Origin of the sequence: Janthinobacterium sp. SUN137, from assembly GCF_030587265.1 — a bacterium.
Lineage (GTDB): Bacteria > Pseudomonadota > Gammaproteobacteria > Burkholderiales > Burkholderiaceae_D > Janthinobacterium > Janthinobacterium kumbetense.
In genome coordinates this window covers 1-115,343 of the sequence record NZ_JAPWHZ010000003.1, presented here as the reverse complement: position 1 = coordinate 115,343, position 115,343 = coordinate 1, and the positions used below count along the sequence as shown (strand labels likewise).

Sequence of the window (115,343 nt, the reverse complement as noted above, 5' to 3'; positions counted from 1 at the left end):
CATCACCATCCTTGGCGCGACCGGTTCGATCGGCGTGTCCACCCTGGACGTGCTCGCGCGTCACCCGGAGCAATACAGCGTGTATGCGTTGAGCGCGCACAGCCGTGTCGCCGAACTGGCCGCCCAGTGCCTGCAATTCCGTCCCCAGCGCGCCGTCGTCGGCACGGCTGACGCCGCCCTTGAGCTGACGCGTTTGCTGCGCGGGCAGGGCGTCGATACGCAAGTCGAGTATGGCGTGGAGGCCCTGTGCGCCATCGCCAGCGCGCCGCAAGTGACGGGCGTGATGGCGGCCATCGTCGGCGCGGCCGGTCTGGCGCCGACCCTGGCGGCGGCGCGTGCTGGCAAGAAAGTATTGCTGGCCAACAAGGAAGCGCTGGTCATGTCCGGCCAGCTGTTCATCGATGCCGTGCATGACAACGGCGCCGTACTGCTGCCGATCGACAGCGAACATAACGCCATCTTCCAATGCATGCCGCATGCTCATGGCCGCGCGCCGGGCGCCGCGGGCGTAGCGAAAATCGTGCTGACGGCGTCAGGCGGCCCCTTCCTCACGCGCGACGTCGAGACGCTCGACACGGTCACGCCGGACCAGGCTTGCAAGCATCCGACCTGGGCCATGGGGCGCAAGATTTCCGTCGATTCGGCCACCATGATGAACAAGGGTCTGGAAGTGATCGAGGCGCACTGGCTGTTCGGCGCGCCGGCGGAGCAGATCGAGGTGCTGATCCACCCGCAAAGCGTGATCCATTCGATGGTGTCGTACATCGACGGTTCCGTGCTGGCCCAGCTGGGCAATCCGGACATGCGCACGCCGATCGCGCATGCGCTGGCATATCCACAGCGTATCAACTCTGGCGTGGCGCAGCTTGACCTGGCGCAAGTGGCCACCTTGCAGTTCGAACGTCCCGATTTCCGCCGCTTCCCCTGCCTGGCGCTGGCCTTCGACGCCTTGCGCGCGGGCGGCACGGCGCCGGCCTTGCTGAACGCGGCCAATGAAGTGGCCGTGCAAGCCTTCCTCGACGAACAGATCGGCTTCCGCCAGATCGACCGCGTCATCGCGCACGTGATCGAGACAGTGCCGCACGGCGCCGCTTCGAGCATCGAGGCCGTAATGGAGCAGGACCGCCTGGCCAGAGCGGCCGCGCACGCGTACATTGCCCACAGGCTGGCCGCATGACCCTGATTACCACCTTGCTGGCGTTCATCGTCGCGCTGGGCTCGCTGATCACCCTGCACGAGCTGGGCCACTATCTGGTGGCGCGCTGGTGCGGCGTAAAAGTGCTGCGTTTCTCGATCGGCATGGGAAAAGTGGTGTATTCGCGCAAGTTTGGCAAGGATCAGACGGAGTGGGCGATTTCCGCGCTGCCGCTGGGCGGCTATGTCAGCATGCTCGACAGTCGCGCGCAAGACCTCAGCGACTTGCCGGAAAGCGAATTGCGCCGCGAATTCACGCGCCAGAGCGTCTGGCGCCGCATCGCCATCGTGGCCGCCGGCCCGCTGGCCAACTTCCTCGTCGCCATCGTGCTGTACGCGGGCCTGTTCATGCATGGCATCGAAGAGCCGTCGAGCAAGCTCGGCCCCGTGGCCGAGCAGACCGCCGCCTATGCGGCCGGCTTGCGCAGCGGCGATACGGTCGAAGCGGTGAATGGCAAGGCCGTGGCCAGCTGGTCCGAGCTGCGCTGGGAACTGATCCAGGCTACCCTCGACAAGCAGCCGGCGCGCATCGAAGTGCGCCGTCCCGACCGTGGTCAGCAGGAAGCGACCTTGCCGACGGCCAGCCTGACGGAAGCGGACCTGGAAGGCGACGTGCTGGGCAAGCTGGGCCTGACCCTGGCCCGTTCCGCGCCCACCTTGATGGAAATCATGCCCGATGGCGCCGCCGCGCGCGCCGGCCTGCAGAAAAACGACCAGATCCTGGCCATCGACGAACAGCCCGTGCACGACGTGGCGGCCGTCATCGCCACTCTGAGCCAGGCGCCGGGCCGGACCTTGCAATTGCAGCTCCTGCGCCAGGGCCAGGACCTGACCCTGGCCATTACGCCGGACGCCGTGCCGGGCGCCGGGGCAGAGGGAGCTGTAACAGTTGGTAAGATACAGGCAAAGCTGGGACAGGTGCCGGATATGATCACCGTGGCCTCCGGACCGTTCTCTGCCGTGGGCAAGGCGTCCGCCAAGGTCTGGGATACCAGTGTCATGAGCCTGAAAATGCTGGGCAAAATGATCACCGGCCAGGTCTCGCTGAAGAATGTGACGGGGCCCATTACCATCGCCGATTACGCGGGCCAGACGGCGCGCATCGGCCTGGTAAGCTACCTGAGCTTCATTGCCTTCATCAGTATCAGTCTGGGCGTGATGAATTTGCTACCCATTCCTGTTCTGGATGGCGGGCATTTGCTGTATTATTCGCTGGAAGTTTTGACCGGACGCCCCTTGCCGGAGCGCGTAGGCGAGATTGCCCAGCGCCTGGGGATCGGTTTGTTGCTGACCTTGATGGTGCTTGCCGTCTTTAATGACGTGTTGCGATTGCTGAATTAGGGCGGTGGTTGATGCCATTGCGTGAGTCGCACAAGCAATCTTTTGTGTATGTTGTCCATTGATTTACCCATTGAATAACCCCAATGAAATTACATTCTGCTCGTTTTGCCTTGCCTTCCTTTCGTCGCAGCCTGATCGGCGCCGCCGTCATGGCCATCTGTTCCGGCCACGCGCTGGCCGTCCAGCCATTTACTGTCAAGGACATCCGGGTCGAAGGGATCCAGCGTACCGAAGCGGGCACCGTCTTTGCCTACCTGCCGGTGCGGGTCGGCGAAACGTTCTCCGACGAGAAGAGCGTTGCCGCCATCAAGGCCCTGTATGCGACGGGCATGTTCAAGGATGTGCGCCTGGAAGCCGATGGCGACGTGCTGGTGGTGCTGGTCGAGGAACGCCCGGCCATCGCTTCCGTGGCATTTACGGGTACCAAGGAATTTGAAAAGGATGTGCTGGTCAAGGCATTGAAGGAAATCGGTGTGGGCGAAGCCAAGATTTTCGACAAGGCGTCTGTTGACCGCGCGGAACAGGAACTCAAGCGCCAGTACCTGTCGCATGGCCTGTACGGCGTGAAGATCACCACCACCGTCACGCCGATCGAGCGCAACCGCGTCAACGTGGTGTTCGCCGTCGACGAGGGCGACGTGGCCCGCATCAAGCAGATCAACATCGTCGGCAACAAGGCCTTCACCGACAAGGAACTGCGCGAGCAGCTGGCCCTGAACACGGGCGGCTGGTTCAGCTGGTACACCAAGGCCGATCAATATTCGAAGACCAAGCTGACGGGCGACATCGAGTCGCTCAAGTCCTACTACCTGGACCGCGGCTATATCGAGATGCAGGTCGACTCGACGCAAGTGTCGATCACGCCCGATAAAAAAGACATTTACCTGACGATCAATATCACCGAAGGTGAAAAGTACAAGATCGCCGGCACCAAGTTCGAAGGCGAGATGTTTGGCCGCGAAGAAGAGCTGAAAGCCCTGAACCTGATGCGCGAAGGCGAAATCTATTCGGGCGCGCGCCTGACGGCGACGAACAAGCGCATCCAGGATCGCCTGGCCACGTTCGGCTACGCGTTTGCCAACGTCAACGCCAATCCGGAAATCAACCGTGAAAAGCATGAAGTCGGTTTCACCTTCTTCATCGATCCGGGCAAGCGCGTCTACGTGCGCCACATGAATATCGCCGGCAATACCACCACGCGCGATGAAGTCATCCGCCGCGAATTCCGCCAGTTCGAATCGTCCTGGTATGACAGCAACAAGATCAAGCTGTCGCGCGACCGTGTCGACCGTCTGGGCTACTTCAAGGACGTGACCATCGACACGCCGGAAGCGCAGGGCACGACCGACCAGGTCGACGTCAACGTGACGGTGGTGGAAAAACCAACGGGTAACTTCCTGATCGGCGGCGCTTTCTCGCAGTCGGAAAAATTCACCCTGTCGGCGTCGATTTCGCAGGCCAACTTTGCCGGTAGCGGCAACACGGTCGGCATTGAACTCAATACCAGCCATTACAGCCGCACGATTGCGTTTTCGCAAACCAATCCGTACTTCACGGACGACGGCATTTCGCGCAGCTTTGAAGTCTACCTGCGGACGACGGAACCGCCAGCGCTGAACATCGGCAGCTACAAGATCAAGCAAACCGGTGGCCGCGTCAGTTTCGGCGTGCCGTTCTCCGAAGTCGACACCGTCTTCTTCGGTATCGGCGCCGAGCGCTCGCGCATCGAAACCGACGTCACCAGCCCGGTCCGCTTCAAGCAGTACGTGATCGACAATGGCGGCCCGTCGGACGGTATCGGTTCGGCTACCACGAATTCCATCCCGCTGACGGCGGCATGGCAGCGCGACAGCCGCGACAGCGCCCTGACGCCATCGATCGGCCGCTACCAGCGCATCAACCTGGAGGCTGACCTGATCGGCGACCAGAAGTACTTCCGTGCCATCTACGAGCACCAGTATTTCCGTCCGCTGTTCAGCAAGGTCACCCTGGCGCTGAAGGGCGAGATCGATTACGGCCACGGTATCGGCAATCACGTGTACCCCGTCTTCAAGAACTTCTACGGCGGCGGTATCGGTTCCGTGCGCGGCTACCTGAGTTCTTCGCTGGGCGCGGTTGAACCGAGCACCAACGATGCATTGGGCGGCGCTTCGCGCCTGATCGGTAACGCGGAACTGCAGATGCCATTCCCCGGTTCGGGCAATGACCGCAGTCTGCGCTGGTTCGGTTTCCTTGACGGCGGCCAGGTCTATCAGGAAGGCGAAAAAATGCGGATCTCGCAATTGCGCTATTCTGCTGGCTTGGGCATCAGCTGGATTTCACCGGTGGGCCCGCTCAAGCTGAGCTATGCCAAGCCGCTGAACGCCAAGCCGACGGACCGCCTGGAGCGCTTCCAGTTCCAGATGGGCACCGGTTTCTAACCGGCCATCTGAAACGGGGCGACAGCTTTTACTTTTTGACCATGGAGTATCATGAACACCGCATCCGCCACCCTGCCCAAGTCCCTTGCCATGATTGCATTGTGCTGGAGTTCGCTGTTGCCGGTGCAGGCGCAGGCTCAGGAGTCGAAGATCGCCTGGATCAGCAGCGAACGTATTTATAACGAATCGAGGCTGGCCAAGCTGGCCAGCGCCAAGCTGGCCGAAGAGTTCCGCTCGCGTGAAAAAGCCGTGCAGGAACTGGCGGCCCGCTTCAAGGTCGCCAACGAAGCCCTGGAAAAGGACATGCCAACCCTGAGCGAGGCGGAGCGCGCCAAGCGCCAGCGCGAGTTTTTCGAGCTGGACAAGGAGCTGCAGCGCCGCCAGCGCGAGTTCCGCGAAGACCTGAGCCAGCGCACGAACGAAGAGCGCAGCGCCATCGCGGAAAAAGCCAACACCATCATCCAGCAGATGGCGCATATCGAAGGATATGACATCGTGCTGCAGGAAGCCCTGTGGGCCAGCCCGCGCATCGACATCACCGACAAGGTCTTGAAGGCGCTGGACAAGTAATCGAAACGGTTTCAAGCCTGCCAGTGCATGCTCTGCGTGCACTGGCAGGCGTATTTATAAAGGTAATCAGATGGGCACTCGACTAGGAGAATTGGTCGAACGCTTCGGCGGGCAATTGGCGGGCGATCCCAACCTGGAAGTCACAGGTATCGCACCGCTGGCCGACGCCGGCGCTTCGCACATCAGCTTTCTCAGCAATAGCAAATTCCGCGCACAGGCGGCCAGCAGCGGCGCTGCCTCGCTGATCCTCACGCCGGCCGACGACGCGCTGATCGGCGACGAGTATGCCGGCGCGCGCATCGTCACACCGAATCCCTATGTGTATTTCGCGCGTGCGGCGCAGTATTTCGCCGCCTTGCACGAGATCAAGGCCCCGGTCGGCATCCACCCGGGCGCCTTTGTCGACGCCAGCGCGCAGGTTGACGCCAGCGCCTCCGTCGGCGTGCATGCGGTGATCGAAGCGGGCGCCGTGATCGGTGCCGGCTGCGTCATCGGGCCTGGCTGCGTGGTGGGACGCGACGCCGTCATCGGCGCAGGCACGCAGCTGCTGGCCAACGTGACCTTCCATGCGCGCTGCGTGATCGGCCAGCGCGGCATCATCCATTCGGGCGCCGTGATCGGCACCGACGGATTCGGCTTCGCCAACGAAGGCGGCGTGTATATCAAGATTCCGCAGACGGGCAGGGTGGTGATCGGTGACGATGTCGATATCGGCGCCAACACCACCATCGACCGCGGCGCATTGGCCGACACCATCATCGAAGATGGCGTCAAGCTCGATAACCAGATCCAGATCGGCCACAACTGCCATATCGGCGCACACACGGCCATGGCCGGCTGCGTCGGCGTGGCCGGCAGCGCCATCATCGGCAAGTACTGCACCTTTGGCGGCGCCGCCATGGTGCTGGGCCACCTGACCATTGCCGACCGCGTCCACGTGGGCTCGGGCAGCATGGTCTCGCGTTCGATCGCGGAGCCGGGCCAGTACACGGGTTTTTATCCGCTGGCCAAGAACGCCGACTGGGAAAAGAGCGCCGCCATCGTGCGCAACCTGTCAAGCATGCGCGAGAAGATCCGCGCGCTTGAAAAAACAATTAAAACACTGACCACGCAAGACGAAAAATGACTACTGAAAAAAAGACCCTCGACATCCTGGCCATCAAATCGCTGCTGCCGCACCGCTATCCGCTGCTGCTGGTTGACCGCGTGCTGGACTGGGAAGCGAACAAAACCATCACCGCCATCAAGAACGTGACGGTCAACGAAGAGTTCTTCCAGGGCCATTTCCCGCACAAACCGGTCATGCCCGGCGTGCTGATGATCGAAGCGCTGGCGCAAACGGCGGCCTTGCTGTCGTTCCTGTCGATGGGCGTGAAACCGGACGAAAATTCGGTGGTGTACTTCGTCGGCATCGACAATGCGCGCTTCAAGCGTCCTGTCGAACCGGGCGATCAGCTGAAGATGGATGTGGAAATCCTGCGCGTCTCGCGCGGCATCTGGAAATACAAGGCAGTCGGCTCCGTCGACGGCAAAGTGGCGCTGGAAGCGGAACTGATGTGCACCATCCGCAGCGCGCAGGATGCGAGCCAGTCTGCGAGCCAGCCAGCGGGGCAGTAATATGGCGGCCATCCACTCCACGGCAGTGATCGACCCGAAGGCCGAGCTCGACAGCTCGGTCGAGGTGGGTCCGTATACCATCATCGGTCCGCACGTGCGCATCGGCGCCGGCACCAAGGTCGGCCCGCACGTGGTCATCGACGGCCACACGACGATCGGCAGCGACAACCACCTGTTCCAGTTTTCCTCCATCGGCGCGCAGCCGCAGGATAAAAAATGGGCGGGCGAGGCGACGCGCCTGGAAATCGGCGACCGCAACACCATCCGCGAATTCTGCACCTTCAACACGGGTACCGTGCAGGGCGGCGGCGTGACGCGCCTGGGCAACGACAACTGGATTTCGGCATACGTGCACCTGGCGCACGACTGCCTGGTGGGCAACAACACGATTTTTTCGAACAATGCCCAGCTGGCGGGCCACGTGGAGATCGGCGACTGGGTCATCATGAGCGGTTTCGCCAATGTGCACCAGTTCTGCAAGATCGGCGCGCATGCCTTTGTCGGCATGAGCACCAGCCTGACGCAGGACGTGCCGCCTTTTGTGCTGTTGAACGGCAATCCGGCGCAGGCGCATGGCGTCAATATCGAGGGCTTGAAACGCCGCGGCTTTACGCGCGAGCAGATCAACGGCATACGCACCGCGTATAAACTCATCTACCGCTCGGGACTGACCCTGGAGGAATCGAAGGCAGCCCTGTTCGAAGAGGAAGCGGCGTCGTCGCCCGAGGTGGCGGAACACATTCGCGCCATGCGCGAATTCCTTGGCGTGGCCTCGCGTGGCATCGTCCGCTGACCAGGCCAGCGGCCTCGCTGTCGCCATCGTCGCCGGCGAGGTGTCGGGCGACCTGCTGGCCAGCCGGCTGCTGTCCGGCCTCGTGCCGCAGCTGCCCGGCGCGCGCTTCCATGGCATCGGCGGCGAGCACATGGCCAAGCAGGGCTTTGTATCCGACTGGCCGCTCGACAAGCTGACGGTACGGGGCCTGTTTGAGATCATTCCCCGCTACCGCGAAATCAAGGGCATCCAGAACGCGCTGCGCGACCAGTTGCTGGCCGAGCGTCCCGCCGTCTTCATCGGCGCCGATTACCCCGGCTTCAATCTGGGCCTGGAACAGCAGCTCAAGGAAGGCGGCATCCCCACCGTGCACTACATCGGGCCGCAGATCTGGGCCTGGCGCGGCGGGCGCATCAAGAAAATCATCAAGGCCGTCTCGCACATGCTGGTGATCTTCCCGTTCGAGGAAGAGATCTACCGCAAGGCGGGCGTGCCCGTCACCTATGTCGGCCATCCGCTGGCCGAAATGATCCCCTTGCAGCCCGACGAAGCGGCCGCGCGCCGCACCCTGGGCTTGCCGGACGACGCGAACGTCGTGACCCTGATGCCGGGCAGCCGCATGGGCGAGCTCAAATACAATACGGTGGCGTTCGTGGCCGCCTGCAAGCTGCTGCTGGCGCGCGACCGCTCCCTGCGTTTCGTCGCGCCCATGGCCGGTGAAAAACAGCGCCATTACTTTTTGCAGCTGATCCGCGAAGCGGGCCTGCAGGACGTCGAGATACTGCTGACGGATGGCGGCTCGCATACGGCCATCTGCGCCGCCGATGCGGTGCTGGTGGCGTCCGGCACGGCCTCGCTGGAAGTAGCGTTGTACAAGAAACCCATGGTCATCGCCTACAAGATGATGCGGGCGTCGTGGGAAATCATGCGCCACATGGGTTACCAGCCGTGGATTGGTTTGCCGAATATCCTGGCGCGCGACTACCTGGTGCCCGAGCTGCTGCAAAACGCGGCCAGCCCGGAAGCGCTGGCCGAGGCCATGTGGCAGCAGCTGAGCGACGTGCCGGGCCGCCTGCGCCTGGTGCAGCGCTTCACGGACATGCACCACAGCTTGCTGCGCGACAGCGCGCGCGAAAGCGCCAACGCCGTCATGCAAGTCATCGCCGCCAACCGCAAGTAACTCCCGATCACCGCTTCAACTGCAGTACCAACCAAAGATTCAACGTGAAAAATATCTATCCCGGCCTGTTTGACGACTTGCCATTCTCGCTCGATGAAATCATCTGCGGTGTCGACGAGGCAGGGCGCGGTCCGCTGGCCGGCCCCGTGTTCGCCGCCGCCGTGATCCTCGACCCGAACCGGCCCATCGACGGCTTGCGCGATTCGAAAAAGCTCACCGAAGCCAGGCGCGACCTGCTGGCGCCGAAAATCAAGGCCAAGGCCCTGGCCTGGGCCATCGCCGAAGCGTCGGAAGAGGAAATCGACCGCCTGAACATTTTGCAGGCGTCGATGCTGGCCATGCGCCGTGCCGTCGAGGCTTTGACTACCGTGCCGACCCTGGCCCTGATCGACGGCAACCGCTGCCCCGTGATGCCGATACGCGGCATGGCCATCATCGGCGGCGACGACAAGGTCGATTCGATTTCCGCCGCCTCGATCCTGGCCAAGACGGCGCGCGACGCGGCACTGGTGCACCTGCATGCGGCCTATCCCGAATACTGCTTCGATCAGCACAAGGGCTATGGCACGAAATTGCACCTGGAGCGCCTGCACCTGCACGGCGCCTCGCCCGTGCACCGCCGCTCGTTCGCGCCCGTGCGCAACGTGATCGCCTTGTTTGGCGGACAGGAGGTGGTGGCATGAAGACGATCACCTCGCGCGACAATGCGCAATACAAGGATTTGCTGAAACTGGCGGGCAGTTCGCAGGCGCGCCGCAAGTCGGGCCGCACCCTGCTCGACGGCGTGCACCTGTGCCAGTCCTACCTGCAGCTGCGCGGCATGCCGGAGCAGTGCATCGTCAGCGAAAGCGCCTTGCAGAACCCGGAAGTGGCGGACATCGTCGGCCAGCTGGAAAGCCAGCGCGCGCACGTTCTGGGCTTGCCCGACGCGCTGTATCACGCGGTGAGCCAGGTAGAGCACGGCGTGGGCGTGATGTTCCTCATCGAGACGCCGGAACGGGCCGTCACGCAGCCGCTGAGCGTGTCGGCCGTGCTGCTCGATAACCTGCAAGATCCGGGCAACGTGGGTTCCATCCTGCGCAGCGCGGCCGCCGCCGGCATCACGCAGGTGTATTGCAGCGCCGGCACGGCCTTCTGCTGGTCGCCGAAGGTGCTGCGCGCGGCAATGGGCGCGCACTTCGTGCTCGACATCTTTGAAAACGTCGACCTGGCAGCGCTCGTTTCCGGCGCCAAGGTGGCGACGCTCGCCACCAGCGGCTATGCCACGCAGCGCTTGTATGACGTCGACCTGCGCCAGCCCGTCGCCTGGCTGTTCGGCCATGAAGGGCAGGGCGTGGCCGACGATCTGCTGTCGATGGCGACGCACCAGGTGGTCATTCCCCACCTGGGCCAGATCGAATCGCTGAACGTGGCCGCCTGCGCCGCCGTCTGCTTCTTCGAGCAGCTGCGCCAGGGCCAGGCCTGAACAGGGTAGCCATGTCTTTCCCCCTGCTTGCCGACGGCGCCGCACGTGACGAAGCCTGGTGGCGCCAGGTGGCCGCCTTGTATCCCGCGCCGCCGGACGCCATCGTCAATCTCGAACACGGCTATTTCGGCGCCATGGCCGCGCCCGTGCAAGCGGCCTTCGAGCAGGCCGTGCGCTACACCAATGAACAGCTGAGTCCTTTCGTGCGCGGCGAATTCACGCGCACGCATGTGGATATCCTGCGCCGGCGCGTCGCGGAACTGATCCATGCCGAACCGCACGAAATCCTGCTGACCCGCAGCGGCACCGAGTCCATGCAGGTGCTGATCACGCAATACCACGGCCTGGCGCCCGGCGATACGGTGCTGTGGAGTAATCTCGACTATCCGGCCATGCGCACGGCCATGCGCTGGCTGGCGCAGCGCCGTGGCGTCACCAGCACGCAAGTCACATTGCGCTTGCCCATCAGCGATGACGAGATTGTCGCCAGTTACGCGCAAGCCATGCGCCAGGCCGTCAAGCCCAAATTGCTGTTGCTGTCGCAGGTGACGCCGGCCAACGGCCAGCAACTGCCGGTGCGGGACATCATGGCGCTGGCGCGCGAGCACGGTATCGACGTGCTGCTCGACAGCGCTCATGCGCTGGGGCAGGTCGACGTGGACGTGCAGGCCATGGGCGTCGATTTCGCCGGTTTCAATCTGCACAAATGGCTGGGGGCGCCGGCGGGACTGGGTGTCGTGTATATCCGCGCCTCGCAGCTGCACAAGATCGAGCCGCATTTTGGCGACGAGGATTATCCGTTGGATGATATCCGCAGCCGGCTGCACATGGGCATGCCGCCGATCGGCGCCATCCTGGCCGCGCCTGCCGCATTGGAGTTCCATGCGCGCCTGGGCGGTACGCCGGCCAAGATGGAGCACTTGGCCTGGCTGCGCAATTACTGGGTCAGCCGCGCTGCGCACCTGCCCGGCGTACGCATGTTGTCGCCGCTCGATGCGAAACGGGGCACGGCGCTGGTGGCGTTTGCCGTCGACGGCATGAGCTCGCGCCAGTTGCAGCAAGCCTTGCTGCAGCGCTTTGGCATCTTCACGGTGGAGCGCAATATCGGCGACACCGATGTCGTGCGCGCCACGGTGGCCATCACGACGCAGACCAGTGAACTCGATCAGCTGGTCGCCGCGCTGACGGTGCTTTCGAGCGAAACGAACGCCTGACAAAACCGTAGCGAGCGGAAGGGAGAGGTGGCCGAGAAGCGCAACCGTACTTGGTACGGGGGCGCCGAGCCGGTGAGCATCGCAAGCCGCCTATACCGACGCGCAGCAGGTTTGGTCTAGCGTTCTAGTACTCGCGGCGGTTCGGCTTGATCTCTTGCAGGATCGTCGTGGAGATCTCTTCGATCGACTTGGTGGTCGACGACAGCCAGCGGATACCCTCGCGTTTCATCATTTTTTCCGCCTCGTTGACCTCGTAACGGCAGTTTTCGATGGCCGCATACTTGCTTCCAGCGCGTCTTTCGTTGCGTATTTCCGACAAACGTTCGGGCGTAATGCTCAATCCGAAAATTTTATTCTTAAATTCCAGCAAGGCCGATGGCAGCTTGTCGCGCTCGAAATCGTCGGGAATCAGCGGATAATTGGCCGCCTTGATGCCATATTGCATGGCCAGGTACAGGCTGGTCGGGGTCTTGCCAGAGCGCGAAACACCCACCAGAATGACATCGGCCGAGGACAGGTTCTTGTGCGACTGACCATCGTCGTGCGCCAGCGAATAGTTGATCGCCTCGATGCGGTTCTTGTATTCCTCGCTGTCGACGATGTTGTGCGAACGCCCGATGGTATGGGTCGACATCACGCCCAGCTCCTGCTCCAGCGGGGCGACAAAGGTCTGGATCAGGTCCATGTGCATGCCGCTGGACTTGCGGATCACGGCCGACAGGTCGTTCTTCACCAGGGTCGAGAAAATGATCGGGCGCTGGCCATCGGTGGCGAAGGCTTCGTTGATCTTGCGCGCCGCCTCGTAGGCCTTGTCCATGGTATCGATGAAGGGCAGGCGGATCTGGCGGAAGCGCAGATCGAACTGCGTCAGCACCGAGTGGCCGAACGTCTCGGCGGTGATGCCGGTGCCGTCGGAAACGAAGAAGACGGTGCGGGCCGCGGAGGGCAGAGGAGGGCGTGGTTCTTGTGTCATGGGTTTTCGGATCAAGATTGTGCGTCGTCAATTTGCGCCGCACAAGGTAAAATGGCTGCAACGGTATGATTGTGCTGCACGACGCCAAGAATAACAAGAAGACTGTCTGTGCGCCGCGCGTAAAGATTTCTATCATCAGTAAGGGTGTCATTATGACCAACGCAGTATCGCAACAGCAGGAAGACAAGGACGCGGTGTATGTTGCCTCGTTCGAGCATTTGCGCATGACGGATGTCGAATCCGTCGGCGGCAAGAACGCCTCCCTGGGCGAAATGATCAGCCAACTGGCGGAAGCCGGCGTGCGCGTGCCCGGTGGCTTTGCCACCACGGCGCAGGCATTCCGCGATTTCCTGTCATATAGCGCCAACGGCGGCTTGCCGCTGGCCGAACGCATCGCCCAGCGCCTCGAAGGGCTGAACATCGATGACGTGCGCTCGCTGGCGCAAGCCGGTGCCGAGATCCGTCAATGGATCGTGGAAACGCCATTCCAGCCCCGCCTGGCCGCCGAAATCGACCAGTTCTACGCCAAGCTGGTGGCCGATTCCGATACCGAAATGTCGTTTGCCGTGCGTTCCTCGGCCACGGCGGAAGACTTGCCGGACGCGTCTTTTGCTGGTCAGCAAGAAACCTTCCTGAACGTGGTCGGCATCGACAACGTGCTCGAAGCCATGAAGCAGGTGTTCGCGTCGCTGTACAACGACCGCGCCATCTCGTACCGCGTGCACAAGGGCTTTACGCACGCTGAAGTGGCCCTGTCGGCCGGCGTGCAGCGCATGGTGCGCTCCGACCTGGGCGCGGCCGGCGTGATGTTTACCATCGATACCGAATCGGGCTTCAAGGACGTGGTCTTCGTCACTTCCAGCTACGGCCTGGGCGAAACCGTGGTGCAGGGCGCCGTCAATCCCGACGAATTCTATGTGCACAAGCCGATGCTGGAAAAAGGCAAATCGCCCGTGATCCGCCGCAATATCGGCTCGAAACTGCTGAAGATGGAATTCACGAACGAAGCGAAAGCCGGCCGTTCCGTGAAAACCGTCGACGTGCCCGTCGAAATGCGCAACCGCTACTCGCTGAACGACAGCGAAGTGGTGGAACTGGCCAAATACGCCGTCATCATCGAAAACCACTACGGCCGTCCGATGGACATCGAGTGGGGCAAGGATGGCCGCGACGGCAAGCTGTACATCCTTCAAGCGCGTCCTGAAACCGTCAAGTCGCAGCAAAAGGCGACCGACGTGCAAGAGCGCTTCAAGCTGAAAAGCACCGGCACCGTGCTGACTTCCGGCCGCGCCATCGGCCAGAAGATCGGCGCCGGCCCCGTGCGCGTGATCCACGACCCGGCCGACATGGAACGCGTGCAGCCAGGCGACGTGCTCGTTGCCGACATGACGGACCCGAACTGGGAACCGGTCATGAAGCGCGCTTCGGCCATCGTCACCAACCGTGGCGGTCGTACTTGCCACGCGGCAATTATTGCGCGTGAGCTGGGCGTGCCTGCCGTCGTCGGCTGCGGTAACGCCACCGACGTGCTGAAAGACGGCACCTTTGTCACCGTGGTGTGCTCCGAAGGCGACGAAGGCAAGATCTACGATGGCTTGCTGGAAACGGAAGTGTCGGAAGTGTCGCGCGGCGAATTGCCGAAGCTCGACACCAAGATCATGCTCAACGTGGGCAATCCGCAGCTGGCGTTCGACTTCCAGTCCGTGCCGAATGCGGGCGTGGGCCTGGCGCGCCTGGAATTCATCATCAATAACAATATTGGTGTGCATCCGCGCGCGATCCTGGAATACCCGAACATCGACGCCGACCTGAAAAAGGCCGTGGAATCGGTGGCGCGCGGCCACGCTTCGCCAAAAGCGTTCTACATCGACAAGCTGGCCGAAGGCATCGCCACCATCGCCGCCGCGTTCTGGCCGAAAAAAGTCATCGTGCGTCTGTCCGACTTCAAGTCGAACGAGTACAAGAAGCTGATCGGCGGTTCGCGCTACGAGCCGGACGAAGAAAACCCGATGCTGGGCTTCCGCGGCGCGGCGCGCTACCTGTCGGCTGACTTCTCCGAAGCGTTCAACATGGAATGCGAAGCGATGAAGCGCGTGCGCAATGACATGGGCCTGACGAACGTGGAAATCATGGTGCCCTTCGTGCGCACCCTGGGCCAGGCCGAGAAAGTCATCGACTTGCTGGCGAAGAATGGCTTGAAGCGCGGCGAGAACGACTTGCGCGTCATCATGATGTGCGAAGTGCCGTCGAACGCCATCCTGGCCGACCAGTTCCTCGACCATTTCGACGGTTTCTCGATCGGTTCGAACGATCTGACCCAGCTGACCCTGGGCCTGGACCGCGATTCCGGCATGGAATTGCTGGCCGCCGACTTCGACGAGCGCGATCCTGCCGTGAAAGCCCTGCTGGCCCTGGCCATCAAGGCTTGCCTGGCACGCGGCAAGTACATCGGCATTTGCGGCCAGGGTCCTTCCGACCATCCGGACTTCGCCGTCTGGCTGATGGAGCAGGGCATCGAATCGATGTCGCTGAACCCGGACTCGGTGATCGATACCTGGCAAAAGCTCGCTGCGCTGAAAGCGTAAGCGTCTTGTCCGCCCTCTGAAAACCCGCTGCCGCTCACCCGGCAGCGGGTTTTTTTATGCCTGCCATGCGGCGCACGCCTGTATTCGATGGCATTGCGCCAGATCAGCTAAAATGATTCCACCAATACATTGAAACGGGAGTTCTCATGGCAAGCAAGAAACCGAGCAAAGTGGCAAAGATCGACATCGGCATTTCCGAGGCGGACCGCGCGAAGATTGCGGAAGGCCTGTCCGGCCTGCTGGCCGACAGCTACACCTTGTACCTGATGACCCATAATTTTCACTGGAACGTCAAGGGGCCGATGTTCAACACCCTGCACCTGATGTTCATGACGCAATACACGGAACAGTGGGCCGCGCTGGACCTGATCGCCGAGCGCATCCGCGCCCTCGGCTATCCTGCGCCGGGCACCTACAAGGAATTCGTCAAGCTGGCCTCGATCAAGGAAATCGACGGCGTGCCGCCGGCGCTGGACATGGTCAGCCACCTGGTATCGGCACAGGAAGCGACTGCGCGCACGGCGCGCCGCCTGTTCCCGCTGCTGGAAAAAGCCAATGACCAGCCGACGGCCGACCTGATCACGCAGCGCCTCGATTTGCATGAAAAGACGGCGTGGATGCTGCGCAGCCTGCTGGAAGAGTAATTGCCGGGCCTGCGGCGCTAATTCGCCCCTGCCTATTGACGCCATCAGGAATTGCGTTAGACTGTTTGTATATAGGTGTTTGGCAAGAATAATATCAGGCAGTAATACGCATTAAACCCCGTCGCTTATATAGGCTGCGGGGTTTTTTATTTTCGGATTCGCAAAGATGGAGGCATCATGGCTGAATGGGTAGGCTGGTTTGTGGCGGCTGGCGCGGTATTGATCCTGGAGCTGTTTACGGGCACGTTTTATTTGCTGATGATCGCCATCGGTATCAGTGCCGGAGGACTGGTGGCGCTGGCGGGCGGCAATGGCGGCTGGCAAGCCCTGACGGCCGCCATTGTCGGCGTGGCGGCCACCCTGTTATTGCGGCGCAGCCGTTTTGGCAAGGCGGCGCGGCGCGATGCGGCGCAGGATCCGAATGTCAATCTCGATATCGGCCAAAGCGTGGCGGTCGCGCATTGGGTCGATGGTGCGGCGCGCGTCATGTACCGCGGCGCCTTGTGGGATGTGGAACTGATTCCCGGCAGCGATACGCAAGCCGGCCATTACACCATACGCGCCGTGCGTGGCAGCCGTTTGATTGTTGGATAACCTGGAGAGTAGATTATGGAAGTAAGCATCGGAAGCATGTCGTTGATCTTGTTATTGCTGGCATTGGTATTTGTCTTCAAGACGGTCAATGTGGTACCGCAGCAGCATGCCTGGGTGGTGGAGCGCCTGGGCAAGTTCCATGCGGTATTGGGCCCTGGCTTGAATATCGTCGTGCCTTTTGTCGACCGTATCGCCTACAAGCACGTGCTCAAGGAAATTCCGCTCGACGTGCCGCCGCAGGTATGTATTACGCGCGACAATACGCAATTGCAGGTCGATGGCATTCTGTATTTCCAGATTACCGACGCCATGCGTGCTTCGTATGGCTCGTCGAATTATATCGCCGCCATTACGCAACTGGCGCAAACGACCTTGCGTTCGGTGATCGGTAAAATGGAACTCGACAAGACATTTGAAGAACGCGACCATATCAATACGGCCATCGTGAATGCCATCGATGAATCGGCGGCGAATTGGGGCGTCAAGGTATTGCGCTATGAAATCAAGGATTTGACGCCGCCCAAGGAAATCCTGCATGCGATGCAGGCGCAGATTACGGCTGAACGCGAAAAGCGTGCGCTGATTGCCGCCTCGGAAGGGCGCAAGCAGGAGCAGATCAATATCGCCAGCGGCGAGCGCGAAGCGGCGATTGCCCGCTCGGAAGGCGAAAAGCAGGCGTCGATCAACCGCGCCGAAGGCCAGGCCACGGCCATCGTCGCACTGGCGCAAGCCAGTGCCGAAGCGCTGCGCCAGGTGGGCGCCGCCATCCGCGAGCCGGGCGGCGAAGATGCCGTCAACCTGAAAGTGGCCGAGCAGTATGTGGGCGCGTTCGCGCAATTGGCGAAAACAAATAACTCGATTATCGTGCCGGCCAATCTGGGCGATATGAGCGGTTTGATCGCCACGGCGATGCAGGTGGTGAAAACGCAAAAGCCGAAAAGCGGTGTGGCTATTCCTTGATTGCCTGGTGAATAGCAAACTCGTAGCAAGTTAGTCGTCAAAACTGCCCGCCATATCGCGGGCAGTTTTCATTTGCGCTGCTGGAATATATGCTGGCGACAGGGCCCGAGTATCTGCGCTTTAAATGGCAATGTTGAAAATATTTTCTTTATGCTATGCTGTGCGCACTTTCGGGATTATATGCTGTCGTGCGACGCTTATCTTTTCGATTGAAGTAGAATCTGCTGCTCATGCATTGCGATGATTGAGCCGATATCCGCGGCGGATACTTGGGTAGTGTTTGAAAGTCGGTGCATAATTGGCGATAGTATTGCTCCCATGTATATTTTGAATTGCAATTTATGATTACTATAAATTGCAATGAAGCAGAAAGTGCTGCAAAATAAATACTGCCGATGGTGCTGCATTGAATCGCGATCGCACAAGGAAGGGAAGTCGGCGCAGACAGTCGGCCCGGCGCGATGTCCGCTCCCTGGATTGAAGACTTACATCATCTGAAGGTCGGGGAAGTCGGGTTTTTGGTAAAAGAATTGTAAAAAACAATCAAATCTCAAGAAAAATCACCTCAGTCGCGTTACAATTGGATAGAATTTAACTGTTCAGTTATATTTTTCAACTCACACAAGGAAATATCATGGATCTGTCCAGCTTATCCCTGTCCGAACTGCGCACCTTGCAGGACGACATCAAGAAGCAAATGAAGAAACGCGAACAGGACGATCTGTCCAAAGCGCGTGAACAAATCCTGGCAATCGCCCAGAGCGTTGGCGTTTCCGTAAAAGATCTGGTTGGTACCGGTATCCGCGCTAAAACCGGCACGGTCGCAGTACGCTATCGCAATCCGGATGATGCGACGCAGCAATGGACTGGCCGTGGCCGTCAACCGAAATGGGTCAAAGAGTGGACCGATTCGGGCAAGTCGCGCGATCTGCTGAAGGTTTGATCCTGAAGGTTTAACAAACCGTTCATTCGGATGCTTGTCCTGTGGAGTAGTACAGGTGTAGTACAAGGCAGCATGCAAGCATCCGGAACTTTCCTGATTAATCGTCTTTGGCCAGGCAGGCAAAGCTGATTCATTCGTTTATCTCCATGGTATTTTCGATAATACTTGTCTTATTCCCGCAGTATCTCTTCCTTTTCCTGTTTTCATCCCATTGCGCTGTGCATTTCCGTTTGCCGCAGGTACCGGCAAAATAAAACCCGGCATATAGCCGGGCTTGGTGGTATTGGCGCAGATCGCTGCGCGTGGTGCCGGATCAGCGGCGGTGCGACTTCATTGCCGCCTGCACTTCGCGCGCGCCGTCGCGGTCGCGTTCCGCTGCCCGCTTGTCGTGCTGTTTCTTGCCCTTGGCCAGGCCGATTTCGCATTTGACGCGGCCGCCCTTGTAGTGCAGGTTGAGCGGCACCAGCGTATAGCCGGAGCGTTCCACCTTGCCGATCAGTTTATCCATTTCCGCACGGTGCAGCAGCAGCTTGCGCGTGCGTACGGCTTCCGGGTGGATGTGGGTAGAGGCGGTCGGCAGGGCGCTGATATGCGCGCCGAACAGGAAGAGTTCATCGCCGCGGACGACAACGTAGGCTTCCTTGATTTGTACGCGGGCGTCGCGGATGGCTTTGACTTCCCAGCCTTCCAGCACGATGCCGGCTTCGTAGCGATCCTCGATAAAGTAGTCGTGGAAGGCTTTTCTGTTGTCTGCTATGGTCATGAGATGGTAAATGTGCGCGGGTCGGTTAAACTACTGTCTCGCGCAAGCGCGATAAAATCAAATGTATCCAACATCATAGCAAATGGTTCTTCAATGGCAGTAGTACATAAATCAGTTTTTCTCGGCTATAGCGCCGAACAAATGTTCGCGCTGGTGGCGGCGGTGGAGGATTATCCCAAATTCCTGCCCTGGTGCGGTGCGGTCGAGATTCGCGAGCGGGGCGAGAACACGGTCGTCGCCAGCGTGGGCATACATTACCACGGCGTGCGCCAAAGCTTCACCACGTCCAACGAGAACGTGCCGCCGAGCTCCATCAAGATGAAGCTGGTAGACGGTCCTTTCAAGACCCTCGACGGCGTGTGGACCTTCAAGGCCCTGCGTGAAGATGCGTGCAAGATCGAGCTGGACCTGCATTACGAGTTTTCCAGCCGTGTGCTCGAGCAGATCATCGGCCCCGTCTTCGGCATGATCGCCAACAGCATGGTCGATTCCTTCTGCAAGCGCGCGGAGACGGTGTATGGCTGAAGTGAGCATCCAGGTGCAAGTTTGCCATGCTTTGCCGGATAGCAGCTTCCTGCGCACCTTGACGGTGGCTGCAGGCGCCACCATCAGGCAGGCGGTGGAGCAGAGCGGCTTGCTGCAGGAAGTCCCCGGCATCGACCTGGCCGTGAATATGGTCGGCATCTATGGCAAGAAGAAGCCGTTGGACACCGTCTTGCGCGAGCATGACCGGATCGAGGTGTACCGTCCGCTGCAGGCGGACCCGAAAGAAGCGCGCCGCCGGCGTGCCAGCGGCAAGCCCGCCAAGACCTGACGGGTCTGGAAGAGGGCAGGGCTGCGGCTTGCGGCTGGCCCTGGCGGGACATTTTTTTGCTATTTCCAAATATCTTTTCTATGCTGCAAGGACGGAGGGCGCTTTTTTCTGTATAATCTGCTTTTGCGCCAATAGGAAATGCTATGCGTCTACTTCAAAAAGCACTCACATTCGATGACGTGCTGCTCGTCCCAGCCTACTCCAACGTTTTGCCCGCCGATACGTCCCTCAAAACTCGTCTGACCCGCAATATCACCCTGAATATTCCCTTGCTGTCCGCAGCCATGGATACGGTGACGGAAGCCCGCCTCGCGATCGCGATGGCCCAGGAAGGCGGCATCGGCATCATTCACAAGAATTTGAATCCGAAAGACCAGGCGCGTGAAGTGGCCCGCGTGAAGCGTTTTGAAGCCGGCGTGCTGCGCGACCCGATCACGATTCCGCCGGAAATGAAAATCCGCGACGTGATCGCCCTGACGGAACAATACGGCATCAGCGGTTTCCCTGTCGTCAAGGGCAAGGAAGTTGTCGGCATTATCACCAACCGCGATTTGCGCTTTGAGCAGGAACTCGACGCGGAAGCTTCCGCCAAGATGACCCCGCGCGAAAAACTCGTGGTCGTCAAGGAAGACGCCGATACGGCCGAAGCCAAGCGCCTGATGAACAAGCACCGCCTCGAGCGCGTGCTGGTCGTCAACGACGCGTTCGAACTGCGCGGTCTGATCACCGTCAAGGATATCCAGAAGTCGACTTCCCACCCGTTCGCGTCGAAAGACAGCCAGGGCAAGCTGCTGGTCGGCGCTGCCGTCGGCGTAGGTGCCAAGGATGAAGAGCGCATCGACCTGCTGGTCGCTGCCGGCGTCGACGTGCTGGTGGTCGATACGGCCCACGGCCACTCGCAAGGCATCCTCGACCGCGTACGCTGGATCAAGACCAAGTATCCGCAAGTCGAAGTGATTGGCGGCAACATCGCTACGGCCGCCGCCGCCAAGGCGCTGGTCGAATACGGCGCCGATGCGGTCAAGGTCGGCATCGGTCCTGGCTCGATTTGCACCACGCGTATCGTCGCCGGTGTGGGCGTGCCGCAAATCACGGCCATCTCGAACGTGGCCGAAGCGCTGGAAGGCACGGGCGTGCCATGTATCGCCGACGGCGGCATCCGCTTCTCGGGCGACATCTCGAAAGCGCTGGCCGCTGGCGCCTCGACCGTCATGATGGGCTCCATGTTTGCCGGTACGGAAGAGGCACCGGGCGAAGTGATCCTGTACCAGGGCCGCAGCTACAAGTCGTACCGCGGCATGGGTTCGCTGGGCGCGATGTCCGATGGTTCGGCTGATCGTTATTTCCAGGACGCCACGATGAAGGCCGACAAGTTCGTGCCTGAAGGTATCGAAGGCCGCGTGGCCTACAAGGGCAGCGTGCTGGCGATCATCTTCCAGCTGGTGGGCGGCGTGCGTCAATCGATGGGTTACTGCGGATGCGCCACCATCGACGAACTGCGCGAAAAAGCGGAATTCGTGGAAATCACTTCGGCCGGCATGCGCGAGTCGCATGTCCATGATGTGCAGATCACGAAAGAAGCGCCTAACTACCGCTCCGAGTAAGCGTACTGGAGAAACTGTCCATGGCTGCGTTCCAGTGCCTCGCCGTACTATTCGTACTGTCTTCGGCACTGCGCCTTGCCCTGAACAGTTTTCCAGCTACGCTATTGTGGTAGCGAAAGTCCAGACCGGCGCCCAGTGCGCCGGTTTTGCAATTGACCCTGAATAAAGCTCCGACCATGCACTCTAAAATCCTCATTCTCGATTTCGGTTCCCAAGTCACCCAGTTGATCGCCCGCCGCGTGCGCGATTCCGGCGTGTTTTCCGAAGTCTTCCCGTATGACGTCAGCGACGAATTCGTGCGCAACTACGGCGCCGCCGGCGTGATTCTGTCGGGCAGCCACAATTCCACCCTGGACGGCGATTCGCCGCGCGCGCCGCAAGCCGTGTTCGAGCTGGGCGTGCCCGTGCTGGGCATCTGCTACGGTATGCAAACCATGGCGGCCCAGCTGGGCGGCAAGGTGGAAAACGGCCTGGTGCGCGAATTCGGCTACGCCGAAGTACGCGCCCGCAGCCATACCAAGTTGCTCAACGGTATTGCCGACTTCGTCACCGATGAAGGCCACGGCATGCTGAAAGTGTGGATGAGCCACGGCGACAAGGTGCTGGAAATGCCGCCAGGCTTCAAGCTGATGGGCAACACCCCGAGCTGCCCGATCGCCGCCATGGCCGACGAAGAGCGCCAGTTCTACGGCGTGCAATTCCACCCGGAAGTGACGCACACGGTGCAGGGCAAGGCCATGATCGGCCGCTTCGTACATGAAATCTGCGGCTGCAAGTCGGACTGGAACATGCCCGACTACATCAGCGAAGCGGTGGAAAAGATCCGCGCCCAAGTCGGTACGGATGACGTCATCCTGGGCCTGTCCGGCGGCGTCGATTCGTCCGTCGCGGCAGCCCTGATCCACCGCGCCATCGGCGACCAGCTGACCTGCGTCTTCGTCGACCACGGCCTGTTGCGTCTGGACGAAGGCAAGATGGTGATGGACATGTTCGCCAAGAACCTGGGCGTGAAAGTTATCCGCGTCGATGCGGAAGACCAGTTCATGGGCCACCTGGCCGGCGTCACCGACCCCGAGCAAAAGCGCAAGATCATCGGCCGCGAATTCGTCGAAGTCTTCCAGGTCGAGTCGGGCAAGCTGGTCAACGCCAAATGGCTGGCGCAAGGCACGATTTACCCGGACGTGATCGAATCGGCCGGCAAAGGTAAAAAGGGCCAGACCATCAAGAGCCACCACAACGTGGGCGGCTTGCCGGACACCATGAAGCTCAAATTGCTCGAACCTTTGCGCGAACTGTTCAAGGATGAAGTGCGCAAACTGGGCGTCGCGCTCGGCTTGCCGCATGACATGGTCTACCGCCACCCATTCCCGGGCCCGGGCCTGGGCGTGCGCATCCTCGGCGAAGTCAAGAAAGACTATGCCGACCTGCTGCGCCGCGCCGATGCCATCTTCATCGAAGAATTGCGCAACACGCCGTACGAGTTCGTCGCCGGCCAGGCCGTCGACCCGGACGCGCTGCCAGCGAACTGGTACGAAGCGACCAGCCAGGCGTTCGCCGTCTTCCTGCCCGTCAAATCGGTGGGCGTGATGGGCGATGGCCGCACCTACGAATACGTGGTGGCCCTGCGCGCCGTGCAAACGCAGGACTTCATGACGGCCCACTGGGCGCACCTGCCGCACAGCTTGCTGGGCAAGGTCTCCAACCGCATCATCAATGAAGTGCGCGGCATCAACCGCGTCGTCTACGATATTTCGGGCAAGCCGCCGGCGACCATCGAGTGGGAATAATCTCCCGTCCGGCACCGTAAGGTAACGCCGGGTCAATGAAACAGCTAAGCCCCTGATTTTTCAGGGGCTTTTTTTATTTTGTCTGGCAAACGCAAGCAACCCACGGCAGAGCCAAGCACGTTTTTTTGTGGGTACGGTTATGGGTACTCAACTTGCTGCCTGGAATATTTCACATTTGGTTCCCACCGCCCATTTGGCACGGTGAGGGTATCGGTGAGGGTGTTTATTAGGCTAAGTATATGATTTTAAAAGTATTTATGGATCCCTGGCGCGCTCGTCGCGGCGAGGGTATCTGGACCTCGTGAGTAGCAGCAGATGTCACTTTTTTTTCGTGCTAAGTGATTGATTGTTTGAAATACATCCGGTGCCAATACAGACTTTGTATGAATGGGAGGTGTCTATGCTGACCGATACAAAATTGAAAAACCTGAAACCAGCAGAGAAAGCCTACAAGGTGCCAGATCGTGATGGCATGTATGCGACGGTGCTCCCCAGTGGCACGATCTCGTTTCGCTATAACTACCGCGTCAATGGCCGGTACGAAACCTTGGTGCTCGGACGCTACGGGGCGGGTGGCTTGAGTTTGCACGAGGCGAGGGAACGCTTGCAGGAAGCGAAGAAAGCGCAATCGGAAGGCAAGTCCCCGTCGCGCCTCAAAGCCCAATCGCGCCATCAGTTGGCCGCTGGAGAACCATTCAGCGTCTGGGCAGAACGTTGGCTAATAAAGTACAAAATGGCGGAGTCGACGCGGGAAATGCGGCGCTCGGTGTATGAACGCGATCTGAAGCGCCCATTTGGCAGTCTCTTGCTGCATGAAATAACGCACAACGAGTTACGTTCCGTATGCGACGCCATCCTCGCACGTGGCGCCCCTGCGACGGCCGTGCACGCGCGCGATATCGTCAAACTGGTCTTCAAGTATGCGGAACAACGGGGACAACAGATAATCAACCCGGCGGATCTGGTTGCTCCCTCATCCATTGCCGTATTTGAACCACGCGACCGCGCGTTGGGGGCCGAAGAGATCGCGCTGTTCTACGAACATATCGAATACGTGCAGTGCGCGCCGACCTTGCGCCTGGCTTGCAAATTACTGTTGCTCACCATGGTGCGCAAATCCGAATTGACGGACGCAACATGGAGTGAGGTGAACTTTACCGATGCTCTATGGACTATTCCGGCCCGACGTATGAAGCGCCGCAACCCCCACAATGTCTATCTGTCGCGCCAGGCGTTGGATATGTTCGTTGCGTTGCGTACCTGTGCTGGCACATCCGATTATATTTTGCCATCGCGATATGACCCTGATGTGCCGATGAATGGTGCTTCGCTCAATCGCATCCTGGTGTCAGTCTGCGCCACGGCACGAGACTGTGGGAAACAACTGGCCGATTTTTCGCCGCACGATTTGCGGCGAACAGCATCGACCCTGCTGCACGAAGCCGGCTACAACACCGATTGGATCGAAAAATGTCTTGCCCACGAGCAGAGGGGCGTGCGAGCCGTGTACAACAAGGCTGAGTATTCGGTGCAGCGCCGAACCATGCTGCAGGAGTGGGCAGACATGATCGACGCCTGGACAAAGCTGAAAGAGTGAGAGACTACCTGAGCGCTTTGCGTTGCACAGGCTGTGCTTGCGGCACCGCTGGCAGGCGTGCCGCCGCTTGCTGTTCTGCGATCCAGGCGTCCACTTCCTTGAGGTCCCAGGCGACCAAACGCGAGGTGATGCTAAAGCGCCGTGGAAACTGCCCTCGTTTTTCAAGGTTCAGGATGGTCCGCTCGCATAGCGGCACCTTTTGCAAAAGCTGGCGGCGTTTAATGAGGACCCGGCCAGGTATCCTGAGGTCGCTCTCGGTAAGCGTACGTGCTGCGCGGGGTGATCGGCTGGCTTTCTGAGCAGCCTGACGCTGGCGCTTGATGCCGCCGATAATTGCCCGCTGACCAAAGGCTGGATACACCGAGGGGGCAAAGGGCGATTGGTTCGAAGGGGGATTGTATTTCATGATGAACTGTCTCCATGACCGATGACGGATGATCCTGAGCCATGGTGGCTGCGCTGATCGTGGTCATCAAGTTGAAAACAGGCATATTTTGGTAGCATTTCACGGCAATTGATGGATGCTGTAGCGGCGGCCGTCAGTGGCGTGTAGCCGATCGGTCGTGATCATGTGGGAAAGCGTTGGAATGTGAATGGCCTATGAGACTTTTCCGCCGCTCCGGTCCCTTGAGAAGTGTCTGTATCCGCTGAGTACCTGTTACCTCTCTACGACGATGGTGCCGGCAGCGTAGCCCGGAACAGTAGAGATGGGCGGTCCGCTGGACGGTTTTCAGCGTAGGTACGAACATTTCTTCGAACAGCTGGAGCGTGCCGGCGCAGGACGTCCACTGGATACATACCGGCGCCTGTAGGGCAGTGATGTCAATCGCGATGCAATGGCTTAATCCGCAGATTTCCCGCTCTTCCTCAGACAACGCTCCGCACACCAGCAGAGCCTTGTCGTGGGCATGGCACCACTTGATCAGTTGCCGGACATCCTTCGGGGCGAACCTCGATGCCTGCTCGATCACGATCATTGCAATGCCGTTGTGTATCAGGGGTGTGTCCAGGGGAGACATACAGGCGGTCCCTGGGGCCATGCGATAGGCCGGCCCAAACGCGGTTTCCATCGCAGCGATACACCATGCCTGGGTCACAGGCAGTTCACTGCAGAGCATCATTTTTATGCACATGGCTTCCTCCGTACCGGCGCAGTGGTTTTAGTCTCCCTATCCGCGATGCGGGTAGCAAGGCTTATTAAGCCTGTCAGGGGCTCGCGGACGCCTCTTCGCTCATCTCCGTGGCAGCATCGCTCAAAACGCTCTCAGGGGCCGCATTGGGCTCTGGGGCGCCTGATTGTTGAGGTGCTCCGTTGAACGATGTGTGCATGGCGGATCCCTCTCCAGGGGATGGATGGCTGTTCGTTGTGGTGGCTTTGCGTTCGGATACGGGCAGGGCATTGATGCGTTTGAGCAGGCCCAGGGACAGCGCGCGCGTGGTTGCGGTCACTGCACGCACGGTTTTCTTGATCTGCGATTTTTCGGTAATGAGCTGGCTTGTCGAGAGTGCCTCGTCAATGCACAGGGTTTCGAGCATGGGCATGAGCTGGTCGACTTTGCTGATCAATTCCAGTAATCGCCGGCCGAACATGGAAAATACTTTCGCTTCGATGGCAAGAGGTTCGATGTCATAGCTGGCCAAGTCCGTGATGCCATGTTGATGGCACAGTTTCTCGAAGGTGACGATACTCTGGTTGGCCAAGGCAATGCGCGCGTCAAGCATGGTGCGCAATTCCTGTTCTACTTTATCGACATCCTCGGCTGGTAATTTCATCCTGGCAAAGACGGAAATAAAATGGAAACTCGCTTGTGAGACGTAGAAGCATCGCAAGTACAAACGCTTGCCTTCCGGACTGGCGAGCGTGATATTGACCTTGCGGCTGGCAGATTCGACACGCGTCAGATCGGCGGCGGCCTCCTTGGCCAGCAACTTCCTGTTGGCTTCGCCGTGATCACGCGTGACGATCAAATGGGTGGGAGCTGGGTGGTTCATGATGATGTCCTTGAAAATGCCCATGGGGCTACATGACATGGTGGACTCGCCATCATGCTGATTCAAGAGGAATGCACGGAGCTTTGGAAGCGTATTTGCGGGTACTGCGCTCGCTAGTGTGGGCGGCCGATAATCGCATTGAGGCGTACGCAACCGGGGTTCCCACCGCAGGTGACTTTGCTGATGGCATTTTTCGTCGAACCTGTGTTGACAGGCAGGTGAGGGCGGCCTAAAGTCAGTACATCATCGCAGCAGCTAGCCCTGCATCGTCCGGCAAGCCTGTCAATTGCGCCCAGCGCGCCGCAGCACCGATTGGATCGTCTCCTGTTTCCAGGCCCGGCGACCGTGTTTCTGAAGAACGAGAGTGTTTTGACGCGCCGCGTGCACCGCGCCGTTACGTCAAAACACTTTGCATGCGTTTTCAGGACGGTAGCTGGCATCCCCGCCGAAACGGCATCAGCCGTCAGTATCAAGCCAGTCAATTGAAGTTCCGGTGCGTCGTAGCAACCGGATGATCTATTTCCCCCTTTGGGACGATGCATCCCGAGAGGGAGTTGCCTTGTCCCTTTTTTTGTGCGAGGCAATCATGAGCAGATATCAGATCAACTATTGTCGCGTCCCCCAGGATAGGGACGCTTCTTTCCATCCTGGCGTGCCGCGCGCACCTGCGAACAAGGTATCCGCGCGCGAGACGAATGATGACGCGATTGAATTTTCAGAAGAGGAGTTGGTGGCATTGCACTGGTGGCTATTACGCAAAGTAAGTCTGCTCAGCGACCCGCGCACGCCCCTGGACGAGAAGTTTGAACTGGTTCGTTGGGTGTTCACGGATCCGGTTCGGGATACGCAGCCGTTTTCCTTCGTCAATTGTATGAAGGTGGTAAGTGGCAGTCCGTTGTCGCAGCTACCATTCATCGGCGCTATTGATGCGCAGGAGGTGCGCGATTGGATTGGTTCCCAGTTGTGCTGTTGGTTTCTGAGTTCGCTGCAGGACTACCCCGAGTGGGCCCGCCAAGCGGTACTGGCAAAGCCAGACTGGATTTCCGACAATTTATTCAAGAACCCGCAGTGGATGAATGAGCAGATCAAGCTCCATCAATCCGATCTTTTTACATCGCTGGGTGCAGCAAAAGATGAGGATTGCTTGCGTGGACATGTCGGTAAGTCTGGACGCCAGGTAAATACGAAGGGAGGGCGCCATGCTTGATGCCTTCATTGCCGCTGCATTCCCTTCCGTTCGCTTCTGTCGGGTGCGGGACATCGATGAATTGATTTTCAGAATCAAGGAAAGCGAGATTGTTGTGGGGAAGGCAGGTCGGGTTTTTTACCTCGGTCAAGAACTGCGGTTAATACGCTTGTCCTTAGTGCCGGGCGGTTTTCAGGTCGATCCCCAGCGTGGACGTCCGGACAGAAGAGCGATGTCCTTCACTGTAAATGAACTGCTGTCTGGGGAAGTTGGCGTTGCCATGGATCAGGCGTGGCTGTTTGCACGCCGCGTAACGTACCCGTGCGAAGGCAATTTTTCTTGGGGCCTGACATGGGGAGGTCAACATGACCAGAAACGAGGAAGAATTTAACGCGCATTTTCAGCGGGTTAAGCAGCGCGCGTTTGGACGGTGGACGGAAATTCTGCTGGCGCTGGGCGTGGATGCGAAAGTGCTCAATCAACGTAATCAGCCATGTCCCTTGGGTGATTGCGGTGGCACTGACCGGTTTCAATACACGGACAAATTTGGCCACGGCAACTATATTTGCCGTGGCTGCGGCGCCGGTGGCGGATTCAAATTGTTGATGGGCTGCTTAGGGCTGAGTGCTGTTGATGCACTTGGCAAAGTGGACAGCTACCTGGGTATGCGTGCGCCGAGGCCACCGATCTCGCTCGCGCAGGATTCACGTGCCGAACGCGATGGTCTGATTCGGAAGATTCTGGCTGAAACGATGCCAGTGATGCCAGGAGATGAGGTGGACAGGTATCTGCGGAACCGGGGCGTGAACCTGGAACGCTACCCGTCGACGCTGCGCATGCATCCTGCGTTGGGTTACTACGAGCGTCATTTGGTTACGGGTAAACCTGTTGTGGTGCGCCGCTACCCTGCCATGGTGGCCTGTGTGCAGGATAAGAGTGGTCACACGGTGTCGTTGCATCGGACATATTTGAGCAATGGCGAGAAGGCCCGCGAATGCGCAGTCAAGAAGTTACTGTGCGCTGGCATCGATGGCGCTGCCATTCGTCTGGCGCCATCCACAGACGAATTGGCGGTGTGTGAGGGTATCGAGACAGCGCTGGCGGTCATGAAACGTTCGCATCAGCCAGTGTGGGCGGGGGTGAGTGCCGGGAACCTGGAAAAGCTATGGATTCCGGAAACAGTCAAACGCCTGCGCATTTACGCTGACAACGATGCGCACGCATTTTTTGATGGCCAGGCCGCAGCCTATAGCCTCGCGCGTCGCTACCTGAAATCCCATGCACGGCGGGCAGGGCGATCGGCCGAGGTGTTTGTGCCGAAGTCGGCTGGCGCCGATTGGGCAGAGGTGCTATTGAAAATTTCACACCGCACTTGTCGTGCGGCGTGAGGTGCAGAGAGCAAAACAGTGAATCTGGCGCGGTGGCCGGTTGGTCGCCGCATGTTGGCGCAATGCTGCGCCCACGTGGAATCGAGTACATTCCGCGTGCTTGACCCTGCGGGGATGCGCTCCCGCCAGGGAGTTGCATCGCCCGCTTTTTTCATGGAGGTTGTGATGAAAACAGGACGTCATTTGGATCAAATTATCGTCGAACTTGAGCGGCAGGCCGTACTTAAGAAGGACATGATTGTGCCGGCAACGAAGCTGGTGAGTGAGACGACAGCGGCAGGACAGTGCAATCTCGTCATTGATGAACCCTATGGCAAGAAACGATACCTGATGAACGACTTTACCTGCGCGCAGCTGGCAAAAAAACTGGATATACCATTGCCGTATTTTAAGCGTATGCGTTCGTTCGATACCGAACTGCTTGATGAAAACATCAATGCGTGGCTCAGAATCAATGCCACAGATAGCTATATGGTACGGACCTTGGCGGGGCGGGCCAGAGCCTTCTTGTCGTCGCGCTTCCGTCGGCTCGACAATATCGATTTGGCCCACTGCATTTTACCGATCTTGCTTAAACTGCCGGGTGCCCGTTTTGAGTCGGTGGAGCTGACAGAAAACAAGATGTATTTGAAGGTGGTCAGTGCCGAGGTGACCCATGAGATCGCGCCAGGAGACGTGTTGCAGGCCGGCGTCGTGGTCAGCAATTCGGAGATCGGGGTGGGACGGCTGCGTGTGGAGCCGTTGATTTATCGCCTGAAATGTAGCAACGGGCTCATCGCTTGTGAGCGCTCGATGCGGAAAAACCATGCTGGGCGTTTGCTGGAGTGTGGCGATGACGTTATTCTGCAAGATGACACAGTGGAGGCCGAAGATCGCGCGATCTTTCTGAAAGCGCGGGACATGGTGCAGACCGCTGTGTCGGAGACAACCTTTCAACTGATATCGGACAAGATGCGCAAGACCATGGGCATCACATTGACGGGTGATCCGGTGAAGGCTGTGGAGGTGTTGGCGAATCGCTTCGTATTGAACGAGGCGGAGCGAGCAGGGGTATTGCGCCATTTCATTGCGGAACACCAAATGAACGGTTACGGCTTGCTCAATGCGGTGACAGGCTACTCGCAGGAAGTGGATGACTATGATCGTGCCACTGAGTTCGAGGAGATCGGTGGAAAGATGTTGGAGTTGTCGGGTAGGGAATGGCAACAGATCGTCGAAGCTGCATAAGTTGGTCGTGGCATGGTTGAAAAATCCCCGGGGGCATCTTTTCGCCACCGGGGAGTGGTATTAATCGCCTGCGGAGCACCGCATATTGCTGTCACACCCTAGATCGATGTCGTGTTCATCTGTGGAACAGAATTTGATCCCCTATAAGTGTTTTTAAATCAAAGGACTGAAGGGGGGGCGTCTTGGACGGTAGATGATTACTGCGCTGCTTCAAGTAACGCGCTGCGATATGATTTTTTCAATGACATGAATGCTGTTGGACATAGGGTTTCAGCTGCTTTGAAGGTTTTAGCACAGTAGTTTGGCTTGTCGCTCTCTAGCAGCGCTGCGCCGCTATCTAGCACTGTGAGCGTTGGACCGAAATGGATTCCCTTGCTCAGCTCACTCAAAGCACCTAGCTGATCCGAATTGCCCTGCATGATACAAGCCATCACTCCGAATTCCTGTAGTTTTCGAAGCTCTGCTGACATGTCATCGCAGTGCAAGTCCATCGTGCCAAGATCATAAAGAACGGCACTATATGCGACCTGAAGATCCACATTTAGAGCCCTGTTGTTGTATAGAATTGCTACTAGCCCAATGGGAAGAATGACGACTGCGCCTGCTAGTTGGAAGATCGGGTTCGTCAGGGATTCAATGATGCCTGAATACCAAGCAAGAACGGCATATGCGGTTGCCAGAGCAATTGCAAGTGCAGCGATTAACTGTCCATGCCAGAGTGCGGTTCCTGTAGAAATAAGACCAATAATAAGTAAAACCGAAGATACGACGCTGTGCATGTGTTCTCAATTAGATGGATTATTGCAAGATATTGAATGGACGTTAGCTGCCAATCGGGCCGCAGATTGTGATGTCAGAGGGTCGAAAAATTCAGTACATTTTTGACGCGCCCGACGATTTTTAACGTGTTTGCGACTTTGGCCATTTTTACCGTGGTTGGTTTGTAGCGCGTGTTCTCGCAGCGTAGGAGGAGTCCCTCGCCCACCGCGATCTCTACGTGTCTCACAAGCACCTTTTCCTGATACTCAAGTACGTAGATACCATTGATATCTATTTCGTGGACACACGCATCAAAGAAATACAAGGATCCTTCCGGGATTAATGGGGCCATATCGTCGCCACGCATTAGGCCCGCTAAGTCGTTGTCATTGAGCAAGGCTGCCTGTACCAGTAAATGGCCGATCCAGTCAAAGGGCGGGGCCGCTTGGCCATACACTTGTTGGCGCACGCCAGGCGTTAATTGTTGCCGTGGGAAAGGGATGCGATGCGACGTTAATCCCAAGATCCAGTTCGCATCCATGTCGAACTGCAGGCAGACAATGGCGAGCGATTTGAGATCGGGCAGACCTGGTTTTTCTTGATCGATCCAGCGCGCCACTGTTTGCAGCGCCCGGCCGGTAATCTGGCTCAGGAAGTGTTCGCGTTGTCCTGGATGTATCCCCCGTCTGTCGAGTTCTGCAATGAGCCGTTGCCGGACACCAGGGACGATATCAATGTCAAGTTCGCGGACGGCCTCTCTGGTAAGCGGGATGTTATTGCTTATTGTCACGATTTTTGTCTCCAGGCCGGGGTAAAGTGAGAGACCTTTGTTTGTTTGTAGATTATTTGTAGCAGTTGTTACAGGCGTATTTTTATGGGGCAGAGCTTGATTTTAGAGCGAGAATCGGATTTCCTCCAGTGAAAGTTTGCCAAAGTACATATAAATATTTTGATTCGATTAGCAGTTGCTATTGACCTTTGAAATTTTGCGGAGTAGTCTTTTTTTAATGTGCTATTGCCTTCGTGCGTAGTCGGCTTACCCATGACTTCGCTATTCAGTTGGCCGACCTGGCAGATTTGCACAGCGGAAACCGGATTAATGACCACGCCCCGCCATCGCGGGGCAAAGCGGGGTGGACCATGGAAGACGCGATTCGATATACGGAAGTGCAGTACCTCAACTTGAATTACTTACTCACTATCCAGGTGGGTCTGAAGCATGATCCCCTGGCCACTTGCTGTACCTTTCACCTCGACACAGCCTCAGCCGAGACGCTTGCTGCAATGAGCGTGGACTCATTGCAGCTGCTGGCCGCGAGCATGTCGCACGAAAGTCTGTTTAAGCCAATAGGTAATTTTAAAACTCTCCTTGAAACACCGCCCGTATTGGCCATGACGTTGTGCCGGGTCGGCGCTGTGGATCAGGATGCATCCTGTGGACCATCGCGTGCCGGCCAGACAACTGCGGCCCGTGTGCGCGTTGCATAGGTGACGTATGGCGTACGAACATGCTGAGCGACACATTCAGGCCCTACAGCTCGCCAAATCCTGCGTCGAACACGGTGCGCGTATGAAAACTGTCGCTTATTTGACTGGATTGAGTGGGTCTCTGTTGCGGGAATATTTTTATAATGACCGGCCAGCCACCGGTGGTCGATGGCCCAGTTCGCAGGATTGGTACCATATGGCGACACTGGTGCAGCGTGCTGAGGCGTCACTGATTGCTAGTATTTTTCAGTTCTTGCGCACACAGCACGCCTGTTCGGCACGCAAGGCCTTGGTCTGCGCCTACAAGATGTATCGAGAGCGGTGGAGTGGCCGTTCCAGCATCTCGTTTGACCGTGCTTTCGAGCTGATCGCGAGCGTGGAGGGCATTTGGACCCACCATTCATCGCAATTGACTCTGCACACCTGCCCTCGGTGCCGCTGCCGTTATCTGATTGCACTCGGGGATACATCGGCGGACCACTCCGGGTGTGTGTTCTGCAAGCTCATCAAACGCTATGCCACTGATTCCCGTATTCAATCGAGCTTTGCTGGCAAACCTGACCTGCGTCTGGCCGTAAAGCAAAATTAGTCATTGAATGGATTGTTCAGAGTTTTCTTGTCGTTCTTTATTGCCGAGTTAAAAAGGGCTTTGATGGTCAGGTAAAACGGAATCTCCGCCTCGCTGTCGTTCTGTCTAGCCCACGCCTATCACCGCCGCGCCAGCACATGTCCTTGTCCGGCCAAATTGAGCAGCGAACCCCGCGCCTTCAGCGCCGCGTTGCACTCCGTCCAGTTGGTCCTTCGATACTTCGGTTTGCCAGGTGCGCACATGCCGACAGTTTACCCGAGCCGCGATTCAGGCGTCGCTGGCGGAAATTTGTGCAACAGAGCCACGACGAAGTGCCCGCCCTGATCGCTAGGCTGGAACTGTGCCTGGCGCAATCGCGATTGCAAGCCGATGCTGGCCCATTCGCCCAGGGTAAGAATCAGGCCAAACTAGGCCGGACGTAGTGCGACGCCGTCGAAGAGGGCGTCGATCAGCTGGTCGGCGTGCAGTTCCGCCTGTTGCGCCGTCATCGAGTCGATGCCGTAGATGCCTTTGAGCAGGTTCATCGACGATTGCACGGAGGTCAGCATGCCGGTCATCATGATGCTGCCAAACTCGACAGGATAGCGCTTGAGCAGTCCCTGTTCCTGGCACTCGAGGATCAGCGCGTCGAGCCGGGCGTGGAAGGGCTTCATGTACGTGGCGATGATCCAGTCCAGCCTGGGGCCACCCTGGGCCACTTCCTTGAAGACCAGCGCATGCGCGGCCGGGTGCAGCACATTGATCACGGCAAACGTCTTCAGCTGCGCCTTCAAGTGCGTCAGCGGGTCGGCCGACGCCAGCGTCCGGTCCACCGTGCGGGAAAACTCTTCCGCTTCCGCATACGCGCCCGCCACGACGGCACGCCACAACCCCTCCTTGCTGCCGAAGTGGTAATTCAACAGCGGCTGCTTGACGCCGGCCCGCTGCGCGATCGACAGCACCGACGCGCCTTCATAGCCCTTCTGCGAAAACTCGATCTCGGCCGCCTGTATCAGCCTCTGCTTGCCATTCGCTTCTGGCGCCGCCGCCGGCGGCGTGCCGGCATTGAAGAGCGGGGTTCGCCAGGCAGGGGCGGCTGGTGTGGATTGCTTGTCGTCTGCTGTCATATTTTTCATTCAAGGTCGCGCCGCCGGATTGTTCTGCCCGGTTTCCATTTCATTCTGTCGCGCAGCCGCAACGCTGCCCACTTGCGCGCCATTATACGGCGCGCGCGCCGTGCGCCGTCGTCCGATGCGTGCCGCGTAATTGCTGTTGACTTCAAACTTATAACTATATAAGCTTCGCTGATACTTATATAAATTGACGTGGCGGACGCAGCGCCATGACAGGAGACAGACATGCAAGAAACAGACGTACCGGTGCTCATCGTGGGCGCCGGCCCTATCGGCATGCTCATGGCCGCCTTGCTGGCGGACCGGGGCATCGCCTCTCTGATCGTGGAGCAGCGCGACGATCTGCACCTGGCGCCGCAGGCCCATGTCATCAACAGCCGCACGCTGGAAATTCTCGCGGAAATCGGCATCGGCGACGACGAGCTGGCCAGCATCGCCACGCATGCGGATGGCGCCAGCCATGTGACGTGGCGCCGCACCCTGGCCGGCGGCGACCTGGCCAGCATCGATATCGGCGGCCCCGCATATGCGGCGAAGCTGGCGCGCTCCAGCGGCAAGGTCACGCGCAATATCCCGCAGCACCAGCTGGAGCGCCTGCTCTTCCAGCACCTGTCGCGGCGCGTGCCGTGCCGCACGGCGTTCGGCCACACCTGGCTGGGCGCGCAGCACGGCGAGGATCACGCCATCTCGCGCCTGAAGGATGGCGCCACGGGCAAGGAGTACCGCGTGCGCAGCAACTGGATCATCGCCGCCGATGGCGCCGGCAGCCGCGTGCGGCGCGAGTGCGGCATCGCGATGGAGGGGCAGACGGACCTGGCCAACCTGATCACCATCAATTTCGAGGGCGATATCCGCCATCTGGTGCAAGACCGGCCGTCGATCCTGTTCTGGATCATGTCGGCCCGCTGTCCCGGTACGTTCATCGTGCACGACGCGGCCCGCTATTCGGTGTTCATGACGCCGTATTTCCCCGCCTGCGAATCGCCGCGCGACTATCCCGTCGAGCGCTGCGAGCGCATCGTGCGCGCCGCGCTGGGCGACGACGCCATGCCGCTGCGGGTCACCTCCACTTCCAGCTGGACCATGCAGTCGCACACGGCGCAACGCTATGCGCAAGGCCGGGTTTTCCTCGTGGGCGATGCTGCACACCGCTTTCCGCCGACGGGTGGCCTGGGCCTGAACACGGGCGCGGCCGATGCGCATAACCTGGCTTGGAAGCTGGCGCTGGTCATCCAGGGCAAGGCGGGGCAGGCGCTGCTGCAGACCTACGAAGAGGAACGGCGGCCGGTGGCACTGGCCAATGGCCAGGCCAGCACGGTGAATCACTACAAGATGCGCGAAGTGAGCGATGCCCTGGGCTTGAACATGGACCATTTACCGCGTCTGGCCAGGCTGCGCGCCAGCCTGGTGGCGCGCAGCCTGCCGCGCGCCGTGCGCAGCGGCGTCAAGCGGCTGCTGGTAGCTCCCATCGAGGCGCGCACGGACAAGGTGCAACTGGCTGCTGGCGGCCGGCATGCGCGGCAACGGCAGCGGGTGCAGCAGGCGGCGGAAAACCAGTTCGCCCATTTCAATACGATCGGGCTGGATCTGGGCTACCTATATCGCAGCGCTGCCGTGCGCGGGGACGGCAGCCGCGCGCCGCAGGCCGGCGATCCGGTGCTGGAGCACCTGCCGTCGTTCCATCCCGGCGCGCGCTTTCCCCACTTTCATCTGGCGGCGCCCGCCGGCGTGAAACTGTCGTCGCACAGCCTGCTCGGCGGTGAACGCTTCGTATTGGCGGGCATGGGTTGCCACGCAGGCACCGCGCATGACCTGGCGCGCCAGGCCGCCGCCGCGCTGGGCGTGGCGTTGCACGGGGCCGATCTCGACGCGCTCGTGCATCCGGACGACGTTAGCCGCCTGGCCGGCTTCAACCAGCAGCAGCCGGATGGCCTGTTTCTCGTGCGCCCGGACGGCCATGTCGCGTGGCGCCATGCGCACGCGGATCTGCCGCACGCGGATGACTTGATCGGCATCTTTGCCAGCCTGTTCCATCTTGGTCTGCCCGCCCGGGCGGCCGCTCTTCACTGAAGGTATCACCGTGATTTCAACTCAAACAGATAGCCACCGCGCGCGCGGCGGCGAAACGGCGCCCGTCGCCATCGTCGGCGCCGGCACGGCCGGCTCCGTGCTGGCGCTGCTGCTGGCCCAATATGGCATCCGCAGCGTGCTGGTGGAGCGCGGCACGCAAGCCGACCCGCATCCGCGCGGCAACGTCTGGTCGATACGCTCGATGGAAGTACTGCGTTCGATCGCGCCGGAGCTGGCGGACGATTTCCGGGAAGCGAGCGCGCCGCCGCTCAAGCTGCGGTACATCACCTGGTGCACCTCGCTGGCCGGCGTGGACCTGGGCCGCTGCGTGCCGCTCGGCGATCCCGCCCACACGGCGGCCTTGCTGGCATGCAGCCCGTGCCGTCCCTTGCACCTGTCGCAGAATGTGGCCGATCCTATCCTGCGTGCGCAAGTGCTGGCGCAGCCGCTGATCGAATTTCTGCCCGGGCATGCGCTGGTCGCGCTGTCGCAGGAAGCGCAAGCGGCCACGCTGACCCTGGCGCACCGCGCCAGCGGCACGACGAGCCGGCGCGCGGCGCGCTACGTGATCGGCGCCGATGGCGCTGCCAGCGCCACGCGCGAGGCGCTGGGCATCGCCTCGGCGACGACGCCCTTGCAGGCGGTGGCGCAGATACATTTCCGGGCAAATCTGGCGCACCTGACGTCGGCCCGTCCCAGTCCCCTGTACTGGATACTCAACGCCGACGTGGCCGGCGCGCTGTCCGCGCACAAGGCCGACGACAGCGAATGGGTGCTCAGCTGCGCCGTGCTGCCGCCGCACGTGGCGGCCGCCGACATCGGCGATGCGCAGGCGCTGGCCATGGTGCGCGCGGCCATCGGCGACGCCGGGGTGCCGGTGGAACTGATGTCGGTGCGCCCGTGGAACATGGAATTGCGCCGCGCGGCGACGCTGCGGCGCGGTCGCGCGCTGCTGATCGGCGACGCGGCGGCCGGCTTTTCCGCCATCGGCGGCTTCGGCATGAACCACGGCATCCAGGATGCGGCCAGCCTGGCCTGGCGCCTGGCGCTGCTGCTGCGCGCCGGCGATGCGACCGCCTTGCGCGACGTCTTGCTGGACAGTTATGTCAGGGAGCGCCAGCAGAGTATCGACGACCATGCGCGCCGCACGCGCGAGCTGTCCGGCCTGTCGGACCAGGTGATGGGCGCGGCGGGCCTCGATCCCGCGGGACTGGGCAAGCTGGCCGCGCTGTCGGCATCGGCCCCCGTGCGCCTGCTGCCGCGCGCGCTGGCGCGTAAGCTGATCGGCGGCTTGCTGTCGGGCGGCCTGAAACCGCTGGCCAGGCTGGCCGAGGTGTCGGACGACGGCGCCGCATTGCGCGCCCGCGTGCGGCGCGCCATCGACAGGCAGCGCGAAGTGTTCGTCACGCTGGGCATGGACCTGGGTCACGCGCTGTCCTGCGGTTTTGTCTGCCGCGAGCCGCATCCGCATCCCCGTTCGCCGAACGAACATACCGAGTACTGGCCCACCACCAGCCCTGGCGGCCTGATTCCCCACGCGTGGAGCGGGCAGCGCGGCAGCGACGTTTCCACGCGCGACCTGGCGCGCCAGCAGCCGCTGACCCTGCTGGTGCAGGCGTCGCAACAGGCTGCATGGCTGGCCGCACTCGATGCCGTCAATGCGCAATGGGGCATACGCGTCGCCTGTCCCCGCGTCGACGACAGCGACGCGGCCCAGTTCCGCCTCGCCGCGCCAGCCTTTGCGCAGGCGCTGGAAATGGAGCCGGACGGCGCGCTGCTGGTGCGCGGCGACGGCGTGGTGGTGTGGCGCAGCCGCCGCCGCTGCGCCGCGCCCGCGCAAGCGCTGGCGGACGTCTTTGCCACCCTGTTTTCCCACAATAACTACCAATCCTGATGCGCAGGACAGACCCCACCAAGGAGACACCATGAGCCATACCATGCAGCAATTCCCGATTCCCTGTCCCGACCCGCAGGCGCGCCAGCCGGCCAAGCTCGCGCACATCGTGCTGGCCTCGCGCCATTTCGAGGAAACCATCGACTGGTGGGCCGTCGTGCTGGGCGCGCGCATCATGTTCCGCAACGAGCTGCTGTGCTTTCTGTCGTATGACGAGGAACACCACCGCCTGGCCCTGATCAATACGGCCAATTTCAGTGCGAAGCGGCGCGAAAGCACGGGTCTCGACCACGTGGCGTTCACCTACGCCTCGCTCGACGACCTGCTGCACACCTACGAGCGCCTGAAGAAGATCGATATCGCGCCCGTCTGGTGCATCAACCATGGGCCGACGACGTCGATGTATTTCCGCGACCCGGACGGCGTGCAGGTGGAGCTGCAGGTAGATAACTTCTCCAGCCAGGAAGAACTCGACGTGTGGTTTCACTCGGGGGCCTTTGAAAAGAACGCCATCGGCGTGGAATTCGATCCCGATTACCTGCTGGAGCGTTACCGCCAGGGCGAGGCGGAGCAGGTCTTGCTCGGCGCGGGCAACGTCGTCAGCCGCCGTTTCGTCACGCTGCCATGAGGCTGTGCACCTTTTCCGCGCCAGGCGTCGAGCGCCATGCGGGCGTCGCGCTCGACGGGAACCGCCTGCTCGACATCACGGCCCTGCATGCGGCCGATGCGCGCTTTGCCAGCCTGCTGGCCATCATCGAACACGAGGCGGCCACCTTGCCCGCCATTCGGGCCAGCCTGGGCCGTCTGACCGAGGCGGTCGTCAGCGCGCACATCCGCGCCGTGCATGCCGTGACGCTGGAACTGCCCTTGCAGCCGCCGCAAATCCGCTGTTTCAGCGTCTACGCCCAGCATCTGAAGAATGCCTTCGGCCAGATACTCAAGCGCAGGAAGAATCCATTCATATCGCTGCTGTTGCGCGCCCTGTTCAAGATTCCGCCGTCCTTTTACGCCGCGCCCGCGTATTACAAGGGCGTGCGCCTGAACCTGTCCGGGCCGGGCGACACGATTGCGCCGCCATCGTCCGGCCCCATGCTCGACTACGAGGCGGAACTGGGCGTGGTCATCGGCCTTGGCGGCAAGAATATCGCGGCCGGCCAGGCGATGCGGCATGTGTTCGGCTACCTGATCTTCAATGACTTTTCCGAACGTTCGCAACTGATGAAGGAAATGGGTTCACGGCCCAGCGCGGGACCGGCCAAGGGCAAGGACTTCGATGGCAGCAACAGCCTGGGTGCCTGGCTGGTGACGCGCGACGAGATCGCCGACCCGCACGCGCTGCAGGTGACGGTCAGCGTGAATGGCGAATTGCGGGGCAGCGGCACGACGGCCTCGATGAGCCACAGGATAGAACGCATCGTCGAGTACGCGTCGTGGAACGAGACCTTGCAGGCGGGGGAATTGCTGGCCACGGGCTGCGTGCCCAACTGCGCGGGCATCGAGCAGTGGCGCTTCCTGGCGGCCGGCGACCGGGTCGAGGTGGCCATCGACGGGCTGGGATCGCTGACGAACCTCATTGGCAAACAGGAAGGAGGGCGGTAGGCGCAGGCGTTTCAGGAAGAGTGGCATCCAAAACTATAAATAACGGAGACTTGCATGCAAACGAAACATCTGGCCATCGCGATGGCCGGCGCGCTCGCGCACACCCTGGCCCAGGCGGACAATGGCTTTTTCCAGGTCGGCTATGGCGCCGAGGCGCGCGGCGTCGGCGGCGCGGCGGCGGCCGCCGCGCGCGAAGTGCTGGGCGGCGCCAGCAATCCCGCCACCACCATATGGATCGAGGGGAGCGGCGAACGCCTGGAAGCGGGCATGGCCATCATCCAGGGCAGGACGCGCATGTCGCGCAGCACGTCCGCCGCGCCCCTGCTCGACACGCACACGGACAGCGAGCGGGCTTTCGAACCCGTGGGTGAATTCGCCTACGGCACCTTGATCAGTCCCGCGCTGTCGGCCAGCGTGGTGGCGTATGCGAATGGCGCGTCGACCTTCTTGCCGGCGTCGACCACGGCCTGTCCCGGCACGACGGGCAATGCCATGTGCGGTACGGGCAGGACGGGCGTCAGCATCCGCCAGCTGATCGTCGCGCCCACCGTGTCGGCGAAGGTGGCGCCGGGCGTATCGCTGGGCGCCTCGCTGCTGCTGGTGGGGCAGCTGTTCAAGGCGGAAGGCTTGCAGATGCTGGCCGCCTCGTCGCAGTCGCCGGAGCGGGTCAGCAACCAGGGCACGGCGACGGCCCACGGACTGGGGCTGCGCCTGGGCGCCTACTGGCGCGCCGGCGATCGGCTGGGCCTGGGCGCTTCCTGGTCGCCCCGCGTGCGCATGAGCGAGTTCGGGAAGTACCGGGGCTTGCTGGCCGACGCGGGACGCTTCGACGTGCCGGAAAACTATCTGCTCGGCCTGTCGCTGGCGGCCACGCCGCAGCTGTCGCTGTTGGTCGATTACCAGCGCATCAATTACAAGGGCGTGGCGGCGCTGGCGAACCGGCCTTTTGACGGCGGCAATCCGTTCGGCAGCGCGGGCGGTGCCGGCAACGGCTGGGAAAACATGGATGTCTACAAGGGCGGCGTGCGTTACCAGGCCACGCCGCGCCTGCACCTGTCGGCTGGCATGTCGTACAACACGGCCGCATTCGCCAGCGCCAGCACCTCGGCCAACATCAATTCGCCATCCACGTTCCGCCGCCATTACACACTGGGTGCCGGCTATGCGGGCGGCGGCGCGCAGTGGTCCGCGTATTACCTGTATGCGCCGCAGGACGCGCGCAGCGGTCCCTCCGCGCTGGCCACCGCCATGGGCTTCGCCGGCCGGGAAAGCATCGGCACGCGCCAGCAGATCATCGGCCTGCAATACAGCCAAGGCTATTGATTATCCCTCTTGACCTTCCATTGACCACCTTGAAAATCCGGATCCCATGAACGCTCGCATCACACCACAAGCCGAGGCCCAGCCCACGTCCCTCGATGACCGCTTCCTGCTGGAAAAGGGGCAAGTCTATCTGACCGGTAACCAGGCGCTGGTGCGCATCGCGCTGGACCAGCGCCGCCTCGACGCCGCCCGGGGCAAGAACACGGCCGGCTTCATTTCCGGCTACCGCGGCTCGCCGTTGGGCCGCTTCGACATGGAGCTGTGGCGCGTCGCGCCCGTCCTGAAGGCGGCGAATATCCACTTCCAGCCCGGCGTGAATGAAGACCTGGCTGCCACGGCCGTCTGGGGCAGCCAGTTCGTCGGCAGTTTTCCCGGCGCCAGGGTCGACGGCGTGTTCGGCATCTGGTATGGCAAGAGCCCCGGCGTGGACCGCGCCGGCGATCCGCTCAAGCATGGCAACCTGGCCGGCACCTCGCCGCTGGGCGGCGTGCTGGTGCTGGCGGGCGACGACCATAGCGCGAAGTCGTCCACCACGGCGCACCAGTCGGACTTTGCGCTGATCGCGGCCGGCATTCCCGTGCTGTATCCGGCGAACGTGCAGGATATCCTCGATTTCAGCCTGCGCGGCATTGAAATGTCGCGACAGACGGGGTGCTGGGTGGGCATCAAGCTGGTGACCGATGTGGTGGAATCGGCGGCGGAAGTGACGGTGGGCCAGCTGGCGCCGCTGTCCCAGCCCGCGCCGGCCGCGGCCACGCCGGGCACTTCCCTGCACATCCGCCCATTCGAAATGGCGCCTGCGGCGGAAGAGCGGCTGTACGTGCATAAGCTGCCGGCCGTCGTGGCGTTTGCCCGGATGGCGGGCCTGAACCAGCTCGTGTGGCCGGCCCAGCAGGCGCGCGTGGGCATCATCACGGCCGGCAAGTCGTATGCCGACACCATGCAGGCGCTCGCGCGCCTGGGCGTCACCGCGGACGGGCCTTCCGGGCAGCGCCTGCGCCTGCTGAAGATCGGTATGGTGTGGCCGCTGGAAGACCAGATCGTGCGCGACTTTGCGCAAGGGCTGGAAACCATACTGGTGGTCGAGGAAAAGCGCCCGCTGCTCGAAGCCCAGCTCAAATCGATCCTGTTCGACGCGCGCCTGTCGCCGCCGCCCCTGGTGCGGGGGAAATTCGACGGTGCGCCGGAATGGTCGGACTTGCGGGGACGGCCGGAATTGCCCATCTGCTACGAACTCAACACGGGGCAGATCAGCGCCGCCATCGCGAAACTGCTGGGGATGGCCGTGACGGCCGGGAGCGCGCCCGCCTGCCAGGCGCCGGCCGGCGCCGTGCCGCTGCGCAAGCCGAGTTTTTGCGCCGGCTGTCCGCACAATATCTCGACCCGGCTGCCGCAGGAAAGCCGGGCGCTGGCGGGCATCGGCTGCCATACCATCGCCATGCTGAACGACCCCCTGAAAACCAATACGGTATCGCACATGGGCGGCGAGGGCGTGATGTGGATGGGACAGGCGCCGTTCACGGACGAGGAACATGTGTTTGCCAACATGGGTGACGGCACGTATTTCCACTCCGGCTATCTGGCGATTCGCCAGGCCGTGGCGGCCAACTTGCGGATGACCTACAAATTGCTGTTCAACGGCTTCGTTTCGATGACGGGAGGCCAGCCCATCGATGGCGACATCAGCGTCGACAAGGCGGTGGCGCAGCTGCAGGCCGAAGGCGTGCGCAAGATCGTCATCGTCACGGACGACGTGGCCGCGTATGCGCAGCGCCGCCAGGCGCTGAACGTGCCCATATGGGACCGCACTGCGATGGAACGCGTGCAGCAGGAGCTGCGCGCCTATCCCGGCTTGTCCGTGCTGATCTACGACCAGGCCTGCGCGACGGAAAAGCGCCGCCTGCGCAAGCGCGGCCAGCTGCCCGATCCCCAGGTGCTCACCTATATCGACCCGGACGTGTGCGAAGGCTGCGGCGACTGCGGCGAACAGTCGGGCTGCCTGGCGATCGAACCGCTGGATACGCCGCTGGGGCGCAAGCGCAAGATCAATCAATCGTCGTGCAACAAGGATCTGTCGTGCGTGCAGGGTTTTTGCCCCAGCTTCGTCACCCTGCACGGCGCGACCTTGCGCAAGGCGGGTGGCGCGGCGGCGCTGGCGATTCCACCGCTGCCGGGCCCCGTCATCGCCGACCGCTTCGAGCCGGTGTCGCTGCTCGTCGCGGGCATCGGCGGCACGGGCGTCGTGACGATCGGCGCCGTGCTGACGATGGCGGCCCACCTGGATGGTAAGGCGGGCAGTTCGCTGGACTTGACGGGCATTTCGCAGAAATACGGCGCGGTGGCGTCGCACATCCGCCTGGCGCCCACCGCCGGCGAGCTGCATGCGGCGCGCATCGGCGAGCATGAAGCCGATGTGCTGCTGGGCTGCGACCTGATCGTGGCAGCCGGCGTCGAGGCCATGTCGCGCCTGCGTCCGGGCGTGGCCAGGGCCATCGTGAATACGGAAGTGGTGCCGACCAGCGATTTTACGCGCCAGCCCGACTGGTCCGCCGATGCGGACAGCCTGGCGCAAGGCATGCGTAGCGTGCTGGGCGAGCGTGCGCATTTCGTCGATGCCTCGGCGCTGGCACAGGCGCTGCTGGGCGACGCCATCCTGTCGAACATGCTTTTGCTGGGGTGTGCCTGGCAACAGGGCTTGCTGCCCGTGAAGCTGGACGCGATGCGCCGGGCGATAGAATTGAACGGCGTGGCCGTCAAGGTCAACTTGCGCGCGTTCGACGTGGGCCGCTGGCTGATCCACGACCCGGCCGCCGTGCGGCGGCAAGTGCTGCCGGCCCAACAAGTCCATTTCGCGCGGGTCCAGCAACTGAGCTTGCCCGCGCTGATCGAAGACCGTTGCGCCAGGCTGCAGGCGTACCAGGATGCCGGGCTGGCCGCAGCCTATCGCGAGCGGATGCAGGGCTTGCGCGCAGCACTGGGCCAGGAACCGGCGTCGGAACAGATCCTGCGCCAGGCCGCCACGCAGTATTTTCGCGTGCTGGCCGTCAAGGACGAATTCGAGGTGGCGCGATTGTACAGCCGCAAGGAGTTCCGCCAGTCGCTGGCCGGCAGTTTCGAGGGCGACTTCCTGGTCCGCTTCCACCTGGCGGGCGGGCCGTTCGGCAAGACGGATGCGGCCACGGGACAGGCGCGCAAGACAGCCGTGGGCGCCTGGGTGTTGCCCGCCTTCCGTTTGCTGGCCAGCTTGCGTTTCCTGCGCGGCGGGAAGCTCGACCCGTTTGCGCGCGGCGCGGAAGCGGCCTTGAACCGGCGCGTCCGCAGCCTGTATGAAGACGACCTGGCGCGCATCGCGCAAGGGCGGGATAGCGGCGGGCAGATGCTGGAACTGGCTTCCTGGCCCGAGGGCATACGCGGTTACGGTCATGTGCGCGCACGCCTGGCCGACGGTGCGCTGGCCAGGCGCGCCGGCATTGCGGTATGCTCCCCGCTGACAGCTGTTCAGCCTACCTTGTAACGGACTCATGATGCCAATTTCCCTGCCTTCCTTGACTTCCCTCGCCAGCGTCGGCGACTTGCTGGCCCTTGAGGCTGCCCGCGATTTGCCGCTCGATGGCGTCGCCAATACCTATGACTTGCTGCGGCGGGGCGCGGCGCTTGCTCCCGATGCGCCGGCGCTGTCCTTTTTCATGCGCGCGCAGGACTATGCGCAACCGCATGTCTGGAGCCATGCCGAGAACCTGGGGCAGATCACGCGCGCGGCCAATATGTTCCGCAAGCTGGGCCTGGAGCGGGGTGCGCTGGTCGCCTTCATCCTGCCGAATCTGCCGGAAACCCACTGGACGATCTGGGGCGGAGAAACGGCCGGCATCGTGATGGCGATCAATCCCATGCTGGAAGCCGGCACCATCGGGCAACTGCTGCAGGCCGCGCAGCCGCGGCTGGTGGTGACCGTGGCACCGGCCAGCGGCCAGGATCTGTGGGACAAGGTGGCGCAAGCCGTTGCCGGCATCGCCAGCCTGCAAGCCATCGTGGCCGTGTCGACCGAGCATTATGGGACGGCGGCGCAGGACGCGGGCGAGGCCACGCCGCTGCTGGTCGACTTGCCCGTGCACGATTTCCACAGCCTGCTGATGCGCGAAAGCGCGCGGCAGCTCGATTTCGCCGCACCGGCACTGGATGATGTCGCTTCCTGCTTCTGCACGGGCGGCACGACCGGCATGCCGAAGATCGCCGTGCGCACCCATCTGACGGAAGTGGCCAATGCGCTGCAGGTGACGGCCGTGATCGGCGACGCGCTGATGGGCCCGGGCGACACCATGTTTTGCGGCTTGCCCCTGTTTCACGTGAATGCGCAGCTGGTGACGGGCTTGTCGAGCTGGAGCCACGGCGGCCACGTGCTGCTGGCCACGCCGCAAGGCTACCGCGCGCCGCAGCTCATTTCCCTGTTCTGGGAAATCGTCGCGCACCACCGGGTGGTGGCATTTTCGGGCGTGCCGACGATTTATGCGGCGCTGCTGCAGGCGCCCAGCGCGGGACTGGATTTGTCTTGCGTCAAACTCGGCATCTGCGGCGCGGCGCCCATGCCGCAGGAGCTGTTCAAGCGCTTCATGGACACCTTCGGCATCCGCATTGGTGAAGGCTATGGCTTGACGGAAGGCGGTTGCGTATCGACCCTGAACATCCCGGGCGGCGACTACCGCTATGGCTCGATCGGCCTGCGCCTGCCGTGGCAGGGCGTGCGCATCGCCATCCTCGATGCGCATGGCGGCCATGTGCGCGACGCGGCGGCGGACGAAGTAGGCGCCTTGCTGATCCGCGGCCCGAATCTGTTCAAGGGCTACCTCGATCCCGTGCACAACCGGGGCATCTGGGTGACGTGCCCGGACGGGGAGGGCATGCAGCAGGACTGGTTCAACACGGGCGATCTGGGCCGCATGGAGGCGGATGGCCATGTCTGGCTGGCTGGCCGGACCAAGGAATTGATCATCCGCGGCGGCCACAATATCGATCCGAAGTGGATCGAAGAGCCGTTGTGCCGCCATCCGGCGGTGGCGCTGGCCGCCGCCGTGGGACGGCCCGATGCCTATGCGGGCGAGCTGCCCGTCGCGTATGTTCAGCTGCACCCGGGCGCGACGGCTACGCCGGAGCAGCTGCAGCAATTTGCGCTGGAGCATATACCGGAACGGGCTGCATTGCCCAAGACTATCCATATCATGGCGGCATTGCCGACCACGACGGTGGGGAAGATCTTCAAGCCCGACTTGCTGCGGCGCGAAATATTGTCCGTCGTGCAGGCGGAGGCCAGCGCCCTGCAGCTCGAACTGCTGACGCTGGAAGCGCGCGCCGATGAGCGGCATGGCACCGTCATCGAATGGAGCGCGGCGGGCGACACGACGGCGTTCCAGGCCGCGCTGGCGCGCTACACCTTCCAGCACCGGTCACGGGCGCTCTAGAATAGGCGAAAGCGGACGTACACGGCGATCCGGGATAAAACGAAGACGGTGTTTCTACAGGGAAGTCCTTTCGGAATCAGTATTGTAGAGCGATAAGCTCCGGTCCAATATCGCGGCTCACCTTTCGGTACATCTAACATCACCAAAAAGGTGGTTTGCTACGTATTAATGACCAAACCGTGTTGAGCACTGCCTTGTTCGTGCTCCGAGCTTGGCTTATTTGCCTACTGCGCGAGCTCGGGTGTAGGCGCGGCATGCCCTGCTGGCGGCGGCTATAGGAACGTATATCAGCCAGGATCCGGCAGGGGCGTTGCATCGGTGAATTCATCGTCATAATGTCGATGAATGATCGCAGTAAAGGCAGGCTTTCACTTGGACGTACGTTGATCTGCATAGCGATAATGCTCACATAGCCACGTGAGTGTTCCTTATGGCCACAGTGAGTCTCTTCAAATACCTGGGTTGGCTTGGCCACCATCGTCGACGTGATCGCTGCCGTCAAGCCACGCCCATCTGTCCGCAACGTTCACTGCCCCAAACTGCTCATACGCGTGACGGCGGGATGCGTCCCCGTAGTGTCGATGCGATCTTGGACGATAATCGGGATATCCTGGGGCGCATCAAATTGGCTTATGGCGGCGATGCGAATGCCTTTGCCAAGGAAATGCTTCCGGTCATCAGGAAGTACATCGCTTACGTGAACGTATTGTCAGCGACGCAGGACAGTTTTTTTGCTCGCCCTGGAGGGCTAGCACGCCTGGGACTGGAGACGGCGTTCTTTGCATTACAAGCGACCGATTCGCAGATTTTTGCTGGCAGAGCGACGATTTCTACTCGTCGACAGTTGGAGCCACGCTGGCGCTTTGGCACCTTCGTCGCGGGCCTATGTGCATACCTCTACCGCGCCTTGGACACTGTCGTCGTGAGTGATGCGCATGGAACGGTGTGGCAGCCATACCTGACACCCCTCGAAGACTGGATCCACAAACACGAGGTTGGTAGTCTGTTCGTCAGGTGGAGTGAGGCCAGGCAGGAGTGCCGCTCCCTGTCGCTGTTTGCGTTGCCGATGATCCTGCCGATCGGCACGTTGGCCTACCTGACACACGACGGCTCAATGATCGCCGCCCACATGCTCGCAGCGATCAGCGGTGAGGTGAGGTATCACGATCATAATGTCATTGATCATCTCGTGAATCGAGCATCGACTTTGGTGATACACCGCGACTTGCGCGATGCAGATGCGCCGGCAGGTAGAGCGCGGGCGAGAGCCTATCTTGCGAGGTTTCTCCTGAACGCGATGCGCGAGTTGGTGCAGTCTCATCAGGGATGGGTGCCCAATTCGGATCGGTCCCGCATGTGGCTTGGGCGGGATGGTTTGTTTCTGGTGTGGCCGAATGGTATCAGCGACGTACTCACCTTGCTGCAAGATGAGGGATTGTATGGCTTGCCGGCCTCGCCAGCAGATGCCATGGAAATTTTGAGTGATGCCGGGATCATCCTGCCAATGAGTTCGGACGAGAGTGTTTGGTCTATCCGGCCACCAGGTACCCCTGAACCCTTGGAGGCGTTGAAGTTGGTAACGCCAGGTTGTGTCCTTGCTGTCTTACACCCGCCACCAGTGGCGCTGGATAGTGATATTGCTTTCAATGGCACTCGTGCGGCGGGGCAAACCAGGGAGCGCGACTCCAAGCTTCGGCAGGCGGGGACGACACCATCCCAGGCTCAGGAAGGGTGTGCTGGACCAGAGGCGCCGCCGGATGCTAGCGATCGTCAGTTGTCGCTGCCAACCATCCCACCTATCCCTGCAGTGGAGGGGAGTGCCGGTATCGAACCACGTACCGATGGCCGCCAAGGAAAGCTGAAGAAAGTCAACGATACCAAGCCAAGCCAGCCAGCAACGGCAACATACGCGTTACGCGCGCCGATTCGATTGAATCCAGGTGTTGCCAAGATACTGCAAGCGATCGTGCAGACTCTCAATGATACGACCTTGCCTCCGGCATGCTATCCCATGGTGTCAGGCCTGTTTGTGCCCCTGGACGCCTTCGTGGCGCGACAGGCGGATGGGAAGATGGCGCTACGCGCCCTTGCCGATGCCAACATGCTGGTCACAGGGCCAGCAGGAACCGAGCCTGTTGAGTATCACAACCTGCATGGCAAGCAACTGGTAGGAATGGTCATCGCTCTCCAATTCATCGAGGGCTTGGATGGAGCAGGGGAGACTTCAATCAATTCGAACGCAGGTTGATCATGTTGCTGCGACAGTATGAAATGCCATGGCGTAGTCCCGTTGAGGGGGCCGCCGCCCTGGCATGGATTCTCGCCGCCGCCATTTTTTACTCTCTAATACCTGATCATTTACCACCGCGTGCGGGCGTTCCGCTCATTTTTGTTTCACTTCTCATTGCCTTGATTCGCTGCCAGCAAGCCCTGCGTATTGTGCGTATTCGTGCCGCGTTGTCTGGCCGCGCCATGGAAATGGTTCCAATTTCCCGGCTCGCCAGATGGACAGGCGATCCAGAACAGGTCGTATTCGGCCTGGGCTTTATCTGGTTGCCACTGCACTCGCAGCGGCTTTATGAGCTGATCAAGATCGATTATCGCGCGATGACCATTTCTCCCTGGTTCATACGCGCTCTGGGGTACCAGCCCAATCCACAATCCGACGCAGAGATTGGCTTGCCCTGGATTCATGGCGTCGAGTCGGAAGAGCGCTTGTTGATACGTCCGCTGCAGAACTTTGAAGGGGGAACCTTGGTGGTCGGAACCACGCAGTCCGGCAAAGGGGTATGCCTTGGCTGGTTGATTTTTCAAGCCATCCGACGTGGTGATGTCGTCATTATTATTGATCCGAAAAACTCACGTCGCCTCAAGCGATTGGTCATGAAGGCGTGTCAAATGTATCGGGAGCCAGATAGTTTTCTTTGGTTTCATCCTGCTTTTCCGGAAACGGGTGTGCGTCTTGACTTCACGTTCAACTGGCAAAAGCCGACTGAAGTCGCTTCGCGGATTCAGTCAATCATGCCACCGGACACAGCTGGAACGTTCAGCGCATTTGGTTGGGATGCGGTGAATGTGGTCGTGCAAGGGATGGTGCAACTGGAGAAGCGCCCGAACTTGGAAAAACTAAAGCAGTATATTGAGGGAGGCGTCGAACCCATCCTGGAACAGGCGTTCCAGCGTTTTTACGAACAGCTTCTTGGCATGCAGTGGCGTAGCACACCCGAGATGGTGCGCTTGCTTGATAAAGCGCGGAGAGGCCAGATCAAGTCGCCAACGCCAGCCGCGAGCCAGGAGCTGTTGGCGTACGTGACTTACTACGATCATCATGTGCATGAAGCTCGGCGTGATCCGGTGGTCAGTTCACAGGTCCGGGTATTTCAGCATAACCGCGAACACTATCAGAAAATAACCGCCAATCTTTTACCGATCTTGTCCATGCTGACCTCCGGAGATCTGGGCAAAAGCCTGTCGCCGGATCCGTTTGATGCCGATGACCAGCGCCCGATCATGAATCTGGAAAAGATCGAGCGCGCGGGACATGTACTGCTGCTGTGTCTGGACTCATTACCGGATCCTTCCGTTGCCACGGCTATCGGCGCCATGGCGCTGGCCGACCTGGCGGCCCGCTCCGGTATTCGCTACAACCTGGGAGGAGAGCGGCGCATCGCCCTGTTTGTAGATGAGCTATCCAACGTGATTAATCAGCCGTTGATCGAGATATTGAACAAAGGTGCCGAGGGCGGGCTGTACACCACGGCCGCCATGCAGACGATTGCCGATCTGGCCAAACGCCTTGGCAGCCAGGAGGCGGCACGCATGGCATTGGGGAACCTGAATAACCTCATCGCCTTCCGGACCAAGGATCAGCCCACTCAGGAGTTCATCAATGAAACACTGGGGCAGACCACCATCCATAACATGAAAGTAGGGCATAACACGGCCAGAGACGGCCATTTCACGGATTTTACGGCTGTCGATTCGACCCAATTGAGCGAGGAGGTCAACGAATTAGTGCCGCCATCGCTTCTGGGTAAATTACCCAATTTGCAGTTCTTCGCTTCCGTTTCTGGTGGACATGTCTACAAGGGGCGGTTTACGCTGGTCGACCCAGGCGCGGACGATGCCTGTTTTGAAGACAAGGATTCGGGGGAGACATGCTGATTCGGTTGACGGCTATCGTCTCGCTGAGCGTACTGCTAATTCTGGTGCTGTACCTGCCCTCAGCCTTTCCACCGCAGCGATTTGTCGCGCAGATTCGCGCGGAGCATATCGCCAGTGCGGATTGCTGGGGTAATCCATATGCAGGGCGCGTGCTGGGTCGATTGTTTGAGTATCAAGCTGCATTGGCCGCTCAACCGGCATCGATTCACGTCCAGGATGTGCAGGTGAACCCAGTAGCACAACCTATCGCCAATAGCCTTGGGCGGGTACGCTCACAGCTGTTCCAGAGCAGCTATTTTCGCTCACTCGATACGCTGACCATGCTGGCGCTGTACAGACTAGCAGGCATTGTACAGTGGTGGGCGACGTTTGCGGTGCTGATGATGGCCTTCATCGTGGATGCGATGGTGCGCCGGCGAATTAAACGCCTGGGCTTCGCCAGGCCGCACCCGGAGTGGTTTGCGGCAGCGATGGGAGTAGCGATCTTGCTCGTTTGTCTGTTGGCAGTAGCGTGTGTGCTGCCTGTTCAACTGTCTCCGCTTCTGTTGCCTGCGATGTTGGGTGGGGTGGCGTGGCTGGCAGGGCGAATAGTGGTGCACTATGCGTGAGCGGACAGGTAACGGCCTCGCAGCTCTCGCTATTCACCGACCGGGGCGCGAGTTAATCCAAATAGGCCTTAAAAAGCGCGACTTTTTGGACAAACATTGGTGTTGCGATGCGCTAGCATGATGTCGTACGCAGTCATTTTTGATTTCGAGTCGCCATGAATACTGAATTTCGTTCGATGCCGCCCTCATCTTCCGCTCAAACGGCCGCTACGCATCGTTCTGCGGCCTCATCCTCGCGGTGTGACGAAACGATCGGTACGTTGGTATGGATGGAGGAATTTCATCAACTCGACCGGTTGTTCAACCATCAGCACAATTGTTCGCCGAAATTGCGGTATCCCGATCTGATTAGTGCTTGTATTGCAAGAGTATTTGTACAACCGGAACCGGCGAAGCATATTTTTTCGTTTTTGCATACACGGATGGTGTTGCGCGACCAATGCATGCCGCGTCGACAAGAGGAAATCTGGCGCGCACAGTATGTATTGTTGCTGGCGCTGCAGAAGTCAGAAATGAATCGGCATCCCTATCCCCGATTCGACCTGGGACAGTTTACGACCGCGTGCATCGCCCTGGCCTTGCAGGAAGAGGGGGCGCAAGGGAAAATATTTGAACAGGCCCGGCGCAATATCGCCGAGCGGGCAGTATCGCACCTGCCATAAGAGGCAGATCGCAAGGCATATCGCAAACGGATATGCGACCCGAAGTGACCTTGCCAGGCTGATGCCAGGCTTACCCGATGTGCACCCTCGATGGTCTGGCGCCTGCGCGCGCCGGGTAGATCAACGCTTTCGGGTTTATGCCTGCTTCCTGCCATGGAACGACATCTTTCATGCATCATTGCGATCCTCATTGTTTGTCCGGGTCCTGCCTGGGCTTGCTGGGAACAGGCCGCCGTGCGCCACCATGTTCCGGCACCGCTGCTCTATGCGATCGCTCAAGCGGAATCGTCACTGGATCCGAACGCAGTCAATCGCCGCCATCTGCGCCAAACCGGTACCGTGGATATCGGCTATATGGGTGTCAATTCTGATCCACGGGTCTTACGCAATTTGGGGGTGACTGAGCTAGAACTGCATGAACCCTGTAAAAACATTCATGCTGGTTCCCGAATTCTCGTGGAAAAGCTGCAAAGGTTCGGCAATACCTGGGAGGCGATCGGTGCATACAACGCCTCGTGTACCAAACTGAATGCGGCCCAATGCCAGGCTACGCGCACCCGCTATGCGTGGCGCGTATACGGCTTTCTCACCCATACCAAGCCGCCGGCAATGCGCCGCGCTACGCCGCACGGTAAGTACCGGACGCAGAAAAATGTGCGCGCTGAATCGGTCGTCCCAACGCAGCCTGTGCTGGTGGCAGTGGGGCTGACATGAGACGCGCTATTGCTCAGGCCACACTAGCCGCCACAGGAATGGCTGCCGCCAGCTTGCTGATGGCCTCTTGCGAAAATGTGCATACCCAGCCACAACCTGCAGGCCTGTCTTCCCGCGCAGCCGTGCCTGGGTCGCACATGCAGCACATCACTCAGCTTCACTACGGCAGACAGGCACGCTATGGCCTGTGTATCGATCCAGCTTGTCCTACGCGCACGCCCAAGACGCTGGCAAGACGGGATGCGCACATTGAAGAGGTGCCGCAAGCCCCGATCGCGGCAGCCAGCACTCAGCGGACAATGGCTGGGACACCCGTGGGAACCGGTGCAGCGAACGAACATGATTTGCCCGATGTCACCGAACTTGCGGTGTACTTTGCGCCGGGCTCTTCCCGCCTCGATAGAACGGCCCAACACGTTCTGCAGCAATTTCTCACGCTGGTGCAGCCAGCGTCCCATATTCGTATCGCTGGCATAACAGACAACACCGGAACGCCGGCCCTGAACGATGCCATCGCACACCAGCGCGCGGCCAGGGTCGAGCGCTATCTGCGCCGCCATCTGCACGTTCCTGCAGTTCAACTTGAGGTGGGAAGCAGCGGCGCTTGCTGTTACGCCGCCGCCAATGCGACTGAAACGGGGCGCCAGAACAACCGGAGGGTGGAGCTCAGCCTCACCGCCGACGCACCTCGGCAGGTGCAGAGATGAGAACCCCAACTCACCTGATCAACCTGACTTCGGCACGGGGAGCGTGCCGGCCGGGCAAGATCGCGTGGCAATGCCCCGTCCGTGGTCCCCCTACGCCGTCATGCCGCATCACCTCGCCGCCCGCACAGACAGTTTTAGGCAATTTTCTTCACGATTACGATTGGAATGCACATGAACACCCTGCAATACATCACCGTTCTCCCCTTCAAACAACATGGCAAGCGGCCGCTTGGCCTGCGCGTCTCCACTGCGGCCAAGGTCCTGGCACTGCTGACCCTGATCACCCTGGGCCTGCTCGCCGCCATTCCCGCCACCGCCATCGACCTCGTCGCGTTCACCGGCATCACCGGCCCGCTGACGTCCGCACTGACGCAACTGGCCGCACTGGCCCCCGGCGTTAAAGCACTGGTCGGTTTCATCGGCTTCGTGGTGGCCCTGATCTCGCTAACCGCCCTGCGTAATTTCAGCCCAGTGCTGTTCTACATCGGCATGGCGATTTTCGGCGCGGTCGGGCTGATCATCGGCGGCTCCATCATGGGCGCCACGATCTGAACCAAGCCAACCGATACGCTGCACATCGACGAAAGGAGGACGCCATGCAAGCCGATACCTATATTCCGCGACGGCTGGACGACCAATGGAAGATTGGCCTATGGGACTTTGATGTCGCCTTTCCTGTCCTCCTTTCGATCTTTGTCGGCTATCTGGCCAGCAGCAAACTCGGATTTTTCCTCGCGGTCTGCGCCGGCGTCGCCGTGTCGCGCTGGCTCAGTCGCAAAAAAGCGGACAAGCATCCGGCCTTTGTCCTGCACTGGGCGTACTGGTACCTGCCTGTCAGCCCGCTGACGTCCATGCGCTCGACCCCGCCTTCGCATATCCGCAAGATGGTCGGGTAGGACCAAGGAGAGCACCGTGAAACTGGAAACCTATCAGGATGACCTGGCCGCCCTGCGGCGCCGCGTATTTGACCAGCGCCTGGCCATTGGCATCCTGTCTGTTTGCCTGATGCTGGCGTTGACCATCGTTGTCCGCATCGTGGGCACGGAGCGCACTGTCATTGTACCGCCGGCCATCAATAAAACATTCTGGATCGAGGACGGCAAGGCCAGCAACGACTATCTGGTGCAGATGTCCGGCTATATCGCCTACCTGATGCTGGACGTCACGCCGAAGTCGATCGAATGGAAGAAGGACATGCTGCTCAGCTGGTGCCTGCCGGAGAACGCCGGCAGCATCAAGACGCGTCAGGATCTGGAGGCTGCAAGACTGAAGAAGCTCAATGCCAGCACCTACTTCCAGATGCAGCAACTTGTGCCGGACGAAGAAACGCAATCGGTCACGATGACCGGCTACCTCAAAACCCAGGTGAACGGGGCCAATACCTCTGACAACCTCAAGACCTACCGTGCGGACTTCGTCTTCCGTGGCGCACGCGTGCATTTGAAAGATTTTAAGGAGTTGAAAGATGGAAAACCGGATACTGCCAGTGGCGTGGCTGCTGCTGGGGCTCGTTGAGCTCCCCGCTTGGGCCGACCAGACCAGAGAGGTGAGGCACGGCGCCCCCATCGAGGCGGTCATCGCCGCACATGAACCGACGCGCATCCGCATCGAGGGCGGCAAGATCATCGACGTCGTCGGCAACATTTATTCAAGCAGCAACTGTGCGTCCAAACCTGCCGACGCCAGCCTGCCCGTAGCGCCAGGCGCCGGCACGGCCGTCAATCCCGGCGGCCAGCTGTCGCTTGCCTGCGATCTGGCAAAAGGCGAGATCTATATTCAGCCGGTGGGCACTGCTGCCAAGCCGATCAACCTGTTTATTTCTTCCGCTACGGCCACCTACACCTTGCGCCTGAACCGCGCGGAGGTTCCCGCAGACACCATCGTGATCTCGGACAAGTCGGCCAGGCGCCAGGCCAGGGCAGCCAATGCCGTCGGCGCGGCGCCAGCGAGGTCCGCCACATTCATCCGCTCCCTGAAATCGATGCTGATGTTCATGGCTTCCGAGCAGGTGCCCGACGACGTCCGGATGGAAGAGCGCGACGAAGCGCGCCTGCTGTGGGCGGAAGCGGAAATGACGCTCATCCGCCAGTTTGAAGGCCGTGGCCTCATCGGCGAGACCTATGTACTCAGCAATGTCAGCGGCGCGCCGCTGGTGCTCGCAGAACAGGAATTTGACCGCGACGATGGCGATGTCCTGGCCGTCGCCATCGACAACCTTAACTTGCGTCCGAACGAGAGCACGCGGGTTTATGTCATCAGGGCAGGGGAGTGAATCGCCATGCGCATCATGCAAACACTGAAATCCTGCACGGCACGGTTGACGCCCAGGCAGCAGCAGTACCTGGCCGCCGCCGGTATCGTGACAGCCTGCATTGGCGTCTTGTGGGCGGTACTGGCCTATTCCGAGTCCGGCAGCCCCGCCCGGCAGCTTCCCAAGTCGACCGATAAACGTGCCACCGTCAATGTGGATGATGCCAGCATGATGGTGCCGGGCCAGATCTCGCCAGAAGATCAATGGGTCGGCAATGCCGGCAAGAAGCTGGCCCAATATGACAGTGACAAGGAAGCGCAAGACAAAATCAACAGCGATCGCAAGGCTGTCGAAGCAGCCTTGCTCAAGCGTCTGGCGGATCTGGAAGCAAAAACCGCCGCCACGGCAGAACAAGGGCCCCCACCAGCGCCGCCTGCGTCCGTTACGCCGCCAACACCACAGCCACCTGTGGCCGCTCCGTCGCAGTACCCCCCCGGCACGCCACTAGGCGGCAACGCGCCGCCAGGCTCACCCGCCACCGACGCAGCCAGTGGCAACACCGGCGTACTGCGGCCAAACGAGCAACCGGAGACGCCCGCCCCCATGATACGCGTGTCTCTGGGCGCCGCGACAGACTCCAGCGGGAACACCGGGGCCGCCAAGGAGGCCGGGGGCAATGTGGTGAAACCAGTAAACACGCTGGACGACTTCCTCCCAGTCGGCATCCTGCCGGGAGAACTGCTCGGCGGGATTGATGCCCCGACGGGCGGCCAGGCCCAAAGCAATCCGCTGCCGGCACTCATCAAGATTTCAGCCGCCGCCATCTTGCCGAATCAGTTCCGTGCGGACGTCAAGGAATGCTTTGTGGTTGCCTCCGGCTATGGCGACATCAGTTCCGAACGCGCGTACCTGCGCACCGACGTGCTCTCCTGCATCCGCTACGACCGCTCGGTGGTCGAGGTCAAGATCGAGGGCAACATCTTTGGGGAGGATGGCAACCTGGGGCTGCGCGGCACGCTCGTCTCCAAACAGGGGCAGCTGCTGGCCAATGGACTGCGCGCAGGGATCGTCAGCGGCATCGGCCAGGGTTTTGCACAAGGAAACAGCTCATTTACGACTTCGCCGTTTGGCACCCTGTCGACGACGACCGGCGGCACCGGCGACCAGTTCCGCCGTGGCATTGGCAGCGGCATGGGGAGCGCGCTCAACAACCTGGCCAACTATTACATCCGGCTGGCCGAACAGACGTTTCCCGTCATCGAGGTGCATGCGGGCCGCAAAGTGGACGTGGTGCTGACCCGTGGCGTGCGCATTCCCGCGCGGCCCATGTCACGCAGCGACGCGGACCGGCAGGATCAGATCGGACTTGCCGAGCGCACGATGGAGGTTCCCAATGACGAAGCTGACTAGACTGGGCCTCGCCGCACTTGCCTGCGCGGCCACCTTTGTCTCCCACGCCAGTACGGCCGAGGACACACTGCTCGCCGTGCTGAAGCGAACCTATCCCGGCACGGCCTTTGATACGGTCACGGCGACGCCGATCCCCCACGTCTTCGAGGTGTGGATGGGAGAGAACGTCGGCTTTGTCGCCGATACCCGCCCTGACTACATGATTTTTGGACGCCTGGTCGATCTGCGCGCCATGCGCGACCTGACCGCACCGAAACTGCAGCAGCGGAGCAACGCTGCCAGCCCGGCAGCACCGACGGCAGCACCGACGGCAGCGGCGATCGATGTACGCCAATTGCCGTTGGCCGATGCGATCGTCTCCACGCAGGGCAAGGGCGAACGCGTCCTGTATCTCTTCACCGATCCACATTGTCCGTATTGCCGCCAGCTCGAACCGGAACTGGCGAAGATCGACAACCTGCGCATCTACAACTTCATGGTGCCATTCCAGGACCAGGTTTTACCTTTGCGCATCTGGTGTGCTGCCGACCGCCTGGCTGCCTGGCGCAGCGCCGTCAGCGGCACGCTGGACGGGCAGGGCGCACCTGTCCCATGTACCCATCCGCTTGACCGCAACCTGGCCCTGGCCAGCAAGTTGGGCGTGCAGGGCACGCCGACTCTCTTTTTTACTGACGGTGCACGGGAAACCGGCTTTATCAATGCCAGCGCGATCGAGGCCCATCTGGCGCAGGCCGCCTCCAGCCGCCAAGCCAGCAAGAACCCCAAGGAGTAATCATGCAGCTGATTTCATCTAATTCACTCCGCGTCAACAACCTGTCCGCCACAGCGGTTTGCCTGATGCTTCTTGCCGGGTGCGGTGACATGACGGGCCTGGGCGGTAAGTCCGAGTATGCCTGCAAGGCGCCGGAAGGCGTGCAGTGCAACTCCGTATCCGGCAATTACTACAACTCGTTGACATTGGGCGGCGGCGCGGCGTCCAAAGGGGCTCCCACAAAAGGAACGCCGCGTGCAGCCCCCCGCAGCATGTACACGATGCTAAAAGCTGCCTCCAGCGGCAGCTCCATGCAGGGACCGCCTGCGTTCGAGCCCGCCGCACTGCGCTCGCCGCCGCGCGTCATGCGGCTGTGGATCAAACCGTGGGAGGACAGCGACCATGATCTCCACGATCAGTCTTTTGTTTACCTGCAGACAGACCCAGGCCGGTGGCAGATTGCCCATGCCCAGCGGCAGATCCGTGATGCCTATGCGCCCCTGAAACCGCCCGCACCTCAGCAGGCGTCATCTCCGGGGACAGCGTCTCCCTCCGGACAGGCTAACCCCGCTGCCGAAACACCGCCATCCTCGCCGCCAGCGGGAGCCCTTACCGATCCGCCCATCGGGGCCGTCACGACGGCTCCAGAGAGCGCGCCGTCTCAAGCGTCGGCAACAAACCGATAGCGGTGTTGAATGCAGAGAGGACAAATATGCTCAAGTTTTTTACGCCCGGAAATGCAGGCGAAGGGATCAGCGCTGGCATCTGGGATCTGTTTGGATTAAGGCGAGGCGAAGAATTCTCCAAGGATCAGTTTGCCAGTTGGCTACCGTACGGTCCCTATGTCGACAGCGAGCAGCTGTTCATTAATCGCCATCACCGGCTCGGTTTCATGCTCGAACTCATGCCCCAGGCTGGCGCCGATGAGCGCATGGTGGAAGTGCTGCAAAGCCTGTATACCAACTGTCCGGCCAACACGGGTGTGCAATTTCACCTGTTTGGCTCGCCGGACATCCGCGCCCCGCTGATCCAGTATGCCAACATGCGCATGGAAGACGAGGATCAATATGAAAACTCGCAGCAGTGGGGCCGCCCGGCCCGGAACAGCAATCTATATCGCCAGCTGGCGCGCCAGCGCGTGCAACATCTGCTGGCCGGAAGCCAGAAATCCCTGACGAAGGGTTTTCATTTTACGCTACGCGATTTTCGACTGATGATGAGCGTCACGACGGATGGACGCGCGGATGATATCGGCCAGCGCGAAGCGGCCATCAGTTTGCGCGATTCGATGGCAAGCACCCTTGACGCCGCTTCGTTACCCAGCAACGTATGCGAAGCGGCCGACTTAATCAACTGGTGCGCACTGTTTACCAATCCGCACCGGCTCGCAGACGGTTTTACCCCATGGATTCACTACGATGAGGGTAGGGAACTGCGGGATCAGATTGTGGACTTCGATACCGTCCAGGAGCCGACCAATGAAGGCATCCGGTTTTCGAAGCCAGGCAAGCCGCAGCGGGTGGAAGCACGCTTCTTCTCCATTAAATCGTTTCCTGGACGTTTCCCCCTCTGGCAGATGGGTGCCCTCATCGGCCATGCCATGCAGCCGGCACTGCAGTACCGTGCGCCGTTCCTGCTCACCATGGGCGTGCACATCCTCGATACGAACACGACGCGGACATTGATTACGGCGAACCATATCCGCGCGACACAGAACGCCGCCAGCAAGATGGCCGCCATCATGCCAGACGTGCAGAAGAAGCAGGAAGACTGGAATGCAGTCGCCAGCGCCATGGATGTCGGCGGCAACCTCGTCTCGATGTACCACCAGCTGGCCATTTTCTCGCCGCAAGCCGAGGCGACGGCGGCGGCAGAAGCTGCCAAGGCCATCTGGCGTGCCAGCGGCTTTGAACTCAATGCCGATGTGTACATGCACCGCCAGGCGCTGCTGGCGAGCTTGCCCATGACCCTGACGCCCGCATTCCACAACGATATGAAGAAGATGAAGCGGGTGACGCGCAAATCCATGGCGAACGCCATCCATCTCGCGCCCCTGCTGGCGGAATGGCGAGGAACCGACACGCCAACGCTCATCTTCGCCGGCCGCCGCGGCCAGCTCGTGACGCTGGACCTGTATGACAACGACCTGGGCAACTACAATTTTGCCGTCGTCGGCGCCCCAGGATCCGGCAAGTCAGTCACCCTCAACGAGATAGCCTGGTCATACCGATCCGGCGGTGCGCAAGTGCGCCTGCTTGATCTCGGACGCTCATTCGAGAAGCTGTGCAAGAAAGCCAATGGCACGCATGTCGAGTTCAGCCCCCGCTCGAAAATCATTTTGAACCCGTTTACAGCGGTCAATGACATTCACGAAGACATCGATATGCTGTTGCCCGCCCTGGCGAAGATGTGTTCAATGAGTCAGCAATTGCAAGAAGTGCAATATAAGGCCATTTCAACGGTCCTGCTGAAGCTATGGAAGTCGTACGGCAATGATCTGACGATCACCGCTTTGCGCGACGAATTCAAGACCGGCAGTATTGCCGAACTCGAAATCAAAGGCGATGACCGCATCCGCGATCTTGCCATCATGCTCAATCCGTACTCAACAGGCGGGCAATACGAACGATTCTTCGAAGGCAAGAATAACGTCGACTTCTCGAATGACTTCGTCGTGATCGAAAACGAAGAGCTCAAACGCAAGCCCGATCTGCATGCCGTCGTCAATATCCTGCTGATGTACCAGATTACCGGCGAGATGTACCTGAACCGCGATCGCAAGAAGCTCCTGATCATCGATGAACTCAAGCAACAGCTTGGAGAGATCGGTGCAGACGACCCGGTCAAGGCCGCCGTGGTGGAAGAAGCTGCCCGCCGCGCGCGCAAGTATGGTGGTGCACTGGGCACCGCGACGCAGGGCGCCGATGACTATTACGGTTCGGTGCAAATGACAGCCGCTTTCAACTGCTCCGACTGGGTTTTCCTGCTGCGGCAAAAACCGGAGTCGATTGAAATCCTGGAAAGCAACAAGCGCATCGTCATGGATGCGGCCAAAAAGCGGCTACTCAAATCGCTACGCACCGAGGCCGGCGCCTTTGCGGAAATGTATGTCTCGTCGCCGATCGGTGAAGGCGTCGTACGCCTGGTCATTGATCACGCCACACAGCTGCTTTTCTCGAACAAACTGGCCGATAACAAGCCGATTGATGCCTTGCGTGCCCAGGGCTACTCCATCGACGAGGCCATCGCCCGGGTACTGGCCGACAGGGGACTCCAATGAGACTCATGCTGATCAACATCTTCGTATCGGCCTGCTTCGTGGCGATCGGCATTGCGGCATATGACCGTCTGGTGCTGCGGCCGATGCTGGTCATCGGGGTCGTCGACGTGGCGAACGTCTTCAATGCAAAGCAGGAACAGGTCTTTAAAGCCATGACGAACAGCCGTACCGACATAGAGCGACGGCAGGCGATATCTGACGCTGAACGATTCGTCCCCCGTTTTGCTGCTGCGTTGGCGCAATTGCCGCAAGAGTGCGCATGCCTGGTGGTCGACAAAACGGCGGTGATCGGCAGCCGCGCGACGCTGATCGATCTCACTCCATTGCTCAGGAAAAAGGTGAAACTGTGACCCGCGATTTTTTTCAGCATGTCCGCAGACGCTGGTATCTGTACCTGGTGCTGGTCGCGATCTGGACACTCGCCTATGTGCGTCTGTTTATCGATGCCACCCCGCGCCTGCCTATCCTGTTTAACGTGACCCCCAGCTTACCCTACACGGTCGCAGTGGTCGACTACCGGGCGAAGGGCATCCATCGCGGTGATTATGTCGTCTATGCATTCGAAGGGGCGGCGTACCGCATCTTCCCCGGCCTGCACCACCAGCCGTTCTTCAAGATCGTGCGCGGCGTGGCCGGCGACAAAGTGACCGTCCGGGATCGCCACGTGTTCGTCAATGGTGAGGAAGTCGGTTTTGCCAAGACCCATACCAACGTCAAACATCTCCGGCTCGATCCCATCGCCGAGATGGTGATTCCGCCATCGTATTTTTATGTGCAAGGCACCAGCCCGGACAGCTTCGATTCACGCTACAGCATCAATGGCCTGGTACACGCCGACGCGGTCCTGGGCGTCGTCATTCCGATCTTTTAAACCATGGAGTAAATCATGCTTTCAATGAAATCAACCCTCACTTCCCTGACTACCGTAGTGGTGCTGTCCATTCCTGGATGGGCTCCCGCCGCCGAGCCTCCTCACAAAGACTCCATGTCGAGTTACTTATTTGTGCTCGACGCCGTTTCCCCGACGCTGCATTCAGCGGCGCAACATTATCTGCTTGCGTATGCGGATAAATGTCAGCGTCTGCTCAGCCTTCAGGAACTCAAGCAGGCGTTTTTCGGCACACCTCGCGATCCCCTGGTGGCGCAGATGATTGCGGCGGCGAAGGACAGCGATCGCGTCAAGATGCGCGATCTGGGTGCGTCCATTTCTTGCCACTAAAAGGCGGATCGTGCGTACCACGGTGGTCCTGTTGCTGGCCAGTGGCCTCATCGGCGCCTCCGCCAAGGCGGAGGAGCTGGCCGCGATCGGGCCGACGTATTCGATTGCTGAGCAAAACTTGCTCGACATGATTGCCCAGCGCCTGCGTGCGCTGGAAAAGAGCGGCCAGCTTCACAAGTTGCAGGAACAGGCAGTCGCCAAAGGAAGGGCGGCTGTGGCCAACCCGGCGCCGGTGGCAGGTTTGACGCCGGCGAAGGCACCACGAACCGTCTATGTTGATCCCACCTATGTGCTCGACAAGAACATCCTCGACGCACAAGGTCACGTCCTGTTCCCCGCAGGCACCCGTACCAACCCGCTCGCGATCACATCCATGTCGAAAAAGTTGCTGTTTTTTGACGCGCGCGATCCTGCACAGGCAAGGATGGCGCGCAGCCTGCTCCAGCGCGATGGTGCGCGGATCAAGCCGGTACTCGTCGGCGGTTCGTATCTGGAGCTGATGAAACAGTGGAAAACGCGCATTTACTTCGATCAGCAGGGCAGATTAGTAGGGCGCTTTGGCATCCGGCATGTCCCCGCATTGGTGTACCAGGAAGGCATGCGCCTGCGCATCGACGAAATCGTGGTGGCCAGATGAGCCTACTAAAACACACCATCGGTTTGATCCTGCTCCTCATCGGGGCAGGCCATGCCCAGGGGGCACCGGCAGGTACCTGCACTGGCGCCTTTCCGAACCCGATCACGGATATCTGCTGGTCATGCATCCTGCCGATCTCCTTGGGCAGCGTCACCCTGGGCAACCTGGGTGGCCAGGAAGACACCGCCAATCCGTCCAGTCCGATTTGTTCGTGCAAAGTCAATCCGGTGATCGGCCTGTCCATCGGCTTTTGGGAACCCGTGCGTCACGTGGAAGTGGTGCGCAAACCGTTCTGCCTGGTGTCCCTGGGTGGCATCGATCTCAATCCGGGCATCCCTGCGCCGGAAGCCGCCCGGGCCACGGACGCAGGCGGTGCCCAGGACGCCTTTTACCAGGCGCATTTTTATGTCAATCCGGTCATGTACTGGCTCAAGGCGGTCGCCGATTTCCCCTGCCTGGAGGCCGGCTCCTTCGATATCGCGTACATGACCGAGGTCGATCCTCTTTGGGGCGACGACGAGCTGACGCTGATCATCAATCCGGAAACAGTCCTCTTCGCCAACCCGGGGGCGGTCGCCGCCTGTGCTGCGGACTGCGTTGCCGCCACGGCGGGATTTGGCCGCCCGGAACTGTTCTGGTGCGCCGGCTGTCAAGGCGGTCTTTTCCCGCTCGATGGTCACGCGGCCTACCACGTGGGAGGGGTGCGCACCGCCGAACTGATGATGCAGCGCCTCACCGCCAAGATGCACCGCGAGCTGCTGACATGGGGCATGCATGGCCAGAAAGGGCTGTGCGGTCCGTACTTCCTGCCGGAAATGGACAAGACGGCCTACAAATCCCAGCTGACGTATCCGATTCCGGCCACCGACAAGGAACTGGGCAAATGCTGCCAGCCTTTTGGCCGCACCACCATCGCCTGGGGAGCGGGCAAGGAATACCCCGTGAAAGGCGAAGATTTTGCGTTTATGTTATTTCGTAAAAGGAACTGCTGTGTTGGCTACTAATCCAATTCAAGTGCGCCTTGCGGGCGCCAGGCCCGCTGCGCTGCGTGCCTTGGCAGGGCTAGGCGTACTGTTCCTGGCCCAGGCAGTGGCGGCGCAGGCGATACCAACGATCACTGAAGCGGACATCGAACGCGCCAAAAAGCTGCAGCCGGTCATCACCGAGCAGGATATCGCGCGCGCCATTCGCACCCATCCCATGCCGCAAGACCCGCCACCGGGGCCCACTCCCACTACGCCACGGATGCGGATCGACGCCTTGCCCCAGCCTCGCTCAACGCCACCCGTCGATCTGGGCGCCATTGCCAAAGGCTACGAAGCGGCATCTAACCCAATCGCGCTTGCCGCGTTGAATGGCGACCGGCTGCTGGTCTTTGTGACCTTCGCCATGCCGGAAGCGGCGCTGCACAAGCTGGCAATGCAAGCCGCACAGCTGCAGGCGACCCTGTTACTACGGGGCCTGGACGACGGATCACTGGTCAAAACCGTGGTGCATGTCCAAAAAATCATGGGCGAGCGGAAGGTGGCATGGCAAATCGATCCGCAGGCATTTGACCGCTTTGCCGTACGCCAGGCACCGACCTTCGTTTTACTCAGTGCCGGCGCACCCGCCCAGGCCTGCGGGGCAGGGAGTTGTTTCGCACCGGATGCGTATGTCCGCGTCGCCGGCGACGTCTCGCTTGAATACGCGCTTAAAACCATCCAGCAACGCGCACCGCGCTTTGCCGACAGCGCCGGCCGCTTCCTGGACAAGATGGGGAAATAGCCATGCGCCGCCTGATCTCCCTGACGACCGCCTGCTGCTTGAGCAGCATGCAGCCTGCCATTGTCCTGGCGCAAGTCAACGAGGATCTGGCCGGCGCCACGGTGGCTAACCAGGCGGCCCGGGCCAGCGTCACCACCCAGAGCGCCACTGCCCACGTGCCCGGCTATACGCTGACGCCTCCCGAAACCGTCTACCACGGCAAGAGTGACCTTAAAAACGATGCCAATGCGCATCTGGCGGCCTGCGCCCTGACACCCGGCGACCCGGCCTGCGCGGCGCAAGTGGGTGCCCTGAACTCGGCCAACACGCCGCGCCCGCCCGTGCTGGCCACCGATCCGACTATCGCCGCTGCGCAAGCCATCGCCCGCGATCCCTTGAGTGCCGAGACGGCGCTGGCCGCGTACACCACCGGCTGCCCCGCTGGCGCTACTTGTGCGCCAAAAACGTTCTGTCTCGGTACGCAATGCTTCAGTACGAGTTATACGAATGACGTCGATTTTGCGCAGGTCATGACCTACATGGAGGCCGTGCGCGAGGCCGGCGTCTATCTCGATCCGAAGACCATGACCTTGTTCAATGGCGAGGGTAATACCTGCCGCAACCGGCTCCTCAAAAACTGCTGCTATACCGATGGCGCCGGCGCCCACTTTACTAACCAGTCCCTGTTTGGCATCGGCTCGCGCCTGGTATTCGACATCCTGATGAACAGTGGCAACCGCGAGTTCATTACGCAAGGCGCCAAGGCGCTGCTGACGAGTGGCGGTTTTATCGGCAGTTATACGACGTTTGGTGTGACGGTGGCCGTCAATGGCACGGCGCTGCCGGCGGGATCGGTCACGCTGGCCACTACCGAACACCTGGCGATCGCGTTCAATCCCTGGAGCCTGGCGATGACTGCGGTGATGTATATCGCGGTCTCGCTGATGTCCTGCAACGCGGGCGAGGGCAAGCTGGCGATGAAGGAGGGCGCCCAGCTGTGCCACACCATCGGCACCTGGTGCAGCTCCTGCATCCGGGTATTAGGGAAATGCGTGGCGTGCATCGAGCACACGACCTCTAAATGCTGTTTTAACTCGCGCCTGGCCAGGATGATCAACGAACAGGGGAGGGCGCAGCTCGGCATCGGCTGGGGAGCACCAAAAAATCCTGCCTGTTCCGGCTTTAGCGTGGCGCAGTTGCAAAGCATCGACTTCGCAAAACTGGATCTGACCGAGTTCTATGCCTCGATCGTGCCGACGCTGCCCAACGTGGCGACAATCAAGGACGCTGCCGGCCAGCGCGCGCCAAGCTGTTATCTGGGGAGGGGGAAATGCTGAATCGAACCACGACGTACAAAGTTTCTCTTGCCCTTTGCTCCGCCATGCTCGGCGCCGCAGCCAGTGCGGCCCCGGAAGCCACACCACGCGTGGCGGTGAACGATCCGAAAGTACTGATGTTGGCGGCCATCGATGCACCCGACGGCCGTGCAGCCGGCATGTTGACAGGAGAACTGGCGGACGCGATCACCCGGCGCTTTTCTGCCACCTCCGCACTCTTCATGGAGGTCAAGACACTGGCCCGCTACGCCCAGGACGGCTGCCGCCGGCTCAACGTCCGCTTTTGGCAGGAAGGCGTCAGGCTCGCGGCAGGGCAGGCACCAAACAAGCAAACGATCGATATCGGCATCAATTACTGCCGCAATGGCCAGCCGCCCGCCGATCTGCGCCTGGAGAAAACGCCATGAGAAGGTGTCCCTACTGTCTGGCAGTGCTGGTCGCCTGTGGAGCAGTACATGCCCAGGTTCCCGCCAGTGTCCCTGCAATAGGCCGCGCTGCTGGCGCGCAAGCCGATGTGCGGCGCGGCTGGCATTTCTATGACGACCCGGCAGTGCACGAACCGCAGAAGGAAGTAGTAACGCCTGCGCCAGTCGCGCTACCAAAACCCACCACGCCGCAGCCACCGCCTGAAGTCAAGGCGCTGCGCGAGCTGCAGGTCCAGCTGGAACAGCTCAAGGCCGTCGCCGTCATGCATCCAACTATCTCCAATGTGCGCCGCTACATGGAACTCGAATCGAAGGTCCTCAGGAATGCCTCGCTGTTCGCTGACCTGTCGCAGAAAGTGGCGTGGGCAAATCCGGACCTGGACCCCACCACGCAGGGCCGCCCCGTGAATGCCCAGGCGCTGGAGGTATTTGAACAGGTACAAATGCAGGAGAGATCTTCCGCCCTCGCCAACATCGGGAGCGACCACATCCTGATGTTCTTCTTCCGTGGCGATTGCCCGTACTGCCATGCCTATGGGCCGGTATTGCGGGCGTTCTCCACGAAGTACCGTATCCAGGTGCTGCCAGTCAGCCTGGATGGCGGCGCGGTGCCGGGTTTTACCAATGCCCGCACCGACAACGGTACCGCTGCCACGCTCAACGTCAAGCAAGTTCCGGCGCTGTTTTTGGCACAACCCATCACCGGCAAGATCATGCCGGTCGGTTTTGGTGTGCTGTCGGAAGGCCAGCTGGTGGAACGGATCGACGCCCTGCGGCCGCGCGCCGCAGAAGCCGTCGAAGCGCCGCTGACAACCAATTACTCATCTCGTTAAGGAGCTCATCATGCCTATGCGCAAACTCATCATCGCACTATCCCTGTCCACCAGTACCCTTTATAGCCATCTGGCCTTGGCCGGCGACCTGAATGCCGAGGTTAACAAGATGTTTAACGACCTTGGCGCCATCGGCAACTACTCGGCGCCAGGCGCCTTCCGTGGCCAGGTCTACAACACCTATAGCGGTGGCAGCCTGATGCTGCGCGCGCCGAGCAAGACATACCAACTCATTGCCATCGAGTACCCCACGGCCAAAGCCGGCTGCGGTGGCATCGATCTTTTCGGCGGCTCGTTCTCCTACATTTCAGCGGCCGAATTCAAGAACATGCTCAAGAACGTCACTTCCGCGCTGCCAGGTGTAGCGTTTCAGCTCGCGCTTGAATCGGTGTCCCCGATGCTCGGCGGTATCACCAAGTGGACCAAAAACCTCGAGTCCATGATGACGAATGCGCAAATCAATTCCTGCAACACCGCCAAATCCCTGGTCTCGTCGGCCGCCGAAGCCACGGGGTTCAGCTCCAGCAAGGCCTGCGAGGACATCGCCGTCTCGCTGGGCCTCGAATCGGACTATGCCGCCGCAGCCGTCCGCTGCAAATCCGACAAAGGTTCCATTCTCGATACGGCGCGCAAATCTTCCGATCCCCTGGTCAAAAACAAGGCCCCGTTTGTCGGCAACCTCACCTGGGAATCGCTTAAGCTCGCCGGCAACTACCTGGACGACAAGGAGCGGGAAATGATCATGAGCATGGTCGGGACCGTTATTTTCTATTCGGAAGGACGAGACCCGAATCCGATCGCACCGACCTTCACATCGATCTCCCAGCTGCTCTATGGCCAGTCGGATGCGGGGGGCGGCAACGTCCACCAAACGGTCCTGCGCTGCAACAACTACACCAACTGCGACCAGGTCACCATCGACCCCGAGTACGTCCACACCCCGTTTACAGTCAAGGTCGAAAAGCTGATGCGCTCGATCGCCTACAAAATCGAGACGCGCACGCCGATTCCCAACATGTCGCCGGAGGTCGGTTTTGTGAACCAGACCAGTGAGCCTGTCTACCGCATGCTGTCGATCGGCGCATCGTTTCCTTCTGCCACAGCCAATGAGCAGCTGATTGCCACCTATCGGAATGTGATTGCCGCAGATTACGCCTACATGTTTCTGGAGAAGAACCTGCGGTTGGGGATGCAAGCTCTGGAGAAAGATTTTAATTTGAACAAAGATCAAATAGAGCGCTCCAAGGTCATCCGCCGGCGAACCAGTGACATGTTGGCCCAGCTGTCCCGCGAAAAGACCCTCGTGTACCAGAAGGTGAACTCCCTCACGGAGGTGTCCAACGACCTGGAACACCTGGAACGGCATATTCGCGCCAATATTCCGCAGCATGTGCTTGATATGTTAGGTCGCCGGGCAGCCTACATGCGCTGATGACCGGAAAACGAGGAGAAATCATGTGGGAAATTTTTGCTTATCAAAACTCGGATAGTTTGTACGGACTCATGAACGCGGTTGCTGCCATGGTCGGCGCCAATACCTACCGCAATGCGCTTGGCATCACCGTCGTGTGTGGCTTCGTGTCTGCCCTTGTCGGCTATGCTTTCGCTCCGGAAAAGATGGTGGGCTGGAAGTGGCTCGCCTCGGTCGTCCTGGTATTTTCAGTACTCGTAGTGCCGAAGGTGACCGTCGGCATCGTCGACAAGACAGGAGGTTCGGCCGAAGTCTTCGTTAACAACGTACCGTTCGGCCTGGCGGTGCTGGCCTCGCTGACCAGTACGGTCGGCAACAGCCTGACAGAACTCGAAGAGGCGGCCATGCAGGTGATCCCGGGGCCGGCCGGCATGCCGGATAAGCTGAGCTATCAGAACAATGGACTCATGTTTGGCAGCCGGCTGGTGCGCGAAACGTCCAAGGTCGTGTTCCAAAGTCCGTACTTCAGGAACGATTTGATTAATTTTCTGCACCAGTGCACGATGTACGATCTGGCCTCGGGCTACCTGTCACCGGAAGCATTTGCGACCTCTGGTAACGTTTGGTCGCTCATGGGTGATCCCAATCCTGCCAGGTTTACCGGCGTCACGAATGCGGCCGGCACGGCGGAGTTGCTTCCCTGTCCGCAAGCATATACCAAGCTATCGGCAAAGATGCCTGCCGAAGTACAGCGTATCCAGGGCACACTGGCATTCCGAATGAATCCGACGCTACCCGGACCGGTCGCAGCAGCGCTGATCGCAGACCAGGTTCAGCAGGCTTATATCAAAGCAAGGATCGCGGACGCCTCGGCCACAGCAGCCGATATCATCCGCCAAAACGCACTCATCAATGCGGTGAACGACACCAGCCTTCTGGCGAGCCAAAAGGTCAACGATCCGGCCACCATGATGCTGGCTATCGGCCGCGCGCAGGCGGTGGCACAGACCAATGCGGCATGGATCAACGCTGGAAAAGTAGCCGAACAGGCACTGCCTGTAATCCGCAACGTGGTCGAAGTGGTGGCATACGCAATGTTCCCGCTGATGATCCTGCTCCTTATGTTGGCTAACGGCAAAGATACCGTGGCCGGCTTCAAGAACTATGCGTCTGTGCTTATCTGGATCCAGCTTTGGCCGCCGTTGTATGCCATCCTTAACTACGCCGCAACCATGTATGCAATGCGCGACCTCGCCGCAGCCGCTGATGTTGGCAACGGGGTCAACGCCCTGTCGCTGACAACGTCATCAGACATTTTTTCCACAGCGATTTCCGGCGAAGCAGTCGTCGGTTACATGACACTGAGTATTCCTTTCATTGCCTGGGCCGCTCTCAAGCGCATGGAGAACTTTGGCACCGCGCTCATCGATGGCACGCGACTGCTGCAAGGAAATGTGACCACCGCCACCAATTCGGCCGCAACAGGGAATGTATCCATGGGCAATATCGCCATGGATCAGAAAACCTTGACGCCTGTCCGCTCGTCACCGTTCTTCAGGAATCGGCAAAACGATCTTTCAGGAAATAGCTTCACCACCAATGTGTTGTCTGGGCTGACTGCGGTTAAGGCATTGTCTAATGAAGGACCAGTCTCTCGGTCGGTCGAGGGCAAGGTTACGGAAAACCATGTCGCCACGGCGACACGGTTACTGGCAGCAGCAAAATCAGACGCCGTCGTTGCCTCCAGAGAGAGAGCCACAGCTTTATCCACTGCCCTGGTGCAATCGGTCGGAACTACCGCGGCGGACATTAAGTCAAATGGTACAACCCACGCAAACACTGAAAGTTTTGGTACACGCACTAATGAGCTTCGACAAATTGCAAGTTCAATTGCCAAGGCCATAGGTGCCACCGAACAACAGGTCGCAAATGTCGCTTTTGGTGCAGAAGCCGCTTTGAGTGTTGGCACTCCGGCGCTCGGTATTATTCCAGGCACAAAACTTGGCATCTCTGCCGAAGGTAGCAAGAACTATTCCGCCGGAATAGATAAAAAGATTTCAGACATTAACAGCCACTTGAAAACTGATGACGTTTCAAAGTTCAAGGAGTGGGCAGATGCGGTGACAAACAATACCAGCTTACTAACCACCGTTACGACAGATAGGAGGAGCGCAACAGAAAATGCGGCACGCATCACCAAATCGACCGCCAAATCAATCCGGGCGGAGGCGACGCTGCGTGAACAAACGGAATATGCAGCCAGCCTGTCGGCCGCATACTCGCGCGGCGAGTCGTTTCATTTCGATCTATCCAAAGACCCTCAAAATAGTCAATTTTTTGAATCCCTCTTATCGAATAACAAAACAAGTGCTGCAGCCAGAACAATAATTGATTCGTATCTAGGTAGTATCGCAAAAACACCGATATTACCAACTGCGACAAGTAATTTTCCTCACTCCTTCCAATCCATCAAGGAAAATTACGAAGAAATAAAGGGTGATCCGTCACTTCATCCGGACATTGACAAACAACACCAGAATAATATGGCACATGTACGTCAAGAAAATTCAAGAGATTCTGAAAAAGGGACAACAGATCATGGCGCATCGCTAAAGCCAACACACAGGGGGAAGAGGAATGGGACAGTAATAAATAGCGTTGAAACATCGTCTTCTAACCTGCATTCGGAACTAAACAAAAAATGGGAGAAAGCCGATAAGGAAATAGAGCAGGCGCGACAAAGAGAAAAAAATGATACAGGGGTTACAGAAAATCCTTCCGGACATATTTCATCCAAAAAGTCTCTTTTTCTTAAGGCAAATGAACAAGTTAAAGAAGATCCTGATCTTATAGCGGAACGTCTCAAAGAGTTAAGCGATCAAGCAAAAGAAAAAGTAAGGGATATTTTAAAAAAATAATTTCACTTTCCTTCTGCAATATTTTTCGTTACCTCGATGCCACAATTCTCGTCCATATCGATCTTAAAAATTCTTGTTTTAGAATTACTGTCACGAAGGAACAAAAAACCATGCCATCCACTAACTCCAACAGGAAAAACAAATACCCAGTCATTAAAAATTCTTTTCCCAACAAAAACCAACAAAAAAGCTATGATATAAAGTATCCATATAAATATAACGCCCATAGAAGAGCCAATTGCTATGCCTAATAAAGAATCTTCAAATCTTAGAAAAATACATCCGAAAATTGCACCAGCAAAACCACATGCCAAAAATTGCTTCAGTGTTTTCATCGCCAACCTCGAAATAGATGGGGATAGTTAAATAATAATACAAAATATTTTATATTTTTCAAGGTTGTTGCAATAATTTATTTTCATCAACTTAATTGTTGAATATTGTCAAATATTCATGAGTGTTAATATCGACTACTGAGGGTTTCGAAATGAAAAAAGTTATCTTTATTATTTTTCTCGCTTCAGGGCTTCACCAAGAGGTAGCGTACTCGGTATCTTTGGCGAACCGTGAGACAGATGATAGTGTCTGCGATCTTTCACCGCTAACTACATACCGACTAGGGCTGAAACCCTTTGTGCCTGCCGGAACCCGCGACGAGTCGGAAATCTATTTTCGTATAGCAATGAAGTTCATCACGGAAAAATGCACTAATAACCAGACTCTGCTTTTGCATTCGGAGATGGGAACGTCATTCGATGATGGCTATTTCCGTAAGGTAAGTTACCAAGTGTGCAAACCTGTAGAAGTTCAGCGACAACCTGCTGGAACCGAAGACTATCCTCAAGGTTTTATGGTTCGCTGCCCAATCTCAAAGCTCAAAGAAGCCACCGCCGCATTAGCCGAAATGGAAAAAGCAAAACCGACGGAAGCGATGATTGCCGAAGGCGCGCCGATGCGAAGTGCACAGCCAAACCGGAGAGAAGAAGAAAAAAAAACGTGCGGTGACAAGATGACCTGGGAAACTGTCGTACTGGGTTGGGGGGGCAGTTGTCGCTAACTTATAGCGCCTAGCCCCCCAGGGAAACGCCATGGAAAACAAGGACGATAAGAGTCAAGCTGAACTGCAGGCCGCCAATCTCGCACTACTGATGTTGGCTGAGATACGCGAACAACGCGCGGGATTCAGGGAAGAACGCCTGGCGCTTGAACGGGATCGAAAATTTGCTCGCCGCCTCACCGTGGAGCTGAAGTCGTTGCTCGTTCTCATGCCACTTCTGTTCGGCCTGTACTTTTTCATGCAAATGTTGCAGTTTAAAATAGGTCCCTTCGGCCCGGTCATAGGCATAGTGCACATCGAAGGCGAGATCGCTGCAACCTCACTCGCGTCCGCAGACAAGATCGTGCCGGCCCTGAAGCGGGCGTTTGAATCCAGCAACGTTACGCAGATAGTTCTGGCGATAGACAGTCCCGGCGGCGCGCCGGTCGAGGCCGAGCGTATCGGAAACGCGATTCACTCTTTCAGGAAAAAGCACCCGAAACCAGTAGTGGCGGCGATCAGCAATGTCGGCGCATCGGCTGCCTATATGATTGCCTTGCACGCCGACAAGATCATCGCGGGGAAATACAGTCTGGTGGGATCGATCGGTGCCATCATCGCGCCATGGCAGCTGTCGCGTGCGCTGGATCGGATGGAAATCTCGCAGCAGGTATATGCATCCGGTCACCTGAAGGCATTCTTGAATCCGTTCACGCCGCCTAGCCAGGACGCGCAAGCCAAGGCGCAGGATTTGGTGGACAGGGTAGGGCGAACCTTTTTGCGCGAACTTGAGGATCGGCGCGGCCGCGTCCTGCGGCACGACGTCAACTACGGCAGCGGGGAAATCTGGAGCGGGTTAGAAGCAAAGGAAATCGGCCTGATCGATGCCATCGGCACGATGGATGACTTCGTGGATGCTCAAAAGGATGTGACTGCATTCAACTTTGGACCACACCCTGGCGGATTTGGCCAAATGGGTACCCTGATCTCAACCTCGATCACTTCTGCGTTCGACGACATCATCGCGAGGCAGGAGTTTAAGCTTAGATAGGGGAGGGAGAGCGGAGCTGCAATTTCGTACGGTATGCGACCCATGTCAAGCCAAAATACGGCGCAAATTGGCTAGCTTTCTTGTGGCCGATACTGCCTTCACACGAGTAAGCTTGAAGAATCATGGAAAGATATCAAGCCTACAGGTTCGAGTTGAGACCAACCGGCGAACAGGAGCGCGCCATGCGCCGCTTCGCTGGTTCGTGCCGGTTCGTCTTCAACAAAGCCTTGGCTCTGCAAAAAGAAAATCACGCAGCCGGCAACAAGTTCATCGGATATGTGGACATGTCGAAATATCTGACAGCATGGCGCAACTGTTGCGAAACTCCTTGGCTTGCTGCCGCACCTCGTTCAGCACTTCAATATGTGTTGAAGGACTTAGAGAAAGCTTACGCGAATTTCTTTGCTGGCCGTGCAAAATTTCCGAGATTCAAGCGAAAGGGCGATAGAAACGCCTTCCGCGTGGCAGCAAAAGGGGCAATTAGAATCGAACAAACCAACAGCCGCCTGCGTTTCCCCAAATTAGGATGGCTGCGGTACCGCAAGAGCCGGGACATTGTTGGTGAACCTGTGAATGCAACCATAAGCCAGGCTGATGGTAAGTGGTTCATTTCAATACAAACCCGGCGCGAAGTAGATCCGGTGGTTCCTATCGCTACGAGTGCAGTTGGAATAGATGTCGGCATCGCTCGCTTTGCCACCCTAAGCGACGGCAGCTTCATAGCGCCGCTGAACAGCTTCAAGAGACACCAGCAGCGCTTGGCACGGTACCAGCGCCGCATGGGCCGCAAGGTCAAATTCAGCAATAATTGGAGAAAGGCAGTCGCCAAAGTTCAACGGATTCACACCTGTATCGCGAATGCCCGGAAAGACTTTCTGCACAAGGCTACAGCAGCAATTAGCCAACATCACGCGCTTGTCTGCATTGAGGATTTGCAGGTACGGAATATGTCCAAATCGTCAAAGGGATCGGTTGCACAGCCAGGCAAGAGGGTGCGCCAGAAAGCCGCGCTAAACCGCTCCATTCTCGACCAGGGATGGGGCGAGTTTAGACGGCAGCTCAACTACAAGATGGAATGGAGTGGCGGCATGCTGCTTGCCGTGCCACCGCACCACACTAGCCAAACTTGCCCGGCTTGCAGGCACGTATCAAAAGACAATCGGCAGACCCAGGCGAAATTCCTATGCGTCAATTGCGGCTACGCAAATCACGCCGATGTAGTTGGAGCCGCAAATGTTTTAGAGCGGGGGCACCGCTTGCTAGCCTGTGGAGAGACGGCGCAGTCAGGCCGCTCAAAGAAGCAGGAACCCTCCGAAGCGAGTCGCATCTCATCGCGCCGCGCAGTAGAAATCCCTGTCCTTTAGGCAGGGAGGATGTCAATTTGGCCTGTGGAGAGATGGCGCAGTCAGGCCGCTCGAAGAAGCAGGAACCCGCCGAAGCGCTTCGCAACTCATCGCGCGGCGCGTAGAAATCTCCGTCCTTTAGGCGGGGAGGATGTCAACAGGGATAGGAGGGGCAGAACGGCGTGTACGCCACCGCATCAACAACAGGTTGCTCCCGGCCTTACGAAAAGTCGCGCTTTGAGCGACTCGTGTGTCTAGTGAATTCGTGGCGATTCACCGAGCATCCGGTCAACTGGGTCGACGACTTCCTTCCTTGGCATTACGCCACGCAGATCACGTCTGCCTGAAAAACACTCCGCTTCCCAGCGGTGTGACGCTATCATCGGTCCAATTGAATACCCGTTCAAGACGGTAGTGGCCGGACGCTTACGTTTAGAGCGAGTTGTTTAATGTTCCTAATCGCAATAGCGTCTGAACAGAGGATTTTTCCTAAAAGTACAACATGGTATGGTGTATGGTGCTCAATTTTGTTATGCGTTATGGCAACACCTCTTGTATGCTACGTAGATTACATACCGTTAGCACAATATGAACAAAACGAAGCCCGTTCAAAGCACGCTCCAAACCGCCAAGAATCTTGCACGAGGTGCACTATCGATACTTCGCCAAGATGGTTTAGGTACCAAAACTGTGGGCCGCGGAGTGGAAAAAACTCCTGCGTGGGTTTCGCGTCAGGTTGCGACAGGTCGCTTAAACAAGGCAATTGAAACTGCGCGAAAGGGACTTTCTCAAAGCGATCTTCGTCAATTTAATTCATGGCTAGAAGCTAGATTGCCAGTGCTGGATAGTGATGCGAATCGTATCGGAGTTCGTCTCTCTTCGCTTGGAATTCTCCCGAAAGAATTACTTGCTCAAGGCTTGGATACTGAGCTTAGCGCTTCAATTGAACGACTGAAAGGGCGCAAGGATGACATCCTACATTTCGCCCAAAAGGCAAAGATAATTGCAGACGAAATCGGAAAAGGGCATTTTCCAGAGGCACTCGCCGCACTCACTGAAAGTCTTAAGATATACGGTCATTCCTTTTGGTATATCGAGAGTCTTATAGCGGTTACTAAAATGTCAGAAGGAATTGAAAAATCAAAGAAGCTTGCTGAGACTCTTTCGATTGGTGGGTCTGGGCATCAAAAATTTCTTTTCTATTACTTCGGAGTGCGAAATGAGCCGGCGCAAAGTGCGCTTCGGTTTCGGTCAAACGTAAAGAAGGTTATCGATGATAGCATTCTTACATCATCCTTGAAAACATACCTGAAGTACAGATTGTATAGGTCTCTTGAGTCAAGGGCGATTTCGCTTGCGGATGTTTTAGCGTATGAGCAGAATAATTCATTAATTGATCTTTTTTTTACGATCGTTAAAGTTTCAAATTTAATTCTATCGCAAAAGCGAGCTTTTCCTCAAAAAGTAATTTATCAGGCAGAACGGGTTCAAGTGGAGCTTTGTGATGCAATCGCAGCCATATCCATTTGCATCAATAAGAATTCTAGTGGAACTGAACAACACCTGATGCTTGCAGTACAGGTCTTAAATCTTCTTTTTGATAACCAAGAAGCTACAGGGCCAAATTGTGAAGATTTTCAGGCGATAAGTGCGGTTGCATCTCAACTCTCTACGAGAGGTGATCAACTTCAATCGGATGAAGCATCCAAAGCGTTCATTAATATGAGTTGGTTACCTGTAGCCGATGCTATCGGAGAGGTTCAAGAAATTCCTAGCTTGCCAGAATTATTAATTCTGAATGAGGCTGATAGAAATTCGACACCTTTTTTATCGCAACTTCATAATGCTTTGATTTTCTCGAACGAAAACTCTTACTCAGATACGGCAAAAAAATCGATAAGGAAAATTAGGCGTGTTGATGCATTTCAAAAAGAAGGAAAATTAAACGATCTAGTCTCTTATATCTCTAGAGATTTGGCAGATGAAAAAGACGGAAACATTGAAGACGCGTTGATAGTGATTTATGCTGATGCATTGCTAAAAAATGATCAGCTGATGGAGTGTGTTTCCGTATGTGCAAAGGCGGGGAGGATAAATGATCGATTGCTCCCATTGTTGCCATTTGGAGATTTATTTGTAGGAAAAAGATGGAATTCGATACGGATTTTTGGTCCTTCGTTAGACTTGGCGATTGCGCTTTCGCACGCGTCGCGTGTAATTCAAGATGGTAAGCTTAAAACCTTCAAACGATTTTCAACGGAAGAGTTATTGGTTAGTTTTAGTTGCATGACAGTTGATGAACTAATTCCTAAATTGGCTCTAAAATATGAGCACGATGAAGTAGCGTATTTTGGATATCATGTTTGCGATATTCCGACTATTGAACTATTGCCCGGTATGGGTGAGTCTAAAACAGTACGTTATGCTCGCGTTAGGCTATTAAGGCAACTGGCAGAGCTTCATACAAATAGGAAAATGTCTTATTTGACAGAGGCACAAGCGCTGGACGACGCCTTACAGGTGGACGATGGTCTTTCTGTTTTAGATGACAGCAAAGTACACGTTGATGAGGAAGCTGTAATTGATTATATTTGCGCTGAGTATCCGGCTGATTTTCAAAGATATAAGAAGTTAGTCGAATCTGGTATTGGTCGATCTGAATCGTTAACTGATATATTAAAAAATTTGGATTCGCCTTCAGCGAGGTTATTTCAAATCCCCAAGAACGACGCTGATGACTTATTAGTGCAGTTGATTAACAATATTATGCATCGTTTTTTGTACGACCCGGCTAGTGGTTTAGATATAATTATCGGCCGTAGGATAAGACATAACACGATATCTAGTGAGCTTCGGGGTTATCTGGAAAAATGTGATTTGATCGGTACGATACATCTTGGGAAATATCAACCGTCTCCATCGATAAACAAGATATCACTAACTTTGGATGGGAAGCGGAGAAAAATGCTGTTTGCTGCAAACGCAAGGTTTTCCGAATCCATAGATCAGCTCGTTGCATTACTAAGGGACCAATATTTTAATGTGAAATCGAAGTCCAAACCTCGTGGCGTGTTTGAACTTAATGTCCACCCTGTGCTCTTTGCGGTGTTACGGGTGGCAGCACAGGTCTGCGATGACCTACAGCAGTTTGCACGAGAGTGTATTGATACTTTTTGGTTGTTTTTGTCATTCAAGCTTGATGTTGTTAGTAAAGATATTGAAGCGGAATGTAAGAAAAATTTGAAAGTTACTTTCCAGAAATTCTCGGCAGAGCTTGCGTCCCAAAAGGCAGATTTATTGCAGATTTCTGCAGTGCAACGAGCGGCAGAGGAACTTCAGCGCCGTGCGGTCGATATTGCCAGTTGGATTTCTGTTCCAAAGGTTCGACTTGAATCAAAAACACATAGCCTTAGTAAGACGATTGATATTGCTGTTGCTGTCGTTGCTGGACAAGTTCCCGGTTTCGATCCAAAGGTATCGCGTAACATCAGTACTGATATAAAATTGGATAATCGTGGGTTCGCCTTGGTGTCTGATGCGCTGTATGTAGCCATGGGGAATATCGCTCAGCATTCTGGGAAAAAAATTAACAATGAAATAACTGTTGGCATAGACATGGATTCTAATAATTCTATGCTAATTTTTGAAATCGTAAATGATGTTGCTCCGTCTGCACGCAAACCGGAAAAAATTCAAAAAATGGATTTAATCAGGTCTAAAATACAACGCAGAACGGTTGCAGATGGCGCAAGAAAAAATAAGCATTCTGGCTTATTTAAACTTGCTGCGATTGTTCATCAGTCGGAAAAAGCAGAAATAAGCTTCGGATTCATTGGAAAAGAAAGATTTTATCTGAAGTTTTCACTTTTATACGTCCCATTAAATACAGAAGAGTTCAATTCATGACGATAAACATATTAATCGTTGAGGATAGTGATGCAAAATTAGAGAGCATTAGGACTCTCCTTGAGAGAGAAATAAGTGGTTTATCTATTGATTTTTGTTATTCGGTTAAATCAGCTATCAATAAGTTGGAATGTACTTATCCTGATTTGATTGTGGCAGATATGTCTTTGCCAACCTTCGATATAGAACGTAAAGAGCGAGGAGGTACGCCTAGACCCTTTGGCGGGATAGAGGTTTTTGAGCACTTAGATAGATTTGATTTGCCAGTGCCAGTTATTGTTGTTACGTCATATCCTAGCTTAGGTGATGGTGAGGATGCCCTAAACTTAGATCAATTGCGAAAGCGTTTACGAAAGGAATTCCCATTAAATTACATTGGTGCTGTTTATTTTGATTCGGCCTATTCAAAATGGGAAGAAGATTTTATTAATTTAATTCATCAGTCTATTTCAAAAAAATGAAGATAAAAGTCTTGCTACTGGAAGATGATCCGAGTAAAAAAGGGAAATTGTTAGAGTTCCTGCAATCGTCTACTTCCTTGTTCTCAACTATAGATGTCACACTATGCACAGATGACGCCGAGCGATTTTTGGTACGTGAAAAGTACGACCTTTTTATCGTAGACATAATTGTGCCAAAAAATCTTAGCGGCGAGAGGCATGAACGCAACAGTATCGCTCTACTAGAAAAATTGGACGAAGGCGCGACTTCTGCAAATATTCCACCTTATATTGTTGCACTTAGCTCGGCTTCTGATTTAAGTCAATATGCACTGGAATATTTTGTCGGCCGGCCATGGGGGATTTTACCGTACAATGAAAATGATGACAGCGCTATCCATAGTATTGGTAAAATTGCTTCCTTCATTCAAAGTCGTAACACTTCATCAAAAACGGCATCTTGCGATGCTTTAGTAATTACTGCACTGATGGACCCAGAGTTTTCTGCTGTCGAATCGTTACCGTTTTCTTGGGAGCCTTTTGAACCATTGGATGCCCAGCATTTTATGAGAAAAGGCTCGTTTGAAAACAATGGATCTATATTTAATGTTATAGCAGTGGTTTGTACTCGCATGGGTCCTGTACAGGCGGCGATTCTCACTACAAAATGTTTGATGAGTATGAGGCCAAAAATTGTCGTAATGGCAGGAATTTGCGCTGGACTACCAACTAGGACAGATATAGGCGATGTTGTTGCTGCCGATGTGTCTTGGGATTGGCAAAGTGGGAAGTACGTGGACTCTAAGGGCGCTGAGACTTTTCAAATTACTCCTCATCAGTTGAGTATTAGTGATGCCTTGCGTGGTCAACTTACGTTACTGAAAAAAGACAGTGCATTTTGGCAATCACTTGCCACGCTATCGTCTAAGCATTCTTTACCAATTCCTAAACTGGTTATCGGCCCAATGGCCACTGGATCATCTGTACTAGCAGACGAAAGAGTTACAGAGCGAATTAAAACAGGGCAACATAAAAATCTAACCGGTCTGGATATGGAAACTTATGGAGTATATGCTGCCGTTCAATCCTGTTTGCCAGAAATTCCAATGATAAGCCTGAAAGCCGTTTGCGATAAAGGGGATACCCAAAAATCTGATGAGCACCAGCAATATGCAGCCGATATTTCAGCGAGAGCTTCCTTTCATTTTCTCATGAATTATTTTAAAACTGTTTAGATTTTATTGTTGATAATTTTAATAAGATAATAAAGTGGCTAAATATTTACATTCTCGGCTAATCGATTGAAAATAAAGGTCAGTTCGAAAAACCTCGGCCGAGATACTTTCGGCTGAGTAAACGCAAGACTTTGCAAATCGACTCGACCTCATACGCTTGTAAGCGTCCGGCCACTACCGTCTTGAACGGGTATTCAATTGGACCGATGATAGCGTCACACCGCTGGGAAGCGGCGTGTTGTTTAGGCAGGGTTGATCTGCTGGAGGTAGTTCCACGGCAGGAATTCTTCGACCCGGCTGGCCCGGTGGTCAGCGCTGCGCATGAGCACATGGCGTAGCCAGGCCTCAGGATCGACGCCATTGAACTTGGCCATCCCGAACAACGAGTAGATCACGCCGGCGCGCTCGCCGCCACTGTCGCCGCCTGCGTACAGATGGCTTCGGCGGCCGGTAGTCCCGGTAGTGCCGGTAGCCGAAGGTCAAGCAGCTTTTGCTTAATCGCGACAGGAGTCTCTGCAGGGGAGGGAGGGTAGACAGGCCGGACCCGATCTCGTCGTTGGATCAGGCTGCTACGAGATCGCGCACCAGGCGGCTGGCAAGACGCCCATGCCCAACACGATCCATCGGTTTTCATCTTTCAAGAACCATGGATCAGGAGTAGCCTAGCCACCTTCGGTGATTCAAGCCAGCAACCGGCTCCGTCCGCTTCCGCCCCAAAGCGGAAACTCGAGACCGCTACCAAGAAAAAGCTGATCCGAGCCATTGCCTACTGCCTTATCTCCTGAGGACCGACGGCTTGATAAAGCAGGTGGGGACAAAGCCGATGCTGCAATGGTTGCAGTAACAGCCTTTAATAAATTGGCGCAATGGATCGTCCGACTGATACTGGACCTGCAGTTCGTCTACCGCCAATTGGTCGAGCCGCTGGTATCCTACAAGCTCCACGTTTGGGCTTTTTTCTCCGATGAGAAGCAACTTCTCTACGACACAGCTTGCCGATTTGCATTTTGGACACTTCTCACTATGCATAAGACGCCTTGTTCGAACCATTGTGTCGCCAGTAGCTTCTGGCCGGTAGCGGCACCAGAGCATAGCGGATTGCCAAGCAGAAAAACTCACACATTGGCACGCTGCTTCGAATGGTCGCTTCTGGCCGGAATGAGCCGATCGCCTCATTTTTTCAAGAGCTCTCGATAGTAATCAAAGACGTTATTTTCGTCCCCATCTGTGATGAATTTTGCCACTCGCCCCCATGGCCAAAAGTTGGTGCCTGTCTTCGTTCTAAGTCCTGGGAATTTTTGGCCATTAATCGAAATCATGCCCCACTCCGCGCCATAATTCCTGCGGTACACCTCACCAACATAGCTACCGAACCCCTTGGCAAATAACATCACCTGCTCTTGTGAGGGCCTCGGCGTCTTAGCGACGTAAGAAGCGTGCATCTTTACCAAAGCTCTTTCGACATTTTTAATGCTGGCATCACTCCAATCTAGCTGCATACCAAACTGGCTTTTAGCCAAGTCCACGGCATCTAAAGCATAAGCTTCCGCAATTTTTTGGATGTTAGGATCCGCAACAAAACTGTGACTTTCTTGGTCAACCGCATTCGCGTGGAATGGGAGCATGGCCAAGATAAAAAACAGTAGCGTGTTGAAATTTTTCATATTTTTCTTAAATAGAAATGTACTAAGGCGATGCGTAGTGATCGTCAGGACCTGGCTGCGGATTCAATTGATCAGCGCAACACTTTAACTTAAATGCATCGTTGCAGAACGGAAATGATGCGAAAGAGAACTCGAATCGATAGCGCCGCGACCCGCGAAACCTGAGCTTGCCGTCGCAAGGCGCTTTGCTGCGGAAACATTAATGCACGAACCTGCCGAAGCTCAATTCGCTTATGCCAGTGCGCGACAGAAGTCTCTGCAGGGCAGGGGATAGGCAGGCCAGCCCAGATCTCGGCGTTGGAGCAGGCAGCTATGAGATCGCGCGCCTGAAGTGATGCCACGACTACGCAACCAGGCCCGATGGACACGCGAAGCATTGGCCTTGCCGGCATCCGTGGCAGCCTCGCGGTCGGATAGTCCAGACTCCTTGATTTCCTGGCGGATGTTCGGGGAGGGGCAGGCTTGGGGATGAATGCGTGAGCTTATGGACTGAGGTTTATGCGATGTGCTGCAATCGGTGGGACGATCTCGGTGGCAAACCGCCGATCAACTCGTCAAGCACGGTTCTGGCACGGAACAGGGCCATACTGCGACGAGGAATATGATCACGCGAAACTAAACATTTAATCTCTACTTTTAGCGCGATCTAAAAATGGGGGATTACCATATCATTTGGTGGCGAATCTATACGCCACGCGCTGATATCTTAAACTCGCAGGTGATGCATAGAATGCTGTAACCGGAGACCAAAGCATTGAACTTCAATTCTCCAGAGCACCAGGGACATTTTTTCCGCGTACGTCCCTTTGCTTCATACTCCGAAAATGCTTCCTCAACATATAAGACCTCTTCCTCGGTGACCTGCCGTTTAGAGTTAGTATTCATCGTTCCCTTATAAACCGTGTTGAAGAGTGGCTAGACGAGATACTAGCGCAGATCGGCGACCAGCAAGAAGTTCAAGACGGCGCTGAACTGACGCTTACAGCAGCTCTTGCTTGAGCGCGACAGAAGCCTCTGCAGGGCAGGGGAGATAGACAGGCCAGCTTCTATCTCGTTGGTGGATCAGGCAGCTACGAGATCGCACACTTGGCGTCTGGCAGGGCTCCCAGGGCACAAACACGATCCATCGAACTTTGACCTTCCAAGAACCATGGTTCAGAAGAGTCTAAGCGACAGGTGGCGATTCACCATTGCAAATTGAGGGAAGAAAAATGCGCTTTCGTTTCCATCAAAGCACCGGATGGCATGCGACAATTTCCAGTAGCTCCGCTGCAGCCTTAGACGCTTGCTCAATCGTCAGTGCGTATTTTTTTCTAAAACTGCGAACCAATTGCATCCTTTCTCCGGCCTTGGCAAAAGAAATCAAGTCTGATGAGCCCGCAAAAATACCTCCGAGCACTATCGGTTCACCCGTGCGCGAGATCGGAATGACTGGAGCAATTTCAATCATGGACTGCGCAACACCAGCCTGTATCAGAGCATTTGAAAACTCGCTACCTACTATCCAGCGTACTTCCCCACGTCGTTTCAGAAGATGCTCGACAGGCAGTAGCCGCGTTAACGCTCCACAAAATCGCTCCACACCTGACGCATCAACTATCAAGTCAGCGTCATCGGCAAGCGTTCGCAAATGGCTTTCGACCTCGAACGCGTCATTTGCATGTACCCACGGTGCAAGTCGAAGATGCATCGGCTTGTAGCTGATGATGCTGACGGGCGGTTGCAGGTCTAAATAGCTTCGTACAATCTCGAGCAGTGCGCCAGTTGGTCCACTACAACAGTCAAAGGGAAAGCAGTCGAACACAGCAGCCAGCATCGTGTGTGCAGCGCACCCTTCTTTTGGACTCCACAACGAAAAAAACTGAGGCTTCGAACTCGAGGAATCGAAAACTCCGTCAATGCTAACTCCATCCAAACCAAGCTGACGCCACTGTTCATCCCACTCCATCAACATGACTGAAGAACGTCTATGGAGTGCCGCCATCTGTTCATTTTTGACTGGCAAAGTATGTGTAATGCGGGGAAGAAGGCCTATCGGAAGGGCCTCAAATGTGGCCAATCCCGTGGCCTCGCCTTCAATCCGAATTGAACATTGGCGATGGGAGGAGGGATAGATATTCAAGACGAGATCGAAAATAGGCATATCTTTTTAATACCTTTAATGAAAGTTCAGTCTTGCGCGCTGAGGCCTCAATGCCCGTCGTGCGCATGCGACACTACTGTACTCCCCACCACATTTGCCGTGCCTCGGGTTCCGGCTTAAGCATATGGGGCAGTGAGGAGACTGTATCAAACGAGACGCTCACCTCTGCGGGCTTTTTCCCTACCATTGTTGCAAATCCAGGAGTATCGAAAACTGATTGCTTGAACAAGTTCAGCTCAGCGGCATCCCAACAGGCAAAAGACCAGGTTCCGGCAGGAAGTACTTTTGTAATAACGTCCATATCCCAACGGTAGCAAAGACGCAGCCGTAATCTATGAGTTGGCCAGGGGATCTCACTATCATCAGGCGGAACCCGAAGAAGTCGAACCAATCCTATTTCGAGACGACCTCCACGCCCGTGGTCGGTTACATCCTCATAGCAAGCGATCCCGTCTCCGGCTTGCGCTAGTACGTCGAAACCTGTGTGGCTCGCCCAAAATTCCTCCATCGCCTCGAAAGCCTGCGGCAGCATCAACGAATTGAGCTTGAGGCATTTGAAACGAAGGAAAGATCGAAATTCTTTTTCGATTTTAAGTGAATTTTTCAGAAGCATTGGCTCATCTGTCTTTACCAAAGTTACCCCAATTTTCGAGAGCACAAAGAGAATCCATGTATCCGCTTCTGGCTGCGGGCTCAATCTATCAACGCAACACTTTAACTTAAATGCATCGTTGCAGAGTGGAAATGATGCGAAAAAGTACTTGAATCGATTGCTCCGCGACACACGAAGCCCAAGATTACCGTCGCAAGGCATTTTGCCGCGTGAACGTTAATGCATGAGCCTCCCGAAGCTCAAGTAGCTTTTGCTAGCGCGTGGCAGGAGTCTCTGCAGGGTAGGGGGGATAGACAGGCCAGACCCGGCCTCGTCGGTGGATCAGGCTGCTACGAGATCGCATACCAGGCGCCTGGCAGGGGGGCCAGGCCCCTACCACGATCCATTGGGTTCTCATCTTTCAAGAACCATGGATCAGGATAGTCTAAGCTACTGGTGGCGATTCACATGTGGATATCAGAGGCGATCTATTCTTTAGCTTTAAGCTTTCCCGTTGCCTTCTGATATGCCATCGTTTCAAACAAGAAATCAGCCAAGGTCTTTGCTGAGTTGACGGCAAGTTTGGCATGGTGTCGTGCTGGTCGGTAGCTCGTGGCGTGAGCATCACCCATTTTGTTGCGCATAGTGGCGAGGCCGTAGATGATTGAGTTTAGGCCGGTGAGAACTTGTTTCAGTGCGTCGGATATATCTTTGCGGCTTGGGTCTAAATTGAGCAGATGACGAACGCGGTTGAAAGCCTTCACCATATCGCCGTCGGGTGCTGGAGCGTTGGGGTCAAGTTCTTTTTCAATGGATACCAGAAGCGTTTCAACAAGTGAACGGGCATTGGTGATCGCACCGTCATAATCTTCAGAGTTGATCTTGTCTCGGCACTTCTTGATTTGCTCTTCAATGGCTATCTCGGTGATGTCCGAAGCTTTTTTGAAGGGTACTTCAAGATCTATCAATCCACCACTGAGCAAGCGAACTTTGTAGTATAGGCCGTCTTTGACTACTTCAAGGTTGTCATGCTTAATTATGGCATTGAGTTCTTTTGCACATTCTTCAGGCGGGGTAAGCGTTGCGTTGGTATTGATCCAATTTCTTTCATCGAGCAAGTCCTTGAACATGTCCTTCAGTATTTCCTTGTTGTTCAGTGCTTTGAGCTTATCCTCAGCGAAAATGTAGCGAGTGGGGAATGGCGGTTCATAAACCTCCCGAAAGCCGTACTCATTGAAGAAGCTGACAAGTTTGGGACCACTACGGTACGGCCAGCCTGGTGTATCGCCTGAGATCATCTTGGCGAGGTGCTGGATGGTGAATGATGTCAGTTTCATAATTATATTGGTTTTGAAGTCCCGTGAAGACGTGCCACCACTTTATCAGAGATGTCTTTTTCTCACTAATCCCTCAAAAATGATGCAAGGTGGTAACATTTGGACTTCAGGTTTTGACAACAGGGTGTATCAATGGTTTCGTGGGGTCCAAGTGCGCCAGGCTTGCTTTTTACTAAATCGGATAGCTGGCGAGTGTCGCTTCATGAGGGCCAGATTTCTGTCATTAGCACCACAATTAGGCGTTCGGCAGAACTCTCCAAAGATGCTGTTAGCGTAACTCCAGGATTGCTCTGGTCATCCATAAAGGTTCGGTTAGGCCAAGACGCTACTGTCGCGCTGGACGGCATACCGAATGAACAAGCCGCTAACATGAAGCTTGTCTTCGATGAAGCACATCGCGCTATCCTGCTTGAAGGGGAAATGGCAAAGCAGCTTCAGAAGTTGGATACCTGCTTGGCGGTCGTGCGTGTTTGGCGTGATGCAGTTGGCGCCTCCTTCACTTCGCATAAAAATGACCTGATCTGGATCACTCATCAAACTGTTACTGGTTGGAAGAACTCAATCCCCGTAGACGAAAAAACAGCTCTTGCGGAACTTCTTAAGGTTGGCTACGTGAGCAAGGCATTCGATGCGAAAGATGAGACAACTAGGGCGTCAGTGCGCCTTATGGATGCTGACCTGTTGGCTATTGCGCGTGAACAGAATGCGGCTCTGTTGAAGTCTGAGACCGTCACCCATAAACAATACTTTGACACTGTTGAGAAGTCGCCACTGACCGATGAACAAATCAAGTCTGTGATCTGCTTTGACAACCGTGTTTTAACGATAGCGTCTGCTGGTTCGGGCAAGACCTCGACGATGGTTGCGAAGGCCGGCTATGCGTTGCGCCGACAGTTTTTCACCTCTGACAAAATTCTTCTGCTTGCCTTCAACAAGGATGCTGCTGAGGAACTGAAACAACGTGCCATTGACAGATTGGGGCCGCTCGGGTTGAAGGCCGAATCGATTGTAGCAATGACCTTCCATGCTTTCGGTGCATACGTCATCGGTCAGGCCACACAGGAAAAGCCGACTCCTGCGTCTTGGGTGACGAATGGCAAAGACATTGAACATTTGTCGAAGCTCATCGATGAACTCAAAGATAAGGATAAATCATTTCGCGTGAAATGGGACATGTTCCGTGTTGTGTTCAGCCGCGACTTGCCAAAATTCGGGAAAGAAGATGAGTCGCATGACGACTGGAATCCGAAGGCAGGGGCACAAGTTTTTCCCACGCTGAATAATGAAGTCGTCAAAAGCCAGGGCGAGCGCTTGATTGCTGACTGGTTGTTCTATAACGGCGTTGAGTACACATACGAACCAGAGTATGAACACCCTACCGTTACGGCTGACCGCCGCCAATATTATCCTGACTTCTACTACCCAGAAATCAAGCTCTATCATGAGCATTTCGCTCTTGATGAAAATGGCAAAGCACCCCCCGAGTTTGAGGGCTACATGGATGGCGTTGTCTGGAAGAGGCAGACGCATAGGCAGCACAAAACGTCCCTGATGGAGACGACCTCCGCTGATATCCGTAGCGGTCAGGCGTTTGACATCTTGGAGGCCGAGCTGACAAAAAGGGGTATCAAGCTGGACCCTAATCCTGACAGGCCGGCAAAGGGTGGGGAGCCTATTGAACATGAACAGCTAGTGCGAAAATTCCGCACCTTCCTGACACACGTGAAGAGCAACGTTCTCTCTCATGAAGATCTCACCGCGCGGGTGGCTGCCAATGGGTTGAACAACTTTGCTTATCGTCACATGATCTTCCTAGATTTGTTTAAGGACATTCGTAAGGCTTGGGACGATAGTCTCAAAGCGAAGAGCTTCATTGATTTTGAAGACATGCTCAACATGGCTTCTGGTCACTTAGAAAAAGGCCAATGGGAATCACCTTTTGAACTGGTCATGGTTGATGAATTTCAAGATGCATCACATGCTCGCGCAAGGATGTCCAGCGCGTTGGTCAAGCAGTCAGGACGCTTCCTGTTCGCAGTTGGTGACGACTGGCAAAGCATAAATCGTTTCGCAGGATCTGACATTTCGGTAATGACGGATTTTGAGAAGAAGTTCGGTAAAGGCGAGATAGTGAAGCTTGAGCGAACCTTCCGATGCCCACAATCGCTGTGCGATATTTCCAGTAATTTTGTGGGCAAGAATAAGGCGCAGTTGAAGAAAAAAGTCGCGTCCAACAGGCCTGAGTTTGCCCCGCCACTTCAAGTTTTCCAAGTGGAGAGCAACAAGAAAATTCAGGAGAGTATTCATAAGGTGCTGGCCGAACTTTGCAAAGGGATCGAGAGTGGAGCCGTTGCCCCAGCTAGTAAAGGTTTGATTTCGGTCTTCGTTCTCGGTCGTTACAAGAAGGACGATCAATTCATTCCTGATGACTGGAAAAAAGATTTTGGCAGTTTTATTGAGTTGCGGTTTTCAACGATGCATGGGTCCAAGGGCCTTGAGGCTGACTACGTAATTTTGCCGCGTATGGTCAACAAATATTCCGCGTTTCCGAGTATGATTGAAGATGATCCCGTACTTCAACTTGCTATGCCATCAGGTGACGATTACCCGTATGCAGAAGAACGCCGATTGTTCTATGTTGCCCTCACTCGTGCGCGTCGGTCGGTAACTATATTCACCGTGGACCGTATGGTTTCGCCGTTCGTTCTTGAGCTGGTAAAAGATCTCAAGCTTGAAGTGCGCAGCATGGACAGCAAGAAATCAAAGGTCGTGAAATGCCCTAAATGTAAGACAGGCACGCTGAAAGCGAAATCTGGTCAATACGGTGACTTCATTGGATGTACTGCATACCCAGCTTGTAAGCACACAGTCAAAATCCCCAAAGTAGCCGTCAAAACTAAGCTCACCAATACATGAATAATCTGTGCGCAGCAACGGTTTTTAATTTTTCAATTTTCAGGAAGTGAATATGAAACTCGTTCGTCTGTCTCGTGGTATTTCCGGTGCTTTGAAAAAGGCAGCGACTCAAATCGCCATTGATAACGCAGTTGATTTGTCTGCCTTTCACATTGTTGAAAATGATCCCTTTGCCACCATTGCACAAGCAGAAGTGACGACTAGGCTTAAACATGATTTCGATCTGTTAGAGAAACCATATTCGGCAGACGGCATTACAACAAAAGGTGAGGCTATCTTCATGCTTGATGATAGCGTCTCTCCACATCAGCTTATGGGCTTTGCCTCGTACAAACCACGCGCACCGGCCTACACTTTTGCTACTATCGTGTATATCGCAGTAGATCAAAAATACCGGGGCCAAGGTGTGTTCAGAGCGATTATGACTGAGATTCTCGAGCACTATCCGGCTGCCGCGATTGACTGCCCGATTGAACTAGTCCCCCTCTACGAGAAATTTGGTTTTGAAGTTGAAGAAAGCTTCGGTTCACACGTCCTCATGCTGACTGGTCCTCTCAACGGGAAAATTGTCCACCTTAGTACGGAAGAACTGATAACTCTGCCAGCTTTCAGATCAGCAAAACAGCTTATATCAGCAAAAATGGGGAACAACTTCTCTGCTGGATTGACTGCGTTCAATCAACAAAATACAAAAGCTGCGCAAGCGGCTGAGGCATTCGTCTTGGCTAAAAAATCCAACCCCTCAACGTAACAGTGCGGCGTGGCGCTTTGACCTATGATCTTCAAAAATTACGAACGGACTGACAGCAGCCCGAAGGCGAACGCGGAAGGTAGTTTTGCTTTCCTTGACCGGTCGGCGCGGCCAGAGTTTGAAGTGGTCCGCAACTTCGTGGAAGAGCTGCTTGCTCAGTATCCGGCAAAGGGCATTGATGAAGTGGTGGCTCGCCTCACTCGTGGCAACGAGGTAGATTTTCGATCTGCTAGTTTTGAGGTTTTGATCTTCAACTACCTCAGGCGTCTTGGCTACACTCTTGAGCCTCATCCTGAGCTGAAGAACGGCTCAAAGAAGCAACCTGACTTCCATGTAGTTGCGCCTGATGGGAGCGAGTTCTTACTTGAAGCTGTGCTTTCAAAAGAGGACAAGGGTGAGAACCCAGCAGTAAAGGCCATGATTGGTACCGTCATGGATAAGCTCAACACTCGGCCGCATGATAATTTCCGTGTGACGTTCTCAACTAGGGGGGTGCCGACTACTCAACCTTCAGGCAAAAAGATTCTTCATGAGGTTCATACCTGGTTGAACACGCTCGATCCTGACCAGATCCAGGCGGAACACCACGCCAGCTTTTTTGCCACTGCTCCGAAGCGTGACATTCCTCATGAAGATTGGACGGTTTCATTTCAGCCGATACCTATCCCTCCTGAAAAAAGAGGAACAGCAAAGCAGCTCATAGGACTCATTGATGGGGGCGGCGGCGTGGTGGATTCATGGACTCCATTGAGAGAGTCGTTGAAGGAGAAGGGACAGCGATATGGTGAGCTGGAGCATCCCCTTTTGGTCGCAGTGAACTTCTCTGCATTCAACCTATCTGATATTGATGAAATGCAGGCGCTGTTCGGTCAAGAACAGTTTCACTTTCCGATTGAGGGTGATGGAGAACCGGACTTTAGCAGAGCCAAAAATGGTTTGTGGATTGGTCCCAAAGGTCCACGAGCGACAAGGGTAAGTGGTGCTTGGTTCTTCAATGATCTGAGCTTTCATACCGCGGCGCGCCGCAAGGGAACTTTATATTTCAACCCTTGGGCGTTGCATGCCTTACCTGCGATTTTGGATCAGTTCCCTCATGCCAGGGTAGGCGCCGATATGAAGATAGAGCGAGGTGGTGAAGTGACTTTTGCCGATGTTTTCAAGCTCTCAAGTGACTGGCCTGACTAGCTGCGTTTGTTGATGAGCCAACGAACTAAGCCAGCGTTTATAACGAGGTCTGCAATACGGTCATCGTCAATGACGTTGATGCGCCTGTCGGTGCTGATGTAGTTGCGAATGCTGGCGTCGGGCGAGTGTATGACGAAGAACAGCTCATCGAATCCCTCCATGCCTTCAAACGCGGTTATGGTTTTATTGAGGACGTTGATATCGCCCTTGGACTTCACTTGGACGAAAGCGCGCCGACGGGTCACTGGTGAGAACATGTCAAGGTCAATGTCTTTCTCTGTCTTGCCAAGCTCGGAAGTTCGCTGCCAGCCTTCTTGCGTAAAGATGAGGTCAGTGAGTAGTTCAAAGTCCTTCCAGTGCAGCCCATGAACTAGGTTCTTGATGGACTGAGCGAGGCCGTCAAGGTGTGTTTCAGCTTCAATGACATCAATCGGCGTCAGTCCGTTTATGCGACGGACCAAGTATTCGCCCATCTCTTCCAGGCCGCATATGGTTCCCCGGAATCCTTGAACTTTCGTCACGCGGCCGTCAATGTTCAGGATGCTCAAATCCCTTCCGGTGACATCTACTGAGGACCAGCCGTTTAAGGTATAACGGATGCGGCTCAGGTCTTCAAGCTCGGTGACTTCAGGCTGAGCAAAGCACCACCACAGCTTGCGATTGTAGAAGGTGAACCAGAGGGTGTTGGTGTCCAGCTCGTAGAAGTCTCGGACCTGATTAATGTCGCGGGTCGCTGTGCCTTTTTTGTGGTTGCCACTTCTGAAGTTGAACCAGTACTTGTAGACGATGTCCCAGCGGCGAGCTAAACAGTCTTGATGGTGAGGGCTGTCATATCCAAGACGTATTGTGCCGTCCTCAATGCAGGACCGTTCCCACATGCCTTTTTCACCCAGCTTGATAAATCTGATCGTAGTTGGCTTGATGTGTGCGCTGCTGATAGTGCTATTCAAAGTTTGTCCCGATACATGCTTAGAAAAGTTCGTCCTTACGAATTGGATTTGCGAACATCGGACTTTCATTTTTTGAGTTGCCCACGACTTTGTCCACCTCATACCACTCAAAGAATTCAGGGCCCAAGGCTCTGTTCAAAATGAAGTCGTTCGCTTCCTCAGGCGTGAACGTGTCCATCATCCAAGTTTGAGCGTCTTCGGGACTTAGCGCAACTGGCCGGTGGTCATGGGCATCCGCCATGCCCCCTAAAGCGTCGTCAGTGATGATCGTGAAGGCTTTGTGTTCGGTATCCTTGGTTAGCTGCGGGGAAATCGATCAACACAACACTTTAACTTAAATGCATCGTTGCGGAGTGGAAATTATGCGAGAGGTAGATCGAATCGACTGCTCCGCGCACCGCGGACCCCGGGATTAACCTTGCAAAGGGTTTAGCCACGGAAGAGTTCATGGTGGATTCCACCGAAGCTCCAATAGCTTTTGCTAGTGCGCGGTAGGAGTCTATGCAGGGCAGGGGAGATAGACAGGCCAGACCCGATCTCGTCGTTGGCTCGGGCAGCGACGAGATTGCGCACCAGGAGCCTAGCAGGACACCGAGCCTCCAACACGATCCATCGGTTTTCATCTTTCAAGAACTATGGACCAGGAGAGGCTGAGCTACTGGTGGCGACTCAATCCTTACTTCGCTAAATACCTGCGCGATAGATGGCTTTAACGAAACTTGGACCAGCTTTAAATTTCGAGACAACCTAAATTGCTACCAGCCTGCCTTCCACGAGTTCTGGCTGCACTAGGGAGTTTTCTCTTCTGGTATCCGGAGAGAAATCATGCCAGAACAATCGAGCAGAGGAGGGCTCATATACCCAAGGATGGTCTAGCACGTCGAATTTTTTTAAGCGCCGGCCACGAAGATATATGTTCTGTTCGTGGTTTTCCACATCTTGAGGCCAGTAAACGCCTAAGTGCCTTTGGCTCATATTTTGATACACCTTCGCCACCTGCGGAGCGCCACCGATCTCCGAGAATTGCTTCGACGAAAGGACGGCGTAGAAGGCCTCTGCCGGCTGCATGTCCAGCTTTGCACCTCTAGTCTTGGATTTTTTTCGACGTTCGGCTATATGGCGCACCATAGCACTCATCGGATCTTTGTCCCCAATGTGCGTGATGATTTCCCCGCCAATTCCTCGTGCGGATCTGCTTTCGAAAAGAAGGCGTGTTGGGTGGAAAACGATGCGACGAACGAAGAAGTCTTTTCTGCGTGCAGAATAGCCAGCAAAGATAAACGAACATTCAGGTACTTTCATCGAGGGGTGCGCCGGCTTGGATACGAAGCTCAGTGATTCATTGAGCATTTGAATGACAAGGTCGTAGGCATCAATGAGATCTAATGCCCTATCTCGAAGATCTACGAATGACTCGATGTAGGATGAGATCTGCGCAATCAGTGGGTAAGTCCATGCTGTGTCTCCGGCGAATGCAATTATCCCATCGCTGCGACCTATCCCAAATATTTTGGGGCCGTAATCCCAGTTTTTTCCTCCACTTAGTCGACTGTCCGACATCATCCACAGTTCCCGCCCAGTTTGAGTTGTCCTGGTCCATGCAACGACAAGTGTCATGTGTTCTCATTTCGAAAAATTTAATGCTACGTTCAGAAGATGGGGCAGTACCGGAATACAGCTTTCGGAATAAGGTGCCGCCAGAAATATCGTTTCTACGAAAGGGATGATTCAAACGACTTTCATTGATAAATGCATCGTCAGGTTGTTTATTATTGCTGTTGTCGTCGCGAATGAGGTCCACTTTTGGACGGATCCCGTCGTCGACAAGTTTCATGCTAAAGAAAACGCTTTCAATGAAGAAGATCAAAAATTTCCACTGAAGAATTCACGTGCTTAAATCAAGGCGACTGATTTCGAAGTCGACGTGCCCGACGCATAATGCACCCATGTCGATAAAAAATCCTTGTACCTCGACCAGACCGTCCCCATGATCGAGCACATGCCCGCGCCCACGATATGCGTAATGTCCGGTACGTTCAATCCACTCCGTAGACAATGCCTCTTTTTCGCTTTCTGGCCAGTCAGCCAGGTATGTGGCGTGGACATCTGCATCTAGAACCGATAAGCGATTTTCGATAACGTCGCCCGCCTCTAAGCTGCACGGATGGCAAAACACGACGAGCTCACCTTTCTCGCTGCGCAGAGTAACTGACGCGGCTTCTTCATCTGGTGGATCGACCAAAACTACAGTGAGCTTATCCATTTTTTCAGAGTACCTTGTGTCTTTTAAGGATGGGATAGAAGACCGCGTCTGGCCGGTTGCTGTTGCGGATTTAATCGATCAACGCAACACTTTAACTTAAATGCATCGTTGCAGAGTGGAAATGATGCGAAACGGAACTCGAATCGATAGCGCCGCGACTCGCAAAACCCGAGATTGCCGTCGCAAGGCGTTTTGCTGCGGGAACGTTAATGCACGAACCTGCCGAAGCTTAAGTAGCTTATGCTCAAGCGCGGCAGGAGTCTCTGCAGGGCAGGGGGGATAGACAGGCCAGACCCGACACATCGTTGGATCAAGCCGCTACGAGATCGCACACCTGGTGCTTCAGAGGACACCCAGGTCCGGACACAAGCCATCGGTTTTTCATCTTTCAAGAACCATGGATCAGGAGAGTCAAAGCTACTGGCGGCGATTCAATGGCACCGTCCGCTACCGCCCCATACCGGTCATTGAAGTATTGCTCCTGACTCTGGAACTAGGCTAAATAGGCGCCAGCCGCTTGGTGGGTCCCATTCACCATCACCACGAATCTGACCCGCGCTCGCATCGTGAAGGACTACACCGTCGATCCCAAGCGGCGACTGCTCCCAGATCAGACCTCCTGTATGGTCAAAAGCAAGAACTTCAGATGCCGAAGTTACAAGCACTGCGATGCGGCTATTTAGGTTCTCAAGGTCGCGCGAATCGTACAAATGGCCAAAGTAACCGTCCAGCTGATGGCGACGAACTTCTCCAAGGTAAAGATCAACGACGAACACGAACTGCCCAAAGCCGATGTAAACGATGCCCTCAGCGAAACGTGTGCTCTGAAAGCATGAGTAGCCTGCGCTGGCAAGAATGTTTACGCGAGTCACCGGCGCACTATGGTGAGCGATCAAGACACTGGCAACAATGTTGGATTCTGAGGTTGGGCCGCGAGCAACAAGGACGCGACCATGTTCACTTTGCTCGCCAAGACTGAGAAATTTAACTTCCATCTGCATTTGTTTCCAAGGGATACGTCGAGTGACCGCTTCTGGCTGCAGATTCAATCGGTCAACGCAACACTTTAACTTAAATGCATCGTTCAGAGTGGAAGTTATGCGAGAGATAACTCGAATCGATTGCGCAGTGCCCCGTGGGCCCCGAGATTACCGTCGCAAGGCGTTTTGCCATGTGAACGTTAGTGCAGGAACGCGCCGAAGCTCAACCAGCTCTTGCTCGTGCGCCGTATGAGTCTCTGCAGGGCAGGGGATAGACAGGCCAGACCCGGTCTCGGCGTTGGAGCAGGCAGCTACGAGATCGCACACCAGGTGCTTGGCAGCACCTAACACGATCCATTGGTGTTCCATCTCTCAAGAACCGAGGATCAGGAGTGGTTAAGCTACTGATGGCGATTAATCAAGCGGCCCGGGCAAGTGTCTATTTTGGTGTGGAGCCGCCGGTACCCGAGCCTCTGGCAGGAAGATTCACCTGACGATCCATATCTAGTTTCCTCCAGGAAGGCAAGACTCGAGACCTTCAGCTCCTCTCCTACGTGACAGTCCTAACGTATTATCAATCTATAGGTCTCGCACGACTGAAGCAATCAACGAGGAAGGAAATGTGGAACATGAACAAGGAGAAAATATCATGATGACAAAAGCAGAGCGTGTATCAAAAAGATCAGACGGCACATGGAGCCAACCGAACTCTGAATACCCGATTAATGCATCCATCTCAACTGAAATTGATCTTAATGAGTTTGAGCGGATCGCAACAATAGATTGCGAATTACCCTGCAATGATGAAAAATTTCCGAAGGGCGCCATAATTTCAGATACATACAAGGTTGGCAATGGAATTTTTCGAAGAAAATTACCTCTCCCTTGACATACATCATCGTTGGCTAGGTGTCGCATGAGTGTTGAACTGCCACGAGCTCACTAAGTTCTGACTAGCCGATTAAGCAGCTTCTTTTTGTAATCGACTAGAATAGGCTTGCTACCAATCCTGTGACAGCATTTCGGATTGTGGGCACATATCAACATCTAACCGCCTTTGCCGAATTGGTTAAACTTTAAGCAACCAAATATCAACTGCTCCATCTCCCTATCCTAAATCTGTGTGGCCTGACCAGAATGCAAAAGTTTCCGGCAATTCAATTTCGACGGCGGCTGGGGTATCATCTACTATTGATTGCAAACTAACATACTCGACTTTTTAATTTTGTATTGGAAATACGTGAAAAAGATCGCTTCAGTTTTTCAGCGCAACTATGATGGCGACCGCTGCGTTCGCAACGAGGTGGTGCCAGGATCGGAATGGGTAATGGAAGGGCATGGCGTAGCTACGCGCAAATGGGACGGGATGGCCGTCCTGGTGGAATCGGGTAAGGTATTTAAACGTTACGATGCCAAAGCTGGGCGCAAGCCACCGCCCGAATTTGTTCCAGCTCAGCCTGAATCCGACCCTGTCAGCGGACATTGGCCGGGGTGGGTACCAGCTATCGGCCCTGATTCTGCCAGAATCATGGAGGGAATTGCATGGGGTAGCAAAAACCTGTTTCACAACCTGTCGGTTCCCGATGGTACCTATGAGGTATGCGGCCCGAAGATTGGCACACGGCATGGCCCTAATCCTGAAAACTTAACCGAACACATTCTTGTGCCTCATGGGCGCGACATACTCGAAGATTGCCCGCGCACCTTCGAGGGAATCCGCGATTATCTGGCGACAAGGCTCATTGAGGGCGTTGTTTGGCACCATCCTGACGGGCGAATGGCAAAGATCAAAACCGCCGACTTCGGCATTAAAGGATAACGTTACAGCGAATAACTTGGGTTTGCCAAGCTATCCGATATCCAACTCAAGGAACGGATGGCGCGCTCCAACTCAAGCCATCGCAGCGCTGAGCCGTAGCAATCAAACCTCGCGACAGCGCCTGAACCCGCCGAAACACAAGCAGCTCTTGCTCGAGCGCGGCAGAAGCCTATGCAAGGTAGGAGGATGACAGACCAGCCCCGATCTCGTCGTTAGATTAGGCAGCTACCAGAATGCGCACCAGGTACCTAGCCGGACACCCAGGCCCCTAACACACTCCATTGGGTTCTCCTCTTTCAAGAACCATGGATCAGGAGAGTCTAAGCTACTGGTAGCGAATCACGTTGAATGCCCCCAAAAAATTGAGTAATGCAAAAAAAATGAATAGCTCATGGCAAAAATGATTCCCGATTTTGGGCCTGCGGAAACTGATAGCCCGAGTGAACCTCTCGTTTACAGTCAGCTTAAGTCGCAACTCTCCGACGATTTCATCGTTATACACAGTCTACCTTGGCTTTCGGCGGCAGTTCGTCAACTTGGCGGAGAATTTAGGCCGCCCACAGGTGAAATTGATTTCCTAATCCTGCATCCCGATCTTGGTATTTTGGCAATCGAAGTAAAGGGGGGGCGCTACAGGATTGAAGGTGCGGCTTTTGTATTAATGCGAAATAATCAACATATTGGCGTTGTAAAGCAAACCCGTGATAACGTCCACGGCCTTGCACGCTGGCTCGCAGGCAACAGCTCGCTACGATGCCGTATTGGATATGCCATGTGTTTTCCGGATAGCTCACTGCCAACTGATAGCCTTCCGCCATCCCTTGTAGATGCAAGTATAGAAGAAAGTCAATCCATAGTGCTTGATATGAGCGCCATGGTTGACCTGGGCGCGAAAGTACTCGGATTGATGAGGTACTGGGGGAGAGCGCTGCAGACACGGCCACTTGGCCCCGTAAAAATCGCACAGCTAGTAAAGGCGCTATGCCCTAACTTTGACGGCACTCCAGATTGGGGGCTGAAGGTTCAATATGACAACCATTTTTGGTTGAGACTTACGCCTCAACAGGCATCGGTAACCAACAAAATTTTGACGTCAGAAAAATTTATTGTAACCGGATGGCCAGGAACTGGTAAGACGCTGATTGGAATCGAAGCAGCGCGCCGGCTTCACAAAGCTGGACGTCGTGTGCTCGTCTTGACGTTCAATTCACTGTTAAGTGAGTACTGGGGAAATCAGCTGAATGAGACGAATTGCACGGTTTTAACATGGCATAAATTGTGCCGAATTGCTAGATCGAAATTGGGATTGTCGTTATTGGACGATGCAGAGTTTCGTGAATGGAGTCAAGGTGATTGCGTCGGGGATCTCTCGGCGGCAATTGATCAAGGTCTTCTTGATTCATATGATTCACTGATCTTGGACGAAGCGCAGGCATTGAAACCTCGTTGGTGCGCAGTACTTGCCACCTGGTTTGCAGATCGTCAAATGATTGCGCTTTGTGATGAAACCCAGGTTTTTGCGTTTGAGAAGGACTCTACGACACTGGCAACACTTAGCACTTTACTCGATGGTGTCCTGCCTTTTCACATGACAGTAGTAATGCGCATGCCGAAAGCTGTCACCGATCGCTTGCAAGAGGTTCGATCGACTCAATTGCAGTTAAGCACTCCCCGCATGCTAGAGATTGATACCGTTAGAGAGATGGTTGTGGAGCACTGGGAGGATGTCTTGCCTATCATCACTGGCGACTTGTTTGAACGAGGAATCGCACCTGGTGAAATCACTGTGTTGAGCAAATTCGGATTCGAACGATTACCCAAGTCAATACAGCATTTCTTGCTTGAACATGATGGCATTCAGGTTCAGGCAATTTCTCGTTTTCGCGGCATGGAGTCACCCATCGTCATGATCATATGCGCAGAAGAGCTATCAGACATAGAATTATTTTGCGCATATTCCCGGGCCACGACCGTTTGCATGTCAATGTTTTCTGCGGAATATATTGGGCGTTCCGGGGCGAGAGGCTTTTTGGAAAAAATCCTCACAATGCCTGCAAACATCAATGCGCTGACCAACATAAGGCACAGGCTACACCCTAGAACACTGTTGGCCGGTCATCAGACAAAAAAACTCACGGGGATTGAGACCATCAATCTGACGTGGTGCTACTCCTTGGAATGCTGGCTGGTACAACATGAGCGGGGGAGTTCGATGTCTCTGTGGCTTGAACACTTAGTTCGCTCACATCCGTGGCCAGCATTAACATGGTTCGAAGACTCTCTGCGAAGCGTCGTTTTGGCACGCGCTGACTCGGACAAAGAAGCGTACTTTAGAGAGTTGGACTTGGAATATTGTGTCGCCTGTGATCGTATGACTCCAGCAACATGGCCTGCGCGTTCGTGCCTCGTTTGCCATGGGGATATGGGAAACCAAACAACCTCACTAACGCAAAGATTGGCTTTAAAACTGATTGACTTCGATGAAAAAATTCGTTCCCTATTGAACTCATCCTCCTGGAGCGAAATACTGGCGACGAGAAACGAACTACCATTTTTTCTCGCGACTGCGGCATTGGGAGAGTATGCCTTCAGGAACAACCGTCAACCTCAGGTATTTGATAGATTTGAGCCGTCAGGAGAAAGTGCAATCTATCGCGCAGCACAGGTTCTTGTCACCGCATGGCTAATGCTGCTGTCCGCAGGTACGAAATTCGAACTCTCCGAGATTTCAATAGGAACCTATCACCAAGACTTAGAGGAGCTTGGTTTTAACAGCGCCAGATGGCGTAGCACTGTTGCGTTGGCAATCAACGTACATCTAAGGGCAGAAAACGTTGTAAAACTAGGGAAGGGGATTTATGTCGTTGCATAGCGAGTGGCGCAACTGAATACCATACTGGGCCAGCCATGCCGGCAATTCCACCGCCAGTGAACAAAATCAGCAATCTCATCGAGCGCTTCAAGCAAATGATGGGCGGGCTGTCGTAGCCAACTGTGCCTCTATAGTGCTGTGAAGCAGGCGTGATGATGCTGCCTCGGCCAGATATGTCGTCCCTCACCGTCCGTTGTAGTAAGGGAACGCCGAGATATTCCACAGTCTGCAACTCCGTCATAGCTTCAACAACAAGCTGCTCCCGGCTGATTTCGAAAAGCAATATTTTATGCACTTCACGTACGTCTAGGAAGTTCGTGATTTCCCGTTAAACAAGCCTACGCTCAAATAGAGTTTGATATTTATGAATCAAGCGGGAAAGTAAATTGAAGCTTCCGAGTATAGCTATTATCGGTAAGCTTTGTGCAATAGGAGCGCAAGCTCTCATCGATAACAATATCCGCGGTATTGATTCCTATGTCTAATAGATGCTTATACCCGATGTGTTTTGGAGAAAGAAAAATATTCTTAAAATGAACATTCAAGTATGGCTTCAAATGATAAATCAACGCTGCCTCAAAAAGCGTAACCCAAGCCGGATGGTCATGCTTTTTTGCCAGATCTCGAATCGACCTCAGCTTTCTTTCTGCACTTTCTTCATTCTCTGCAACCATCCATGTTGGGTTTTCGAAATTGTGCAATTTCAGGAAAAGTTCCTTATATGGACGGCTTCGAATAATATCATCAGCTGCTCGCGCATACTTTTCATGCCCACCTATTCTCAGATAGTTCTTTTTTATTTCAGTCCGGCCAACATACAGCACTTCCAAACTCAATAACTTAGTAAGCATGTGGCTTTCATCGAAATGAAATGGTGTCGCTATGGATACTAACGCCTCAAAGAACGTTGAATATGTATTTGCTGGTTCGTCATTATCCGACCAGACAACAAAACCAGAGAGATGGGCCGCGACGTAAACGGCCAAGTTCTTTCCATTAAGCGTGGTTGGAAGTATCAACTCATGCTCTACAACCCCAGTTGTTGATACGTGCTCCAAGAACTGCAAAGTCACGCACCGTGGATTAGAATCAGATATGAATTGATTTTTAAATATTAGTCTATTAGACTGACATATCATATAGTGCGTTAGCGGATGGGATTTATTGACCTCATGGATCTTTAATTTTCCATCTTTACTCACAAGCGCACTATAGCTACTAAAAACAGAGTAACCACAATACATTAAAACGTGGACTTTAAACATGGCGACAGATTAAATATTATTAGTAGAGATGCATAGTATAAGTCGTTACTCGAAAATCACCAACGACTTGCGGATTCAATCAGGGGCCGCAACACTCTACTCTAAATGAATACACCAACTGCTAGAGCGCGATAAAAGTAGAGGTTAAGCGACCATGGCAAGCTTCTGTTTTGGCGTGATACCGCCAAGTGCCATGTCGCGTCAGCCGTGATGGCAACTCTACCGCCAGCATGCAAAATCGTCGATCCCATTTCGCGCCTCAAGTAGATGAGGGGTAGGCTGTCGAAGCCAACTGTGTCGTTATACCGCTCAGAAGCAGGCATTCTGCCGTGGTTGCTCGATCGAAAATAACACCATTTACCATCCGTTATGCCGGGGAAGGTCCAAGTCTACCTTTTACATCGGCATCAATGTCCCAAGTCGCATTTAGAACAAAGAAAAGTTCATTGCGCTCCGATCCAACCGCATTATTATTTATTTTGAATCGTGCTTACCTGACGTATCTGGAAAATATGCTATAAATACAACTTATTGCGTTGCAGCACCCATTCAGGAGCATCATTTGAGCAGACCTTTCATTGTCATGGGCGACAAGACTAGTCATGGCGGTACGGTCATCGGCGCCGATTTCACCTGTGACATCAATGGCAAGAATATAGCGCGCGTCGGCGACATGACGGTATGCCCCAAATGCAAGGGCACGTTCCCCATCACATCTGGACCGACCGACGTCGTGGACGGCAGTGGCAATGGTTATGCGCGTCACATGGATTCGACCGCTTGCGGTGCAAAACTGATTTCCGGCCAAATCACGACGATCTGGTTGGACCAGTCCAGCGTGGGCGACCCGGCTGATGTCGACGACAATGACGTGATGGAAACCGCCGGCAACATTGCCGCAAATACCGACTCCGGCATTTGCCTCGAATGCTTGATGTCTGCGGCGGCCGCCGGCGCGACCACCGTTATCCGGGAGTAACAATGTTGCTCGACGTCACAGAACGCCTGAAGCAACTTCAGCAACATCACTCGGCGCTGTGCTTATACGCACTGGTCGACGGTGTTCAATATGAGACACACCGCCAAACGCGCATGAGGGAGGATGGGACGCGCTACCCGCTATTTACCGGCACACCCGACGCTGCGCTCGCGCATGCAGGCCCCTGGTTGGTCGACATGGCGGGAGCAGCGCCTTCGTTTCTTGAAGACCTGGCCGCACTGGAGCAAGAAACACCTTCGGTTACCTGGCTGTTCGCCGTGCAGGACCTTGGTGGCCTGGCGCAGTTGCTGCAACTACACTTGGAAACACGGCTACCGGACGGCCGCGCAGCGCTGCTTCGCTTTTGGGATCCGCGCGTGTTGGTGAAGCTGGCACAAATACTTGAGCCGGCACAGCGGGAGGCGATGTTTGGTCATATTCACGAATGGCACTTGCTGCTCGACGGCAAGCGGGCAATCATAGGGAGGCGCGATGCTGACGTTTAGCGAGGAGCAATGGCGTGCAGTGCAGACGGGCGACATGAGCGATTTCGTCATCGCAGTGGCGGACCAATTTTTGGCCAAGCGTGCCGACATGGCAAGCCAGCCAGGCCGGGCGACCGTGATCGAGCGCATGCTGGCGGCGTACACCTACGCCATTCGAATCGGTTTCAGGTCCACGCCGCATATCGTACATCTGATGTACCTGTCAGCCGACGCGCCCGGGATCCATGACGACCCGCTGGTCGATGCCTACCTGCGCAAGCCCGGCGCCACGCCGGAGCAGCGGTTCGACGAACTGATCGCGGTAATGGATAAAAAACTGGAAGGGGAGCAATAATGCCCGCGCTACCGATATTAGTTATACCAGCAGTCGTGGAGAAAATTTTGTTAGCCTTGGGTGTCGCCGCCGCAGGAGCCGTGATCACGGACGAGGCATTGCGCAAACGCAAAAAAGAGGCAGAAGAGGCAAAAGACGCCCGCGTCACGCCCATTGCGCGTGCCGAGACGCGAAGCGAAGCCAAGGAAAGATGCCGGTGCCCGCCAGACAAGGGTACGCTTATGGCTGTTAAACACAGCATGTCGCCCGCCGCGCGTGATTATCAAGCCCGTATCACTGGTTTTCTGATAGGCATGGAATGGTTGTTTGAGGAGAGAGACTTTGACGGCTTCCAATCCCGCTTGTGCTTGTTGCAGGAAGCAAAAGCGGATTATGACCAGTTTTTTAAGTCAAACGGTGAGTTTAAATACGACTTTCAAGAACAAATATTCGAGAATATGGCATTGAAGCAGGCCGCGGCTCAGTCCAACATTGTCAAGAATAACCCGCCAGCTTCGCTGTCATGGTACTTCCAAACGCCACTCGCTTATAAGCACATGCGCCCCCAGTTAACTGAGCTGGGTATTACCACTTTTTACATTCCATAACATGATAATAAAATCTTTATTTAAACGTGATGCTGTGAACCCATCCATTGCGTTCCGACCTACCGTCAAAAAAATCGCAATGGTAGCCCGTTTCTTGCAGAAAACCGAGGCGCTTGGAAAGAACTGGTTTTTGTCGCAGGATACTAAAGAGAAGTCGTTTCTGTATCCGGTTTTCGACGCTTCGGGAGAGCTCACCACAGCGGCCGAAGCCGTACTTGAGACGGAGTTCAAGGGCGAGAAATTCCGTTTTCTCAGCGCCTGGAATGGCGAACTCGGAGAGGGTGAGGGCGCGACTATGGCGCTTGGGTTTAGCGACAGTGACTGGCCCGCTTGGTCGTTTAAGATCAGCTACAAAGGCGTCGGGGCGAAACGGCTTGGCATACATGGAGTGAAAGAGCTACTGTCCATTATCGCGGGTTCTCTGCGGCCGGTATTGATCACAGTTGCACGTAACGATTATTTTGAAAAACAAGTTTTCAAGGATCGTCCAGGTGTTGGCTGGATGTTGTACCTGCCGCGTGTACTGACGACCCAGCAAGTGCCAGAAGCCCGCGCCTTGGTACCGGTCATGGCGACGGGCGAGCAAGGTAAAGACCAGCAGATCGGCACCATCATCGTGAGTGTCACCGACGAGCCTTTTTCTGATGAGAATCCCGAGCACGTCAAGATCGCTAATGCCATTGAAATTCGCCTGGTCGATCAGGACTTGCTGCCTCGCTATGTCGATATTTGACGAAGGATAACTCACTTCGATGGTACGAAAATGTCCTGCCATGCAGGGGACAATCACTGTTCGACAACAAGGTCAAGTCAATTGGCCTTTGGTACATCGTCCTAATCTGCAGTAGCTGCACGCTGACCGGATTTGATACGGCCTTAGTAAGAGACGGGCACGCCGCCTACTTCGACGCTTCGACCGTCCCCTCTCTGGAACTATGGGTGCGACCAGCTTTACCCTGGTCACGCCCCGCCGACCGATCACATCGTCACGCATTAACGCGGGTACGCCGAGGCGCCCTTGCTCGTAAAGACGGCATCAGCTGAACACCTGGTTGGCATTGAAACCGTGTTCGCGGGCGGTGCGAGCTACCGAGGCGCCCGGTAGCAGCGACAGCGCCACCAATGCGCGTTTAAACTCCAAGGGATGCTGGCGATAGTGGCCGCGTGTATTCGTGGAAATGATCGTTTGAGAATTTGTGTCTAAAATCGAAAATTGTGGGCACAAATACTGTGACAAAAGTCGATCATAAATGACGCGGTTCAGGCCGTCCAGACGGCACAGGGAAGACGCTTACGGTTAAGCGGCCATGGCAAGCTTCTGTTTTGGCGTGATGCCGTCAGGTGCCATATCCAGCCGCCGTGATGGCAATTCGACCGCCAGCGCGCAAAGTCTCCGATCTGGCCGAGCGCACGAAGCAGATGACGGGCTAGTTTATCGTAGCCAACTGTGCCGCCACAGCCCGCAAAAGCAGACGCTCCGCTGCTGCCTCGATCAGATATGACATTTTTCACCCTCCGTTGTGGCGGAAGTGTCGGCTCTGTACCGCCTTGAACGTCACGCCCGCTTCACCGATAATGCCTTGAATGGCAGGCTTTTCCAACTTTGCCACTAGTACGCAGCACTTTCCTCATGGCTTCTATTAAATTATGACCTTCGCAATTCCTCAGTGGTGCTGGTATGTCGCACAATATGTGATCGAAGCGCGCGTCACGAATTGTGCGCAGCCGAGTTTGCTTATTGAAAGCGTATTGATTAAGGCTGACTCTCCGGAGGCGGCCTATGCGAAGGCAAATTTATTCTGCAGTTCATCGGAGCATGTTTACATGAATCGACAGGGCGAGATTGTGACTCAGCGATATGTGGGGCTTCATGAGCTAGACAGCTTGGAGACTGGGCAACTTGACGATGAGTTGATTCTAAACGTGCGCCTTGTAAATGGTCCGCGTGGAGAGCAAGCTGACTTGCTGGTGCGTTCTCGTGAGCAGTTGTCCCTCTTTGGCGGAAAAATAGAGGGCTTCGAACATCTCAATCAGTGAACTATTCTGCGTTATTTATAAGCGTCAGCGCAGCGCCTTGAACTGAATGGCTATCTCCTTGATGATGTCGCTACACCGCTGGGAAACGGCGTGTTCTTCGGCCGGTGCCAGTTGCTTGGCGCAATGCCAGAGCAATATCTCGTCAACGCGGTTGATCGGGTGATTGGCGTTGGGCTCGAACACATAGTGCAGCCAGGCCTTGGAGGCGACGCCATTCAGCTTCGCGATCCCGGTCAGCGAGTAGATCACGGCGGCGCTGGCCAACAGGTGGTTGCGGCGGCTGGTAGTACCGGCAACCCGCCGAAGCTCAAACAGCTTTGGCTTCAGCGCGGCAGTAGCCGCTGCAGGGCAGGGGAGATAGGCAGGCCAGCCCCGATCTCGTCGTTGGATCAGTCTGCTACGAAATCGCAGCCCTGTTGCCTGGCCGGACGCCCGGGCCCTCAGGCGCTCCATCGGATTTTCATCAGCCAAGAACGATGGATCACGTGCGCCGTAGGTACCAGCAGCGATTTACCCCAATGGCACCGTCTGCTTCCACCCCAAAGAAGTCATTGTGCAAGCCTTGTGGGCGTTCATTTACATTTAAGAAACTGGACCCTAACGCCGTGTTCACCCAGTGCATGGGCCAGCCCATCCGGATTTGCCACGCGACCAACGTTTGAGTAGGAATACGGTGAAGTAAATGCCTTATAGAAGACAACCAAGGTCTTCGAACCGTACAGCAAAAGGTCTCCATTGCTGATCATTTCCATCCTACTTGCGTAAGCCGGCAGCGCATTCTGCAGATCTGCATGCTTCTCGTTTCCGTTGAGTTCGGCCATATCCAGTGTCAGCGGCAGTATCTTAGCAAATGCATGCCCGGTCACGTTGTCGGACAAGATGACGACGAAGCGACGCTCCCCAACGACCATCCACATACGCGACTCTTCGGGCCTCAGGGATGCGCTAGCCGCAACCGGAGCAAGAGCAAATGGTACCGACGCGGACTGCTGTCGGGCTTCGCAAGCGCCGGAAGTTAGCAAGCATAGCAACAGGCCCAGCCCATGCAGGCCACCGGATAGGCGGCGCTCGCTCATGCTGGTTGCTGGATGCTGGGTGCCGTTGCGAACCGCTAGCTTGAGTGTAATCATTGCTTGTCCCTTCGTTGGTAGACGGCTCAGCTTGTCCGCAGCGCTTGCGAGCGCGCCGTCAGGAAGGCAGCCAGCAGCAATATGGCTGCGCTGGCGATGAACGTGCTCTGATAGCCGCTCTTGTCGTACAGCAAACCGCCAAGCGTGGAACCGAGGGCGATGGCCAATTGCACGACAGCAACCATCAATCCGCCGCCCGCCTCTGCATCGTGCGGCAGCGTGGTTGCCAGCCATGACCACCAGCCTACGGGAGCAGCGGTGGCCACAATGCCCCAGATGCCCAGCAGTACCGTCACGGCACCGACCTTGCCGCCAACGAGAGTCAGCGCCACGGCGATCAATGCCATCAGCACGGGGATGGCCACCAGCGTGCGGGAAAAATGCCACTTCAGGAACTTTCCGATGACGGTGGTGCCGATAAAGCCGCCTGCGCCAATCGCCAGCAGTATCAGCGACAGCGTGGAGATGTCTACCCGTGTCACGTTTTCCAGGAATGGACGCAAATAAGTGAATAAGGCGAACTGTCCCATGAAAAACGTGCTTACAGCCAGCATGCCCAGGGCAACCTTCGGGTCCCGCAGCAGTGTGAAGACCTTGCGGGAACCCGCCGAACTAGCCTGGGGCGGCATGGAAGGCAGACTGATCCACTGCCAGATAAAGGCGATCAGGGCCACTGGCACCAGGCAAAGGAAGGCGCCACGCCAGCCGATGACGGAGCCGAGGTAACTGCCTAGGGGCGCGGCGACGACAGTTGCCAGTGCATTGCCGCCATTGAAGATAGCCAGCGCGCGCGGCACGTGATGGGAGGGCACGAGACGCATTGCTGTCGCGGCCGACAAGGACCAGAAGCCGCCAACCACCACGCCGATCAGCGTACGTCCCGTCATGTACAGAAGATAGTTGGGCGCCATGGCCACGACGGCGCCGGAGACAGCCATCAGCGCGGTCAGCCCCAGCAGGACTGTCTTGCGGTCCATGCTGCCGGCGATGGTGGAAATCGACAGGCTGGTGAGTACGGCGAAGGCGCCGGAGATGGCGATGCCCTGTCCCGCCAGGCCTTCGCTGACCAGCAGGTCCCTGGCCATTGGCGTCAGCAGACTGACGGGCATGAACTCCGAGGCGATCAGCGCGAAAACGCACAGCGTCATGGCAAAGACGCCGCCCCACATGGCCGCCTGCGTACCGGCGTCAGCGCGCCCTTGCGCGCCATCTGGAGGCGCGCTACTTATTGGTGCTGTCATGGGATGCGCCTATGCCAGATTTTTATAGAAGAATGCGTTCAGCTTCGCCCAAGGGATGAGTTTCACCCGGTCATACAGATCCACGTGCCCCGCGCCTGGCACGATCAACAGCTCCTTGGGCTGGGCCGAAAGCCGGTAAGCCTCTTCGCTGAATTCCCGGGAATGCGCCTGGTCACCTGTGATGAACAGCATGGGACGCGGCGAAATCGTCTCGATGTCGTTGAACGGATAAAAGTTCATGAACTTGACGTTGCTGGCCAGCGTCGGGTGCGTCGTCAGTTCGCGCGACGACCCTGCCGGGGTGAACTCACCGCGCGCGGTGCGATAAAAGTCGTAGAACTCGCGCTGGATCGGATGCGTATTGCCATCAAGCTTGTGGACGGTTCCGCCGGTGTACTTGATGGCACCACCGGTAAATTCCACGTAGCGCTGTTGCGCCGCCTCGGAAATGATCTGCTTGCGTTGCTCCAGCGTCTGCGAATGGTGCAGTGCATTGCGGTTGGCAGCACCCATATCGTACATGCTGACAGTGGCAATGGCCTTCATGCGCGGATCGATCTTGGCTGCACTGATGACGAAACTGCCGCTGCCGCAAATGCCGAGAACGCCGATCCGTTCCCTATCGACGAATGGCTGGGTTCCTAGATAGTCTACTGCCGCGCTGAAGGCTTCGGCATAGATGTCCGGCGCTACGGCATTGCGCGGCTGGCCGGCGCTTTCGCCCCAGAACGACTGATCGATGGCCAGGGTGACGAAGCCGTGTTCGGCCAGTTTCTGCGCGTACAGATTCGAGCTTTGCTCCTTTACCGCGCCCATCGGGTGACCGATGACGATCGCGGGATTCCTGGCATTGCGGTTGAGATCCTTGGGCGTGAACAGATCGCCGACGACCTGCATCTGGTACTGGTTGTTGAAACTGACCTTGCGCGCAGTGACCGTCGCGCTCCTGTAGAAGTTGTCAGCGTTGTTCGACATGTCCGGCACCGGCCTGTTATTGGCGGCAAACGCTGGACTAGCGGCAACGGAAAGGCTGCCAAGCACGACCATGCCGGTGCCAGCAGTCTTCAGGAAATCACGGCGTGCTACATCATCTATGGTCATGTCTGCTTCTCCAGTTCGTTAGGTATGGGGCACGTTGTATGCGTTGACGGACATCGTACGTCGCGCTTGACGCGCCTGCGCACCGAAATCTCGAACAGGTATATGTGCAGGAGCCATGAATGTTCTGTATATTTATATTAAAAATCGCACATTCCACTTGGCATCATCCGTTGTAAGGCAACACGACGGGATACCCTTAACAGTTCGTTTCAGGAATCGTTCAAATGGCCAGAGATAATATTATTGATATTCTTATATTTTTCGAGGTCGCTCGCCAACGTAGTTTCACCCGTGCCGCCATCAAGCTAGGCATGTCCCAGTCCACTCTCAGCCACATCATTCGGGATCTGGAAGCCCGGCTGGGCGTGCGGCTGCTTAATCGTACGACCAGGAGTGTTTCGCTGACCGAAGCAGGCGAGCGCCTGCTGACCAATGTCGCACCGCGGCTTGATGAGGTCCATGCCGAAATCGCTGCTGTCAGCGATTTGAATGGCAAGCCGGCGGGTACTGTGCGCATCACTGCCATTGACCATGTTATTGATACCCTGCTGTGGCCAAGGCTGGCGCCGATGCTGCCGCACTATCCCGACCTGCATATCGAGATTCAATCGGATTACAAGCTGATCGATATCGCGGCGGACCGTTATGACATCGGTGTGCGCTATGGAGATCAGGTGGAGGAGGATATGATTGCCGTGCGGCTCACGCCCGACATTCCCACCATGATCGTAGGCTCGCCCAGCTACTTTTCATGGCATACGCAGCCAGCCAACTTGCAAGAGTTGATGAAACACAATTGCATCACCTTGCGCCTGGCAGGCAGTGGCGGCATCTACGCGTGGGAGTTGCAGCATGAGGGGCGCAGCGTGGAAGCGCGGGTGAGCGGCCAGTGCGTGTTCACCAGCGCTGTGCCCATGGTACAGGCTGCCTTGAGCGGCAATGGCCTGGCATTCGTCACGCAAGACCTGGTAGCGGGGCATGTGCGTGAAGGTCGTTTGATCAGCGTCATGAGCGACTGGTGTGGAAAGTTTCCTGGCCTGCATGCCTACTATCCCAGCCGCCGCCACGAATCTCGGGCACTTCGGATTGTTGTCGAAGCTATTCGTCACAAGGAGTAAGCCAAGGGGTTGATCGTCAGATCAGACAGCACCTAAATTGATGTGTCCGAGGCGCTGCAATATACAGTCCATCTTTCTGACCGTCCGCTTCTGGCCGGTTGCCGCCGTTCATGTGAGACAGCTTCCGCCCCGTTGCGGACGTTCGGTATAAGCTAGGTTTTTGCTCAAACATTAAGCCTTTTCGGTAAGTGCAGCGCGATAAAGGTTCAACTTTTCTTGGCCGTGAAAGTTCAGGAACTCCGCCATGGTAGGCGTCACCTTAGATTTTGCAGCAATCGTCCAAAACCTGGATTCGCCGATCATAGGCACAAACCCCTCAATCAATCCGCGACTGGCGTTGTGGCTCGATGAAAGCAGCCATTGCTGCAGCAGTCGTGTGACGTCGTCGCTTGGAAGCTTTGACGACCGGACTAGCGCGACCGCATATCTGTAGTTGTGGCTATACAGATCTACAATAAAATTAATTCGCTGCGCTACAGTTAGTGAACGCAACCACCGGCGAACCTCGGCATCAACTTGGGCGGTACCGGAACGACGTATGAATTGCTCAGGCTTGAAACGTGGCTCTTCCATGGTATTGGTCCAAAGTATTTTACGTATCCCACGTCATGTGTGTTGTAGGTCCGCTTCTGGCTGCCGACGCAATCGATCAACGCAACACTTTAACTTAAATGCATCGTTGCAGAGTGGAAATGATGCGAAAGAAGAACCGAATCAATGGCGCCGTGCCCCGCGGAACCCGAGATTACCGTCGCAAGGCGCTTTGCCGCGGGAACGTTAATGCAGGAACCCGCCGAAGCTCAAGCAACTTTTGCTTGAACGCGGCATGAGTCTCTGCAGGGCAGGGGAGATAGACAGGCCAGACCCGATCTCGTCGTTGGATCAGGCAGCTACGAGATCGCACACATGGAGTGTGGCAGCACACCCAGGTCACTAACCCAATCCACCGGTTTTTCATCTTTCAAGAACCATGGATCAGGAGAGCTAAGCTACGGGTGGCGATTCACCGCATAGCTGCTGAACAGTCACACTTTTGTAAATCGACCAAAGGTCCTATTTTTTATCCGAGCATATCGCCGATGGATGCGAACTTTGGCGATGGTCAGGTCCTCTTACCTGCTTGCCGGCAAAGCGCCGTTCCCTTTTCCAGTGCGCCTCGCTGGCGCAATATCGATGCTACGCGCGGCGCACCCAAGCACTCGGCATACGCCAGCGGGGTTATCCGCTCATCCGGCGATGCGTTCAGGTCGAGATCGGGTCTAGCTTGCATGATCTGGAGGAGAATATCGTCCTTGTCGCCATCAAGGACGCGTAGCCAGGCGGGGAAGCCTTCAGTGTCTTTTGCTTGTGGGGCGGCGCCGAAATCGAGCATCGTTTTGACGATATCCATGCTGCCCGTGTCAATTGCATATTTTAGTAGCGGGTTGCCGGAGCCATTGTTTGCCACTTCATTGGCATTGTTATGGCTGCTCAGCAGCATACGCACCACGTCTGCCGACTGCGCCGTCAAACGGCCGGCCGGATCGCGCATTCTCAAGTAGCCGCCCAGCGGCGTGTCGGTTTCCCCATCGCGCGCGATCGACAGCGGATAGCGCTGATCCAGCCGCATGCCTGCCTTCAAGAGTGGGCCAAGCACGCTGGGGCAGTATAGCAATCTGACCGCAAGCACATTTTTCGGAATAGTCGGATGCAGGAAAAAACGCGTCGGGTCAGCCCCCAGCAGGAACGCCAGAGAGATGGCATCATTGCCATTGCAGTCGTCCAGCGCTCGCCGCAACAGATCGTTGGCCACGTCAGGCTGCAACTTGCCTTTGCCGCCATGGATGTATTCGATCAGGGCGGACTTGTACGCCGTGGCTGCGGCAGACTGACTCAGCACATTCGGCGCAGCCCAGCGATTGAGAGGGCTGGCGCCCGCAGCCAGCAGGCGCCGCACGCCAGCGACATCATCATGGACGATCACGTGGTCAAGCACACTGGAGGCGTCGAGCGCTGCCATCCCCGCCTCCCGCGTCAGCCAGTCGAATACTGGCTTGGCTAGCGCGCCGACGCGGACTTTTCCCAGCACCTCATCGACCAGATACTTGTGGAATTTCACCAGTTCGCCAGGCACTTGCATGGTCTTGATGACATCGAGCGTGCGCAATGCCACATCGTCAGGCAAATTGACCGTGTGCCGTGCCAGCAGCCAGGTATTTCCATGGTCGGCCGGATCGGGTCGGCTAGCGGCCAGGCGGGGCAAAATCTCCTCGGCAAAAAGCGCATAATAATCTTGCCGCATGGCCGGGATGGTCTGGTTCGGGAATATTGGCGGCTCGCTGCCCGCCAAGAAACGCCGGGATGCCTCCCACCATGCCGATTCGCCGTTGGCGGCGCGCGGAACCGATCCAGCGGCCAGCAAAACACGGATGTGCCGCAGCACGGCAGCGCGCGCAAGGGCATCATTGGCCGGACTGGACGTTGGATTTTCGCTCCCTGCCATCAATCCATGCAGATACTGGCCACACATCACCTCGCGCTGGAAGTTCTCGGACTGACGGAGTCGCTTAAGGTCAGGCGGCAGCGCATGGAATGCGGACAGGCTCATATCCGTAGCCATGCCATGGGCACAATATTCGCTCTTTGCCGCTGCAGGTGGCTTGATCGCCTGCCGCACGGGGAACAAATCCATGCCGCCCGGTGCAAATCCTTCCAATGAAACCAGGACGGTGCCCGTCTTGCTCGTACGCATGGGGGCGGCGACATTCTGACTTGCAGCCACGCCGGAGAATTGAGCCCCAGAAAAGGTTTTTACAAAAAACACACCGGCACCGGCCAGTGCGCAGGAAGCGGCATCCATTTGCACGGGAATCTGGCTGAACTGCTCACGCGTCATTGGCGTGAGCGGCACCTGATAAGAGGTCCACGCTTTTTGCTCCGGATCGTATGTCGACAAGACATAATCCTGCTCCTGATGTTCTATCCAGATCCGGGCGAGCTCGCCTTCTTGCACCGCATAACTTCCGATTAAACCGTCACATGCGTGCGCTTCAGCGTATATGAACAAGGTAACAATCCCTATAACAAGGCTTTTCAATTTACTCAGCAGAAATTTCGTCGTTGTTCGCTTTTTTTCATGCATAGTTCGATTTTGTACCTTGATTATACTTATCCCTCGATAATCTTCCCATTTTTAGAGCGCGCTAAAAGTAGAGGTTAAGCGGCAAGGGCAAGTTTATGTTTTGGTGTAATGCCACCAAATGCCATATTAGTCAGCTCATAAGGGCAAGTCCACCACCAGCGTGCAACATTCCCGATCTCGTTATGAGCACAAAGCAGATGATGGGCCAGGCCGTCTTCACTGACTGTGCCGTCATAGCGCTCCGCGGTAGGTGCTCTGCTACTACCACGGTCGGATATGCCATCTTTGCCATCCGTTATGGAGATGGACGCTCAGCTTTTGCTAGCGCGCGAGGGTAGTCTCTGCGGGGCAGGGGAGATAGACAGGCCAGACCCGATATCGTCTGTGGATCAGGCAGCTACGAGACCGCACACTAGGAGTCTGCTAGGACGCCCAGGTTCTTAACACGATCCATATGTTTTTCATCTTCAAAGACTATGGATCAGAAAAGTCTAAGCTGCCCATGGCGTTTTACCTTCAATGGCACCATCCGTTTCCGCAGCACATTCAGTCAATGACTATTGCCATGCAGGTGCAATCGAATGGGATATCTTCGCTAAACTCATCATCCCAGAACACGTCACACTTCCCGGACCACTTGAGTTCCAGATGGCCCCCAGATTGATTGCCAAACGTCACGATGCACGACCTGACATCATGATGCCCAAACACACACATGTAACCACCTTCGGGGTGGGGATATTCTTTATCGTTTGTGGCGATCCAAGAAGTCCGCTTTCCCTCTAGACCCACATTCTCAAAAGCGCTAGCTAACAAACCCTGATGATATAGCCTAGGCTCCCAGCGCTCGCCATCGAATTCTTCACTTTCCGTTTCAACTTCAATTTCCCATAAGTGTTCTCGACGAGAAATAACCGCACGTCTGACATTGAAAGGTCTAGTACCTAAAATAAGAGTTCCAACAGTTATGTTCATTCAACCGCTCCTGAAATTTAGCCAGACCCGATCTTGTTGCTGGATCAGGCAGCGACGAGGTCGCACACGAGGCGCCAGGCAGAACACCTAGCCCCCAACACGATCCATCGGGTTTTCATCTTTCAAGAACCATGGATCAGGAAAGCCTAAGCTACTGGCGGCGATTCAGTGGCACCGTCCGCTTCCGCCCCGAAGCAGACATAGATCTGACGCATTCGACATATGCCACCGCAGCCGATTAAGCGTCGTGATAAACAACGCCGTATGTGTCGAACA

Annotated in this window: 104 protein-coding genes and 2 pseudogenes (1 of these 106 running past the window's edge); 78 read left to right on the top strand and 28 right to left on the bottom strand. The window is 56.6% G+C overall.

Annotation, left to right across the window (positions count from 1 at the left end; genetic code table 11):
- The 11 genes from ispC to O3298_RS15400 form a co-directional block, all read left to right on the top strand.
- On the top strand, nucleotides 1-1,177 hold the 3' portion of the coding sequence (ispC, locus tag O3298_RS15450; protein WP_099664329.1) for a 1-deoxy-D-xylulose-5-phosphate reductoisomerase. Its footprint begins 8 nt before the window's first position; the window shows 1,177 of its 1,185 coding nt (coding positions 9-1,185); its start codon lies beyond the left edge, outside the window; the stop codon is at nucleotides 1,175-1,177.
- On the top strand, nucleotides 1,174-2,535 hold the full coding sequence (rseP, locus tag O3298_RS15445) for an RIP metalloprotease RseP (protein ID WP_305059935.1): 1,362 nt from the start codon (nucleotides 1,174-1,176) through the stop codon (nucleotides 2,533-2,535). Before ispC ends, rseP begins: the two co-directional genes overlap by 4 nt.
- A gap of 83 nt (nucleotides 2,536-2,618) precedes the next feature.
- A complete protein-coding gene (gene bamA, locus O3298_RS15440; protein WP_289915533.1) occupies nucleotides 2,619-4,955 on the top strand; it encodes an outer membrane protein assembly factor BamA in 2,337 nt (778 codons plus the stop codon).
- Nucleotides 4,956-5,006: 51 nt separating this feature from the next.
- Nucleotides 5,007-5,525: an OmpH family outer membrane protein gene (locus O3298_RS15435; protein ID WP_077403376.1), complete on the top strand. Its 519-nt coding sequence runs from the start codon at nucleotides 5,007-5,009 to the stop codon at nucleotides 5,523-5,525.
- Nucleotides 5,526-5,595: 70 nt separating this feature from the next.
- Nucleotides 5,596-6,651 (top strand): UDP-3-O-(3-hydroxymyristoyl)glucosamine N-acyltransferase, encoded by a 1,056-nt coding sequence (gene lpxD, locus O3298_RS15430; RefSeq protein WP_305059934.1) that lies wholly within the window; start codon nucleotides 5,596-5,598, stop codon nucleotides 6,649-6,651.
- Nucleotides 6,648-7,142 (top strand): 3-hydroxyacyl-ACP dehydratase FabZ, encoded by a 495-nt coding sequence (gene fabZ, locus O3298_RS15425; protein ID WP_071077748.1) that lies wholly within the window; start codon nucleotides 6,648-6,650, stop codon nucleotides 7,140-7,142. The genes lpxD and fabZ overlap by 4 nt, the downstream gene beginning before the upstream one ends.
- Nucleotide 7,143: 1 nt before the next feature.
- A complete protein-coding gene (lpxA, locus tag O3298_RS15420) occupies nucleotides 7,144-7,935 on the top strand; it encodes an acyl-ACP--UDP-N-acetylglucosamine O-acyltransferase (protein WP_092610952.1) in 792 nt (263 codons plus the stop codon).
- Nucleotides 7,919-9,094 carry a lipid-A-disaccharide synthase gene (gene lpxB / locus O3298_RS15415; RefSeq protein WP_289913807.1) on the top strand — a complete coding sequence of 392 codons (1,176 nt, stop codon included), beginning with the start codon at nucleotides 7,919-7,921 and terminating at the stop codon, nucleotides 9,092-9,094. The genes lpxA and lpxB overlap by 17 nt, the downstream gene beginning before the upstream one ends.
- Nucleotides 9,095-9,138: 44 nt before the next feature.
- Nucleotides 9,139-9,777 (top strand): ribonuclease HII, encoded by a 639-nt coding sequence (gene rnhB / locus O3298_RS15410; protein WP_289915528.1) that lies wholly within the window; start codon nucleotides 9,139-9,141, stop codon nucleotides 9,775-9,777.
- Nucleotides 9,774-10,559, top strand: coding sequence for an RNA methyltransferase (locus tag O3298_RS15405; RefSeq protein WP_251349116.1), 786 nt, complete (start codon nucleotides 9,774-9,776; stop codon nucleotides 10,557-10,559). Before rnhB ends, O3298_RS15405 begins: the two co-directional genes overlap by 4 nt.
- 11 nt (nucleotides 10,560-10,570) lie before the next feature.
- The gene (locus O3298_RS15400; protein ID WP_289915527.1) at nucleotides 10,571-11,773 is read left to right on the top strand and encodes an aminotransferase class V-fold PLP-dependent enzyme; all 1,203 of its coding nucleotides are present in this window, start codon (nucleotides 10,571-10,573) and stop codon (nucleotides 11,771-11,773) included.
- Between the two features lie 124 nt (nucleotides 11,774-11,897).
- On the opposite strand, the gene O3298_RS15395 is transcribed toward O3298_RS15400, so the two are convergent.
- Nucleotides 11,898-12,746 (bottom strand): pyruvate, water dikinase regulatory protein, encoded by an 849-nt coding sequence (locus tag O3298_RS15395; protein ID WP_035818186.1) that lies wholly within the window; start codon nucleotides 12,744-12,746, stop codon nucleotides 11,898-11,900.
- A 152-nt stretch (nucleotides 12,747-12,898) separates the two neighbouring features.
- Here O3298_RS15395 and ppsA point away from each other — a divergent pair, with 152 nt between their 5' ends.
- The 5 genes from ppsA to O3298_RS15370 all read left to right on the top strand — a co-directional run bounded on the left by ppsA (nucleotide 12,899) and on the right by O3298_RS15370 (nucleotide 18,472).
- Complete coding sequence (ppsA, locus tag O3298_RS15390; RefSeq protein ID WP_077409088.1) at nucleotides 12,899-15,331, top strand: phosphoenolpyruvate synthase; 2,433 nt, start codon at nucleotides 12,899-12,901, stop codon at nucleotides 15,329-15,331.
- Between the two features lie 146 nt (nucleotides 15,332-15,477).
- Nucleotides 15,478-15,975: a Dps family protein gene (locus O3298_RS15385; protein ID WP_034752224.1), complete on the top strand. Its 498-nt coding sequence runs from the start codon at nucleotides 15,478-15,480 to the stop codon at nucleotides 15,973-15,975.
- 177 nt (nucleotides 15,976-16,152) lie between these two features.
- Entirely contained in the window at nucleotides 16,153-16,569 is a 417-nt protein-coding gene (locus tag O3298_RS15380) for an NfeD family protein (RefSeq protein ID WP_099664321.1), read from the top strand.
- Nucleotides 16,570-16,584: 15 nt separating this feature from the next.
- Nucleotides 16,585-17,529 carry an SPFH domain-containing protein gene (locus O3298_RS15375; protein ID WP_099664320.1) on the top strand — a complete coding sequence of 315 codons (945 nt, stop codon included), beginning with the start codon at nucleotides 16,585-16,587 and terminating at the stop codon, nucleotides 17,527-17,529.
- Between the two features lie 634 nt (nucleotides 17,530-18,163).
- Nucleotides 18,164-18,472: an H-NS family nucleoid-associated regulatory protein gene (locus O3298_RS15370; protein WP_010397665.1), complete on the top strand. Its 309-nt coding sequence runs from the start codon at nucleotides 18,164-18,166 to the stop codon at nucleotides 18,470-18,472.
- 313 nt (nucleotides 18,473-18,785) lie between these two features.
- Here the strand turns inward: O3298_RS15370 and smpB are convergent, their stop codons facing one another.
- On the bottom strand, nucleotides 18,786-19,235 hold the full coding sequence (gene smpB / locus O3298_RS15365) for an SsrA-binding protein SmpB (RefSeq protein ID WP_034784131.1): 450 nt from the start codon (nucleotides 19,233-19,235) through the stop codon (nucleotides 18,786-18,788).
- 93 nt (nucleotides 19,236-19,328) lie between these two features.
- On the opposite strand from smpB, the gene O3298_RS15360 reads away from it, so the two are divergent.
- The 5 genes from O3298_RS15360 (at nucleotide 19,329) to O3298_RS15340 (ending at nucleotide 25,037) form a co-directional block, all read left to right on the top strand.
- The gene (locus O3298_RS15360; RefSeq protein ID WP_034752216.1) at nucleotides 19,329-19,760 is read left to right on the top strand and encodes a type II toxin-antitoxin system RatA family toxin; all 432 of its coding nucleotides are present in this window, start codon (nucleotides 19,329-19,331) and stop codon (nucleotides 19,758-19,760) included.
- Nucleotides 19,753-20,049: an RnfH family protein gene (locus tag O3298_RS15355; protein ID WP_289913801.1), complete on the top strand. Its 297-nt coding sequence runs from the start codon at nucleotides 19,753-19,755 to the stop codon at nucleotides 20,047-20,049. The genes O3298_RS15360 and O3298_RS15355 overlap by 8 nt, the downstream gene beginning before the upstream one ends.
- A gap of 143 nt (nucleotides 20,050-20,192) precedes the next feature.
- On the top strand, nucleotides 20,193-21,653 hold the full coding sequence (gene guaB, locus O3298_RS15350; RefSeq protein ID WP_034752206.1) for an IMP dehydrogenase: 1,461 nt from the start codon (nucleotides 20,193-20,195) through the stop codon (nucleotides 21,651-21,653).
- Between the two features lie 176 nt (nucleotides 21,654-21,829).
- Complete coding sequence (gene guaA, locus O3298_RS15345) at nucleotides 21,830-23,440, top strand: glutamine-hydrolyzing GMP synthase (protein WP_101480991.1); 1,611 nt, start codon at nucleotides 21,830-21,832, stop codon at nucleotides 23,438-23,440.
- Between the two features lie 400 nt (nucleotides 23,441-23,840).
- The gene (locus O3298_RS15340) at nucleotides 23,841-25,037 is read left to right on the top strand and encodes a site-specific integrase (RefSeq protein ID WP_305059933.1); all 1,197 of its coding nucleotides are present in this window, start codon (nucleotides 23,841-23,843) and stop codon (nucleotides 25,035-25,037) included.
- A 4-nt stretch (nucleotides 25,038-25,041) separates the two neighbouring features.
- Here O3298_RS15340 and O3298_RS15335 read toward each other — a convergent pair whose 3' ends face one another.
- Nucleotides 25,042-25,443, bottom strand: coding sequence for an AlpA family transcriptional regulator (locus O3298_RS15335; RefSeq protein WP_289913799.1), 402 nt, complete (start codon nucleotides 25,441-25,443; stop codon nucleotides 25,042-25,044).
- Nucleotides 25,444-26,243: 800 nt separating this feature from the next.
- Nucleotides 26,244-27,029, bottom strand: a complete 786-nt coding sequence (locus tag O3298_RS15330; RefSeq protein WP_289913798.1) for a DUF1845 domain-containing protein — start codon at nucleotides 27,027-27,029, stop codon at nucleotides 26,244-26,246.
- A gap of 586 nt (nucleotides 27,030-27,615) precedes the next feature.
- Between O3298_RS15330 and O3298_RS15325 the strand changes: the two genes are divergently transcribed.
- The 4 genes from O3298_RS15325 to O3298_RS15310 all read left to right on the top strand — a co-directional run bounded on the left by O3298_RS15325 (nucleotide 27,616) and on the right by O3298_RS15310 (nucleotide 30,830).
- Complete coding sequence (locus O3298_RS15325) at nucleotides 27,616-28,236, top strand: hypothetical protein (RefSeq protein WP_289913797.1); 621 nt, start codon at nucleotides 27,616-27,618, stop codon at nucleotides 28,234-28,236.
- Complete coding sequence (locus tag O3298_RS15320) at nucleotides 28,229-28,606, top strand: hypothetical protein (protein ID WP_305059932.1); 378 nt, start codon at nucleotides 28,229-28,231, stop codon at nucleotides 28,604-28,606. Before O3298_RS15325 ends, O3298_RS15320 begins: the two co-directional genes overlap by 8 nt.
- Nucleotides 28,581-29,603 carry a toprim domain-containing protein gene (locus O3298_RS15315; RefSeq protein ID WP_289913795.1) on the top strand — a complete coding sequence of 341 codons (1,023 nt, stop codon included), beginning with the start codon at nucleotides 28,581-28,583 and terminating at the stop codon, nucleotides 29,601-29,603. Before O3298_RS15320 ends, O3298_RS15315 begins: the two co-directional genes overlap by 26 nt.
- 165 nt (nucleotides 29,604-29,768) lie before the next feature.
- Nucleotides 29,769-30,830 carry a DUF932 domain-containing protein gene (locus O3298_RS15310; RefSeq protein ID WP_305059931.1) on the top strand — a complete coding sequence of 354 codons (1,062 nt, stop codon included), beginning with the start codon at nucleotides 29,769-29,771 and terminating at the stop codon, nucleotides 30,828-30,830.
- A gap of 197 nt (nucleotides 30,831-31,027) precedes the next feature.
- Here the strand turns inward: O3298_RS15310 and O3298_RS15305 are convergent, their stop codons facing one another.
- Both O3298_RS15305 and O3298_RS15300 read right to left on the bottom strand, forming a co-directional pair.
- Nucleotides 31,028-31,609: a hypothetical protein gene (locus O3298_RS15305; protein WP_289913793.1), complete on the bottom strand. Its 582-nt coding sequence runs from the start codon at nucleotides 31,607-31,609 to the stop codon at nucleotides 31,028-31,030.
- Between the two features lie 74 nt (nucleotides 31,610-31,683).
- Complete coding sequence (locus O3298_RS15300; RefSeq protein WP_289913792.1) at nucleotides 31,684-32,379, bottom strand: S24 family peptidase; 696 nt, start codon at nucleotides 32,377-32,379, stop codon at nucleotides 31,684-31,686.
- 350 nt (nucleotides 32,380-32,729) lie between these two features.
- Between O3298_RS15300 and O3298_RS15295 the strand changes: the two genes are divergently transcribed.
- Both O3298_RS15295 and O3298_RS15290 read left to right on the top strand, forming a co-directional pair.
- Nucleotides 32,730-33,077, top strand: a complete 348-nt coding sequence (locus O3298_RS15295) for a hypothetical protein (protein ID WP_305059930.1) — start codon at nucleotides 32,730-32,732, stop codon at nucleotides 33,075-33,077.
- A 7-nt stretch (nucleotides 33,078-33,084) separates the two neighbouring features.
- Nucleotides 33,085-33,666, top strand: a complete 582-nt coding sequence (locus O3298_RS15290; protein ID WP_289913791.1) for a FlhC family transcriptional regulator — start codon at nucleotides 33,085-33,087, stop codon at nucleotides 33,664-33,666.
- A 35-nt stretch (nucleotides 33,667-33,701) separates the two neighbouring features.
- On the opposite strand, the pseudogene O3298_RS15285 reads toward O3298_RS15290, so the two are convergent.
- Both O3298_RS15285 and O3298_RS15280 read right to left on the bottom strand, forming a co-directional pair.
- A pseudogene (locus O3298_RS15285) lies at nucleotides 33,702-33,908 on the bottom strand (transposase); the annotation flags it as partial.
- Between the two features lie 165 nt (nucleotides 33,909-34,073).
- Nucleotides 34,074-34,772, bottom strand: a complete 699-nt coding sequence (locus O3298_RS15280; protein ID WP_289913789.1) for a TetR/AcrR family transcriptional regulator — start codon at nucleotides 34,770-34,772, stop codon at nucleotides 34,074-34,076.
- A gap of 231 nt (nucleotides 34,773-35,003) precedes the next feature.
- On the opposite strand from O3298_RS15280, the gene O3298_RS15275 reads away from it, so the two are divergent.
- From O3298_RS15275 to O3298_RS15120, 32 genes are all read left to right on the top strand, one after another.
- Nucleotides 35,004-36,848, top strand: a complete 1,845-nt coding sequence (locus O3298_RS15275; RefSeq protein WP_289913788.1) for an FAD-dependent monooxygenase — start codon at nucleotides 35,004-35,006, stop codon at nucleotides 36,846-36,848.
- Nucleotides 36,849-36,858: 10 nt separating this feature from the next.
- Nucleotides 36,859-38,742 carry an FAD-dependent monooxygenase gene (locus O3298_RS15270; RefSeq protein ID WP_289913786.1) on the top strand — a complete coding sequence of 628 codons (1,884 nt, stop codon included), beginning with the start codon at nucleotides 36,859-36,861 and terminating at the stop codon, nucleotides 38,740-38,742.
- Nucleotides 38,743-38,773: 31 nt separating this feature from the next.
- Entirely contained in the window at nucleotides 38,774-39,370 is a 597-nt protein-coding gene (locus O3298_RS15265; protein WP_289913785.1) for a VOC family protein, read from the top strand.
- On the top strand, nucleotides 39,367-40,341 hold the full coding sequence (locus O3298_RS15260; protein ID WP_289913784.1) for a fumarylacetoacetate hydrolase family protein: 975 nt from the start codon (nucleotides 39,367-39,369) through the stop codon (nucleotides 40,339-40,341). The genes O3298_RS15265 and O3298_RS15260 overlap by 4 nt, the downstream gene beginning before the upstream one ends.
- A gap of 54 nt (nucleotides 40,342-40,395) precedes the next feature.
- The gene (locus O3298_RS15255) at nucleotides 40,396-41,664 is read left to right on the top strand and encodes an OmpP1/FadL family transporter (RefSeq protein ID WP_305059929.1); all 1,269 of its coding nucleotides are present in this window, start codon (nucleotides 40,396-40,398) and stop codon (nucleotides 41,662-41,664) included.
- 46 nt (nucleotides 41,665-41,710) lie between these two features.
- Nucleotides 41,711-45,178 (top strand): indolepyruvate ferredoxin oxidoreductase family protein, encoded by a 3,468-nt coding sequence (locus O3298_RS15250; RefSeq protein ID WP_289913782.1) that lies wholly within the window; start codon nucleotides 41,711-41,713, stop codon nucleotides 45,176-45,178.
- 7 nt (nucleotides 45,179-45,185) lie between these two features.
- Nucleotides 45,186-47,117 carry an acyl-CoA synthetase gene (locus O3298_RS15245; RefSeq protein ID WP_305059928.1) on the top strand — a complete coding sequence of 644 codons (1,932 nt, stop codon included), beginning with the start codon at nucleotides 45,186-45,188 and terminating at the stop codon, nucleotides 47,115-47,117.
- Nucleotides 47,118-47,547: 430 nt separating this feature from the next.
- On the top strand, nucleotides 47,548-49,365 hold the full coding sequence (mobH, locus tag O3298_RS15240) for a MobH family relaxase (protein ID WP_369811589.1): 1,818 nt from the start codon (nucleotides 47,548-47,550) through the stop codon (nucleotides 49,363-49,365).
- 2 nt (nucleotides 49,366-49,367) lie between these two features.
- Nucleotides 49,368-51,281 carry a conjugative transfer system coupling protein TraD gene (gene traD / locus O3298_RS15235; RefSeq protein ID WP_289913776.1) on the top strand — a complete coding sequence of 638 codons (1,914 nt, stop codon included), beginning with the start codon at nucleotides 49,368-49,370 and terminating at the stop codon, nucleotides 51,279-51,281.
- A complete protein-coding gene (locus O3298_RS15230; RefSeq protein WP_289913775.1) occupies nucleotides 51,275-51,889 on the top strand; it encodes a DUF4400 domain-containing protein in 615 nt (204 codons plus the stop codon). The genes traD and O3298_RS15230 overlap by 7 nt, the downstream gene beginning before the upstream one ends.
- Before the next feature lie 155 nt (nucleotides 51,890-52,044).
- The gene (locus O3298_RS15225; RefSeq protein WP_289913774.1) at nucleotides 52,045-52,551 is read left to right on the top strand and encodes a hypothetical protein; all 507 of its coding nucleotides are present in this window, start codon (nucleotides 52,045-52,047) and stop codon (nucleotides 52,549-52,551) included.
- A 153-nt stretch (nucleotides 52,552-52,704) separates the two neighbouring features.
- Nucleotides 52,705-53,265, top strand: coding sequence for a lytic transglycosylase domain-containing protein (locus tag O3298_RS15220; protein WP_305059927.1), 561 nt, complete (start codon nucleotides 52,705-52,707; stop codon nucleotides 53,263-53,265).
- Nucleotides 53,266-53,402: 137 nt separating this feature from the next.
- Nucleotides 53,403-53,972 carry an OmpA family protein gene (locus O3298_RS15215; RefSeq protein ID WP_305059926.1) on the top strand — a complete coding sequence of 190 codons (570 nt, stop codon included), beginning with the start codon at nucleotides 53,403-53,405 and terminating at the stop codon, nucleotides 53,970-53,972.
- Between the two features lie 171 nt (nucleotides 53,973-54,143).
- Complete coding sequence (locus O3298_RS15210) at nucleotides 54,144-54,524, top strand: hypothetical protein (RefSeq protein WP_305059925.1); 381 nt, start codon at nucleotides 54,144-54,146, stop codon at nucleotides 54,522-54,524.
- A 44-nt stretch (nucleotides 54,525-54,568) separates the two neighbouring features.
- Complete coding sequence (traL, locus tag O3298_RS15205) at nucleotides 54,569-54,868, top strand: type IV conjugative transfer system protein TraL (protein WP_092715502.1); 300 nt, start codon at nucleotides 54,569-54,571, stop codon at nucleotides 54,866-54,868.
- A 16-nt stretch (nucleotides 54,869-54,884) separates the two neighbouring features.
- The gene (gene traE / locus O3298_RS15200; protein WP_305059924.1) at nucleotides 54,885-55,487 is read left to right on the top strand and encodes a type IV conjugative transfer system protein TraE; all 603 of its coding nucleotides are present in this window, start codon (nucleotides 54,885-54,887) and stop codon (nucleotides 55,485-55,487) included.
- Nucleotides 55,438-56,244, top strand: coding sequence for a type-F conjugative transfer system secretin TraK (locus O3298_RS15195; RefSeq protein WP_305059923.1), 807 nt, complete (start codon nucleotides 55,438-55,440; stop codon nucleotides 56,242-56,244). Before traE ends, O3298_RS15195 begins: the two co-directional genes overlap by 50 nt.
- Nucleotides 56,245-56,250: 6 nt before the next feature.
- Nucleotides 56,251-57,633, top strand: a complete 1,383-nt coding sequence (locus O3298_RS15190) for a TrbI/VirB10 family protein (protein ID WP_305059922.1) — start codon at nucleotides 56,251-56,253, stop codon at nucleotides 57,631-57,633.
- Complete coding sequence (locus tag O3298_RS15185; protein WP_305059921.1) at nucleotides 57,617-58,405, top strand: DsbC family protein; 789 nt, start codon at nucleotides 57,617-57,619, stop codon at nucleotides 58,403-58,405. The genes O3298_RS15190 and O3298_RS15185 overlap by 17 nt, the downstream gene beginning before the upstream one ends.
- Before the next feature lie 2 nt (nucleotides 58,406-58,407).
- Entirely contained in the window at nucleotides 58,408-59,070 is a 663-nt protein-coding gene (gene traV / locus O3298_RS15180; RefSeq protein ID WP_305059920.1) for a type IV conjugative transfer system lipoprotein TraV, read from the top strand.
- Nucleotides 59,071-59,096: 26 nt separating this feature from the next.
- Nucleotides 59,097-61,664, top strand: a complete 2,568-nt coding sequence (traC, locus tag O3298_RS15175) for a type IV secretion system protein TraC (protein WP_305059919.1) — start codon at nucleotides 59,097-59,099, stop codon at nucleotides 61,662-61,664.
- A gap of 5 nt (nucleotides 61,665-61,669) precedes the next feature.
- Nucleotides 61,670-62,014, top strand: a complete 345-nt coding sequence (locus tag O3298_RS15170; protein ID WP_249936330.1) for a hypothetical protein — start codon at nucleotides 61,670-61,672, stop codon at nucleotides 62,012-62,014.
- The gene (gene traF, locus O3298_RS15165; protein WP_305059918.1) at nucleotides 62,011-62,535 is read left to right on the top strand and encodes a conjugative transfer signal peptidase TraF; all 525 of its coding nucleotides are present in this window, start codon (nucleotides 62,011-62,013) and stop codon (nucleotides 62,533-62,535) included. Before O3298_RS15170 ends, traF (O3298_RS15165) begins: the two co-directional genes overlap by 4 nt.
- A 15-nt stretch (nucleotides 62,536-62,550) precedes the next feature.
- On the top strand, nucleotides 62,551-62,883 hold the full coding sequence (locus O3298_RS15160) for a hypothetical protein (protein ID WP_305059917.1): 333 nt from the start codon (nucleotides 62,551-62,553) through the stop codon (nucleotides 62,881-62,883).
- Between the two features lie 10 nt (nucleotides 62,884-62,893).
- Entirely contained in the window at nucleotides 62,894-63,520 is a 627-nt protein-coding gene (gene traW, locus O3298_RS15155) for a type-F conjugative transfer system protein TraW (protein WP_305059916.1), read from the top strand.
- Entirely contained in the window at nucleotides 63,517-64,524 is a 1,008-nt protein-coding gene (locus O3298_RS15150) for a TraU family protein (protein ID WP_305059915.1), read from the top strand. The genes traW and O3298_RS15150 overlap by 4 nt, the downstream gene beginning before the upstream one ends.
- Nucleotides 64,514-65,287 carry a type-F conjugative transfer system pilin assembly protein TrbC gene (gene trbC / locus O3298_RS15145; protein WP_305059914.1) on the top strand — a complete coding sequence of 258 codons (774 nt, stop codon included), beginning with the start codon at nucleotides 64,514-64,516 and terminating at the stop codon, nucleotides 65,285-65,287. Before O3298_RS15150 ends, trbC begins: the two co-directional genes overlap by 11 nt.
- Nucleotides 65,288-65,289: 2 nt before the next feature.
- Nucleotides 65,290-66,603 carry a conjugal transfer protein TraN gene (traN, locus tag O3298_RS15140; RefSeq protein WP_305059913.1) on the top strand — a complete coding sequence of 438 codons (1,314 nt, stop codon included), beginning with the start codon at nucleotides 65,290-65,292 and terminating at the stop codon, nucleotides 66,601-66,603.
- The gene (locus tag O3298_RS15135) at nucleotides 66,597-67,010 is read left to right on the top strand and encodes a hypothetical protein (protein WP_305059912.1); all 414 of its coding nucleotides are present in this window, start codon (nucleotides 66,597-66,599) and stop codon (nucleotides 67,008-67,010) included. Before traN ends, O3298_RS15135 begins: the two co-directional genes overlap by 7 nt.
- Nucleotides 67,007-67,861 carry a conjugal transfer protein TraF gene (traF, locus tag O3298_RS15130; RefSeq protein WP_305059911.1) on the top strand — a complete coding sequence of 285 codons (855 nt, stop codon included), beginning with the start codon at nucleotides 67,007-67,009 and terminating at the stop codon, nucleotides 67,859-67,861. Before O3298_RS15135 ends, traF (O3298_RS15130) begins: the two co-directional genes overlap by 4 nt.
- Before the next feature lie 10 nt (nucleotides 67,862-67,871).
- Nucleotides 67,872-69,293: a conjugal transfer protein TraH gene (locus O3298_RS15125; RefSeq protein WP_305059910.1), complete on the top strand. Its 1,422-nt coding sequence runs from the start codon at nucleotides 67,872-67,874 to the stop codon at nucleotides 69,291-69,293.
- A 23-nt stretch (nucleotides 69,294-69,316) separates the two neighbouring features.
- On the top strand, nucleotides 69,317-72,190 hold the full coding sequence (locus O3298_RS15120) for a conjugal transfer protein TraG N-terminal domain-containing protein (RefSeq protein ID WP_305059909.1): 2,874 nt from the start codon (nucleotides 69,317-69,319) through the stop codon (nucleotides 72,188-72,190).
- A 2-nt stretch (nucleotides 72,191-72,192) separates the two neighbouring features.
- Here the strand turns inward: O3298_RS15120 and O3298_RS15115 are convergent, their stop codons facing one another.
- Nucleotides 72,193-72,525 carry a hypothetical protein gene (locus O3298_RS15115; RefSeq protein WP_305059908.1) on the bottom strand — a complete coding sequence of 111 codons (333 nt, stop codon included), beginning with the start codon at nucleotides 72,523-72,525 and terminating at the stop codon, nucleotides 72,193-72,195.
- A gap of 152 nt (nucleotides 72,526-72,677) precedes the next feature.
- Here O3298_RS15115 and O3298_RS15110 point away from each other — a divergent pair, with 152 nt between their 5' ends.
- The 6 genes from O3298_RS15110 to O3298_RS15085 all read left to right on the top strand — a co-directional run bounded on the left by O3298_RS15110 (nucleotide 72,678) and on the right by O3298_RS15085 (nucleotide 81,201).
- Nucleotides 72,678-73,247, top strand: a complete 570-nt coding sequence (locus O3298_RS15110; protein WP_215409458.1) for a hypothetical protein — start codon at nucleotides 72,678-72,680, stop codon at nucleotides 73,245-73,247.
- A gap of 31 nt (nucleotides 73,248-73,278) precedes the next feature.
- Nucleotides 73,279-74,277: a S49 family peptidase gene (locus tag O3298_RS15105; protein WP_305059907.1), complete on the top strand. Its 999-nt coding sequence runs from the start codon at nucleotides 73,279-73,281 to the stop codon at nucleotides 74,275-74,277.
- Nucleotides 74,278-74,399: 122 nt separating this feature from the next.
- Nucleotides 74,400-75,641, top strand: a complete 1,242-nt coding sequence (locus tag O3298_RS15100; RefSeq protein WP_305059906.1) for a transposase — start codon at nucleotides 74,400-74,402, stop codon at nucleotides 75,639-75,641.
- Nucleotides 75,642-76,208: 567 nt separating this feature from the next.
- Nucleotides 76,209-79,526 (top strand): hypothetical protein, encoded by a 3,318-nt coding sequence (locus O3298_RS15095; RefSeq protein WP_305059905.1) that lies wholly within the window; start codon nucleotides 76,209-76,211, stop codon nucleotides 79,524-79,526.
- Complete coding sequence (locus tag O3298_RS15090) at nucleotides 79,523-79,987, top strand: response regulator (protein ID WP_305059904.1); 465 nt, start codon at nucleotides 79,523-79,525, stop codon at nucleotides 79,985-79,987. Before O3298_RS15095 ends, O3298_RS15090 begins: the two co-directional genes overlap by 4 nt.
- Before the next feature lie 11 nt (nucleotides 79,988-79,998).
- Nucleotides 79,999-81,201: a hypothetical protein gene (locus tag O3298_RS15085; protein WP_305059903.1), complete on the top strand. Its 1,203-nt coding sequence runs from the start codon at nucleotides 79,999-80,001 to the stop codon at nucleotides 81,199-81,201.
- 242 nt (nucleotides 81,202-81,443) lie between these two features.
- Here O3298_RS15085 and O3298_RS15080 read toward each other — a convergent pair.
- From O3298_RS15080 to O3298_RS15060, 5 genes and pseudogenes are all read right to left on the bottom strand, one after another.
- Nucleotides 81,444-81,650, bottom strand: a pseudogene (locus O3298_RS15080) (transposase domain-containing protein); the annotation flags it as partial.
- 723 nt (nucleotides 81,651-82,373) lie between these two features.
- The gene (locus tag O3298_RS15075; protein WP_305059902.1) at nucleotides 82,374-82,865 is read right to left on the bottom strand and encodes a hypothetical protein; all 492 of its coding nucleotides are present in this window, start codon (nucleotides 82,863-82,865) and stop codon (nucleotides 82,374-82,376) included.
- Nucleotides 82,866-84,093: 1,228 nt separating this feature from the next.
- Complete coding sequence (locus O3298_RS15070; protein ID WP_305059900.1) at nucleotides 84,094-85,008, bottom strand: hypothetical protein; 915 nt, start codon at nucleotides 85,006-85,008, stop codon at nucleotides 84,094-84,096.
- A 73-nt stretch (nucleotides 85,009-85,081) separates the two neighbouring features.
- Nucleotides 85,082-85,705 carry a hypothetical protein gene (locus O3298_RS15065; protein ID WP_305059899.1) on the bottom strand — a complete coding sequence of 208 codons (624 nt, stop codon included), beginning with the start codon at nucleotides 85,703-85,705 and terminating at the stop codon, nucleotides 85,082-85,084.
- Nucleotides 85,706-86,088: 383 nt separating this feature from the next.
- The gene (locus tag O3298_RS15060) at nucleotides 86,089-86,937 is read right to left on the bottom strand and encodes an abortive infection family protein (RefSeq protein ID WP_305059898.1); all 849 of its coding nucleotides are present in this window, start codon (nucleotides 86,935-86,937) and stop codon (nucleotides 86,089-86,091) included.
- A 132-nt stretch (nucleotides 86,938-87,069) separates the two neighbouring features.
- Between O3298_RS15060 and O3298_RS15055 the strand changes: the two genes are divergently transcribed.
- Genes O3298_RS15055 through O3298_RS15045 form a run of 3 tightly spaced genes read left to right on the top strand, consistent with a single transcriptional unit; the run spans nucleotide 87,070 to nucleotide 91,789 of the window.
- The gene (locus O3298_RS15055) at nucleotides 87,070-89,853 is read left to right on the top strand and encodes a UvrD-helicase domain-containing protein (protein WP_305059897.1); all 2,784 of its coding nucleotides are present in this window, start codon (nucleotides 87,070-87,072) and stop codon (nucleotides 89,851-89,853) included.
- A 52-nt stretch (nucleotides 89,854-89,905) separates the two neighbouring features.
- Nucleotides 89,906-90,604: a GNAT family N-acetyltransferase gene (locus O3298_RS15050; RefSeq protein WP_305059896.1), complete on the top strand. Its 699-nt coding sequence runs from the start codon at nucleotides 89,906-89,908 to the stop codon at nucleotides 90,602-90,604.
- A 24-nt stretch (nucleotides 90,605-90,628) separates the two neighbouring features.
- Nucleotides 90,629-91,789 (top strand): hypothetical protein, encoded by a 1,161-nt coding sequence (locus O3298_RS15045; RefSeq protein ID WP_305059895.1) that lies wholly within the window; start codon nucleotides 90,629-90,631, stop codon nucleotides 91,787-91,789.
- On the opposite strand, the gene O3298_RS15040 is transcribed toward O3298_RS15045, so the two are convergent.
- The 5 genes from O3298_RS15040 to O3298_RS15025 all read right to left on the bottom strand — a co-directional run bounded on the left by O3298_RS15040 (nucleotide 91,786) and on the right by O3298_RS15025 (nucleotide 96,003).
- Nucleotides 91,786-92,739 (bottom strand): restriction endonuclease, encoded by a 954-nt coding sequence (locus O3298_RS15040; RefSeq protein ID WP_305059894.1) that lies wholly within the window; start codon nucleotides 92,737-92,739, stop codon nucleotides 91,786-91,788. The two genes, O3298_RS15045 and O3298_RS15040, sit on opposite strands and share 4 nt — an antisense overlap.
- Before the next feature lie 19 nt (nucleotides 92,740-92,758).
- Nucleotides 92,759-93,052 carry an SOS response-associated peptidase family protein gene (locus O3298_RS29180; protein WP_369811616.1) on the bottom strand — a complete coding sequence of 98 codons (294 nt, stop codon included), beginning with the start codon at nucleotides 93,050-93,052 and terminating at the stop codon, nucleotides 92,759-92,761.
- 434 nt (nucleotides 93,053-93,486) lie between these two features.
- On the bottom strand, nucleotides 93,487-94,356 hold the full coding sequence (locus tag O3298_RS15035; RefSeq protein ID WP_305059893.1) for a hypothetical protein: 870 nt from the start codon (nucleotides 94,354-94,356) through the stop codon (nucleotides 93,487-93,489).
- 268 nt (nucleotides 94,357-94,624) lie between these two features.
- Nucleotides 94,625-95,002: a hypothetical protein gene (locus tag O3298_RS15030; protein WP_305059892.1), complete on the bottom strand. Its 378-nt coding sequence runs from the start codon at nucleotides 95,000-95,002 to the stop codon at nucleotides 94,625-94,627.
- A 464-nt stretch (nucleotides 95,003-95,466) separates the two neighbouring features.
- On the bottom strand, nucleotides 95,467-96,003 hold the full coding sequence (locus O3298_RS15025; protein ID WP_305059891.1) for a hypothetical protein: 537 nt from the start codon (nucleotides 96,001-96,003) through the stop codon (nucleotides 95,467-95,469).
- A 601-nt stretch (nucleotides 96,004-96,604) separates the two neighbouring features.
- On the opposite strand from O3298_RS15025, the gene O3298_RS15020 reads away from it, so the two are divergent.
- The 3 genes from O3298_RS15020 to O3298_RS15010 all read left to right on the top strand — a co-directional run bounded on the left by O3298_RS15020 (nucleotide 96,605) and on the right by O3298_RS15010 (nucleotide 100,673).
- Nucleotides 96,605-96,871 carry a hypothetical protein gene (locus O3298_RS15020; protein WP_305059890.1) on the top strand — a complete coding sequence of 89 codons (267 nt, stop codon included), beginning with the start codon at nucleotides 96,605-96,607 and terminating at the stop codon, nucleotides 96,869-96,871.
- A 351-nt stretch (nucleotides 96,872-97,222) separates the two neighbouring features.
- The gene (locus O3298_RS15015) at nucleotides 97,223-97,801 is read left to right on the top strand and encodes a hypothetical protein (RefSeq protein ID WP_305059889.1); all 579 of its coding nucleotides are present in this window, start codon (nucleotides 97,223-97,225) and stop codon (nucleotides 97,799-97,801) included.
- Between the two features lie 391 nt (nucleotides 97,802-98,192).
- On the top strand, nucleotides 98,193-100,673 hold the full coding sequence (locus O3298_RS15010) for an AAA family ATPase (RefSeq protein WP_305059888.1): 2,481 nt from the start codon (nucleotides 98,193-98,195) through the stop codon (nucleotides 100,671-100,673).
- 362 nt (nucleotides 100,674-101,035) lie between these two features.
- Here the strand turns inward: O3298_RS15010 and O3298_RS15005 are convergent, their stop codons facing one another.
- On the bottom strand, nucleotides 101,036-101,659 hold the full coding sequence (locus O3298_RS15005) for a hypothetical protein (RefSeq protein ID WP_305059887.1): 624 nt from the start codon (nucleotides 101,657-101,659) through the stop codon (nucleotides 101,036-101,038).
- A gap of 841 nt (nucleotides 101,660-102,500) precedes the next feature.
- On the opposite strand from O3298_RS15005, the gene O3298_RS15000 reads away from it, so the two are divergent.
- From O3298_RS15000 to O3298_RS14980, 5 genes are all read left to right on the top strand, one after another.
- Nucleotides 102,501-102,917, top strand: coding sequence for a PAAR domain-containing protein (locus O3298_RS15000; RefSeq protein ID WP_289913747.1), 417 nt, complete (start codon nucleotides 102,501-102,503; stop codon nucleotides 102,915-102,917).
- A gap of 2 nt (nucleotides 102,918-102,919) precedes the next feature.
- On the top strand, nucleotides 102,920-103,423 hold the full coding sequence (locus tag O3298_RS14995) for a DUF4123 domain-containing protein (RefSeq protein WP_289913745.1): 504 nt from the start codon (nucleotides 102,920-102,922) through the stop codon (nucleotides 103,421-103,423).
- Nucleotides 103,410-103,757, top strand: a complete 348-nt coding sequence (locus O3298_RS14990) for a hypothetical protein (protein ID WP_289913744.1) — start codon at nucleotides 103,410-103,412, stop codon at nucleotides 103,755-103,757. Before O3298_RS14995 ends, O3298_RS14990 begins: the two co-directional genes overlap by 14 nt.
- Nucleotides 103,758-103,792: 35 nt before the next feature.
- On the top strand, nucleotides 103,793-104,344 hold the full coding sequence (locus O3298_RS14985) for a Tox-REase-5 domain-containing protein (protein ID WP_289913742.1): 552 nt from the start codon (nucleotides 103,793-103,795) through the stop codon (nucleotides 104,342-104,344).
- Between the two features lie 79 nt (nucleotides 104,345-104,423).
- The gene (locus tag O3298_RS14980) at nucleotides 104,424-105,077 is read left to right on the top strand and encodes an immunity 52 family protein (RefSeq protein ID WP_305059886.1); all 654 of its coding nucleotides are present in this window, start codon (nucleotides 104,424-104,426) and stop codon (nucleotides 105,075-105,077) included.
- 303 nt (nucleotides 105,078-105,380) lie between these two features.
- Here O3298_RS14980 and O3298_RS14975 read toward each other — a convergent pair whose 3' ends face one another.
- A complete protein-coding gene (locus O3298_RS14975) occupies nucleotides 105,381-105,485 on the bottom strand; it encodes a transposase (protein WP_268992011.1) in 105 nt (34 codons plus the stop codon).
- 506 nt (nucleotides 105,486-105,991) lie between these two features.
- On the opposite strand from O3298_RS14975, the gene O3298_RS14970 reads away from it, so the two are divergent.
- Complete coding sequence (locus O3298_RS14970; protein ID WP_305059885.1) at nucleotides 105,992-106,381, top strand: DUF4288 domain-containing protein; 390 nt, start codon at nucleotides 105,992-105,994, stop codon at nucleotides 106,379-106,381.
- A gap of 24 nt (nucleotides 106,382-106,405) precedes the next feature.
- Here O3298_RS14970 and O3298_RS14965 read toward each other — a convergent pair whose 3' ends face one another.
- The 4 genes from O3298_RS14965 to O3298_RS14950 form a co-directional block, all read right to left on the bottom strand.
- Nucleotides 106,406-106,834, bottom strand: coding sequence for a transposase domain-containing protein (locus tag O3298_RS14965; RefSeq protein ID WP_305059884.1), 429 nt, complete (start codon nucleotides 106,832-106,834; stop codon nucleotides 106,406-106,408).
- Nucleotides 106,835-106,953: 119 nt separating this feature from the next.
- A complete protein-coding gene (locus tag O3298_RS14960) occupies nucleotides 106,954-107,511 on the bottom strand; it encodes a cyclophilin-like fold protein (protein ID WP_305059883.1) in 558 nt (185 codons plus the stop codon).
- 26 nt (nucleotides 107,512-107,537) lie between these two features.
- The gene (locus tag O3298_RS14955; protein ID WP_369811588.1) at nucleotides 107,538-108,752 is read right to left on the bottom strand and encodes an MFS transporter; all 1,215 of its coding nucleotides are present in this window, start codon (nucleotides 108,750-108,752) and stop codon (nucleotides 107,538-107,540) included.
- A gap of 9 nt (nucleotides 108,753-108,761) precedes the next feature.
- On the bottom strand, nucleotides 108,762-109,853 hold the full coding sequence (locus tag O3298_RS14950; protein ID WP_305059882.1) for an alpha/beta hydrolase: 1,092 nt from the start codon (nucleotides 109,851-109,853) through the stop codon (nucleotides 108,762-108,764).
- 224 nt (nucleotides 109,854-110,077) lie between these two features.
- Here O3298_RS14950 and O3298_RS14945 point away from each other — a divergent pair, with 224 nt between their 5' ends.
- Entirely contained in the window at nucleotides 110,078-110,971 is an 894-nt protein-coding gene (locus tag O3298_RS14945) for a LysR family transcriptional regulator (protein WP_305059881.1), read from the top strand.
- A gap of 171 nt (nucleotides 110,972-111,142) precedes the next feature.
- Here the strand turns inward: O3298_RS14945 and O3298_RS14940 are convergent, their stop codons facing one another.
- The 3 genes from O3298_RS14940 to O3298_RS14930 all read right to left on the bottom strand — a co-directional run bounded on the left by O3298_RS14940 (nucleotide 111,143) and on the right by O3298_RS14930 (nucleotide 115,067).
- Nucleotides 111,143-111,544, bottom strand: a complete 402-nt coding sequence (locus tag O3298_RS14940) for a hypothetical protein (protein ID WP_305059880.1) — start codon at nucleotides 111,542-111,544, stop codon at nucleotides 111,143-111,145.
- Nucleotides 111,545-112,073: 529 nt separating this feature from the next.
- A complete protein-coding gene (locus tag O3298_RS14935) occupies nucleotides 112,074-114,092 on the bottom strand; it encodes a hypothetical protein (RefSeq protein ID WP_305059879.1) in 2,019 nt (672 codons plus the stop codon).
- 546 nt (nucleotides 114,093-114,638) lie between these two features.
- Nucleotides 114,639-115,067, bottom strand: coding sequence for a hypothetical protein (locus tag O3298_RS14930; protein ID WP_305059878.1), 429 nt, complete (start codon nucleotides 115,065-115,067; stop codon nucleotides 114,639-114,641).
- Nucleotides 115,068-115,343: the final 276 nt, after the last annotated feature.

Excerpts from the sequence above, each read along its gene's own strand:
- O3298_RS15435 (WP_077403376.1), top strand. The coding sequence starts at position 5,007 with ATGAACACCGCATCCGCCACCCTGCCCAAGTCCCTTGCCATGATTGCA.
- O3298_RS14965 (WP_305059884.1), bottom strand. The coding sequence starts at position 106,834 with ATGGAGCGCCTGAGGGCCCGGGCGTCCGGCCAGGCAACAGGGCTGCGA.
- O3298_RS15210 (WP_305059925.1), top strand. The coding sequence starts at position 54,144 with ATGAACACCCTGCAATACATCACCGTTCTCCCCTTCAAACAACATGGC.
- O3298_RS15360 (WP_034752216.1), top strand. The coding sequence starts at position 19,329 with ATGGCAGTAGTACATAAATCAGTTTTTCTCGGCTATAGCGCCGAACAA.
- mobH (WP_369811589.1), top strand. The coding sequence starts at position 47,548 with ATGGCCACAGTGAGTCTCTTCAAATACCTGGGTTGGCTTGGCCACCAT.
- O3298_RS14980 (WP_305059886.1), top strand. The coding sequence starts at position 104,424 with ATGGTAGCCCGTTTCTTGCAGAAAACCGAGGCGCTTGGAAAGAACTGG.
- O3298_RS15260 (WP_289913784.1), top strand. The coding sequence starts at position 39,367 with ATGAGGCTGTGCACCTTTTCCGCGCCAGGCGTCGAGCGCCATGCGGGC.
- O3298_RS15050 (WP_305059896.1), top strand. The coding sequence starts at position 89,906 with ATGAAACTCGTTCGTCTGTCTCGTGGTATTTCCGGTGCTTTGAAAAAG.
- lpxA (WP_092610952.1), top strand. The coding sequence starts at position 7,144 with ATGGCGGCCATCCACTCCACGGCAGTGATCGACCCGAAGGCCGAGCTC.
- O3298_RS15070 (WP_305059900.1), bottom strand. The coding sequence starts at position 85,008 with ATGCCTATTTTCGATCTCGTCTTGAATATCTATCCCTCCTCCCATCGC.
- O3298_RS15355 (WP_289913801.1), top strand. The coding sequence starts at position 19,753 with ATGGCTGAAGTGAGCATCCAGGTGCAAGTTTGCCATGCTTTGCCGGAT.
- O3298_RS15330 (WP_289913798.1), bottom strand. The coding sequence starts at position 27,029 with ATGAACCACCCAGCTCCCACCCATTTGATCGTCACGCGTGATCACGGC.
- O3298_RS15370 (WP_010397665.1), top strand. The coding sequence starts at position 18,164 with ATGGATCTGTCCAGCTTATCCCTGTCCGAACTGCGCACCTTGCAGGAC.
- traV (WP_305059920.1), top strand. The coding sequence starts at position 58,408 with ATGCAGCTGATTTCATCTAATTCACTCCGCGTCAACAACCTGTCCGCC.
- O3298_RS15055 (WP_305059897.1), top strand. The coding sequence starts at position 87,070 with ATGGTTTCGTGGGGTCCAAGTGCGCCAGGCTTGCTTTTTACTAAATCG.
- O3298_RS15255 (WP_305059929.1), top strand. The coding sequence starts at position 40,396 with ATGCAAACGAAACATCTGGCCATCGCGATGGCCGGCGCGCTCGCGCAC.
- O3298_RS15135 (WP_305059912.1), top strand. The coding sequence starts at position 66,597 with ATGCTGAATCGAACCACGACGTACAAAGTTTCTCTTGCCCTTTGCTCC.
- O3298_RS14930 (WP_305059878.1), bottom strand. The coding sequence starts at position 115,067 with ATGAACATAACTGTTGGAACTCTTATTTTAGGTACTAGACCTTTCAAT.
- bamA (WP_289915533.1), top strand. The coding sequence starts at position 2,619 with ATGAAATTACATTCTGCTCGTTTTGCCTTGCCTTCCTTTCGTCGCAGC.
- O3298_RS15290 (WP_289913791.1), top strand. The coding sequence starts at position 33,085 with ATGGCGTACGAACATGCTGAGCGACACATTCAGGCCCTACAGCTCGCC.
- O3298_RS15060 (WP_305059898.1), bottom strand. The coding sequence starts at position 86,937 with ATGAAACTGACATCATTCACCATCCAGCACCTCGCCAAGATGATCTCA.
- O3298_RS15305 (WP_289913793.1), bottom strand. The coding sequence starts at position 31,609 with ATGCACAGCGTCGTATCTTCGGTTTTACTTATTATTGGTCTTATTTCT.
- O3298_RS15100 (WP_305059906.1), top strand. The coding sequence starts at position 74,400 with ATGGAAAGATATCAAGCCTACAGGTTCGAGTTGAGACCAACCGGCGAA.
- traN (WP_305059913.1), top strand. The coding sequence starts at position 65,290 with ATGCGCCGCCTGATCTCCCTGACGACCGCCTGCTGCTTGAGCAGCATG.
- O3298_RS15245 (WP_305059928.1), top strand. The coding sequence starts at position 45,186 with ATGATGCCAATTTCCCTGCCTTCCTTGACTTCCCTCGCCAGCGTCGGC.
- O3298_RS15385 (WP_034752224.1), top strand. The coding sequence starts at position 15,478 with ATGGCAAGCAAGAAACCGAGCAAAGTGGCAAAGATCGACATCGGCATT.
- O3298_RS15075 (WP_305059902.1), bottom strand. The coding sequence starts at position 82,865 with ATGAAAAATTTCAACACGCTACTGTTTTTTATCTTGGCCATGCTCCCA.
- O3298_RS15280 (WP_289913789.1), bottom strand. The coding sequence starts at position 34,772 with ATGACAGCAGACGACAAGCAATCCACACCAGCCGCCCCTGCCTGGCGA.
- O3298_RS15225 (WP_289913774.1), top strand. The coding sequence starts at position 52,045 with ATGAATACTGAATTTCGTTCGATGCCGCCCTCATCTTCCGCTCAAACG.
- fabZ (WP_071077748.1), top strand. The coding sequence starts at position 6,648 with ATGACTACTGAAAAAAAGACCCTCGACATCCTGGCCATCAAATCGCTG.
- O3298_RS15125 (WP_305059910.1), top strand. The coding sequence starts at position 67,872 with ATGCCTATGCGCAAACTCATCATCGCACTATCCCTGTCCACCAGTACC.
- O3298_RS15325 (WP_289913797.1), top strand. The coding sequence starts at position 27,616 with ATGAGCAGATATCAGATCAACTATTGTCGCGTCCCCCAGGATAGGGAC.
- traF (WP_305059911.1), top strand. The coding sequence starts at position 67,007 with ATGAGAAGGTGTCCCTACTGTCTGGCAGTGCTGGTCGCCTGTGGAGCA.
- O3298_RS15190 (WP_305059922.1), top strand. The coding sequence starts at position 56,251 with ATGCGCATCATGCAAACACTGAAATCCTGCACGGCACGGTTGACGCCC.
- O3298_RS15115 (WP_305059908.1), bottom strand. The coding sequence starts at position 72,525 with ATGAAAACACTGAAGCAATTTTTGGCATGTGGTTTTGCTGGTGCAATT.
- ppsA (WP_077409088.1), top strand. The coding sequence starts at position 12,899 with ATGACCAACGCAGTATCGCAACAGCAGGAAGACAAGGACGCGGTGTAT.
- rseP (WP_305059935.1), top strand. The coding sequence starts at position 1,174 with ATGACCCTGATTACCACCTTGCTGGCGTTCATCGTCGCGCTGGGCTCG.
- O3298_RS15215 (WP_305059926.1), top strand. The coding sequence starts at position 53,403 with ATGCAGCACATCACTCAGCTTCACTACGGCAGACAGGCACGCTATGGC.
- O3298_RS15160 (WP_305059917.1), top strand. The coding sequence starts at position 62,551 with ATGCTTTCAATGAAATCAACCCTCACTTCCCTGACTACCGTAGTGGTG.
- O3298_RS15315 (WP_289913795.1), top strand. The coding sequence starts at position 28,581 with ATGACCAGAAACGAGGAAGAATTTAACGCGCATTTTCAGCGGGTTAAG.
- O3298_RS15030 (WP_305059892.1), bottom strand. The coding sequence starts at position 95,002 with ATGGATAAGCTCACTGTAGTTTTGGTCGATCCACCAGATGAAGAAGCC.
- O3298_RS15335 (WP_289913799.1), bottom strand. The coding sequence starts at position 25,443 with ATGAAATACAATCCCCCTTCGAACCAATCGCCCTTTGCCCCCTCGGTG.
- O3298_RS15110 (WP_215409458.1), top strand. The coding sequence starts at position 72,678 with ATGAAAAAAGTTATCTTTATTATTTTTCTCGCTTCAGGGCTTCACCAA.
- O3298_RS15220 (WP_305059927.1), top strand. The coding sequence starts at position 52,705 with ATGGAACGACATCTTTCATGCATCATTGCGATCCTCATTGTTTGTCCG.
- O3298_RS15400 (WP_289915527.1), top strand. The coding sequence starts at position 10,571 with ATGTCTTTCCCCCTGCTTGCCGACGGCGCCGCACGTGACGAAGCCTGG.
- O3298_RS15090 (WP_305059904.1), top strand. The coding sequence starts at position 79,523 with ATGACGATAAACATATTAATCGTTGAGGATAGTGATGCAAAATTAGAG.
- O3298_RS15250 (WP_289913782.1), top strand. The coding sequence starts at position 41,711 with ATGAACGCTCGCATCACACCACAAGCCGAGGCCCAGCCCACGTCCCTC.
- O3298_RS15265 (WP_289913785.1), top strand. The coding sequence starts at position 38,774 with ATGAGCCATACCATGCAGCAATTCCCGATTCCCTGTCCCGACCCGCAG.
- O3298_RS15310 (WP_305059931.1), top strand. The coding sequence starts at position 29,769 with ATGAAAACAGGACGTCATTTGGATCAAATTATCGTCGAACTTGAGCGG.
- O3298_RS15295 (WP_305059930.1), top strand. The coding sequence starts at position 32,730 with ATGGAAGACGCGATTCGATATACGGAAGTGCAGTACCTCAACTTGAAT.
- O3298_RS14950 (WP_305059882.1), bottom strand. The coding sequence starts at position 109,853 with ATGACCATAGATGATGTAGCACGCCGTGATTTCCTGAAGACTGCTGGC.
- O3298_RS15230 (WP_289913775.1), top strand. The coding sequence starts at position 51,275 with ATGCTGATTCGGTTGACGGCTATCGTCTCGCTGAGCGTACTGCTAATT.
- O3298_RS14945 (WP_305059881.1), top strand. The coding sequence starts at position 110,078 with ATGGCCAGAGATAATATTATTGATATTCTTATATTTTTCGAGGTCGCT.
- guaA (WP_101480991.1), top strand. The coding sequence starts at position 21,830 with ATGCACTCTAAAATCCTCATTCTCGATTTCGGTTCCCAAGTCACCCAG.
- O3298_RS14960 (WP_305059883.1), bottom strand. The coding sequence starts at position 107,511 with ATGATTACACTCAAGCTAGCGGTTCGCAACGGCACCCAGCATCCAGCA.
- O3298_RS14970 (WP_305059885.1), top strand. The coding sequence starts at position 105,992 with ATGACCTTCGCAATTCCTCAGTGGTGCTGGTATGTCGCACAATATGTG.
- O3298_RS14955 (WP_369811588.1), bottom strand. The coding sequence starts at position 108,752 with ATGACAGCACCAATAAGTAGCGCGCCTCCAGATGGCGCGCAAGGGCGC.
- traC (WP_305059919.1), top strand. The coding sequence starts at position 59,097 with ATGCTCAAGTTTTTTACGCCCGGAAATGCAGGCGAAGGGATCAGCGCT.
- O3298_RS15380 (WP_099664321.1), top strand. The coding sequence starts at position 16,153 with ATGGCTGAATGGGTAGGCTGGTTTGTGGCGGCTGGCGCGGTATTGATC.
- O3298_RS14990 (WP_289913744.1), top strand. The coding sequence starts at position 103,410 with ATGCTGACGTTTAGCGAGGAGCAATGGCGTGCAGTGCAGACGGGCGAC.
- O3298_RS15095 (WP_305059905.1), top strand. The coding sequence starts at position 76,209 with ATGAACAAAACGAAGCCCGTTCAAAGCACGCTCCAAACCGCCAAGAAT.
- O3298_RS15105 (WP_305059907.1), top strand. The coding sequence starts at position 73,279 with ATGGAAAACAAGGACGATAAGAGTCAAGCTGAACTGCAGGCCGCCAAT.
- O3298_RS15395 (WP_035818186.1), bottom strand. The coding sequence starts at position 12,746 with ATGACACAAGAACCACGCCCTCCTCTGCCCTCCGCGGCCCGCACCGTC.
- O3298_RS14995 (WP_289913745.1), top strand. The coding sequence starts at position 102,920 with ATGTTGCTCGACGTCACAGAACGCCTGAAGCAACTTCAGCAACATCAC.
- O3298_RS15340 (WP_305059933.1), top strand. The coding sequence starts at position 23,841 with ATGCTGACCGATACAAAATTGAAAAACCTGAAACCAGCAGAGAAAGCC.
- guaB (WP_034752206.1), top strand. The coding sequence starts at position 20,193 with ATGCGTCTACTTCAAAAAGCACTCACATTCGATGACGTGCTGCTCGTC.
- O3298_RS15035 (WP_305059893.1), bottom strand. The coding sequence starts at position 94,356 with ATGACACTTGTCGTTGCATGGACCAGGACAACTCAAACTGGGCGGGAA.
- O3298_RS15405 (WP_251349116.1), top strand. The coding sequence starts at position 9,774 with ATGAAGACGATCACCTCGCGCGACAATGCGCAATACAAGGATTTGCTG.
- O3298_RS15320 (WP_305059932.1), top strand. The coding sequence starts at position 28,229 with ATGCTTGATGCCTTCATTGCCGCTGCATTCCCTTCCGTTCGCTTCTGT.
- lpxD (WP_305059934.1), top strand. The coding sequence starts at position 5,596 with ATGGGCACTCGACTAGGAGAATTGGTCGAACGCTTCGGCGGGCAATTG.
- traD (WP_289913776.1), top strand. The coding sequence starts at position 49,368 with ATGTTGCTGCGACAGTATGAAATGCCATGGCGTAGTCCCGTTGAGGGG.
- O3298_RS15170 (WP_249936330.1), top strand. The coding sequence starts at position 61,670 with ATGCTGATCAACATCTTCGTATCGGCCTGCTTCGTGGCGATCGGCATT.
- O3298_RS15195 (WP_305059923.1), top strand. The coding sequence starts at position 55,438 with ATGGAAAACCGGATACTGCCAGTGGCGTGGCTGCTGCTGGGGCTCGTT.
- traL (WP_092715502.1), top strand. The coding sequence starts at position 54,569 with ATGCAAGCCGATACCTATATTCCGCGACGGCTGGACGACCAATGGAAG.
- smpB (WP_034784131.1), bottom strand. The coding sequence starts at position 19,235 with ATGACCATAGCAGACAACAGAAAAGCCTTCCACGACTACTTTATCGAG.
- O3298_RS15045 (WP_305059895.1), top strand. The coding sequence starts at position 90,629 with ATGATCTTCAAAAATTACGAACGGACTGACAGCAGCCCGAAGGCGAAC.
- O3298_RS15185 (WP_305059921.1), top strand. The coding sequence starts at position 57,617 with ATGACGAAGCTGACTAGACTGGGCCTCGCCGCACTTGCCTGCGCGGCC.
- O3298_RS15375 (WP_099664320.1), top strand. The coding sequence starts at position 16,585 with ATGGAAGTAAGCATCGGAAGCATGTCGTTGATCTTGTTATTGCTGGCA.
- O3298_RS14940 (WP_305059880.1), bottom strand. The coding sequence starts at position 111,544 with ATGGAAGAGCCACGTTTCAAGCCTGAGCAATTCATACGTCGTTCCGGT.
- O3298_RS15120 (WP_305059909.1), top strand. The coding sequence starts at position 69,317 with ATGTGGGAAATTTTTGCTTATCAAAACTCGGATAGTTTGTACGGACTC.
- O3298_RS15010 (WP_305059888.1), top strand. The coding sequence starts at position 98,193 with ATGGCAAAAATGATTCCCGATTTTGGGCCTGCGGAAACTGATAGCCCG.
- O3298_RS15150 (WP_305059915.1), top strand. The coding sequence starts at position 63,517 with ATGAGCCTACTAAAACACACCATCGGTTTGATCCTGCTCCTCATCGGG.
- O3298_RS15275 (WP_289913788.1), top strand. The coding sequence starts at position 35,004 with ATGCAAGAAACAGACGTACCGGTGCTCATCGTGGGCGCCGGCCCTATC.
- O3298_RS14935 (WP_305059879.1), bottom strand. The coding sequence starts at position 114,092 with ATGCATGAAAAAAAGCGAACAACGACGAAATTTCTGCTGAGTAAATTG.
- O3298_RS15025 (WP_305059891.1), bottom strand. The coding sequence starts at position 96,003 with ATGCAGATGGAAGTTAAATTTCTCAGTCTTGGCGAGCAAAGTGAACAT.